The 84,414-nt window shown below is 49.1% G+C and carries 77 protein-coding genes, 3 tRNA genes, 2 rRNA genes and 3 pseudogenes (1 of these 85 cut by a window edge); 31 read left to right on the forward strand and 54 right to left on the reverse strand.

Annotated features, from left to right (window positions below):
* Together DT73_RS04115 and DT73_RS25360 are read left to right on the forward strand one after the other, a co-directional pair.
* On the forward strand, window positions 1-389 hold the 3' portion of the coding sequence (locus tag DT73_RS04115; RefSeq protein WP_051691266.1) for an NADPH-dependent FMN reductase. 172 nt of this gene lie to the left of the window's left edge; 389 of the gene's 561 nt are visible here — the last part of the coding sequence; the start codon falls outside the window, past its left edge; the stop codon is at window positions 387-389.
* Between the two features lie 2 nt (window positions 390-391).
* The gene (locus DT73_RS25360) at window positions 392-544 is read left to right on the forward strand and encodes a DUF1427 family protein (RefSeq protein ID WP_110027667.1); all 153 of its coding nucleotides are present in this window, start codon (window positions 392-394) and stop codon (window positions 542-544) included.
* Here DT73_RS25360 and DT73_RS04120 read toward each other — a convergent pair.
* Together DT73_RS04120 and DT73_RS04125 are read right to left on the reverse strand one after the other, a co-directional pair.
* Window positions 541-1,017, reverse strand: a complete 477-nt coding sequence (locus tag DT73_RS04120; RefSeq protein ID WP_036104353.1) for an NUDIX hydrolase — start codon at window positions 1,015-1,017, stop codon at window positions 541-543. The two genes, DT73_RS25360 and DT73_RS04120, sit on opposite strands and share 4 nt — an antisense overlap.
* Window positions 1,018-1,133: 116 nt before the next feature.
* On the reverse strand, window positions 1,134-2,075 hold the full coding sequence (locus tag DT73_RS04125) for an AraC family transcriptional regulator (protein ID WP_036104356.1): 942 nt from the start codon (window positions 2,073-2,075) through the stop codon (window positions 1,134-1,136).
* Between the two features lie 159 nt (window positions 2,076-2,234).
* Between DT73_RS04125 and DT73_RS04130 the strand changes: the two genes are divergently transcribed.
* The gene (locus tag DT73_RS04130) at window positions 2,235-3,068 is read left to right on the forward strand and encodes an oxidoreductase (RefSeq protein ID WP_036104358.1); all 834 of its coding nucleotides are present in this window, start codon (window positions 2,235-2,237) and stop codon (window positions 3,066-3,068) included.
* A gap of 114 nt (window positions 3,069-3,182) precedes the next feature.
* On the opposite strand, the gene DT73_RS04135 is transcribed toward DT73_RS04130, so the two are convergent.
* Complete coding sequence (locus DT73_RS04135) at window positions 3,183-4,577, reverse strand: glycoside hydrolase family 28 protein (protein WP_036104364.1); 1,395 nt, start codon at window positions 4,575-4,577, stop codon at window positions 3,183-3,185.
* Window positions 4,578-4,910: 333 nt separating this feature from the next.
* Here DT73_RS04135 and DT73_RS26675 point away from each other — a divergent pair, with 333 nt between their 5' ends.
* From DT73_RS26675 to DT73_RS04155, 3 genes are all read left to right on the forward strand, one after another.
* A complete protein-coding gene (locus DT73_RS26675; RefSeq protein WP_235234403.1) occupies window positions 4,911-5,561 on the forward strand; it encodes a hypothetical protein in 651 nt (216 codons plus the stop codon).
* 347 nt (window positions 5,562-5,908) lie between these two features.
* Complete coding sequence (locus DT73_RS26400) at window positions 5,909-6,082, forward strand: hypothetical protein (RefSeq protein WP_160173954.1); 174 nt, start codon at window positions 5,909-5,911, stop codon at window positions 6,080-6,082.
* 208 nt (window positions 6,083-6,290) lie between these two features.
* Window positions 6,291-6,911, forward strand: a complete 621-nt coding sequence (locus DT73_RS04155) for a response regulator transcription factor (protein WP_036104369.1) — start codon at window positions 6,291-6,293, stop codon at window positions 6,909-6,911.
* Here the strand turns inward: DT73_RS04155 and DT73_RS27040 are convergent.
* From DT73_RS27040 to DT73_RS04180, 5 genes and pseudogenes are all read right to left on the reverse strand, one after another.
* A pseudogene (locus DT73_RS27040) lies at window positions 6,908-12,478 on the reverse strand (AAA family ATPase). The gene DT73_RS04155 and the pseudogene DT73_RS27040 overlap by 4 nt on opposite strands.
* Window positions 12,478-12,861 carry a response regulator transcription factor gene (locus tag DT73_RS04165; RefSeq protein ID WP_036104373.1) on the reverse strand — a complete coding sequence of 128 codons (384 nt, stop codon included), beginning with the start codon at window positions 12,859-12,861 and terminating at the stop codon, window positions 12,478-12,480. Before DT73_RS04165 ends, DT73_RS27040 begins: the two are co-directional and overlap by 1 nt.
* Window positions 12,862-12,899: 38 nt before the next feature.
* Complete coding sequence (locus DT73_RS04170) at window positions 12,900-13,154, reverse strand: XapX domain-containing protein (RefSeq protein WP_036104376.1); 255 nt, start codon at window positions 13,152-13,154, stop codon at window positions 12,900-12,902.
* A gap of 2 nt (window positions 13,155-13,156) precedes the next feature.
* Window positions 13,157-13,399, reverse strand: a complete 243-nt coding sequence (locus tag DT73_RS25080) for a DUF1427 family protein (RefSeq protein ID WP_051691267.1) — start codon at window positions 13,397-13,399, stop codon at window positions 13,157-13,159.
* A gap of 62 nt (window positions 13,400-13,461) precedes the next feature.
* On the reverse strand, window positions 13,462-14,148 hold the full coding sequence (locus DT73_RS04180) for a hydrolase (RefSeq protein ID WP_036104379.1): 687 nt from the start codon (window positions 14,146-14,148) through the stop codon (window positions 13,462-13,464).
* 272 nt (window positions 14,149-14,420) lie between these two features.
* On the opposite strand from DT73_RS04180, the gene DT73_RS04185 reads away from it, so the two are divergent.
* The 4 genes from DT73_RS04185 to DT73_RS04200 are packed head-to-tail and all read left to right on the forward strand — an operon-like array spanning window position 14,421 to window position 19,216.
* The gene (locus DT73_RS04185) at window positions 14,421-16,298 is read left to right on the forward strand and encodes an amidohydrolase (RefSeq protein ID WP_036104381.1); all 1,878 of its coding nucleotides are present in this window, start codon (window positions 14,421-14,423) and stop codon (window positions 16,296-16,298) included.
* Window positions 16,299-16,302: 4 nt separating this feature from the next.
* Complete coding sequence (locus DT73_RS04190; protein WP_036104536.1) at window positions 16,303-16,734, forward strand: DoxX family protein; 432 nt, start codon at window positions 16,303-16,305, stop codon at window positions 16,732-16,734.
* The gene (locus tag DT73_RS04195) at window positions 16,718-18,349 is read left to right on the forward strand and encodes an MFS transporter (RefSeq protein ID WP_036104385.1); all 1,632 of its coding nucleotides are present in this window, start codon (window positions 16,718-16,720) and stop codon (window positions 18,347-18,349) included. Before DT73_RS04190 ends, DT73_RS04195 begins: the two co-directional genes overlap by 17 nt.
* Before the next feature lie 48 nt (window positions 18,350-18,397).
* Window positions 18,398-19,216 (forward strand): alpha/beta fold hydrolase, encoded by an 819-nt coding sequence (locus tag DT73_RS04200; RefSeq protein ID WP_036104387.1) that lies wholly within the window; start codon window positions 18,398-18,400, stop codon window positions 19,214-19,216.
* 69 nt (window positions 19,217-19,285) lie between these two features.
* On the opposite strand, the gene gap is transcribed toward DT73_RS04200, so the two are convergent.
* Window positions 19,286-20,287: a type I glyceraldehyde-3-phosphate dehydrogenase gene (gene gap / locus DT73_RS04205; protein ID WP_036104391.1), complete on the reverse strand. Its 1,002-nt coding sequence runs from the start codon at window positions 20,285-20,287 to the stop codon at window positions 19,286-19,288.
* An 872-nt stretch (window positions 20,288-21,159) separates the two neighbouring features.
* Between gap and DT73_RS04210 the strand changes: the two genes are divergently transcribed.
* Complete coding sequence (locus DT73_RS04210) at window positions 21,160-21,837, forward strand: hypothetical protein (RefSeq protein WP_036104394.1); 678 nt, start codon at window positions 21,160-21,162, stop codon at window positions 21,835-21,837.
* A gap of 215 nt (window positions 21,838-22,052) precedes the next feature.
* Here DT73_RS04210 and DT73_RS04215 read toward each other — a convergent pair whose 3' ends face one another.
* The 5 genes from DT73_RS04215 to DT73_RS25800 form a co-directional block, all read right to left on the reverse strand.
* Window positions 22,053-24,152, reverse strand: coding sequence for an HlyD family efflux transporter periplasmic adaptor subunit (locus tag DT73_RS04215; RefSeq protein WP_200874773.1), 2,100 nt, complete (start codon window positions 24,150-24,152; stop codon window positions 22,053-22,055).
* 1 nt (window position 24,153) lies between these two features.
* Entirely contained in the window at window positions 24,154-25,479 is a 1,326-nt protein-coding gene (locus tag DT73_RS04220; RefSeq protein WP_036104540.1) for an efflux RND transporter periplasmic adaptor subunit, read from the reverse strand.
* Between the two features lie 7 nt (window positions 25,480-25,486).
* A complete protein-coding gene (locus DT73_RS04225; RefSeq protein ID WP_200874774.1) occupies window positions 25,487-26,266 on the reverse strand; it encodes an efflux RND transporter periplasmic adaptor subunit in 780 nt (259 codons plus the stop codon).
* Window positions 26,263-27,783, reverse strand: a complete 1,521-nt coding sequence (locus DT73_RS04230; RefSeq protein WP_036104398.1) for a TolC family protein — start codon at window positions 27,781-27,783, stop codon at window positions 26,263-26,265. The genes DT73_RS04225 and DT73_RS04230 overlap by 4 nt, the downstream gene beginning before the upstream one ends.
* 68 nt (window positions 27,784-27,851) lie before the next feature.
* Window positions 27,852-33,311 (reverse strand): DUF4347 domain-containing protein, encoded by a 5,460-nt coding sequence (locus DT73_RS25800; RefSeq protein ID WP_255358332.1) that lies wholly within the window; start codon window positions 33,309-33,311, stop codon window positions 27,852-27,854.
* Between the two features lie 19 nt (window positions 33,312-33,330).
* Here DT73_RS25800 and DT73_RS26405 point away from each other — a divergent pair, with 19 nt between their 5' ends.
* Complete coding sequence (locus tag DT73_RS26405) at window positions 33,331-33,633, forward strand: hypothetical protein (protein ID WP_160173956.1); 303 nt, start codon at window positions 33,331-33,333, stop codon at window positions 33,631-33,633.
* A gap of 594 nt (window positions 33,634-34,227) precedes the next feature.
* Here DT73_RS26405 and DT73_RS04240 read toward each other — a convergent pair.
* From DT73_RS04240 to yafN, 6 genes are all read right to left on the reverse strand, one after another.
* Window positions 34,228-34,713, reverse strand: a complete 486-nt coding sequence (locus DT73_RS04240) for a type VI secretion system tube protein TssD (RefSeq protein ID WP_036104401.1) — start codon at window positions 34,711-34,713, stop codon at window positions 34,228-34,230.
* A gap of 18 nt (window positions 34,714-34,731) precedes the next feature.
* Window positions 34,732-35,070, reverse strand: coding sequence for a DUF1493 family protein (locus tag DT73_RS04245; protein WP_036104405.1), 339 nt, complete (start codon window positions 35,068-35,070; stop codon window positions 34,732-34,734).
* Entirely contained in the window at window positions 35,064-35,522 is a 459-nt protein-coding gene (locus tag DT73_RS04250) for an STM2901 family protein (RefSeq protein WP_036104547.1), read from the reverse strand. Before DT73_RS04250 ends, DT73_RS04245 begins: the two co-directional genes overlap by 7 nt.
* Window positions 35,523-35,555: 33 nt before the next feature.
* Window positions 35,556-35,801, reverse strand: a complete 246-nt coding sequence (locus DT73_RS04255) for a hypothetical protein (protein ID WP_152552479.1) — start codon at window positions 35,799-35,801, stop codon at window positions 35,556-35,558.
* Between the two features lie 786 nt (window positions 35,802-36,587).
* Complete coding sequence (locus DT73_RS04260; protein WP_036104411.1) at window positions 36,588-36,992, reverse strand: type II toxin-antitoxin system YafO family toxin; 405 nt, start codon at window positions 36,990-36,992, stop codon at window positions 36,588-36,590.
* A 20-nt stretch (window positions 36,993-37,012) separates the two neighbouring features.
* Window positions 37,013-37,273 (reverse strand): type I toxin-antitoxin system antitoxin YafN, encoded by a 261-nt coding sequence (yafN, locus tag DT73_RS04265; RefSeq protein ID WP_036104550.1) that lies wholly within the window; start codon window positions 37,271-37,273, stop codon window positions 37,013-37,015.
* A gap of 386 nt (window positions 37,274-37,659) precedes the next feature.
* Here yafN and DT73_RS04270 point away from each other — a divergent pair, with 386 nt between their 5' ends.
* The gene (locus DT73_RS04270; protein ID WP_036104415.1) at window positions 37,660-38,997 is read left to right on the forward strand and encodes an anti-phage deoxyguanosine triphosphatase; all 1,338 of its coding nucleotides are present in this window, start codon (window positions 37,660-37,662) and stop codon (window positions 38,995-38,997) included.
* A 25-nt stretch (window positions 38,998-39,022) separates the two neighbouring features.
* On the forward strand, window positions 39,023-39,736 hold the full coding sequence (locus tag DT73_RS04275; RefSeq protein ID WP_036104417.1) for a hypothetical protein: 714 nt from the start codon (window positions 39,023-39,025) through the stop codon (window positions 39,734-39,736).
* A gap of 121 nt (window positions 39,737-39,857) precedes the next feature.
* On the opposite strand, the gene DT73_RS04280 is transcribed toward DT73_RS04275, so the two are convergent.
* From DT73_RS04280 to DT73_RS04290, 3 genes are all read right to left on the reverse strand, one after another.
* Window positions 39,858-40,187, reverse strand: a complete 330-nt coding sequence (locus DT73_RS04280) for a conjugal transfer protein TraD (protein ID WP_235234411.1) — start codon at window positions 40,185-40,187, stop codon at window positions 39,858-39,860.
* Entirely contained in the window at window positions 40,138-40,392 is a 255-nt protein-coding gene (locus DT73_RS04285; RefSeq protein ID WP_036104420.1) for a hypothetical protein, read from the reverse strand. The genes DT73_RS04280 and DT73_RS04285 overlap by 50 nt, the downstream gene beginning before the upstream one ends.
* 169 nt (window positions 40,393-40,561) lie before the next feature.
* The gene (locus DT73_RS04290) at window positions 40,562-41,194 is read right to left on the reverse strand and encodes a hypothetical protein (RefSeq protein WP_036104423.1); all 633 of its coding nucleotides are present in this window, start codon (window positions 41,192-41,194) and stop codon (window positions 40,562-40,564) included.
* A gap of 376 nt (window positions 41,195-41,570) precedes the next feature.
* Here DT73_RS04290 and DT73_RS25385 point away from each other — a divergent pair.
* Window positions 41,571-41,732: pseudogene (locus tag DT73_RS25385) on the forward strand (integrase core domain-containing protein); the annotation flags it as partial.
* Window positions 41,729-41,902 (forward strand): hypothetical protein, encoded by a 174-nt coding sequence (locus DT73_RS26410; RefSeq protein WP_160173957.1) that lies wholly within the window; start codon window positions 41,729-41,731, stop codon window positions 41,900-41,902. The pseudogene DT73_RS25385 and the gene DT73_RS26410, both read left to right, overlap by 4 nt.
* A gap of 170 nt (window positions 41,903-42,072) precedes the next feature.
* On the opposite strand, the gene DT73_RS04295 is transcribed toward DT73_RS26410, so the two are convergent.
* The 3 genes from DT73_RS04295 to proB all read right to left on the reverse strand — a co-directional run bounded on the left by DT73_RS04295 (window position 42,073) and on the right by proB (window position 44,629).
* Window positions 42,073-42,148: transfer RNA gene (locus DT73_RS04295), tRNA-Thr, on the reverse strand.
* A 113-nt stretch (window positions 42,149-42,261) separates the two neighbouring features.
* Window positions 42,262-43,515: a glutamate-5-semialdehyde dehydrogenase gene (proA, locus tag DT73_RS04300; RefSeq protein WP_036104425.1), complete on the reverse strand. Its 1,254-nt coding sequence runs from the start codon at window positions 43,513-43,515 to the stop codon at window positions 42,262-42,264.
* 10 nt (window positions 43,516-43,525) lie between these two features.
* The gene (gene proB, locus DT73_RS04305) at window positions 43,526-44,629 is read right to left on the reverse strand and encodes a glutamate 5-kinase (RefSeq protein ID WP_036104428.1); all 1,104 of its coding nucleotides are present in this window, start codon (window positions 44,627-44,629) and stop codon (window positions 43,526-43,528) included.
* Between the two features lie 287 nt (window positions 44,630-44,916).
* On the opposite strand from proB, the gene phoE reads away from it, so the two are divergent.
* Window positions 44,917-45,996, forward strand: coding sequence for a phosphoporin PhoE (gene phoE, locus DT73_RS04310; RefSeq protein ID WP_036104431.1), 1,080 nt, complete (start codon window positions 44,917-44,919; stop codon window positions 45,994-45,996).
* Window positions 45,997-46,095: 99 nt separating this feature from the next.
* On the opposite strand, the gene crl is transcribed toward phoE, so the two are convergent.
* The 3 genes from crl to gpt all read right to left on the reverse strand — a co-directional run bounded on the left by crl (window position 46,096) and on the right by gpt (window position 48,369).
* Window positions 46,096-46,497, reverse strand: a complete 402-nt coding sequence (gene crl / locus DT73_RS04315) for a sigma factor-binding protein Crl (protein WP_036104434.1) — start codon at window positions 46,495-46,497, stop codon at window positions 46,096-46,098.
* A 57-nt stretch (window positions 46,498-46,554) separates the two neighbouring features.
* Entirely contained in the window at window positions 46,555-47,799 is a 1,245-nt protein-coding gene (frsA, locus tag DT73_RS04320) for an esterase FrsA (protein WP_036104436.1), read from the reverse strand.
* Between the two features lie 111 nt (window positions 47,800-47,910).
* Window positions 47,911-48,369, reverse strand: coding sequence for a xanthine phosphoribosyltransferase (gene gpt / locus DT73_RS04325; RefSeq protein ID WP_036104439.1), 459 nt, complete (start codon window positions 48,367-48,369; stop codon window positions 47,911-47,913).
* A 267-nt stretch (window positions 48,370-48,636) separates the two neighbouring features.
* Between gpt and pepD the strand changes: the two genes are divergently transcribed.
* Complete coding sequence (gene pepD, locus DT73_RS04330; protein ID WP_036104442.1) at window positions 48,637-50,094, forward strand: beta-Ala-His dipeptidase; 1,458 nt, start codon at window positions 48,637-48,639, stop codon at window positions 50,092-50,094.
* Between the two features lie 244 nt (window positions 50,095-50,338).
* On the opposite strand, the gene dinB is transcribed toward pepD, so the two are convergent.
* From dinB to DT73_RS04370, 8 genes are all read right to left on the reverse strand, one after another.
* Window positions 50,339-51,394, reverse strand: coding sequence for a DNA polymerase IV (gene dinB / locus DT73_RS04335; RefSeq protein WP_036104445.1), 1,056 nt, complete (start codon window positions 51,392-51,394; stop codon window positions 50,339-50,341).
* Window positions 51,395-51,839: 445 nt separating this feature from the next.
* The gene (nqrM, locus tag DT73_RS04340) at window positions 51,840-52,064 is read right to left on the reverse strand and encodes a (Na+)-NQR maturation NqrM (RefSeq protein ID WP_036104449.1); all 225 of its coding nucleotides are present in this window, start codon (window positions 52,062-52,064) and stop codon (window positions 51,840-51,842) included.
* A 14-nt stretch (window positions 52,065-52,078) separates the two neighbouring features.
* Entirely contained in the window at window positions 52,079-53,302 is a 1,224-nt protein-coding gene (nqrF, locus tag DT73_RS04345; protein ID WP_036104451.1) for an NADH:ubiquinone reductase (Na(+)-transporting) subunit F, read from the reverse strand.
* 12 nt (window positions 53,303-53,314) lie between these two features.
* Window positions 53,315-53,911, reverse strand: coding sequence for an NADH:ubiquinone reductase (Na(+)-transporting) subunit E (gene nqrE / locus DT73_RS04350; RefSeq protein WP_036104456.1), 597 nt, complete (start codon window positions 53,909-53,911; stop codon window positions 53,315-53,317).
* 6 nt (window positions 53,912-53,917) lie between these two features.
* On the reverse strand, window positions 53,918-54,556 hold the full coding sequence (locus tag DT73_RS04355; RefSeq protein ID WP_036104458.1) for an NADH:ubiquinone reductase (Na(+)-transporting) subunit D: 639 nt from the start codon (window positions 54,554-54,556) through the stop codon (window positions 53,918-53,920).
* Entirely contained in the window at window positions 54,549-55,343 is a 795-nt protein-coding gene (locus tag DT73_RS04360; RefSeq protein ID WP_036104464.1) for a Na(+)-translocating NADH-quinone reductase subunit C, read from the reverse strand. The genes DT73_RS04355 and DT73_RS04360 overlap by 8 nt, the downstream gene beginning before the upstream one ends.
* Entirely contained in the window at window positions 55,336-56,574 is a 1,239-nt protein-coding gene (locus DT73_RS04365; protein WP_036104467.1) for an NADH:ubiquinone reductase (Na(+)-transporting) subunit B, read from the reverse strand. Before DT73_RS04365 ends, DT73_RS04360 begins: the two co-directional genes overlap by 8 nt.
* Before the next feature lie 2 nt (window positions 56,575-56,576).
* Window positions 56,577-57,920: a Na(+)-translocating NADH-quinone reductase subunit A gene (locus DT73_RS04370; RefSeq protein ID WP_036104469.1), complete on the reverse strand. Its 1,344-nt coding sequence runs from the start codon at window positions 57,918-57,920 to the stop codon at window positions 56,577-56,579.
* A 508-nt stretch (window positions 57,921-58,428) separates the two neighbouring features.
* Here DT73_RS04370 and dpaA point away from each other — a divergent pair.
* Window positions 58,429-59,166 carry a peptidoglycan meso-diaminopimelic acid protein amidase gene (dpaA, locus tag DT73_RS04375; RefSeq protein WP_036104471.1) on the forward strand — a complete coding sequence of 246 codons (738 nt, stop codon included), beginning with the start codon at window positions 58,429-58,431 and terminating at the stop codon, window positions 59,164-59,166.
* Here the strand turns inward: dpaA and DT73_RS04380 are convergent.
* Complete coding sequence (locus DT73_RS04380) at window positions 59,137-59,904, reverse strand: class II glutamine amidotransferase (RefSeq protein WP_036104473.1); 768 nt, start codon at window positions 59,902-59,904, stop codon at window positions 59,137-59,139. The two genes, dpaA and DT73_RS04380, sit on opposite strands and share 30 nt — an antisense overlap.
* An 81-nt stretch (window positions 59,905-59,985) precedes the next feature.
* Entirely contained in the window at window positions 59,986-60,567 is a 582-nt protein-coding gene (gene lpcA, locus DT73_RS04385) for a D-sedoheptulose 7-phosphate isomerase (protein WP_036104476.1), read from the reverse strand.
* Window positions 60,568-60,793: 226 nt separating this feature from the next.
* Between lpcA and fadE the strand changes: the two genes are divergently transcribed.
* A complete protein-coding gene (gene fadE / locus DT73_RS04390; RefSeq protein WP_036104479.1) occupies window positions 60,794-63,238 on the forward strand; it encodes an acyl-CoA dehydrogenase FadE in 2,445 nt (814 codons plus the stop codon).
* A 135-nt stretch (window positions 63,239-63,373) separates the two neighbouring features.
* Window positions 63,374-64,147, forward strand: a complete 774-nt coding sequence (locus DT73_RS04395; protein WP_036104480.1) for an amidohydrolase — start codon at window positions 63,374-63,376, stop codon at window positions 64,145-64,147.
* 45 nt (window positions 64,148-64,192) lie between these two features.
* On the opposite strand, the gene uraH is transcribed toward DT73_RS04395, so the two are convergent.
* The 5 genes and pseudogenes from uraH to DT73_RS04415 form a co-directional block, all read right to left on the reverse strand.
* Window positions 64,193-64,528, reverse strand: a complete 336-nt coding sequence (gene uraH, locus DT73_RS04400; protein ID WP_036104483.1) for a hydroxyisourate hydrolase — start codon at window positions 64,526-64,528, stop codon at window positions 64,193-64,195.
* Window positions 64,525-65,022: a 2-oxo-4-hydroxy-4-carboxy-5-ureidoimidazoline decarboxylase gene (gene uraD, locus DT73_RS26695; protein WP_255358333.1), complete on the reverse strand. Its 498-nt coding sequence runs from the start codon at window positions 65,020-65,022 to the stop codon at window positions 64,525-64,527. Before uraD ends, uraH begins: the two co-directional genes overlap by 4 nt.
* A 12-nt stretch (window positions 65,023-65,034) precedes the next feature.
* Window positions 65,035-66,267, reverse strand: a pseudogene (gene hpxK / locus DT73_RS04405) (allantoate amidohydrolase); the annotation flags it as partial.
* An 11-nt stretch (window positions 66,268-66,278) separates the two neighbouring features.
* On the reverse strand, window positions 66,279-67,523 hold the full coding sequence (locus DT73_RS04410; protein WP_036104485.1) for an alanine--glyoxylate aminotransferase family protein: 1,245 nt from the start codon (window positions 67,521-67,523) through the stop codon (window positions 66,279-66,281).
* A gap of 212 nt (window positions 67,524-67,735) precedes the next feature.
* Window positions 67,736-68,575, reverse strand: a complete 840-nt coding sequence (locus tag DT73_RS04415) for a MurR/RpiR family transcriptional regulator (RefSeq protein WP_036104487.1) — start codon at window positions 68,573-68,575, stop codon at window positions 67,736-67,738.
* A gap of 113 nt (window positions 68,576-68,688) precedes the next feature.
* Between DT73_RS04415 and DT73_RS04420 the strand changes: the two genes are divergently transcribed.
* The 4 genes from DT73_RS04420 to hpxZ are packed head-to-tail and all read left to right on the forward strand — an operon-like array spanning window position 68,689 to window position 72,237.
* On the forward strand, window positions 68,689-70,275 hold the full coding sequence (locus DT73_RS04420; RefSeq protein ID WP_036104489.1) for a gamma-glutamyltransferase family protein: 1,587 nt from the start codon (window positions 68,689-68,691) through the stop codon (window positions 70,273-70,275).
* Window positions 70,276-70,284: 9 nt separating this feature from the next.
* Window positions 70,285-70,473 carry an oxalurate catabolism protein HpxX gene (hpxX, locus tag DT73_RS04425; protein WP_036104492.1) on the forward strand — a complete coding sequence of 63 codons (189 nt, stop codon included), beginning with the start codon at window positions 70,285-70,287 and terminating at the stop codon, window positions 70,471-70,473.
* The gene (locus DT73_RS04430) at window positions 70,470-71,867 is read left to right on the forward strand and encodes an AtzE family amidohydrolase (protein ID WP_084172234.1); all 1,398 of its coding nucleotides are present in this window, start codon (window positions 70,470-70,472) and stop codon (window positions 71,865-71,867) included. The genes hpxX and DT73_RS04430 overlap by 4 nt, the downstream gene beginning before the upstream one ends.
* Window positions 71,854-72,237 (forward strand): oxalurate catabolism protein HpxZ, encoded by a 384-nt coding sequence (gene hpxZ / locus DT73_RS04435; protein ID WP_036104498.1) that lies wholly within the window; start codon window positions 71,854-71,856, stop codon window positions 72,235-72,237. The genes DT73_RS04430 and hpxZ overlap by 14 nt, the downstream gene beginning before the upstream one ends.
* Window positions 72,238-72,279: 42 nt before the next feature.
* Here hpxZ and puuE read toward each other — a convergent pair whose 3' ends face one another.
* Genes puuE through DT73_RS04450 form a run of 3 tightly spaced genes read right to left on the reverse strand, consistent with a single transcriptional unit; the run spans window position 72,280 to window position 74,722 of the window.
* The gene (gene puuE / locus DT73_RS04440) at window positions 72,280-73,236 is read right to left on the reverse strand and encodes an allantoinase PuuE (protein ID WP_036104500.1); all 957 of its coding nucleotides are present in this window, start codon (window positions 73,234-73,236) and stop codon (window positions 72,280-72,282) included.
* Window positions 73,237-73,253: 17 nt separating this feature from the next.
* The gene (locus DT73_RS04445) at window positions 73,254-74,006 is read right to left on the reverse strand and encodes an aspartate/glutamate racemase family protein (RefSeq protein WP_036104501.1); all 753 of its coding nucleotides are present in this window, start codon (window positions 74,004-74,006) and stop codon (window positions 73,254-73,256) included.
* The gene (locus DT73_RS04450) at window positions 74,003-74,722 is read right to left on the reverse strand and encodes a GntR family transcriptional regulator (RefSeq protein WP_036104503.1); all 720 of its coding nucleotides are present in this window, start codon (window positions 74,720-74,722) and stop codon (window positions 74,003-74,005) included. Before DT73_RS04450 ends, DT73_RS04445 begins: the two co-directional genes overlap by 4 nt.
* Window positions 74,723-74,867: 145 nt before the next feature.
* On the opposite strand from DT73_RS04450, the gene DT73_RS04455 reads away from it, so the two are divergent.
* A complete protein-coding gene (locus tag DT73_RS04455) occupies window positions 74,868-76,352 on the forward strand; it encodes an NCS1 family nucleobase:cation symporter-1 (protein WP_036104506.1) in 1,485 nt (494 codons plus the stop codon).
* 239 nt (window positions 76,353-76,591) lie between these two features.
* Window positions 76,592-76,972, forward strand: coding sequence for a hypothetical protein (locus DT73_RS04460; protein ID WP_036104508.1), 381 nt, complete (start codon window positions 76,592-76,594; stop codon window positions 76,970-76,972).
* Window positions 76,973-77,293: 321 nt separating this feature from the next.
* Here the strand turns inward: DT73_RS04460 and DT73_RS04465 are convergent.
* Both DT73_RS04465 and dnaQ read right to left on the reverse strand, forming a co-directional pair.
* Window positions 77,294-77,370, reverse strand: a tRNA-Asp gene (locus DT73_RS04465).
* A gap of 124 nt (window positions 77,371-77,494) precedes the next feature.
* On the reverse strand, window positions 77,495-78,223 hold the full coding sequence (gene dnaQ, locus DT73_RS04470) for a DNA polymerase III subunit epsilon (protein ID WP_036104555.1): 729 nt from the start codon (window positions 78,221-78,223) through the stop codon (window positions 77,495-77,497).
* Here dnaQ and rnhA point away from each other — a divergent pair.
* Complete coding sequence (gene rnhA, locus DT73_RS04475) at window positions 78,177-78,749, forward strand: ribonuclease HI (RefSeq protein ID WP_072006901.1); 573 nt, start codon at window positions 78,177-78,179, stop codon at window positions 78,747-78,749. The genes dnaQ and rnhA overlap by 47 nt on opposite strands.
* Here the strand turns inward: rnhA and DT73_RS04480 are convergent.
* Complete coding sequence (locus DT73_RS04480) at window positions 78,728-79,468, reverse strand: class I SAM-dependent methyltransferase (protein ID WP_036104512.1); 741 nt, start codon at window positions 79,466-79,468, stop codon at window positions 78,728-78,730. The genes rnhA and DT73_RS04480 overlap by 22 nt on opposite strands.
* A gap of 37 nt (window positions 79,469-79,505) precedes the next feature.
* On the opposite strand from DT73_RS04480, the gene gloB reads away from it, so the two are divergent.
* The gene (gene gloB / locus DT73_RS04485) at window positions 79,506-80,261 is read left to right on the forward strand and encodes a hydroxyacylglutathione hydrolase (RefSeq protein WP_036104514.1); all 756 of its coding nucleotides are present in this window, start codon (window positions 79,506-79,508) and stop codon (window positions 80,259-80,261) included.
* 69 nt (window positions 80,262-80,330) lie between these two features.
* Entirely contained in the window at window positions 80,331-81,695 is a 1,365-nt protein-coding gene (gene mltD / locus DT73_RS04490) for a murein transglycosylase D (protein WP_036104516.1), read from the forward strand.
* Between the two features lie 89 nt (window positions 81,696-81,784).
* Here mltD and DT73_RS04495 read toward each other — a convergent pair whose 3' ends face one another.
* Window positions 81,785-82,591, reverse strand: a complete 807-nt coding sequence (locus DT73_RS04495) for an endonuclease/exonuclease/phosphatase family protein (protein ID WP_036104521.1) — start codon at window positions 82,589-82,591, stop codon at window positions 81,785-81,787.
* A 210-nt stretch (window positions 82,592-82,801) separates the two neighbouring features.
* On the opposite strand from DT73_RS04495, the gene yafC reads away from it, so the two are divergent.
* The gene (yafC, locus tag DT73_RS04500) at window positions 82,802-83,734 is read left to right on the forward strand and encodes a DNA-binding transcriptional regulator YafC (protein WP_051691269.1); all 933 of its coding nucleotides are present in this window, start codon (window positions 82,802-82,804) and stop codon (window positions 83,732-83,734) included.
* Between the two features lie 154 nt (window positions 83,735-83,888).
* On the opposite strand, the gene DT73_RS04505 is transcribed toward yafC, so the two are convergent.
* From DT73_RS04505 to DT73_RS04515, 3 genes are all read right to left on the reverse strand, one after another.
* Window positions 83,889-83,965 (reverse strand) — tRNA-Asp (locus tag DT73_RS04505).
* Between the two features lie 82 nt (window positions 83,966-84,047).
* Window positions 84,048-84,163: ribosomal RNA gene (rrf, locus tag DT73_RS04510) — 5S ribosomal RNA — on the reverse strand.
* Window positions 84,164-84,258: 95 nt separating this feature from the next.
* A 23S ribosomal RNA gene (locus tag DT73_RS04515) occupies window positions 84,259-84,414 on the reverse strand; the annotation flags it as partial.

The raw sequence follows: 84,414 nt of genomic DNA on the forward strand, positions 1-84,414 counted from the left end.
CTGCGCTGATTCACGATGCGCGCTCTGCCGTAAGCCAGTGCGATGCGGTGATTATTGTCACATCGGAATATAACCACGGTATTCCAGGCGTGCTGAAGAATGCGCTCGACTGGCTTTCCCGGCCGGTAAGAGCCAGTGCAATGATGGGCAAGCCGGTCTTTTTTATTTCACAATCTACCAGTGCGCTGGGCGGGGTACGGGCTCAATACCAGTTGCGGGAAACACTCTCTTCCATGCTGTGTGAGCTGGTCGCCCTGCCAGAAATTGTGATTACTTCCGCCGCAGAGAAGATTCAGGACGGGAAGTTACAGGATGCAAAAACACGCAGTTTTATAGCGGCACAACTGGACACCTTCCTGAATGCTGTTTACCGCCGCCAGGGGGAATAACGATGGAAAACCTTTGGGCGCTGTTAGCAGGGCTAATCATGGGGGGCAGTTTCGCCTTTTTAAAACTGCCCATTCCTGCCCCACAAAACCTGCCGGGTATTCTAGGGGCTTTTGGCGTATTTATTGGCGCCGTGCTGGTTCAGCACTTTCGCTAATCCCCCTGCCGGGTACCCAACGGGGGGAACACACCGGCACCAGACAGGATTTGGATAATGTCTGCCGGGTAGATTATTTCCGGGCTGCCAGCCAGCGCCGGCATACTCCACCAGCGGTGTTGTTTCATGACTTGCTGTTCGTGGTGGCTCCAGCCTTCATGGCTGATTTCGCTGTTACCTGCCCGTATAACAAAAAAGCGTTCATTTGCCAGAACACGCTCCCCACTGGGTAACAGCATTTCGAAAGCGCTTTGTGCAACCGGCTCACCAACGGTGTCCCGTATTATGCCGGTTTCTTCGCGCAACTCCCTGACTGCGGCCTGGGCAAAAGACTCCCCATCTTCAACACCACCGCCAGGTGTGGCCCAATAGCCCTGCCCTGCAAGGGCATCATCGTTGTGCTCGAAACGAAACAGTAAAACCTGATGGGCCGGGTTGATAATTAACAGCCGGGCAGAAGGCCGGGTTCGCATAACAGCAGTATCCTTAATCACCAGAGTTATTTTCAGCCCCGAAAAACAGCATTCAGCACTTTTCAGAAAAGGCGCGCGGGTAAACCGGAGATCCTCAGTTTACGCAACCTGTGGGGTTAATGTGAAGAGACAAAGACCGAAGGCGTGGCCGGTGCCGGCAGTGCAAAATTGTGCTTCATCCGCGCTATCTCATGGCTGGGCGACAGGCCAAACAGGCGTTTAAATTCGCGGCTGAATTGTGACAGGCTTTCATACCCAACTTGAGCACAGGCAGCAGATGCCGTCAGGTTGTTTCTCAGCATCAGCAGCCGGGCCTGGTGCAACCGGGTTGATTTCAGGTACTGCATTGGTGAGGTATCTGTTACGGTCTTAAAATGGCTGTGAAAGGTTGGCTGGCTCATACCCGCTTCTTTCGCCAGTGCCGCCACATCCAGGCGCGACGCATATTCCGCATGGAGTTTGCGTAACGCTTTCGCCACTTTACCAAACTGCCCCTGCATGCCCAGTGCACTGCGCAACGTTTCCCCCTGCGCGCCGGTAAATACCCGGTAATAAATTTCTCTCACCATCGCCGGGCCAAGAATTTCGGCATCCAGCGGGGAAGACATCACCTGCAGAAAACGTAACACCGAAGCGCTCAGTTGTGAGTCCATGGGGCTGGACACCATACTGCGCGGGGGAGCAGCCGGGCTTTTCCCCCGGCCATCAAGCGCCAGCATCAGCTCGGCCGCCAGGCGGAAGTCCAGCCGCATATAAATCGCCAGCATCGGCTCTTCAGCACTGGCATCGGTTTCCATCGTAAAAGGCACTGGCACGGACACCATCAGGTAGTGCCGGGAATCATATAAATAGACATCCCGCCCCAGAAAACCACGCTTGCGGCCCTGGACAACAATCACAATACCTGGCTCATATAACACCGGTGTACGCAAAAGCGGGCGGTTGGACCGTAAAAACCGCACGTCGCCCAGCGGCGTGATGTTGTAGCCTTCCTGCGGCGTTAACTGGCCCAACAGCGCCACCATCTGGCGGTTTACTTGTGCAGAAGTCATGGTCATAGCTGAACCCTGGCAACGTGACGGGTATTCAGCATCTCATTCAATGGCTGTTGGTGTCCAGCCAGGTCAGAGGAACAGGCAAACCTTACAGAGGAACCGGGATACCGCTGCGATGCTCTGAATTCTATCCTGTGTATCCCTTTTGACCAGGAGCGAACCATGAACTCAGCAAAATTACTTTTTATTACCGGTGTGAGTAGCGGCTTTGGGCAGGCACTAGCCAAAGAAGCACTTAAAGCCGGGCACCGTGTGGTGGGAACAGTACGCACTGAGCAGGCAAAACAGGCATTTGACGCCCTGGCCCCGGGCCAGAGTTTTGGGCATATTCTGGACGTAACCAATGTCGCGGCCGTTGACACACTTGCCGCCACTATTGAACAGGAAATCGGTGCGGTTGATGTGCTGGTGAATAATGCCGGTTACGGGCATGAAGGCGTGATGGAAGAATCACCGTTGAGTGAAGCCCGCCACCAGTTTGACGTCAATGTCTTTGGCGCTGTCGCAGTGATTAAAGCGTTTCTGCCTTATTTCCGGGCGCGCCGGGCCGGGCGTATTCTGAATATTACTTCGATGGGCGGTTTTATTACCATGCCAGGCATCAGCTATTACTGTGGCAGTAAATTTGCCCTGCAGGGGATTTCTGAAACCCTGAGTAAAGAGCTCAAGCCATTTAATATTTTCGTGACTGCGGTTCAACCCGGTTCATTTCGTACTGACTGGGCGGGGCGTTCGATGGTGCGTTCTGCGCGCACCATCAGTGATTACGACGCAAGCTTTAACCCAATACGGGAAACGCGTGAAAAACGCAGTGGGCACCAGCCTGGAGACCCGGCAAAAGCCGCCAGCGCGATGTTGCAGTTAATTAACAGCCCTGAGCCGCCGGTTTCACTGCTATTGGGCAGTGATGCCGTACAACTGGTGCGGGAGAAGCTCCAACAAATGCAGCACGATATTGACCACTGGGAAGCATTAAGCCGCTCTACAGACGGGTAACTTCCCCCATATAAAGCGGGTATGGCTCAGGTTGCAGAATAACCGGAAGCCAGCCCCGTGGCGGGCATGGGCATGATACACACCGCCCGCCACTGACCCCGGCCTGTCAGGGCGTTACTCTGTGATTTTGGTACCGGCATCCTGTTTGATAGCGGGGCCAGTTTTCACGGTAAGCACTAACCCGGATGTCGCCAGCTCTGCATTACGAACTCGCAGGCCCTGGTCTGCAGTAATATTCACATTCACAAAGCGGAAACCGCTTAAAGGGGCTTCCGGCGTGCCAATAATATACGCCGCTGCGTGGCTGTTCCCTGTCGAAGTCAGGTTCTCCACCGTAATATTGCTGAAGTGAGGTGTTTTGTATTTATCAAAGGGTTGCTTTGGGTCAGTATCTGGCGGGTAAATCTGCTCGCCCAGGGTAAAGCCCCCGGCTTTCAGCATTTCATCCACTTCGGTTTGCACAATTGGCGCAGCTTTGTAATACGCAGAGAACACCAGAGGCACTTCGACATCATGCATACGGGTATTCCGGTAAGTGACATTTTTTACTTCGCCACCTTTGCCGCGCGGGCTCTTAATACGAATACCGTACATTGAACCTTCAAAGGTATTATTTTCTACCAGAACATTATTAACACCGCCCGAAGTTTCACTACCAATGGATATTCCACGCCCCTGTTTAAGGGTATTATTCGCGATATAAATATTATCAACCACGCCATCCGGGAAGCGGGGATCCGGTTTTTCTGCTTTGATCGCAATATGGTCATCGTTGCAATCAATGTAATTGTTAGTGATCCGGATATTGCGGCTGTTTATTGGGTCAATGGCATCGGTGTTTGGTGCATGCCATGGCGATAAAATATGCGTACCATTCACGGTGATATCATGGGAATAACGCATCACAACATGGAAACTGGGCGAGTGAGTCAGCGTTACGCCATCAATCAATACCTGGCTGGCGTTTTTAATATAGATAAGCCTTGGGCGATCTGTGCTGCCTTTTTTCCCGGTTTTACGGATATTCTCACGCCAGCGTTCCCACCAAACTGCGCCCTGCCCGTCGATAGTGCCTTCACCGGTAATAGCCACGTTTTCAGCATCCGCAATACTAATGAACGGCAACCAGCCATTCTCCGCTTCGGCATACTTTTGCTGTGGGTTTGCCCGGTAAGCCTCTGTCTCTGTAGAAGCAACCAGCGTTGCATCCTTCATTAGCTTTAACTGGATATTACTTTTCAAAAATAGCGGGTTGGTCAGGTAATTTCCGCGGGGAACCAGCACTGTACCGCCCCCGGCCTGCGCACAGTCATCAATCGCTTTCTGAATCGCTTCTGTATTTAACGCAATTTGCAGGCGCTGCCCCTGAGCACCATATTGGGTAATATCACAGACTTTATCCGGGAATGTTAAGGCAAGTACCGCAGGTTGCGCAGCCAGAGAAGAAGGCAGGTAAGCTGAACCCGCCATACACACAGCAAGTAATGGTAACGCCATTTTGTTATGCATACATAAATCCATTATTGAAATGAAGTTTCAATAAAATAACACCTTAATTTTAATATTATGCCCAGCGGATCACTCTTTATTCAGATTTGTTATTTTCCCTAACCACAGGATAAAAACTGTGAGCGATATAACTGGCTTTTTGGGCAATTGCCTATGGATTTTTCAATAAAAATAAGACTATGCCTGGCTGGCTTACCCGGATGATACCTTCCCTTTCAGGGCGTTGCGGGCCATAATTGCAGTTATCATACACAGTGCTGGCGATGCCCGGTTCATTACCTGAATACACTATTCAGATGCCGCCAGTATATTTCCAGTTCTACAAGGATGTTGATGAATACGTTTTTAGAAAATAAATGGAGTTATGCAGGCATGTTGTTGGGTGCCTGTGCGCTGATACTCAGTATTTTTCATTTCACCGCAGGGCCGTTTACTTCCCCCGCGCAGTCACTTGAACGCGCGGTTGCCGAGAAAGTCTCTGCCGTTAAAAGTGGGATAATCGCTGTCCTGAAAGGGCAAAAGCCCCCCGCCACCGCCATATTGCTCTTCAGGTATGCCGTGCTGATTATTGCCAGCCCACTGTTACTGAGCGGCTGCCTGCACCACCAATATACCAGCCCACAAATTGAAGGCACGCTAAGCCATGCCGGGAAACCGTTAGCCGGAGCCACGGTATCTGTCACTGATTTTGGTAAGAAAATTGTTTCGTCGCAAACCGATGCCAACGGGCATTTTGCCCTGCACCCGGAAGGCAACTGGCAGGTATTTATTCCCATTGGGCCACAGGATTTGTATCTTCACTGGACTTTGGTACTGGATCAACCTGAAGGGGAGCTCAGCCTGTACGATGGTTACCGCGCAGGTGGCGTGTTCGATGGCTATTCAAAAAGTGACAACCTGGTATTGGCCTGCGATACCGCAAAGCCCGTCGACAACCCACTGGAGCCTGAAGCCAAAAACTACTGCCTGCCAGTCTCTCCATAACACCGCCAGGCCTTCTGGCCTGAATTACATGTAATTTCAGCAAGTTTTGCGAGCATGGCCGCAGGCGTTTGCTTGCCCAAAAGCAGCAAAAACAGTATTTTTTCCCGGCACCTGCATAATCAGGTGCCGGGATTGGAACCCCGAATTGCCAAAGAGCACAAGTCACGTTTTACGTGTTACTCTGTGTCGCGCTCGCTCGCCCTCATTATGGTGAGTTGGGCAGGGGAACCGAAAGGTTCGCCGGGTTCTTTGGTGTCCGGTAGTTCCAACCCTGCTCAGCTCACCACCAGCAGAGATTGGAACCTCTCGGTGGTGTAAAGGTAATAACCACCAAAGAGGATGCCCTTATGGCTACAACCCCAGCTTTTACTCACTCTTTACTTACCCTGCCCGTTAGCGACCAGACAGAGTTCACCGTACTTGAACGCCATTGTGAACACCAGGCTGGTCCCCTGCTGGAATGTGCCATTCCGCTGGCTTTGCCTGGCAAGGTGGTGTTTAACGCAAAAAAACGGTCATAAGTATAAAAATAGCTGTGAATAGTCTGAAAAACACTCACCATATTGCAACATTAGCCAATAATAATGATTATCATTGTGGTGCTTTTTGTTACAATATTCACAATTAATTCTCTTTTGCACACGATGCCGGGCTGTACCTTCTCGTAGTACATTGAATGCTGAGCATTATCATGCCGTTCCTCGAAATTCAGATTGAGAAGAAATCTTTATGAATCAGATGGTTTATATTGTTGATGATGATAAGTCAGTAAGAGCTGCTCTCAGCAATCTACTGATGGCAGAAGATTATGAGGTTATCGCTTTTCCCTCTGCCAAAGAATTTCTTAGTCATTCGTTAGGTTCTGATCCTTGCTGCCTGATTTTGGATATTAATATGCCAGATGCAGATGGTTTTACCGTAGTTCAGACACTCAATGAGAGAGGGGTTACGATCCCAACAATTTTTCTGACCGGTTTTGGAACCATTCCAGTTACGGTGCGCGCAATGAAAACCGGTGCTTGCGAGTTTCTTACCAAACCCGTCATCCCTGACCAACTGATTGAGGTTGTTTCCGAAGCGTTACAGCAGGCGGTGAGTAACTTTACGGTGTCACAGGAACACTATGAAATGACCACCCGTTACCAGTCTTTAACACCGCGAGAAAGTGAGGCTATGATTCTGGCAATAAGTGGTCTACTGAATAAACAAATCGCTGCGGAAATGGGGATCAGTGAAATCACTGCAAAAGTGCATAAACGCCGGGTAATGGAAAAAATGAACGTTCGCTCCTTTTCTGATCTGGTACGTGCAGCTGAACGACTGAATATTCGCTGTCCCCGCCGAAGTTAACCCGGAGCGTCAGGAGGTAATACAGGCAGAGTGAACCAGAAAATACTGCCTTCCCCTGAACGATTTTCCCCGTGTAATTCACCACCGTGTTTTTTGATGATGCTGCTGCTAATAGCCAACCCCATTCCCATACCTTCTTGTTTTGTAGTGTAAAATGATTCAAAGATACGGCCTTTTACTTCATCTGCCATGCCTTCACCTGTATCCAGCACTTCGACGCAAATGATACCGGGTTCAGGATTGGATGTTACAAGCGTCAGTACCAGCGGCCGGTTCGTGATGCTACCCATAGCATCAATAGCATTAACCACCAGATTGAGCAGTACTTGCTGAATTTGAATACAGTCGCACCATATTTCAGCACAACTGGCCTCCAGCTTTATCTGCAAAGCAATCCACTTTCTTTCAATTTCGGCGCGTGACAGAGCAAGAATATCACGGGCAATAGAATGCAAATTGCCTCTGGAGAAGACCGACTCCTGTTTACGCGTTAAAGACTGCAGGCCGCGGATAATATCGCCAGCCCGTTTCCCTTCATTGAGAATTTCCTCAAGGCTAAAGCAGGCATTGTTTATATGGCTTTGCTCTCTTTTCAGCCAGCGTAAACTTGCTCCCGCATGAGAGACAATAGACATCAGAGGTTGATTGATCTCATGGGCAATTGAAGCCGTAAGTTGCCCAACCGTTGTAGCCCGTGACACTCTGGCCAGTTCAGCATGAGCTAAGCGCGCAGCATCTTCAGCCCTCCGTTGAACCGTGATGTCGGAAATCGTTCCAAAATACTCTTTGGTTTCCGGCCAGTTAGCAACTGGTTCACCAATACCTTTAATAAAGCGGCATTCTCCGTCAAGCCGGAATATACGAAACTCAGCCTGCATGTTTACACCATTACGAACACTGTCCTGAACCAGTTCATTAATTACTTTATGATCGTCAGGATGAACAAATGTCATAAAATCAGCCATGGAGAACATGCTTACTTGCTGAGGCAAGCCAAGTATGCGGACATATTCATCAGAGACATGCATCTGATCCTGTTCGACTTCCCAGCTCCAGGTACCTGTATGGCTTATTTTTTCCCCAAGCATGAGCGACGTCTGGCTGTCTCGTAGTTGTTTCTCTACTCGCCGCCTGTGAATATTCTCTTCCAGCAACTCTGCATATAACCGGGCTGTTTCTATTGATACGGCAGCCTGGGCACTAAGGGTTTTTACAATATGTGACTGTTCAGCTGTGAATACATCGGGCATCAGCCGGTTTTCCAGGTAGAGAACGCCCACCATTTTTGCCTGTTTGAACATCGGTACACACATAACTGCCGCGCCAGAAGAAACCAGGTAAGGATCATGGCTGAACGGGCTAAATTCCTCCGGCTTACCCGTACGAATTTCCTGCCCGGTACGAATCACGGCAGATAACACAGAGAGCGGTAAATCGCTTTGTTCTGGTTGCTCTTTCACCATTACCACTTTTACACCATCAACATTGGCTTCTGCCCGTGCTTCAATCTCGGGAAGATTCCCATCTGTGATACGTATTAACATGCATCGCTGTGCCCCCGACCTTTCCAGCAGTATGCGCATAAGAGTCTGAATCAGGCGGTCAAGGTTTATCTCTTCTGTTAACGCACGCACAGCAGCGACGACACTTTCTAAATCACGAATCGCTTCACCCTCGAATTGCATGGTTGTACCTGCATTACTGAGGTTTTGCACAGACAAATGTAAATAGCGCCGTTCAAGTTGGCAGACCTTGCTCAGTGCTCCCCAATTTCGCCAGTTACTGACTGCACCTTTTATATATGCGTCACCAGCAACATCTAACTGCCAGCTTTTGGCACAATACCCAGCTAACTCGTATGCCAGTGCAGTGATGTGAACGTAACCGTTTCGGGAAGAGAGATTAATCGCCTCGTCATAATGCCTGAGCGCAGTGCCTTCACGCCCCTCAATACGCGCGAACTCAGCAGCCAGTAAAGCCGCTTTATCGGCGAATAAATCCGGGTTGAGTTGTGCCCATTGTGTTATTTTTACGGCATATTCCCGCGCAGTAACAATGGCAGAAGACTCTGCCCCTGAAGGCAGAGGAATGGTCAAACTCAGTGCACTATAAAAATAAAGGTCGAGCAGATAGATATATCCGGGTACTGAATTGACCAGTTGGTGTGCTTTGGAAAAAGAAGACAATGCAAGAGAGTATTCTGTGGCAAAAAAATGCGCCATTCCCCGGTAAAGCCATGACCAAAACATAACCATTGCTTTTGGGCCTGAAACAGGACCAGGTTCACTCCCGATTAAATACTCAGAGAAAATACACTAGCCATTAGCGTTGTTACCCTCATGATTCCCTCGTAAATAAATAACCAGTTGCTTTTGCATCAATAAAACATTTTCGACATCGGGGTAGAAAGACTTTTGCGTGAAAGCTAAACCACGTTCGATGGTTGTTTGGATTGATTCAAGATGATCACCACGAGTCAAGTAATTCATCATCTGGTGGCGTAATGAAAGACAGGCAAAGGACTTATCGCCATGAGCAACAGAGACATCAAAGCTTTTTTTCGCACAATCAATTGAAAATTCCAGCTTTTGTGTCCAGATACCGATCTGATCAAGTGGCAAAAGTGTCCGTGCTTTGAAACGCAAGAAATCGTGCTGTTCTGCGAGCGTGGCAGCTAACAAACCACATTTTAAACCGTAATGGTATTCCTGATAACGATCGATGATCAGTACACTAAACCACGACAGGCCAAACACCGATGCACCAGTAATACCGTGTTCGAGTGTGATTTCAAGAATTTTACACACCAGCAATAAATGTAATTCGGGGCAATCATAAGAAGACGCATAAATAGTGCTGGCCAACAAGTTCAGAATGGCCTCTTGCTCTTGATCAACCATTACTGGCAATGCCCCAATGCTCATTTCCGGCACATCGCCCAGGCGAGAACGTAAGTTCAGCCATGCCGTATGGCATTCAGTTACATCAGGGTGACGATTAAACTGAATGCCAAATACGGTCAGCCAGGCCAGTGCTATTTCCAGTGCCAGGAAATTATCAGACTGCCGCATATGGATTTCAGCCGAAAGACAAGCTGCTATTGATTTTTGAGTAAGGCTACCCGGCTCTTTGAGAAGTGACGTACACAGTGATTGTGCAGCATCCAGGTTTCCCAGCCGGAACTGGCATTCAGCCTCCTCAACGCCAAGCGCAAAAAACGCCGGGGACAGGTGCCTGGTAACCAGCGCGCGTGCCGTTTTGATATAACGCAGAGCTGAAATATAATCACCCGCTCTGCGGGCAAGTTGTACTGCATTGAAGCTTAAATGAAAATAAGTTTGCTGTTGCTCTGCATTGAGGCTGGCTTCTGTCACCATTGAAATATGATGTACAGCTCTAATCAGGGTTTCATTATTGTTTGTCTCTAAAGCATCTTCAGACAACACGCTTGCGGACTTAAGATGAATGTGTCGTTTTAGCTCATCACTTATCAATAAAAAAGCAGCGTTATGCACCCGGGCATGGGTAAATGTATATTCATCACCACTAATAGCGATGAATTTCTCACTAATAGCAGGCCTGAGCCCTTGCTGAATATCACCCTGATTTATTTCTAACACCCGGCTTAATAAGCCCAACTCACCTTTGCCACCCAAACAAGCCAGGTGTCCTAACAACTGGCGAGTAGACTCGGGCATTCGCTCCAACTGGCGCACAATAATGCTGGCAACATTATCGGTTGAAGCACATGCAATCAACGCTGCCCGGTCATAATGCCATTTCAGTGGCTTATAAGTGCAAAAAATTAGTCCATCATCGACGGCCTGCTTAAAAAATACTTGTACAAAAAGTGGGTTACCTGCTGTTTTTTCATAAACCAACTGAGCCAGTTCATTAATACTGCAAGGGCGAATATGTAATCTTGCAGCCAGCCAGCGTGCAACCATTTTGGTATTCAGCGGCATTGGTGTAATTTCGGTTACTCGCGCAGCTGCACGGCGAATACTTGTTAGCACCTCTGATATAAGAGAGCAAGGCGCAGGGTCGACATCACGGTACGCGATAACCAACAGCAGCGGAAAATGTGAATAACGCTGCATGATACTTTCCAATAATTGCAAGCTGGCGTGGTCTGCGCAATGCACATCGTCAATCAGCATTACCAGCGGTTTTCCTGACGACGCAAAAACTTTTACGATTGAGCATGCTACATGGATAAAACGCTCACGTTCATCCGGCAAGGAATCAGATAACGGCTTCTTTGGGGGAATATTTAATATCTGTCGAAATTCCGCAACCAACTCGATAGCTAAATCCGCATCTTTACCCAAAGCTAGTAATAAACGAGCCCGCCACACCGAGACATCGGTAGCCGATAAACCAAGCAGATACATCACCAACGAACGAATCAGATTAGCCAGTACCGCATAGGGAGCCTGTGGAGAATGCGGGTCTGCTTTGCCGACAGTTAACAAAATCGACTTATGCTGCAGTTTTTTCAGTGCAGAAGCGATAATTGCAGACTTTCCTGAACCAGGGGCTCCACGGATCATGAGCAGTTGATGAGATCCACTACGCTGAACCTCATCCAGGGCTTTGATCAACAACTTCCCCTGAACATGTTCTGTAAATAAACTTTCGACGCGATAGTTGGCAGTAAAACGTTCCTGAAGCCCGGGTGTGAAAGACTCTATCGTTCCTTGAGAGGTTATCGTTGCTTTACAGCGGCGCAAATCAGCCAGCAAGCCATCAATACTCTGGTATCCATCTGTGGGTGATTTAGCCAACAGTCGCAGAATAATCACCGACAATATAGGAGGTGTATCATGGCGAACAAATTCCGGGGGCCGTGGAGGGGTGGCAAGATGGTAGTGAATCCACTCAGACTGCCCGGCCTGTAAAGAACCAAAAGGTAATTTACCCGTCAGCATTTCATAGAGAACAATCCCCAGACTATAAAGATCACTCAGATCACTGACAGGGTAAGATGTTCGGCCTGTATGCTCTGGCGACATATACGCCAGGGTGCCTCCGGAAGCCCGCACATCATTTTTTAGTTGTGTGTTATTGGTTACGGTTGCCATGCCGAAACCACCAAGCCGACAGGTACCATCATGGTTCAGGAACAGGTGAGCAGGTTTAATATCACCATGCACAATCCCCTGATGGTGAAGTTGTCTTAGTGGTAAACATAACTGAATGGCCCGGTGCAGAAATTCAGTTATTGTCGCAGGTGGTGTGCTAATAACTTCAGCCAGCGTGTGGTAATCAAAGTATGGGTAGACCAGGGCATAACGCCCAAGATGGCGGGTATAGCCAGATGGTTTCACTGCCCAACCCGGCAAAAGATGAGAAGACAACGTTAGTTCATTTTTTAATAATTGAGCTGCCTTAAACGCTACCTCTTCAGTGGCCCCCATGGCAATAATCACCGCTTCACCGGTGGCATTTTGCCCTGCCAGCCACATAATACTGCCTTCCTGTACCAATTGTGTCAGATTGATATCACTCGGCAATGCTATGTACTGTTCCTCATTATCATCCTGCTCAATAGAGATAATGCCCATCAATATGCTTTCCCCTGGGACAGCTCATCGCGGATAATGTCCAGCAATATGTCAACATCTATGGGCTTACGCAAAAAGGTCACCGCCCCCAGTGAATGAGCATAGTTTTGTACTGAATCATCTTGTTCCGCAGAAATAAATATCACTGGTAGTAGAATAGAATGTTTTTTCAGTATCGAGTAGAGCTCAAAACCGCTCATGCCTTTCAGCCTGACATCAACAATTAACAGAGCGGTGCCAGTCAAAGCCATAACATCGCGTATTAATTCTTCGCCCGACTCGAACTGGTTGGTGGTATATCCTTCAGAATGCAGTAAATTGCTCAGGCCATTACGGACTGAGCGTTCATCATCAACGATGACAATTTGCTGTGGCAGCACCATGCTGAATCCTCGCTGTTCCCACCAAATGAGGATTTTCCTCAGGGCGTTTTCTCTTCGTCCGGCAGTGGCGTACCACTAATTTTTGCCACACATTCGTGGCGAAACCAGGCAAGGGTTACAGGCTGGCGGTTAATAAGCCGTTTCGCCAGTGGCACCAATTGTTCCCCTACTAACATGCCAAATAACCCCAATAACGCAATAATCGGCGGCGCAGGTGATGGAACATGCATCAATCCGTATAACAGACCCGCCAGAATTCCTGTAATCAGCGAGATAACATAGGATTTCAGCATAATCAGTTCTCCTTACCAACATGTTCCGACACAGGTGCATAAGCAACCGTGTAAGGCTTGCTATGTGAAAAGAGTGAGCTTGCCTGGCCATGAGGTTGTAACTGGGCAATCAGTTGGCTACCGATAATCATGCCCAATAACCCCACCAGCGCAACAGCAGGTGGTGCCGGAGAGCGTACACGCAGTAGTGCGTAAAAGAGGCCAACTACCACCCCTGCCCCCAGAGAAATCATCATTGGATTCATTGGAATGCTCCCTTGACCAGCACACCGGGTGCTGGTCAATACTGGCAATGCATGGATGGCAATTAACGTGCTGAAACAGGTGCCAAAGTACGGTGTTCACTTACCTGGCGAGAAGGCGCTTTATGCACCATGGTGTAGGCATAGTCAACACCAATGCCGTAAGCGCCAGAATGTTCTTTAGCAATTTTCATTACCGCGTCATAGGTATCGCGGTTAGCCCAGTCACGCTGCCATTCGAGCATAACCTGCTGCCAGGTCACTGGCACAACGCCAGCCTGAATCATGCGCTGCATGGCATAATCGTGAGCTTCTTTTGATGTACCACCAGAAGCATCAGCCACCATGTAGATTTCATAGCCGCCTTCAAGCATTGCGCACAATGCAAAAGTGTTATTACAGACCTCTGTCCATAAACCTGAAACAATCACCTTTTTCTTGCCATTTGCCGCCAGTGCATCACGCACTTTTTGGTCATCCCATGAGTTCATGGAAGTACGCTCAAGTATGTCCAGCCCGGGAAAAACATCCAGCAGTTCAGGATAGGTATAGCCAGAGAAGCTCTCTGTTTCGACAGTAGTGATAGTTGTCGGGATGTTAAAAACCTTTGCTGCTTTAGCCAGCGCAACAGTATTGTTTTTCAGCACTTGCCGGTCGATTGACTGCACACCGAATGCCATCTGTGGTTGCTGATCAATAAAAATAATCTGGCTGTTATTGGGAGTGAGGACTTCAAGCTTAGAGTTGGACATGAGTTTACCCATTGAGGTTATTAACGGATTTCCGCAAAACATGCTACGGAGCAAATGTGACCTGGCACTGGTCACCTCAGGGCCAATGTTAGAGGGCAATAAAATTCCGCACTATTATCTCTGCGTATAGGTATACAAACGTATAAGTATCCTTCTGTATAACTAGACGGTGTTAATCTCTCATTCCCATAATCCTGAACTTATTCATGCTGGCGACAGGCGACAGCATCTTTCCTGTTCGAATATTCGGACATCACAGTTCAGGAGGCGCTATGGTGGCACTTGGTAAAGCAGAGCTGATTTTAATCAACGGGAAATTTCACACGGTTGATCGCAGTAACCCCGAAGCACAAGCGGTAGCGATCCGTGACGGGAAATTCCTGGCTGTAGGTAGCCTGGCTGAAATCATGGAACATCATGATGAAGGAACGAAAGTCATCGACCTGAAGGATCACACAGTTATCCCTGGGTTGAATGACTCCCACCTGCACCTGATTCGTGGCGGGCTGAACTACAATCTGGAATTACGTTGGGAGGGTGTTCCCTCGCTTTCTGATGCATTACGTATGTTGAAAGAACAGGCACAGCGTACTCCATCACCTCAATGGGTAAGAGTGGTAGGTGGCTGGACAGAGTTTCAGTTTGCCGAGCGCCGGATGCCAACACTTGAGGAAATTAACGAAGCGGCTCCCGACACCCCAGTATTTATTCTTCACCTCTATGACCGGGCTTTATTGAACCGCGCCGCACTTAAGGTTGTGGGATATACCAAAGACACCCCCACCCCTCCAGGAGGCGAAATTCAGCGCGACAGTAATGGCAACCCGACAGGCATGCTGATCGCCCGCCCTAACGCCATGATCCTCTACGCAACCCTGGCAAAAGGCCCAACACTTCCGCTGGATCACCAGATTAATTCGACCCGCCAGTTTATGCGTGAATTAAACCGGCTGGGTATCACCAGCGCAATTGACGCTGGCGGCGGTTTCCAAAACTACCCGGAAGATTATGAAGTCATTGCGAAACTACACAGTGAACAGCAGATGACGGTGCGTATTGCTTATAACTTGTTCACTCAGCGCCCCGGCCATGAGTTGGAAGATTTTGAAAAATGGACTGATATGCTCACTCCGGGCCAGGGAAGTGATTATTTCCGCCATAACGGTGCCGGTGAAATGCTGGTATTTTCCGCAGCCGATTTTGAAGATTTCCTGGAACCACGCCCAGATTTAGCACCCGGTATGGAAGATGAACTGGAACGCGTGGTGCGCCACCTGGTAGAGCACCGCTGGCCATTTCGGCTGCATGCAACCTACAACGAATCAATTAGCCGAATGCTGGATGTGTTCGAAAAAGTGAATCGCGATATTCCTTTTGATGGCCTTCACTGGTTTTTCGACCATGCAGAAACAGTAACCCAGCAAAATATTGACCGTATTAAAGCTCTGGGAGGCGGCATTGCCGTTCAACACCGCATGGCATTCCAGGGTGAATATTTTGCAGAACGTTATGGGCTCGAAGCAACCGCACATACTCCACCAGTCACTAAAATGCTGAATACCGGCGTGCCCGTGGGACTGGGAACCGACGCCACTCGTGTTGCCAGTTACAACCCGTGGACTGCGCTCTACTGGTTGGTATCTGGTCGTACTGTTGGCGGTATGCAAATGTATGACGTCAACGCCCGGCTCGATCGAGACACAGCCTTAATGCTCTGGACCCAGGGCAGTGCCTGGTTTTCCAGTGAGCAGGGGCAAAAAGGCCAGATAAAAGTTGGGCAGCTGGCCGACATCGCGGTATTGAGTAAGAACTTTTTCAGTGTTCCGGAAGATGAAATAAAAGGTATTGAATCAGTACTGACTGTGGTGGATGGCAACATTGTTTATGCCGCAGGTTCATTTAGCTCTGAAGCACCACCAGCAATACCAGTCCTGCCGGAGTGGTCGCCTGTTGTTAATGTGCCTGGCCACTACCGTAGTGCCCCCCCAGGAGCAGTAACCCGCACTGGCTTAAAGCCCCGGCAACACCAGTGTAACGGCCCTTGCAGTGTTCACAGCCACCAGCATGATATCGCCCGTGGTGCCAACATCCCTGTGTCAGAAGAGAACGCCTTTTGGGGTGCGCTCGGCTGCAGCTGCTTTGCGTTTTAATACCATGAAAACAATACCGTTTATCTCATCTGCGCCCCAGACTGACCTGGGGCTGTTCTTCCTGAGACTCAGTAGTAGTTTGCTACTGCTGTATGTTCATGGTTTACCCAAAGTACTTCACTTCCATGCTGAACTGGCTCGTATTGAAGATCCTTTTGGCATGGGGCCTTATATGAGTTTACTTCCTGCCATTCTTGCTGAGGTGGTTTGCCCGGTTTTGATAATTCTTGGGGTATGGGCCCGGCTTGCCTGTTTGCCTGTTATTGGTGTCCTGCTGGTAGCCATGCTGTTTGTTCACCCTGACTGGTCTGTTGCCGAAGGGCAGTTTGGCTGGCTATTGCTGATAATTTTCATTACACAGGCAATTACAGGACCGGGGCGCTGGTGCATAGGCAATAACACCAAACAAGGGCTGCACTATGGCACAAGTAAATGATATCCAAAGTTCCAGTCCGGAGCAGGATGGTACCGTTACCGTGCGGCCTTCGTCGCCCTGGCAACCACTCAGACAACCCGTGTTTCGTACGCTCTGGCTGGCAACTGTAGTTTCTAATATTGGTTCATGGATGAACGATGTTGGCGTCAACTGGAGCATGCTCACGCTAAGTAGTGATCCCCTGGCCGTCGCCTTAGTTCAGGCCAGTAGTAGCCTGCCTATGTTTTTATTTGCCCTGCCTTCAGGCGTAATGGCCGATATCGTCGACAGGCGTAAATACTTACTCTTTTCGCAGGTATGGGTATTTATTGTGGCAGCCAGTTTAACGTTGCTCTCAGCGGCCGGGTTAGTTACCCCCTGGGTGTTATTGTTAGCCGCCTTTTTGTTGAGTACCGGAGCCGCAATGAGCTCCCCGCCTTTTCAGGCCATTGTGCCCGACCTGGTGACTAAAGATGAGCTGGGCCCCGCCATTGCGCTTAACTCACTAGGCATTAATATCAGCCGGGCGATTGGCCCTGCACTTGGCGGCCTGATCCTCTCCTTTACCAGCCCCTGGCTCGTGTTTTTACTCAATGCATTATCCGTAACGGGTGTTGCTCTGGTGCTGTATCGCTGGAAATCCGAGCCAACTATACAGCGCCTGCCGCCTGAGCATTTTTTCCAGGCAGTGCGTGTTGGTCTGCGTTACATCTATGCTGCCCCCGTTTTCCGTAATGTGCTGGTACGCACCTGTGCTTTCTTTCTTTTTGGTAGTGCAGGTTGGGCCTTATTGCCCCTGGTGGCACGGACAGAAATGCACCTGGGGCCAGGCGGCTATGGCATGATGCTGGCAAGCATAGGTGTTGGGGCCATTAGCGGTGCAGTGTTGATGCCCAGGTTACGCAAAAGGTTTAGTGCCGATGCATTAATGATGCAGGCCAGTGTGTTATTCGGCCTGATGATGCTGGGCATGGCTTTTATTCGCCATTTCTGGTGGCTCAACCTGTGCGAGTTTTTTATTGGTTTAGCCTGGATAACCATTCTTTCGACTCTCAACCTGGGTGCACAACGCAGTGCCGCCCGGTGGGTTAAGGCCCGGGCACTCGCCGTTTATCTCACGGCATTCTTTGGCTCAATGACCATCGGCAGCACAGTATGGGGTCAACTGGCCGCTCATTATTCAATCCCTTTCTCTCTTAGTACCGCCGCTATTGGGCTGATATTGTCCTGCACTGTTGTCTGGCGCTGGCGGCTTGATAAAGACCCTGACCTCGATCTTGATATCGCCACCCACCGTAATAGCAGCACATTACAACCGAACGTGCATCACAGCCGGGGCCCGGTAATGGTGAGCTACGAATACCGTATTCGCCGTGAAGATGCACATGATTTCACAGTATGTATGCAGGACATGCGGCGCATGAGGCGCCGCAGTGGAGCGATTAACTGGGCTATTTATGAAGATGTACTGCAACCCGGTATTTTTGTTGAAACATTCGTTGTTGATTCCTGGATGGAACACTTACGAGAACAGGAGCGTTACACCATGGATGATAAAAAAATTCAGACCCGGGTGAATACCTTCCATCGGGGAGAACAGGTACCTGAAGTCCGTTATTTGGTTGCTCCGTTCTGACGATGCAATGCCAAATATCAACCACTCAATAAATAAGAGGTTTATGTAATGAGCACATTTACAACTAAAGATGGTACTCAGATTTACTTCAAAGATTGGGGCACCGGCAAGCCAGTGCTCTTCAGCCACGGGTGGCCTCTTGATGCGGATATGTGGGACAGCCAAATGAACTTTCTGGCAGAACAGGGCTACCGCGTTATTGCTTTTGACCGCCGGGGATTTGGCCGCTCGGACCAGCCCTGGAATGGGTATGACTATGACACATTTGCCTCTGACATTAATGATCTGATTAATCATCTTGAGCTCAACGAGATTACATTAGTCGGGTTTTCAATGGGTGGTGGCGATGTAACGCGTTATATCGGCAATTATGGGACATCCCGAATTGCCGCACTGGTGCTACTGGGAGCCGTCACCCCAATATTTGGTAAAGCTGAAGACTACCCACAAGGTGTTGATTTATCTGTTTTTACTGGTATTCGTGATGGGCTACGCAAAGACAGGGCTCAATTTATTCGTGATTTTGCTTCACCTTTTTATGGCACTAATGCCGGGCAGCAGGTGTCTGAAGGTGTCATGCACCAGACGCTCAATATTGCCCTTCTGGCATCGCTTAAGGGCACGCTCGATTGTGTTACGGCATTTGCAGAAACAGATTTCCGTACCGATATAGCTAAAGTGGATGTTCCAACATTAGTTATTCATGGCAGCAATGACCAGGTGGTTCCTTTCGAGACGACAGGCAGGTTATCTGCAGAAATGATCCAAGGTTCAGAGCTCAAAGTATATGACAATGCCCCACATGGCTTTGCCGTTACCCACCAGGAACAACTGAATCAGGATTTGCTGGCATTTTTGCAGCGTTAATTCCACTGAACTAAATACCCCAGAAGCAAAAGGAGCTTTTGCTTCTGGGGTATAAATAAAAGTAATTAATTACAGATTGACGAATTTATGCAAAACACGCACTAACTGAGTCACAAAGCCGTATTCATTGTCATACCATGAGACCGTTTTCACTAACTGGATCCCCCCGGCTTCACTTATTTCCGTTTGCGTAGCATCAAAAACAGATCCAAAAGGTAAACCGACCACATCGGAAGAAACGATGGGATCGTCGGTATACTTAAACGACTCGTTATTTTCACAAGCCCTTTTTACAGCGGCGTTTATCTCGTCTACAGTAACTTGCTTTTCCAGAACAGATACCAGCTCTGTTACCGAACCTGTTTTTACTGGTACACGTTGCGCGTGCCCCTTGAGCTTGCCAGACAGCGCCGGGATTACCAGCCCAATCGCTTTGGCAGCCCCAGTGGTGTGAGGAATGATATTTTCAGCAGCAGCCCGGGATGCCCGATAATCTTTACTACGTGGGCCATCAACCAGTGCCTGAGTTCCGGTATAGGCATGCACAGTGGTCATGGTGCCAACTTTAATGCCAAAGTTATCATTGATAACTTTAGCCATAGGTGCCAAACAATTGGTTGTGCAGGATGCAACAGAAATAATACGATCCTGGGCGGTAAGCGTGTCATCGTTAACGTTAAACACTATCGTTTTCATCTCACCTGCAGGTGCAGAGATAAGCACTTTTTTAGCGCCAGCATCAAGGTGAGACTGAGCTTTCTGCTCAGAAGTATAAAACCCGGTGCACTCAATCACTACATCAACACCTAAATCTCCCCAGGGAATATTTTTCGCCTCTTTCTCGGCAAAAACCTGTATATGGTGGTTGCCAACCACCAGGCTTTCACCATCAGCACTCACCGGTACAGGAAAAGCACCGTAGTTAGAGTCATACTTCAGTAAATAAGCCAGCATATCCGGTGAAGTCAGGTCATTAATCGCAACAACAGTGACATCTTCATTTTGTTCAATGAGGCGGCGCAGGACTAACCGGCCAATACGCCCAAAACCATTGATACCAATTTTTTTCATGACGGAAACTCCAGGTAAAAGTAAGCAGGTATTAGCGACAGACAGAGAGATAGCATCCGTATCTTCACTGCCAGTCCACCCTTACTGGTCTAATGAAAAATATCAGCCTGGGTGCTGGACTAAGATGAATATTCAGATGCCGGAGTCCTTCCATTTTCTCCGGGAGAAAAGAGCGTTCCCATTGCCTTGACAGCAAGACTTAGCCAGAGCCAGCTGACTGTTTTATTTGTTCAGGATCACTATCAATGATGTATATGCCAAAAGATAGTTATACAAATGGATAGGTATACAATGAGATAATTGTTTTTTCTGTATCGCTATTATCTTATTATTTTTCAGTATATTAGGGGAATGTGTTCCGTGCCTGAGGTTTATCCATTGTACTCTCTACCGGGGAGGTTAGGCTGGGGCTTACGACTTCAGTTACCATGTTATATACAGTTATTAAAGCAACATGAAATATACGATTATGATGTCCAAAACCAGCAATAGTTGCAAAGTGAAACTTTCTGTCCACCTGGAACTTCAATAGCGAATAACGCTCAGGAAAGCCAGGCAGTAATATTAAGTCATATGGTGACTTAACAGCCAATATAAGCACACTAATACCACTAAGATAAAAATCATTAACTAACCGCGATTAACAATAAAAATTTAGCTTTGGATAATTTAAACAGCTAATTAGCCGCTCAAAAAAGAACAGTAATATAAAATAACCTGCCGTTCAGGAAAATTTTTCACATCGCTAAAAACAGATTAAAGATATCGCCATTCTAACCGTTATACATACGGTACTCCCGGCTCAGGGAATAACATTACTGGCAATATTGATAATAACAATCATTCTGTCATTTATATAGGGAAAGTAACAAGTGAAAAACAATCTATTAATAACCGGCGTGCTGTCTTTAGCTTTTCTGACCGGATGCGCAGGGAATCTTCACCCACATACTGTACAAGCGGCTAACGGTAGTTCTGTGCAAGTGGCGACTATCTTTGTACCAACGGAATTGAACAATAACCGCTACGCAGATACCGCATTGCGTGAAGTGACCCCGGCTCACGCGGGCACCGGAATGGGGCTGGCAATAGCCAGTGCCATATTGGGTGGTGGTATCAGCACCAACTCTTTTGATAAGAACAACTACAAAGGCACTAGCATCGATTCCCTTCCTGAACCCACATCCCGTTACTTTGGCCCGAAGGCCGAAACCAAAATTCAGGAATGGCTGGCGAAAAATGGCAACGGCAATACCTGGAGCCAGCCACTGTTTATTGCTGCATCGGAGTGGTCGCTGGTGTACACCAATTTATCTGCCAATGACAGTAACTACGATTTAACCTACCGGGTTAAGTTCTATAAACGCCCGGAAGGTGGAAATATGTTCAGTACTTATGTGGTATCGGAATGTGCTCCTGCCCATGTCACGGCAACACTGGGCGACTGGCAGGCAAATGGCTATGCAAAAGTAACTCAGGAAACAGAGAAAATGATGGATTTCTGCCTGCTTGAGTTGGAAAGCCAGCTACCACGCCTGTTAACCAAATAATAAAACCAGCAGAAATTTGCGAAGATCAGTGGTGATTCTTTTATTAGCAATCAGCAGGTTTCACCCACCAGCATGGCTGGCCTTAAACTTGTTTCATTGCTTTTAACGACACCAGTAAGGCTCTCGCCAAACATGGCGTGTGAAACTTTACGTTTTTCAAACAGGGATGACGGGGGCAATCAATAGCTGTGAGGCAACTGCACCACAGCTATTGATTATAGCCCGGCCTCACGACCCAGGCTAACGACCAACCACTGCCAGCCACGTTGTAAATAACTACGATGTGAGCTTTGTAATACAACTTTTCCGGCCTGTTCGTGTGCCGGTGCCTGGCGGGCTTCACAGGGTTCCAAACGAACGCGAAAAATGGTGTTTATGGGCACAAGGCGCTGGTTGTTGATTTGCACCGGAATGCTGCCCCCATATACCGATGCCAGCAAGGGTTGATCGAGCGAAGTTTGATTGAGCCTGTCAATTTTGCCGACTTTGCAGCGAATCGCCATTGTTTCACCGCTGTCAGGTACGAAAAGCGCGGCATCACCCGTTTGCAAGGTTGTTACCGTTTCTTCGTCCACCCACCCTTCGCCACGCACGCCCTCTTTACCAAGAACCTGCATTAACTGTTCGCCCTGAACCACCACGGTGCCAGCCTTCAACGCATCACTCACATCCGCCACGCGCCCGGAGAACGGTGCAGTTAGTGTCAACCGCGCTTGTTGACGCAGTAAGCTCTCTATTTGCTGCTGCGCCGCTGATTCGAGCTTTTTCAATGCGCCACCCTGCTCATCAAGCGCCTGAGAAAAAGGCTGCTGAGCAACCTGCCAGGCCAGATTTGCGGCGATAACCTCAGCCTGCTCTATTTGGTAATCAAGGTTATCTGATGTCAAAACAGCCAGTACCTGCCCTTGCTGAACCCAGTCACCGTCATGCACATTCACTTTCCCAACCTGTGCATCTTCCGGCACATAAATAGTCTGGGATTGTTGAGCTTCCATCACCGCCGGAACAGAAACCCCACGCTGCCATGGCACGACAAGAAACAGAACCAGTGCAACAAAGCAAAACAGCGTACGCCGGGTTCTGAACCCCCAACGTAAGTCATGGCGCCGCTGCCACCAAACCTGTAATTCATTAACAAAAGGCCGCACCACAAACCACCCCAGCTCCACCATCAATAACATTATCCCCAGCGTTTTAAAAAACAGGTGATAGACTAAAAACGCGATGGAGGTGAATATGACCAGGCGGTATAACCAGGTCACCCAGGCAAAAAACAGTAAACCACGCTGCCGTGAAGGGGAAAAATGTTCGGGTTCGGGATCATCCAGCCCCAATAACCCCCGCCTCAGGTGCCAGCGCGCCAGTGCAAATACCCGGGCATGCAGGTTGGGCATCTGCAACAAGTCCGATAACAAAAAATATCCGTCAAAACGCATAAAAGGGCTGGCATTAATGACCAGTGTCGCCAGCCAGGTTGTGCTGGCCAGCAGAAAAACACCTGCACGAATGGGGCTATCGGGTAAAAAACACCACAATAGCGTAGCGCAGGAAGCCAGTGTCAGTTCCGCCATCATTCCAGCACCACCGATCAAGAGCCGCTGGCGGCGCGAGGGTAATTTCCACGCATCATTGGTATCGGTGTATAACACCGGCACCATCACCAGAAATGCAATCCCCATAGCAGGCACCCGGCAACCAAAATGGCGGGCGGTAAGCGCGTGCCCCATTTCGTGAACCACTTTGGCAACACTGAGAGCCACGGCAATCCCCACTGCCGCCATCCAGCCGCCATAGTGTGAAAATGTATGCGTAAAGGCATCCCATTGCTGAGAGACCATAAACAGCCCACTCAGGGTTATCAGCACCATTACCCACCAAAATACCGGGCGAAAAACCCACCCTGTCCAGGGTAATACTCGAGACAAAAATGCATCCGGGCGAACCAGAGGAATACGGAAAAACAGATAGTGGCTGAGCAGCCAGGAAAGATATCCACGATGGCGGTACTGATGTAAACGCCATAATTCTTCACTCGACTGAGTTTGTAGTAATTGGTTTTCGCGCAGAAATTGCACCAGGTGGCTGATATCGCTCATGTCCACCGTTAATGTGGTTTGTGCATGCACTGCCTTCATCAGATGACTGGCATCCTGTGCATCCCAACGAGACAGCATCTCAAAACTGGCCCACCCCAACAGGAAAAAGCGGTTTGCTGCCGGGTCGTGTAACACCCAGCCAGGAGAACCATCCTGCTGCTCCGGGCCAGCATGCAAAGTGAGTTCCTGTCGCAGTGGAGGAAGCAGGAAATTCTCCATGTTACCACCCCAGCCACTGCCGGGCGGCGGTCAAAGGACGCCGCAGAGCGTAGTACCCCAAAGGAACCCAGTCGCCATAAATGCGTGCGGTACCCATTTGCCCAATCATGGGAATTTGTTTTGGCGCAACAAACTTTGCCTGCAAGCGATAAGCCAGTACGTTGCCATCACTGACTTCCGCTTTATATGCCATTCTGACCAGGGTCGCGTCAAATGCGCTAAAGGGTGATGCATTTGGGTAGAGCGTAACTTTCGCCCCGGGTTGCAGATGGATAGCATCCGCCGCTGGCAACCAGGCGGCCAGCTCCACATGTTCCGGATCCGCCAGAGTCATGACTTTCTCACCCACACTCACCGCTTTCCCCTGCCATTCACCGGCATCAGAAAACACCACCACGCCACTGCCCGGAGCCGTCACATTAAGCTTATCCAACGCCTTTCCGGCGTAATCCGCAGAAATATCTTTTGCCGCCAGGCGGGATTTATCTTCCGCAAGCTCCAGCTTATTTTTATCACTGGTAACCGCCATTTGCGCACTGATCCGAAAGCGTTCCTTTGCCGCCAGTGCTTCCTGTTTCGCCAGTGCGAACTGCCCGGCCAGCACAGTTGCATCCAGAGCAAAGAGTGCAGTTCCTTTCTGAACAGCCTGATTCGGCTGCACCATCACTTTATCAATCACCCCTGCCACTGGTGCACGAATCAGCTCCGGGTCTGATGGCACAACCTCGGCCCGGGCAAGTACACTCATGCGCACAGGCAGGCATAACACGACCAGTGGTGCCAGCAACCACCATTTACGACGCGGGGAAGACCTCAACCAGGCCAGAATCTTCTGGCGGCTGTTCAGGCGGGGGAGATGCTGAGTTAGCGCAAAACGATAGCCATGGGTAAGCTCCTGGGCCAAATGGAGGGTTTCTTCATCCCAGGGATCCTCGCTGGCAAACAATAATGCGCCAGCGGATCCCAGCGGGAACCAGACAGCATGAGCAGGTAACCACTGACCCCACTCCGCAGCCAAAGGCTCAGGTAAAGACGTTGCCGTTAAAACCACATAAGGCGGTACTTCAGGGTGCTGCTGATGCAGAAACCGAAAAACGCCACTCAGCCACTGTAAATAGGGTGATGTGGTATCTGCCTGCGCAAGGCCTGAAACGGAAACAATCTGGCGGCGCAGCCCTTCCTGCCAAAACGCAGCCTGGCGATAAACCAATAGTTGGCGGGACTCATTCACCATAATGAACCCCAGACGTACCGGGCTTTGCGCCTCTCGTGCCAGATGAAGAAGACGAAGCAGTACTGCCAGTGCGTTATGTTGCGTTTGTTCCATATCAACCTTAATTAAAGTTTGCCCACCCACTCATGCCGGGTAACAAATTTTCCGTAGTCCCGCTGATAACACCAATCACCGGAATGGTCTGGCTGACAGGGTCGATTTGTGCGCCTGTTCGCTTAATTTTGGCCGGGAAAGTCTGCCCCAGCTCGTCAATTGTCACCTGGAATGGCGTACCTGATGTTAAGTGTGGCAACCATTTTGACGGCACCAGCATGCGTAACTCCAAATCCTGAGTTGCCACAATATCCAGAACCGGTGCGCCTGGCGTCATATATTGCCAGGCTGCGGCATGACGTTTTGAAACACGCCCATCAAAGGGTGCCTTGATGGTGCATTTAGAAACCAGTGTTTGCATGTAACAGACATCCGCCGCGGCTTCTTCAAGCTTGCCTTTCGCCTGGGTTAACTCCAGCGTGCCGACAGAATTGTACTTCGCCAGTTGATGATTCACTTTCAGCAACTGGATGGCGGCCTCCTGCACAGCCTGCGCCTTACGCAGTTGTGCGCGATAAGTCGCACAATCAAACTCAATCAGAGTCTGCCCCTGACGAAAACTGTCGCCTTCAGACACCTTCAGTGCAGAGATGCGGGCCGCAACCTCACCAGAGAGCGTAACCGCATGGGGTGAGAGCAGTTCAACCCGAATGCCCCCATCAGTACTCGCTGCAGGCGTATGCTTCGACACGGGTGATGAGCCAGTTGTTGCCCCCATGGCACTGGTACTCAGTACACCGGCCATCAACCACAGCGCATATTTTTTCATTGCTATTGCCATTGTCATTGATTACCGCCTGCCATTTGCTTACTCACACGGGCTGACACACCTTTAAAAGCCTGATCCAACGAAGCAATATCGTAACCACGGGTATCTTCAGGCAAAGGATCAAGCCCAAGGCTGGCGCCCATTTGTCCGTAGGCATTTTGTAATGCACCATAGGACTGATAGAGCCGTAATGACGAGTAGACCGCATTAGCATCAGCCAGAATGCCCTGCAAACGCGCTGAAGCGCCACTTTCGACCGCATGGCTTGTCTGGTCATAGATAGTTTGATCAACCGTATTTAGCTGGCGTTCCAGTTCAAACTGTTTGGCTTTACCTTCATAGTCCAGCCAGGCGATATTCACCTGAGTCAGAACCGCCATGCTCAATGCCAGGCGTTGAGCATCGTTAACTTGTTTTTCCGCCTCTGCTGCTTTGGTTATTGCGCTGGCACTAAACAGATTGAGTAAGTTCCAGCTCACGCGTAGTCCTGCGTAACCCCAGGCATTGTTGGTCAGAAATTTATTGCTGTCATAACTTTGCCCCACACTCAACTCGATGCCTGGTAATAATTTGGCTATCGCTTTGCGGGTTTCCAGTGCACTGATGCGCTGGCTATAATTTGCTTCCACCATTTCTGGCCGGTTAAGCAGAGCAATATCTTCCATCTTATCTACGGGGATCCCCAGTTTAGGTACTGGCATGTCATCAGATACCGCAACACTGAAATCGACCCCAGGGGAAATATTCATTAATGCAGCCAGGCGGGGTTTTGCCTGAGACAATGCACTACGTACCGCCGTCAGTTGACGAATCACATCCAATAGCTGACGTTGATAATTCAGCGCTTCCAGCGGAGAACGTAATTTTAATTTTTCGACTTCCCTCGCATCATCCAGGGCAGACTGAGCCTGAGTCAGCAGGGTATCAATCCGCCCTTGCAATTGCTGCGCACCTGCGGCCTGCCACCATGCTTCACGCACCTGCTGAACAAGTTGTTGCCCTACCCGGCGTTTACGTTGTTCCAGAATCAAAATGCGGTCAGCCTGTTGCTGTGCTGTGAAGTAACTCACGCCAAAATCCAGCACATTCCAGCTCAGGCTTAAATCTGCCATGCGATCTTGTTTTTCCGTTGAGATAGACGGAGCAAGTGATTGTTCGCCGGTGGCTATATTTTGTGATGAAGAGGCGTTGTCTTTATCCCGGGTTGTATAACCCGCAGAAGCTGCCAGCCGGGGCAACATATCCAGGTTCGCCACATCCAACTGGCGCTGTCCCATGGCCTCTTCCATTAGTTTGACGCGGTAATCCATGTTGTATTTCAGTGCCCGGGCCATGGCATTTTCCAGGGTAACCGGTGCGGATATTTTTTCCTGACTGCCGAACAGCGTCAGTTTATCTGCAGCCGCGGTGGCTTGCCGCTCTTTCAGGCTCACCGGGTGTGGTTTAACCATACACCCGGTAAGCAACAGCGCGACGGCAACAGGAAGAAGAACAAACCGGCCGGGATGACGTTGTGCTAATAAGGGACCTTGCATGCTACCATCCTTACTTTATTGATTGATTTTTATTTATAAAAAACAGCACATTAACCATTTCTAAAGCATTACACTTGTTTTCCAGGTGTCGTCAGTCGACCTGAAAAAATGGCCCTTTGAGCAGCGATTTGTTGATCTAAACCAGGCTTGCCTGATGGCGAATGAATATTTGCCTGAGGAGGCGTTTCCCGGGGACCCGCTACTTTCAACTCCAGATGGCTGGTACCTGAATGCCCTTGCTTATCCACGACCCGAATTTCAATAGAGACAGGTTGTTGCCATCCGGCAGGAGGTTGCCCTGAAAAACGCCCGGTAGCTGGATCAAATTTGATCCATGAAGGTAGCGGCGTGCCGTTGCTCTGGCGCACTGTGACGGATAAGTTCGCTGCAGGCTCACGAGTTAAAATCGTACCTGCCGGAAGTGCAATGCTGAAATTTTGGCCGGAAACCACTCCCATGCTGCCCACATCAGCCCTCACTTCAAGGACAGCCATTGGGCTACTGGTAATGGAACCAATATATGATGGTGATGCGATACCGTCCGGCACGGTATATGCCCCGAAGGCCGGTGTAACGGAGAGTGTAAACGGTAAGTTTGCAGTTCCAGCTCCCGGCATCATATTGTTCCCGGCCGCACTTAACGTCGGCATGCTAATGCCATTAAGGGCAGTTAAAACGATATTAGGCGCAACCTGAGAGGGAGCGGCTTCGTATAGCTGGCTGAGCGCTGGGGCGCCTGGCGGCAATTGCAATGTCATAGCCGGAACCGGGTTTCCCGGCACCACGGGCGGTACCGTATTGCCAGTATTATTAGTCGGTGTTGTCGGTGTTGTCGGTGTTGTCGGCGTTGTCGGCGTTGTCGGTATTGTTGGTGTTGTTGGCGTTGTCGGCGTTGTCGGTATTGTTGGTGTTGTTGGTATTGTTGGCGTTGTTGGCGTTGTTGGCGTTGTTGGTGTTGTTGGCGTTGTCGTGCCCGCAGGTGCGGCTTGATATACCGGTATATTAACCAGCGCGCCAGACAACGAGTTACCCGCCATGTCTTTAATGGCACCGCTCACAACCCCAAGCGTTAATGTTCCGGTTCCCTGAACATTAAATACAGCCTGCCAGGTGGTAGTATTAATCTGATTAACCGACACAATATTCGCCTGAGCATTACCTGTTACCAGCGCCTGCAACTCACTGGCAGATAATGACTGAACCGGCTTGGTGAAGGTGATGTTATACCCGACCTGGCCTTGTGCTCCTGTCAGCGGATTTTGGGCACTAACAGCCTGCACCTGTGGTGCGGCGGTATCTACGGTAAAGCTCCATGGTGACGCCGCAGTACTGACGTTACCTGCGGTATCTGTGGCTGTCGCAAGTACAGCGTGCGTGCCGTCCAGCAATGGTGCTGATACTGTGTACTGCCAGGCACCGCTGCCATCTGCGGTTGTGGTACCGACAGCAGAGCCATCGATATAGACTGTTACCAGGCTTCCTGCCGCAGCTGATCCCGTCAGGGACGGTTGGTTATTATTGGTTATGCCATCACTGTGGCTGCTACCGGTATCGGTAGCTGTTGTCAGCACAATACCTGTTGGGGCCGCCGGTGCAGTGGTATCAATCACCACTGCGGCACCACCAGAAATCACGCTATCCACACTGCCGGCTGTCGCCATCGCGGTAATGGTATGGCTTCCTTCACTTAATGCACTGGAGGGAGTAAACGACCAGGTACCGCTGCCATCAGCGGTTATAGTGCCAACGGATGCGGTATCGACATACACAGTAACAGTACTGCCTGCCAGCGCTGTCCCGGTAAATGTTGGTTGCGTGTTGCTGGTTACGCCATCTGAATGACTACTACCCGTATCGCTGGCGGCAGTTATACCGGTAACAACCGGTGCAGGAATTGACATTGCAATACTGCGCGTTACGGCAGCGCTGCTTTTCGTACCGTCATTCACCGTAATGCTGATAACCCGGGTTGCTGCATTAGGCGTTGTCGCACTATCACTCCAGGTAACCGCCCGCAATGCTGACTGCCACTGCGCTACCGTGGCGGTCGCACCACTGGAGGTAAGCGTCATTACACCGGTCGAGGAATTATAACTGGCGCTGATATTGCCGTAGAGCGTCGGATTGTTATTGGTGAACGCCAGCACATCTTCTGCTGAATGAAAGTTGCCGGTAATAGCAACAGTGGCGCTGGCAAGCGTGGTGTTATCCAGGTCCGATAACGTCAACCCGCTATCTACCGCGATAGTTGATCCAGGCGTTCCCAGAGTATAGGTTTCTCCGGGGCCAGATGTTGCCGCCAGAGGGGTTTGATCCGTGCTGGCAACAGTGACTGTCCTTGTCGCTGCGGTACTGGTTTTCGTACCATCATTGACACTAAAACTGATTGTTCTGGTCGCCGTATTGGGGGTGACTGCTGTATCTGTCCAGGATACAGCGCGCAATGCCGCCTGCCACTGAGCAAGGCTTGCGGTAGCGCCAGCAGACGTCAGCGTTAATACACCGGTACCGCTATTATAACTGGCAACGATATTCCCAAATAAAACCGCACTGGTATTGGTAAACGCCAGCACATCTTCTGCGGCGTGAAAGTTGCCAGTAATGGCGACAGTTGCACTGGCAAGCGTGGTGTTATCTGCATCGGAGAGGGTTATTCCGCTGTCTACAACCACGGGTGTCGAGGTGGTATTATCCCCGGCGGTAAATGCTGCGCTGCCACCGCTGGCAGTCACTATCGGGGTCTGGTCTGTCGCAGTAACGGTTATCTGGCGTGTCGCCGCTACACTGTTTTTCGTTCCGTCATTAACAGTAAAACTCACCGTCCGGGTCGCTGTATTGGGCGTTATTGCTGAATCTGTCCATGAGACAGAGCGCAATGCCGCCTGCCACTGGGCAACAGTTGCTGTCGCACCGCTGGATGATAACGTCAAAACACCGGTGCCGCTGTTATAGCTGCCAACAATGTTGCCATACAACGCCGCGCTGGTATTGGTAAAAGCCAGCACATCTTCACCGCTATGGAAATTTCCAGTAATCGCGACGCTTGCCGAAGCCAATGTCGTGTTATCGAGGTCCGATAACGTCAGACCGCTATCAATGACGACGGGTGTTGAGGTGGTATTATCCCCGGAAGAGAATGCCGCGCTGCCGCCACTGGTGGTCACTATTGGTGTTTGATCGACATCAGTTACTGTCACCGTCCGTGTTGCAACCGGACTGCTGTTGCTACTGCCGTCGGTAACCTGGAAACTGATAGTGCGTGTGGACGTATTAGGCGTCACGGCCGTATCCGTCCAGGTGACGGCCCGCATAGCCGCCTGCCATTGTGCAATTGTCGCGGTCGCGCCGCTTGAGGTCAGTGTTAATACACCTGTCGCGGCATTATAACTGGCGACAATGTTGCCATAGGTTGCTGCACTGGTATTGGTAAACGCCAGCACATCTTCACCACTGTGAAAATTCGAGGTAATTGATACCGTACCTGAAGCCAGAGTGCTACTGGCGTGATCAACAATGGTCAGGCCATTATCAACCACTACGGGTGTCGAGGTGGTATTATCCCCGGCAGTAAAAGCGGCACTGCCACTGCTGGTAGTCAGCAATGCATTATTATTCATGTCGATGGTGACACTGGATGCGCTACTGGTCTGCCCACGCCCATCGTTAACCGTCACTTGTATTGTACGGCTTCCTGTTGTTGGCGTGGTGGCGCTGTTGTTGTAGGTCAGCGCATCGACCAGTGTCGAAACACGGCTGGCTGTCGCGTTGGCATTAAAGGTAATAATCAGATTATCGCCGTTAACCCCATCCCCCAGAGTGGCAATGCTCCCGATAGCTATGCCGCTAACGGAAATAACACTGCCCACAGCCGTACCATTCGAGGTGCTCACCGTGCCACTGGTATCAATACCCAATACATCTTCGGCACTGTGACCGTTCGCGGTTACTTGCACTGTCAGGTTACCACCGTTAAAGCTGGTCGTATCACTGTCCGTGACAACTGCCGCTGTTCCGCTGTCCAGATGCACAGCGGTTCCACCTGCATAATATGTACCGCTATCGCCATTCAGGTTACTAATAACCGGCGCCGAGTCCGCAGCGACTGTCACCGTTCGCGTCACCGTGCTGCTGGTATTACCGGATGAATCCGTAATCGTAAAAGAGAGGGTACGCGAACTGGTGTTTGGTGACAGTGAACTATCCTGATAGGTCACCGCTTCCAGCGCAGCCTGCCACTGAGCTGTCGTGGCCGTGCTGCCTGAAGAAGTCAGTGTCAGTACACCGGTGCTGCTGTTATATGTCGCTGTAATATTGCCGTAAGTCGTGGCATTCGTATTGCTGAACGCCAGCACATCTTCGCCACTGTGAAAGTTACCGGTGACGGCGACCGTCGCACTGCTATGTGTAGCGGCAGAGCTATCTGCCAGTGTAATACCGCTATCGATGACAACTGCATTGCCAGTACCGCTGCTGTATGCGGTGCTCCCCCCACTTACCGTTAATGTCGGGCCAGGATAGTGGAAGTTGGTGGCATTAATTTCACCGATACCAATTAATCCGGTGATGTTATTGCCACTTGAGGCCATAACACGGAAGGAATCAATGCCCTGAAACGCCGCATTCGACGAGACGTTAAAGGTCACTATAGAGCCGCCGTTGTAAATATCACTAACAGTCAATGTTAATGTTGCGCCGCTCACTGCGCTGCCATTCAGGTACCCCACCAGAGTGACACTTCCCCCGGAAAAACTAGAGTTGTAACCGTCTATCACAACGCCAATCGAGTTCAGAGTAAACAGTGAGCTGTCATTCGGTTTCACAGCAAAATAGGTAATTTGTTTTGAGCCATCACTCAAGGCATCGACGGTTTCCACCGAGCTGGAACCATCTTTTTCCACAAGGATCATTTCGTTTTGACCATCAGATGCTGAATTCATCTGCATGGTGAAATCCCAGCCCAGGAAATTTGTGACGGTTAATGATGTCTGGCCTGTGGGTACAATGGTGACAGAGCCATCCAGGGTATCAAAAGTTGTGGTTCCAGTGGTTGGCCGGGTAAGGAGCCCATCGTAGCCCACCAGATCCAGAGGCGCGACATGTAACGTATCAGTACTGTATTCCAGTACCCAGTCTCCGCCTAATGATGCAGCCCCGGTGGCATCTGTTGAACCCGCAACCACATGCTGCGTGTCTTTCGCCAGAGCGCCAATCAATGCCGCACCGTCGCTGCCTTCAGCGACACTACAGCCATACACTAAGATATCGCCATCTGCGCTCAATGCCTGGCCGATGATCGCCAGTTCACTCTGGTAGTTATCTATGTTGGCAGTGGTCAGCGCCACTGTTCCCAGCATCAGATTATTCTCTTCACCGTGGGAAATAATATGCATGGCACTGTAACCGCTATGGGTACTGGCCCAGGTCGCGATTTGTGCCAGACCATCTTTCGTACTATCGAGTACAACCACTTCATAGCCAGACGGTAATTGACTAACCAGAGACTGATAATCCTTCACATCAGACTCCACAAATACAACCTGAGGCCCGGTGGCATTGTTCGTACTGGATGCTACGCTGCTACCGGAGGTCTTGCTGGAATCCTGTGTGGTTGTATTGGCGTTCGAAGTTGTTGTGCCAGCCGTTGCGGCAGTTGAACCAGAAGCCGCTGTGCCGGAAGTTGTTTTGCTGGTTTCGGCTGTTGAGCTGGTTGCCGTTGCCGTGGTATCAGCATGCGAATCCGCCACACTGACCGATGCAGTGGTATGCGATGCCGCATCAGTATGGCTGGCATCGGTTGTTGTGGTGGTGACGGCAACACCATCAAACATCATTCTTGGTTCCAGTGCCTGAAGTAGCAAACGCCGTGGTTCAGCAGCAACTGATGAATTAACTATCGTTTTTTTTCCAGAAAAAAAATGCCACCACGACATACTCACTCCCCTTAAGCCTGAAGGTGTTTGCCTTAAAAAATGCGTAACATAACCCTATCGGCAGCAAAGAAATTTACTTTATCATTACACTTTTTTACTAATTGACAGAAAAGAGCATAAATACATGTGAAATTCGATGGTTATCTTCGCGACCTGAAAGTTAACAAAGAGTAAAAGAAAGAGATTTTCTTCACATTTTTGGGCAAATATGATGGATGTGGTACGTGGCTAAAACTATCTGACAGGCCCTTTATTCATGCCAGTGAGTGATGGGGAGATTGCCAGTTCATTTACTGAATGAGTTACAGGAATAGGCAAGGCAATGGCATTGGTTCTATGACCATGAGTGGTTGAACCAGGTACTAAATGGTTTCACACCGATACGGCATATTATGGCGTTGGCGCTGTGACCGTCCGAATCCCTGCTATGACAGAAAGCCAGCTATATTTGCTTATGATGTGGATCAGGGCGTTGAAATAATCGGGGGGCGCAATGCCCCCTTTCTTTATGCGGTTAGGCTTGTTTCTTCTCGTTCCACGCATCAGAGTGAAGAATGTTGCCGTCTTTATAAAGATGGGTGATTTTCTCATAACTCAAGGAAACATCTTCCATGTGCCCTGTACCTGTTACGTTGCGGGTATCGTGCATAACAGGACTATGGCTAACCACTTTCACATTTTCTAAAGTGATCGTGTAATAAATTTCCTCTTGTCCACTGTAGTTAATCCGGTAGAAATTGAACTCCGCACTTTTCAGCGTTTGGCCTGAAGCAACAGCCTTAAACAAATACGGTGATGAACTATCGATCTCTTTAGTGAAATTAAAAGAGCAGTGTTGACGGCTACCAGTAACTTTGCCAGTGAGGGGATCTGTGGGAATAACAACGCCATGCTGCAAACTGCGTAATTCTATGCTTCCATCACGCCCGTGAACATCACAAGATCCCATAATCTGGGAACCGCCATCATCTTTTAAGATTAGGTGAACAGGTACAGCCATTTATTAAGCTCCTTGCAATTAGTCGTATAACCATTTCCCGGCTTTAGCCGATTTAATAAACATGTCAATCGTGAAATCAGGAACATCTATAGGATCAGGTTTCTTGAATGGATTCCATGAATGTTTTACTTCGGGGTAATAGGTTTCAAGATGAAAATTAGACATGTCTACGTCAAATTCTTTTGCAAAATCTTCAACTAACTCTTCAACATCATCCTGATCAAGCTGTACATCAAAATAAATGTTCGATTCTGCTGTGTACGTGTCGTATTTCTTTTTCCTGAACATGTAAGCGCCAGCACGAACAGAAAACATGTGCAGCACTCTCTGTGCAATGTCGTCTTCACAAATTACCATAACTTATCGTTGCCTCTCGCTATGGTGTTGTATTCGCGGATCGAATTGTAGGTTATCAGTGAAACATCAGCCAAAAGAATAACCTCGCCAACTAACGGAATAGTACGGCCTACCCATGTTCCGACTTTCCTCACCATCCTACGTTTTACAGTCCACGGAGTATAACCGCCGATCCATGTCGGCATTTTCAACCCGAACGGGAACATTCTATTTCCGAAAACTTTTCTCACGCCTTTTGAAAGCCTGGAAGTTCCTTTCAATGCCGCTTCTGGTTTAGCCCGAGTATCCTGATCATTCATACCCGCATACAGTGCATAAATTGCGGCAATGTCTTTAATGCCGAACTGATCAGCCGTGTTGAAAATAAACACCATGAAAAAGAGTTCAGAGGCGGTAAGATTTGATTTTCCCGCATAAAAGTACGTTCCGTTTAGCTCTTCTACTGTATCCACCAGTAACCCTATAATTTCTAATGAGTTGCGCACTTATCGTACACCTATGCAATCGGATAGGGGAAAATTTCTTCCGGGAAAATTCTGATTCTGTGTAACGAAATGAGGTTGATAAACCAGATCAGAACATCGTATTAGCTGCCCGGTTAATTTGATCTCTGCTTCTTCTTCCTGCTTTCTTGCAAGCCAGGCTTTACCCTCTGGAGTTGCCAGGAATTTACGGGCCTGGATCTTACGGTTGTTGCGCTTTGTCGCGCCGCTTTTGGTCGCGTTTGCCATGTTCTCACCTCGATTTGCTAATTTTTCTATACGGATCAGGATACTGGAAGCTATCCAAAATTGAGGAACAATGACAAATACAAAACCTTTGAGTAATACCCCCACCTCTACGTGCCGTGATGGGCACATAAGAAAATGGGGAGCGTAGCAACTTCGTTAGAAGATCTGCGGCTGTCAGATTGTCTCTCTATCTTCCTGTTATCAGGTGATCGTTGTGTTCCGGTGATCGCAACCATGGCAGAGCCGGATTCTTTCCCGTTCCGGTTAGTCTTCCCACCATTTCGCCTGTTTATCCATTCAGCCATAAACCATACAAAGCCAAAGGGCTTACAAATGGGTTACGACTGAACTTTCGGCTTTCTGGTGCTTCACAGCACGGATCGCCCACAGCCCCGCACGAAGGGGAGAAGATAGAGACTCGTTATCATGTTGTGTGGGCCTGGCTGCCCTGTTAGTACGACTCAGTTTTACAAAGCAAGTGATGCTGGTCATGCAAGATTCACATGCTTCTACAGGTTGGACGCTTCGCACACCTGCCCATGCAATCTATATTGATAACCGCCCATACATTACACAGGCGTTTAAACGTGTTAAGGCGAGACCAAAGGTGACGGGGGATATCACGTAATCCTTTGATTTTGTTTGAATGGTGCGATAATAGGAACAACACCTACATCATAATAATTTGATTAATAATATAAATTACCTGTTTCATCTTTGTCGATACCCCCAAAGATACCCCCAACGGATTTTGCGCCCTGTTTAGGTGGGTGTTTTTTAAGCAACTTAATGTTTCATCCTGAACGCTTCGGCTATCATCCCGATCTTATGCATATAGTTATTGTTACGCGCCATTTTATGCGCTTCAGATTTCAGGCTGATAATCAGCAGGTAGGCATCGGAATCCATCGCACCTTTGCAATATACCAAATGAGCCTGATCGCTGGTTCGTTTGAACTGACGTAAAAACTTCGGAAAAGGGGCTTCCGCATCGGCAAGATCAATGTGGGCCACCTGTTCTTCTTTTATCAAGGGATAGGTGCGGTCATCATCATAAGGCGCATCACGCCCAAAGGTATCTGGCAATACGCCATCCTTTTTGTAGGAAACAAAATCCGCCGCCAAATCATCAAGCGCTTGTTGGCTCAATTGCTGACGGATCAGTGCTGACTTAAAAATCCTGATGCTCATTCCGTGAACTCGGTCAGATCCTAGTCAGAGGCGTTTTGCAGCAGTTTCTGCCCGCTATCCGCAATATCACTTAAACGTTCAGCAGTTGGCCTGAATTGCGCAGCAGTATGCACCTTGCCCTGCTTCTCCTCTAATAGGTCGATCAGTTCTTCAAACACCTTGGCACTGACCATGTAGCCAGCGGGACGGTTGTTGGAGAGCACGGCAACCGGCTCATCAATAAAATACTTCGCTGGGTTCTTTCTTAACTCAGTGATAACTGGAACACTGACAGCTCTCAATGTACAAAAATTATTCTGACTAAGATTTTGTCCCAACCATGCTATATTACCCCCATCGGGAGAATAAAAAACTTCTGATGTATTAAAGACATTTTTCCACATCCCATTCTGGCAAGATAAAATTAAACCCTCACTGTTTTTACTCATCAGACTGAAGCGAAACGGGTTTAACACACTCCTCAGGTTGAGCCTGAAGTGATTGTTAAATTAGTTAAAATCAAATAATAACGCAAAGTTATTGCTACCAAGCTATTCATATACTGTATAACAAACCATATCCCACGAATATTAATTATTAGATAGAATAGAATCGAATACCATATTTAAATCTCTCAATGCTTTTAAAAATCAACGTGATAACATCATTAAAATCAGAGGGTTAACAAATGGACACTGCGGAATGGAGTAGAAGGAAACGGAATGATGATGATAACTATCCTGTAAAAGAATTCAATTCAAATACTGATGACAGCCAGTACCAAAGAGACAGAGCAAGGGTTATTCATTCGGCAGCATTCAGGCGATTACAAACAAAGACACAAGTATTAGGACTCGGAGAAAATGATTTTTATCGGACACGGTTAACACATTCTTTAGAGGTAGCACAGATAGGCTCAGCCATTTGTGAAAGACTACATGACAAGTATAGGACTGATGAACTCATTAGGTCGTGGATTCCATCCTTAAGCCTGATTGAGGCTATTGGTTTAAGTCATGATATAGGTCACCCTCCTTTCGGTCATGGTGGTGAAGTAGCACTTAATTATTCTATGATTGATTCAGGTGGATTTGAAGGCAACGGGCAAACCTTAAGAATTGTGAGTCGCCTTGCCGAATACTCACCAAATCATGGCATGGATTTGACTCGAAGAACCCTTTTAGGACTGGTAAAATATCCAGCTCCATACAGTAAAGTAATAAACTATAAGCAAAACAGAATACCCCAGACTACTCCCCCATTAAATTTAGATAACTGGCATCCCCCAAAATGTTATCTTGATGATGAAATAAATTTACTTGATTGGATTTTTAAAGCAATCCCGAAAAAGGATACTGAGTTGTTTTCAACAATTGAATCTGTTGAAAACGCTCATCATAAAACAATTTATAAATCATTTGACACGACAATAATGGAGCTTGCAGATGATATTTCATATGGAGTTCATGATTTAGAAGACGGTATAGCATTAGGTCTCATAACTAAAAGCATGTGGGAGAGTGATATTCTCCCAAAAATCCTTTCTTATAATACGAATGAATTAGCAAAAAACATAGACTTCTACAATAAAAAACTCTTTAATGGTTCGAATAAAGAAAGGAAACATGCAATAAGTAAGTTAGTGGGATATTTTATTTCCTCTATACACATTGAAAAAAATGATATGTTCAAAACGCCACTTTTAATGTTAAAAGCTACCCAAGATAATGACGGAAAGAACATTTTGAAAGCGTTGAAAAGTTTCGTCATGAATCGGGTAATAAAAACGCCAGAAGTGCAGGTTTTAGAATACAAAGGCCAACAAATAATATTAAAAATATTTGAAGTCTTACGTGAAAACCCTAGCAGATTGCTACCTAAAAACACACTCAATGCTTATCAAAACGCTGAAAATAAAAACAGAGTCTTATGTGATTATATATCTGGAATGACAGACAGTTATGCAACAAAACTGTACCATAAATTATTCACACCAGATATCGGTTCAATTTTTGATAGGTTGTAGATAAAAAATAAAACAAGGACAAAGCATGAAGATTGATAACATACAGCTACACTCTTTCTTACGCTCACAGGATATAACATATTTTCATCATGCAAATACTGTAGCAACTGCAATATCTTTTATTAGAAATGGGGGGCTAATTTCAAGAAGTGATATTGAAAGACTCGGTGCATTTCAAACGAAACAGGAATCTGACCCGGAAGATAAGCAGTATGACGTCTGGGGAGATGTGTTTTTGGACACAGTGGACCTTCATGGGTTTTTCCCGAGACAAAACCTATATGGTCCTGTTTTGTTTAAGTTTAATATAGATTTCCTACTTCATGAAAACTTAGATATATGGATAACAAAAACAAACCCAATGTTTTGGATCCCAAAAATGTCAAGTAATGAAAGATACTTCCAAAACATGTCTGACATTTTACTGAATTGGAATAATTTTGATCGGCAACGCAAAATGATAACAATACGAAAGCCATACCACCCAGTACTATTTAAGTACTTGGTGGAAATAGTTCTTGATGATCCCGGCGTTAAAATTTATGACGAAACCATACTTTATGATGTAGCACATACATCGTTAAGTATAGAATTGAACAATGTTCAATTGCCTTTAACACTATTAACAAAAAGACGTTGCGGAGGGTGTTTCTGTCAAGACAATTACCTAAAACAATTAACTATAGAAAAGTTAATAAGTTTATTCTTAACACCACAACATAAGCATTGGAGAAACTAGAGTTGCGATATTTTAATAAAATTTAAATATTTGCTACCTCCCCCTCTGAGGTTTTTTTAACAGTTCACCGACCTAAAGCAAGTTTTAGGCCGGTTCACCGTTATGACGTGAATAAAAATAATTAACATTTGGATTTATTTATAACATTTTCGATATAGATTTGACCTTGTGCTCTGAAGGACTCAATATCATGCTCAGATAGTTTAGATATGTTAAGCAGAACCCCAAAGACTAATTCTTTATCCACATAACCAATATCACATCCTAAGACTTTGGCAACCTCTGCACCGAAAATAATTTTCTTTCGGGTATTTTCTTTTTTCGTTTTCTGTTTCTTTTTGCTTCCAGGAAGTATAAATGTTCCTGTGCTGAAGCAATTTGTTGTTTTATATCTTTTTTGGTCATTTATGCTCTCCAATTTTTTTCTCGTTGGCATAAGGGACATTTTCATAGTCATAACCATTACCAATTTTTTTCTTGACTGACTTAATCTTCAATTTAAATTGTTGCTTTATCTGGCGCTGTTTTGCTTGTTCCCTAATATTGATTACTATCTTTTCTGCTTCTAAATAGGCTTGTTCTGTATCGGTATAGATACCATCATCAAGAAGTCGCCTGGCTTCCCAATCAATGGCTTCATCATTATTTTTATACATTAAACCTCCTTGTATTTTTTGTTAATTATCCTTTACCACATTTTGGATAATTAACAATACAACTTCAGTATTTTATTTAAAAATCATGCCATTATAATCAACCCCTTACAAAACGAACATAATAAATTGGTGGGGTAAGTTTGTTCCTAATAATTAAAAGCGTTAAAAATTAATCATTTCTAGCAGAAATTATTTTATGTATGATTTTTATTCTCAATGGAGCCAGTAAAATGCAACTTCCTAAAAGGAATGGATAATTGTATAAAGCAAAGAAAGAAATAAATATAGAATAATACAAAAAAACATCAGCAGGATTAACATGACTCCGATTATAGACAAGAAATGAAAGGTCAATAGCTTTGCATCCGAAATATAAAGATACTGCATATATCAAAACAGAAGAAAATAATAACCCATATCCCCATAAATTTTGTAGTTTTTTTGTTCTCAAAGAGTGTGAAAACTCGATTGTTATATCCCCTCCTTTATTATTAAGCTCTGTGACTTTTAACCATTTATTCAATTGCGCATACAAAAAAGATAGTCTGGATGGGCTTTTTTGAGCCATTAGTATTTTTATTTCATCAGCTGACACATATCTTGATTTATATATTACTCTAAAAAGAACCTCTATCAAATGACAATCTTTTGAATCAGATTTGATTGCAGCTGAGAGCTTTTCTACATTTATGATTCTATCTTTAGCCCTTATATAATAAAAATTAAATATAAAACTAATTACTGGGAATGTTAACATACCGCCTATTATTTTAATAACAAATTCAAAATGAGAAACGAGCATTTTATTTCACCATGTCATTTTAAAAAAACACTTAATATCTTATCGGCATGAAAGGAATATTCTTTAGAATTTCACTACTAAATTATTCATTATTACCTAAGTTACTTAATTTTTCGTTTTTTATTTAATCTGCCACTCTCGGTTATGAAATATTACTCTGGCCTGATATTTTCGTAGTAAAGGGAATTATTTACTATAGCTTTTATTTTTTCAGATTTCTTCCGTCATACTGTAAGTATCCCTGCAATCCGGACCATTCACTTTTAGAGATCTTCCCACATACTGAATATGTCCCCTGAGGAGATCACTATGCGTAAAGCCCGATTCACCGAATACCAGATCATTGCTGTTCTGAAGTCTGTCGAAGCCGGACGTCCGGACTGAAATTCTGGATTTTTACCTGTTCAGAACCCTGAATGAAGCGAGGGAAATCACTGAGCGCTGGCTGGCTGAATATAACAGCGAGCGGCCTCATGAATCCCTGAATAACCTGACACAGGAAGAGTACCGGCACTGCGGGATACGGTATGTGATGTGACGCCGGGACAGCGTCACCATGGTGAAGATAATGTCCTGCTGAAGCAGCGAGATGACCTGTACCGGATGGCAAAACAGGCCCACCCTGAGCACTGGTCAGGCAGAACAAGAAACTGGCAGCCGGAAGGTCCGGTAACACTGAATCCGGAGCAGGAAAAACAGGCCGCTTAAATTAACCCGGGGTGCCAACTACCTTGACACTTACCGAGAATAGAACGTCTGTAAAGTTTGAATTTGTGTGAGAGGGCACATAGCACTAGCTATGTTATGCCAAATAAGTACGCGAGAAAGAAAACAGCAGGATTACATGCAGATGAAAAAGTGTAACTCATTGATTTTAATGGTGCCGATAATAGGAGTCGAACCTACGACCTTCGCATTACGAATGCGCTGCTCTACCAACTGAGCTATATCGGCACTGCAGGATGTGGTTACGAGCGTAACTCACGGGCAGCAAGGTTAAAACTAACCGGGGGATGCGTCAATAACTCAGTGAATCAAACGGCTATTTTTGCATCACCCCGGTAATATCACGCACGAATTGTATCGTCGCCGTAACCAATCCACTTATAGGTGGTTAGTGCTTCCAGGCCCATCGGGCCACGGGCATGCAGTTTCTGTGTGCTGACAGCCACTTCCGCGCCCAGGCCAAACTGGCCGCCATCGGTAAAGCGCGTAGAGGCATTCACATATACCGCAGAGGAATCCACTTCATTCACGAAACGGTCGGCATTGCGCAGTGTGCGCGTCAGAATTGCGTCGGAATGCTGCGTGCCATGCGCACGGATATGGTCGATGGCATCGTCCAGCCCGCTTACCAGCTTCACGTTCAAATCCAGCGACAGGAATTCGTTGTCGTATTCTTCTGCCTTCACGGGCACAACAGCAGCCGGGCCGGATGACAATGCCGCCAGCGCAGCAGCATCGGCATGCAGCGTTACGCCACGTTGTGCCATAACGTTACTCAGTTCAGGCAGGAAGCGGCCTGCAATTGCCGTATGCACCAGCAGCGTTTCAACCGTATTGCAGGTGCTGGGGCGTTGTGTTTTGGCGTTAACAATCACGTTCAGGGCCGGGGTAATATCGGCAGACTCATCGACAAAAATATGGCAGACACCAATTCCGCCGGTGATCACCGGAATAGTCGATTGCTCGCGGCACAATTTATGTAAGCCAGCGCCACCACGTGGGATCAGCATGTCGATATACTGATCCATGCGCAGCATTTCATTGACCAGGGCTCGATCCGGGCTTTCAATGGCCTGTACAGCGCCCGCAGGCAACCCACAAGCTTCAAGTGCAGACTGAATAACCCGCACGGTTGCGGCATTGGTGCGCCAGGTTTCTTTCCCGCCACGCAGGATCACGGCATTACCGGTTTTCAGGCACAGGGAAGCGACATCCACAGTCACGTTGGGGCGGGCTTCATAAATAACGCCCACTACGCCCAGGGGCACACGGCGGCGCTCAATGCGCAGGCCGCTATCCAGCATGCCGCCATCAATCACCTGCCCTACCGGGTCTGCCAGGCGGCACACCTGGCGAACATCATTGGCAATACCACTTAACCGCGCAGGGTTGAGTTGCAGGCGGTCCAGCATGGCTTCGCTCAGGCCGTTGTCACGAGCTTCGGCGAGGTCCTGCTCATTGGCAGCAAGAATGCTTGCAGCCTGAGCTTCCAGGTTGTCGGCAATCATTTCCAACGCAGCATTCTTTTCCCGGGCAGATAACTGCGCCAGGCGGTAAGACGCGGCTTTGGCCGCTTTACCCATATCTTCCAGCATCCGGCGTTCCTTATTTGACTATCATATCGTCGCGGTGAACGGCGACAGGACCATACTCATAACCAAGGATGGCGTCGATTTGTTGTGAGTGGTGGCCAGCAATACGGCGCAGCGCATCACTGTTGTAGCGGCTGACGCCGTGGGCCACATCGCGCCCGTCCAGGCTGCGAATGCGAATAACTTCGCCACGGGAGAAATTGCCAGTCACCTCTTTGATACCTTTCGGCAAAAGCGAGCTGCCACGGGCTTCCAGCGCATTGAGCGCGCCATCATCAATGATTAGTTCACCCGCCGGAGGCGCACCAAAAATCCAGCGTTTGCGGTTTTCCAGCGGTGTATCTAAAGGATGGAAACGAGTACCAACAGAGATACCTTCCATCACATCGCTGATAACCCCGGGTTTGCTGCCTGCGGCAATCACCACTTCAACACCAGCCCGCCCGGCGACATCGGCCGCCTGCAGTTTGGTGCTCATGCCACCGGTGCCAAGGCCAGACACACTGTCACCGGCAATAGCCCGCAATGTGTCATCAATGCCATGCACTTCTTTAATCAGTTCGGCTGTGGGGTTATTGCGTGGGTCTGCGGTGAACAAACCTTGCTGGTCTGTCAGGAGCAGTAATTTATCTGCGCCAGCAAGAATCGCGGCCAGTGCGGATAAATTGTCGTTATCGCCCACTTTAATTTCCGATGTAACGACGGCGTCGTTTTCGTTGATAACCGGCACAATGCGGTTATCCAGCAAAGCACGCAGTGTGTCGCGCGCATTCAGAAAACGCTCACGGTCTTCCATATCGGCGCGGGTCAATAGCATCTGCCCTACATGAATACCGTAAATAGAAAACAGCTGTTCCCACAACTGAATCAGCCGGCTCTGCCCCACTGCCGCCAGCAATTGTTTGGACGCAATGGTCGCGGGCAATTCCGGATAACCCAGGTGTTCACGCCCTGCCGCAATAGCGCCAGAGGTTACAATCACAATCCGGTGCCCGGCACTGTGTAACTGCGCGCACTGGCGCACTAATTCGACAATATGGGCTCGGTTCAGGCGGCGGGAGCCGCCAGTTAATACACTGGTTCCCAGTTTAACCACCAGTGTCTGGCTATTACTCATGGTGTTCTGCCGTTTCAACAAATAAAAAGAAAAACTGATGACGTTGTAACAGGACTCGCGAGCCTTGCCAACAGGCAGCGGGGAAAACAACGGAAAAAGAGCAAAATGAGGGAAAATACCGGGTAATGTTTACATGTTAATGACAGTAAAAATAAATGACAAAATTTTAGAATTTTCCTGCAAATGTCATAAATCTTTAATCGCCGGACGTTAAAAAACTCCCTGTTTTCTCCGGGCTCCTCTTGCCCGCGATTGTGGCGCGTTAAAAAACAAAACAGGAAAGACCAATGAAAAAGAGCACTTTGGCATTAATGATGATGGGCATTATGGCAGCTTCCGCTTCACACGCAGCTGAAGTTTACAACAAAGATGGTAATAAACTGGATTTGTACGGCAAAGTGAAAGCTGAACACTACTTCAGTGACGATTCCAGTAAAGATGGCGACCAAACCTACGTGCGTCTGGGCTTCAAAGGCGAAACCCAGATTAACGACCAACTGACTGGTTATGGCCGTTGGGAAGAACAATTTGCTGGTAACCAACCAGAAAGCACCTCCAGCCAGAAAACACGTCTGGCATTCGCCGGCCTGAAATTCGCTCAGTATGGCTCACTGGACTATGGCCGTAACCTGGGTGCGCTGTACGATGTAGAAGCCTGGACCGATATGTTCCCGGAATTCGGCGGTGATTCCTCCGCGAAAAGCGATAACTTTATGACCCAGCGCTCAAGCGGCCTGGCGACTTATCGCAACAACGATTTCTTCGGCATGGTCGATGGTCTGGATTTAACCCTGCAGTACCAGGGTAAAAACGAACGCGACACTGCAAGCAAAGCAAATGGCGACGGTTTCGGCTCTGCCCTGACTTATGCCATTGGCGATACAGGCCTGAGCGTTGGCGGTGCATATACTGTTTCTAACCGTACTCTGTTGCAGAAACAGCAGGTACTGGGTACTGGCGATAAAGCAGAAGCCTGGGCAACTGGTCTGAAATATGACGCCAACAATATTTACCTGGCTGTGATGTACTCCGAAACCCGCAATATGACACCCATCAGTGGCACGTCATCCGCCTTTACTGGCGCAGCGAACAAAACGCAAAACTTTGAAGCTGTTGCACAATACCAGTTTGATTTCGGCCTGCGTCCTTCTATTGGTTATGTTTCCCAGAAAGGGAAAGATATCGAAGGGATTGGCGACCAGGACCTGGTTAACTATGTCGACCTGGGCGCGACTTACTACTTCAATAAAAACATGTCCGCGTTTGTTGATTACAAAATCAACCAGATTGATAAAAACGCGAAAACTACTGCCCTTAAAATCAGCACCGACGATATCGTGGCTGTGGGGATGACTTACCAGTTCTGATGGCATTAAAACAGCTCGCCAGAGACATGGCGGGCAGCAATACCACTGCTTCCCCCCAATAGCGCCCTGCTTGCTACTGGGGGTTTTTTATAGAGCAGTTCAGGCAGAAAGCCGGACTGGCTTTTCGTCGAAGTCTTCGGCGGGGAGCAACTTGATATTGAAGGAATCCAGCAGTTTGGTGAGGTTGGCATGGAAGGTACGCAGCGTTTTCTCAATTTCCTCGTTCGCGTTTTTATCTTTAACGGGAGAGGGATTCCAAACACCTTCCTTATCAAACAGGCCAAATTGATAGGTGTAGGCAAAGTGTGTATCAAGCGCTTCTACTTGCATCCACCAGCCCCAGAACTCGCGTTTCTCGGGGGCAGGTTTCACGTTAACGCACACCGCCAGACAATCAAAAAAGAAACGGTTCTCGTCACACTGTTCTTCACGCAAATACGGGCCAAGGGCAGCAAATTTTTTTAGCAACCGGCCCCGTGGGTGTCCACCTGGTAACGTCATTTTAGTCTCCTTTAGTCGTTCAAATGTTTTACCAAATAAACAGAATTTATCAATCCTTTAACCCAGGCGTTTACTGATCCAGTCGACAATATCGCTCAGTGCTTTATCAAAGTTGCGGTAAACCGGGTTAAACGGTATTGCAAGCAGCTTACCATCGGAAGATGACGACGCGATTAAACGCGAATCTTCCTCCGGGCTGAACGGGTCATTATCCCAGTAGCCAGAAAGCATTGGTGTGGGGCAGCGGCGCCCAAGCAAACCCTGCGTTTTCAGTGAGTAGCGATTTAACTCCGTGCTTAAAATAGCATTGGTGGCGTTCATCATGCCCAGGCGGCTGGCTAACACATCAATATACATATCCGGAATATTGCGCTGGCGTTGCGGGTCACTCAGCAGGCTGTGCACCACCGGCCCAAGGCAGGCCACGGCTTTCAGGCGCTGGCTTTCCAGGTAAGCCAGCCGCACGGCCACATTGGCACCAAAACGGAAGCCAAAAGCGGCAACCCGGGTGTGGTCAACCCAGGGAATATTGGTGAGGTGCTGCAGAACATGCTGGTGAAGCTGGCTGGAATCCTGGTTCAGCTTCCATTTAGATGAAAAGCCAATTGAAGGCATATCAATTGTCAGCATCGCAATACCGCGCGGCGCAAAGTAACGGGAGTACAGTTGGTAGTAATCACTTTGCAGTGCATCCAGCCCGCCGCACATCAAAATCGTCGGCCAGGGGCCTTCGCCTTCCGGCATATGCAAAAAACCAGTTATAGCACTACCGCCTGGAATACGAAATTCAAGCTGGCGTAATTCACCATGCAGCCGCAGAGTGGCTTCTTCGTAGGCACGGTTAGCCAGAGTTTGCGCCTGTTCTGCCAGCTCATCACCTTTCAGGTGAGGATAAGCTGCAATACTGTACAGGTTCGCGGCTTTGAGCCAGAGTTTGCCTGATTGCGCGTTATTTTCTTCCTGAGTCGCCTGTTGTTGCCAGGACATCGCCTGGCGGGACCATTCGTAAATCCAGTTCCCACTGCGATAACCAATGACGGTGTCTATCCAGTCGTTGCGAGTGCGCTCAGCATCACAGGCGGCGATACGGGCCTGCACTTCAATGATTTCTCGTGGGTCCACTCCACGCCAAATCCACATCAGGCGGTTTATCATGCGGTACCAGTGAGGCACCGTTGACCCATCCAGAGTGGACTCAACCATGAGTGGTTTATCATTACGAGGTCGCTGCACCAGAGTGGATGTTTCCGGGTGCTTAAAACGGGGCTTGAATAACGAAACGCTGAGGTTTTCCTCTGACATAATGACGGCCTCCATGAACAGGTCATGTTGCCTATTGTATCTTGTCAGGCGCTAAAAAAAACAAACGCCCGACAAACGGGCGCGTGTTTTTACCAAACTGATGATGCCAAATTAACGGCCAGCTAACGGTGGTACGAAGACAACGCCCATATCCCACGGCTGTTCAATCCAGGTATCCTGTGGAATATCAATTTCGTAATCGTCTACCAGCGGTTTACCCGCAGGTTTGGCAAAAATGGTAACAAAATGTGCTTTCGGGTACATTTCGCGAATCGCAACCGCAGTGCCACCGGTATCAACCAGGTCGTCGATAACGATAAAGCCTTCGCCATCGCCTTCAGCGCGTTTCAGTACTTTCATTTCACGCTGGTTGTCATGGTCATAGCTGGAGATACACACGGTATCAACATGGCGAATGCCCAGTTCACGTGCCAGCAGCGCGCCAGGCACCAGGCCTCCGCGGCTCACAGCAATAATGCCTTTCCACTGTTCAGCTGGCAGCAGGCGGCTTGCCAGTTTACGTGCGTGAATCTGCAGCATGTCCCAGGTGACAACGTATTTTTCGCTCATGTGAATGTCCCGGCCAGTAAAAACGGCTTAAAAAGTGTTCAGGGGAAAATTGGGTTGCGCGAGATTATAGAGATCTGGCGCACTAAAAACCAGTGTTGCGCAATGCTCCGCAGTTTTTTGTGCCCAGAAACACCCCCACCCAGATAATATAATGGTATTCTCACGCCAACGTGCAAGTATCGGTTTCCCGCAAGTTACCGGTGCTTTTTATTTGCTTAATCCGGGCTGTCAGCATTCACTGGCAACCCGCTGTCAAGGAGACTCGCCGTGTCTGAACTGTCCCAGTTATCTCCCCAACCTTTGTGGGATATTTTCGCGAAAATTTGTTCTATCCCTCACCCTTCTTACCATGAAGAACAGTTGGCTGAACACATCCTGTCCTGGGCAAAAGACAAAGGCCTGCACGCTGAGCGTGATCAGGTCGGGAATATTTTGTTGCGTAAACCAGCCACCAAAGGTATGGAAAACCGCAAGCCTGTCGCATTACAGGCTCACCTGGATATGGTGCCACAGAAAAACAACGACACTGTTCATGATTTTACTAAAGACCCGATTCAGCCGTGGATTGATGGCGAATGGGTAAAAGCCCGTGGCACTACGCTCGGTGCAGATAACGGTATCGGTATGGCTTCAGCTCTGGCTGTTCTGGCTGACGACAGCGTTGAGCATGGCCCGCTGGAAGTGTTGCTGACCATGACCGAAGAAGCCGGAATGGATGGCGCGTTTGGTCTGCAACCGGGCTGGTTACAGGCTGATATCCTGATCAACACAGATTCCGAAGAAGAAGGCGAGATTTATATGGGCTGCGCCGGTGGGATTGATTTCATCACCACGTTGCCATTAAGCCGTGAAGCTATTCCTGCTGGCTACCAGGCGTTTAATCTGGAGCTTAAAGGCCTGAAAGGCGGCCATTCCGGTGGCGAGATCCACGTGGGTTTAGGTAACGCAAACAAATTGCTGGCGCGCTTCCTGAGCGATAATGCACGTTCTCTGGGCCTGCGCCTGGTGGAATTCAGTGGCGGCACGCTGCGCAACGCTATCCCTCGTGAAGCTTTTTCTGTAGTTGCTGTTGCAGAAGGCCAGGTTGCGGCATTCAAACAACAGGTTGAGTCTTACCTTGCCACACTGAAAAATGAGCTGGCTGCTGTTGAGAAAAACCTCACTATCCTGCTGGAGCCAACTACTACGGCGAATACCGCTCTCACTCGTGAAAGCCAGGACAAGTTTATCAGCCTGCTGAATGCCACACCGAACGGTGTTATCCGCAATTCAGACGCCGTTAAAGGCGTAGTTGAAACTTCCCTGAATGTCGGTGTAGTAACAATGGAGCAGGGTAAAGCAGAAATTATCTGCCTGATCCGCTCACTGATCGACAGCGGGAAAGATTACGTCGTCAGCATGCTGACTTCTCTGGGCGAGTTAGCTGGTGCCGATATTGTCGCCAAAGGCAGTTACCCGGGCTGGCAGCCAGATGCCAATTCACCGGTAATGCACCTGGTGCGGGAAACTTACCAGCGCCTGTTCAACAAAACGCCAAATATCATGGTAATTCACGCAGGCCTGGAATGCGGGTTGTTCAAAAAACCCTACCCGGACATGGACATGGTTTCTATTGGGCCAACCATCACTGGTCCACACTCGCCCGATGAGCAAGTGCATATCGAAAGCGTGGGCCAGTACTGGGTACTGCTGACCGAGCTGCTGAAATCAATCCCGGCTAAATAAGCTCCCAACGCCCTGTTAACACAGGGCGTGCAGATTGATGAAAAAGAAGGAAAAAACGTGGTTTTTCCTTCTTTTTAGTTAGCAGCCGAAAATCAATAAATTGATTTTCCTGGTTTTTTATTGGGTGACATCCTCTCATTCTGTGCGGACATGAGGTTCGTCATCAGACCCAACGCCCTGTTAACACAGGGCGTTTTTTATGCGCCATGGCTTTACAGGCATGGTGCTCTAAAGGTTAATGCGGTTACAGCCCCAGCACTAACTGGCGTTCCAGTTGTGGGTCCAGTAATGTTACATGCAACCCCACCAGCCGTACTCCCCGCCCACCCCGGCGGCTTTCCCAGGTTTTGCGCGCGGTATCCAGTAAGTCTGCTTTATTCAGGCTCGGCCAGATATGTTCCTGGGTGGTTAACTGAAAATCGTTAAACTTCAGTTTGATGCCCTGGCGGGCAATCCGCAGGTCTGGTTTTACTTTCGCCAGGCGGCGCTCCAGTTCAGGGTAAAGCTGCTCAATAATGTCCGCACAGGCCTGCCAGTCATGAATATCTTCTGCCAGCGTGCGCTCCACTCCCACTGATTTACGCTGCCTGTCGTTACTGATGGCGCGCTCATCAATGCCGTGGCTGCGCTCCCACAAAACCCGGCCAAATTTGCCAAAACGGCGTAACAGTAGCGCAAGGTCACTCTGCTGAACGTCCGCACAGGTGAGTAAGCCCATACTTTCCAGTTTCCCTGCTGTCACTTTACCCACGCCGGGGATTTTCCCCAGTTTAAGGGTTGCGAGGAACTCAGGCACCTGCTGGGGAGTTATCACGTACTGCCCGTTGGGTTTATTCAGATCTGAAGCTATTTTTGCCAGAAATTTAACCGGAGCCACACCTGCAGAAGCGGTTAGCTGCAGTTCATTAAAAATCGTCTGGCGAATCTCCTGAGCAATCAAGGTTGCCGAACCCTGGCAGAGGGCGCTGTCCGTAACATCCAGATAGGCTTCATCTAATGAAAGGGGTTCGATCAGGCTGGTATAACGAGAGAAGATCGACTGAATATGCCGTGACGCTTCTTTATAGGCCTCAAAACGCCCGGGTAGTAATGTAAGTTGAGGGCACAGCTTCAGCGCAGTGGCAGTAGGCATAGCACTGCGCACACCGAATTTACGCGCAACGTAATTCGCGGTGCTGATAACGCCACGTCTTTCCCGGCTGCCCCCTATTGCCAGGGGAATATCGCGCAGCGCCGGGTTATCGCGCATTTCGACGGCTGCAAAAAAGCAGTCCATATCGACATGTATTATTTTACGCATTCCCCCTCCGATTACTGTGTAAATATACAGCATATTTATTGGCTGTGAGAAGTGTAATAGTGATTTTCTTACCGGAAGTGTGGGGGAAAGTTAGTATGTGCTTACATTTCAGTAATAAAGCAGCTAAACGCAGGTATGGCCTGCTGTGAGCAACGCCTGTTTGAATCAGGGTTATGTATGCGTTTTGCTCCGCCCAGCCTGCCTGTTGTGGCTACTGGCTGGCCAGTTACACGGCACAGAGAGGCTGAGCAGCATAGCTGACACGCTGTAAGGAGCTGAGTGAAGGTTTTAAAGAAAGGTCAGTAAAAGGAGCATGGCCAAAGATATCAGGTGGATGATTGCGGTTAAAATAAGGGGAAAGCAGTAAAAGAAACCGGTTCAGAACAACCGTTGATACAGTTACTTACCTGCCCGGCGTAGCGAACAGGTAAGTAAAGGCTTACTTTCAGAGAATACGTGCTTTTTCGCGTTGTGCTGCCCGGGCTTCTTCAGCCATACGCTTTTTACGCGCATCACAAGGTTCCGGGCAGTTACACACTTTTTCCAGCCCCAACGTCGTTATGCCACCGCAACTCCCCTGGATTGCCTTGCGCTTAAACAACCAGCCAAGAGACATCCCCAGAATAACCAGTAAAAAAATGGCAAATGTGGCTACAAAAACAGTGAGCACTTTTCTTCCCCTTATCAGCCGCCGAAATCATCCAGCATGATATTTTCGTCTTCCACACCCAGGTCTTTCAGCATACGAATGACAGAAGCATTCATAACTGGTGGCCCACACATGTAAAACTCGCAGTCTTCCGGTGCTTCGTGATCCCGCAGGTAGTTTTCATAAAGAACATTGTGGATAAACCCTGTGTACCCTGTCCAGTTGTCTTCTGGCAGCGGTTCAGACAGCGCAACATGGAAAGTAAAATTCGGGTTCTCCCGTGCCAGTTGTTCAAACTCATCCTGGTAGAACATCTCACGCATGGAGCGCGCACCGTACCAGAAGCTGATTTTACGCTTGCTGCTAAGGCGTTTTAACTGGTCGAAAATATGAGAACGCATTGGTGCCATTCCCGCACCACCACCAACAAATACCATTTCTGCATCGGTTTCTTTGGCGAAAAACTCCCCAAATGGCCCGGAAATCGTCACTTTATCGCCAGGCTTGAGCGACCAGATATACGAAGACATAATGCCCGGTGGGACATCAGGTTTTGCTGGCGGCGGCGTGGCAATACGCACGTTCAGCATGATAATGCCTTTTTCATCCGGGTAGTTCGCCATGGAATAAGCACGAACACAGGGTTCTTTCACTACAGAGCGGTAACGGAACAAATTGAATTTATCCCAGTCGCCACGGTATTTTTCTGGTACATCGAAATCGCTATACGCCACTTCATGCGGGTCACACTCAATCTGAATATAACCACCAGCCCGAAACGGCACATCTTCACCATCTGGAATCCGTAGCTTCAGCTCTTTAATGAAAGTGGCCTTGTTATCGTTAGAGATAACTTCGCATTCCCATTTTTTTACCCCGAAAATTTCTTCCGGAAGCTCAATTTGCATATCCTGCTTTACTGCAACCTGGCAGGCCAGGCGGCAACCTTCACGGGCTTCACGTTTCGAGATATGGGAAAGCTCGGTAGGCAGAATATCGCCCCCACCTTGCTTGATTTTCACCCGGCACTGGCCACATGAGCCACCACCGCCACAGGCAGATGAAACAAAAATGCCCTGCCCGGATAACGTATTCAGCAGTTTGTCGCCTGCTGCCGCACGAAACTGTTTGTCAGCATCGCCGTTTACTTCAATCAGAACGTCACCAGAGTTGACCAACTTTGATTTTGCAAAAAGAATCAACAGCGCCAGCGCCAGGACAATCAGCGTAAACATTACTACGCCAAGAATAATTTCCATACATTTCCGCCCTTATAGCTGCACACCAGAGAAAGACATAAAGCCCAATGCCATTAACCCGGTGGTGATAAAGGTAATGCCCAAACCACGCAACCCTGCGGGTACATTGGCATACTTCATTTTTTCACGAATACCTGCCAGAGCAACAATCGCCAGCATCCAGCCCATACCGGAACCAATGCCATAAACAATGGATTCCCCAAAGTTGTAATCACGCTGCACCATGAACGAAACACCACCGAAAATGGCGCAGTTCACCGTGATTAATGGCAGAAAGATCCCCAGGGCGTTGTAGAGCGCAGGGAAAAAGCGATCCAGGATCATTTCCAGAATCTGCACCAGTGCCGCGATCACCCCAATAAAAGTAATGAAGTTCAGGAAGCTGAGATCCACACCACTAACCAGCGCACCATCACGCAGGACCAGGTTGTAGACCAGGTTATTCACCGGTACAGAAATACCCAGCACCACCGTAACGGCAATGCCCAGGCCGAACGCCGTAGAGACTTTTTTGGATACAGCCAGGAAGGTGCACATGCCAAGGAAGAAGGCTAACGCCATGTTCTCCACAAAAACAGCGCGGACAAACAAGCTAATATAGTGAGCCATTGGCGGTTACTCCTTTTCCTGCTGAGCGGGTTTGAGGGTACGAATTCCCCAAATCAGCAGGCCAATGATGAAAAACGCACTGGGTGCGAGCAAAAACATGCCATTTGGTTGGTACCAGCCGCCGTTTTGTACGGTTTGCAGTACGGTGACACCAAACAGTTTCCCGCTGCCAATCAGTTCACGTAAGAAGCCAACGATAATCAGAATGACGCCGTAACCCAGGCCATTACCGATACCGTCCATAAAGCTTGCCAGTGGCGGGGATTTCATTGCATAGGCTTCAGCACGGCCCATCACAATACAGTTCGTGATAATCAGGCCGACGAATACTGATAATTGCTTGGATATTTCGTAAGCGAAAGCCCTGAGCAACTGGTCCACGACAATCACCAGTGATGCAATAATCGCCATCTGCACGATGATACGCACACTGTTAGGAATATGATGGCGGATCAAGGAGATAAACATACTGGAAAACGCTGTAACCAGCGTTACAGCCAGCGTCATTACAAACGCGGTTTCCAGCTTAGTGGTCACTGCAAGTGCAGAGCAGACCCCAAGAATTTGCAATGCGATCGGGTTGTTATCCACTAACGGAGAAACAACTACCCGTTTAATTTCTTTCAAACCAGCAGCATCAGCCATTGTTCAGCCCCCCTTCCTGGACATGTTTCAGGAATGGCCCAAAACCTAATTGACCTAACCAAAAATCGAAAGTGTGTTGCACACCGTTTGAGGTCAGCGTTGCACCTGATAAGGCATCCACACCGTGTTTATCACCTTGTGGAGCACCACCTTTCACTACGCGAATGGCAGGTTTACCACTATCATCAAACAGTGTTTTCCCCACCCACTTTTGCCGCCAGCTCGGGTTTTCCACTTCACCACCCAGCCCCGGGGTTTCTCCCTGGTCGTAATAGGTGATGCCTTTCACTGTGCGGCCGTCGATATCCAGCGCTACAAAGGCGTACATCATGGACCAAAGACCGTTGCCATACACCGGCAACACTAATTCCTGAATTTTGTTGTCTTCACCTTTTACCAGGTAAATTTCAACCAAATTACTGCGCCGCTTAATGCCAGCCGGGTCTTGTGAAGCACTCAACGCAATACTCTGGTCGGTGGAACGCAATGCCGCAGCCTGGTCAAATGACGCAGGATCTTTGTCTGTTAACTGACCACTTTGCAAATTCAGCAACCGTGGCTCAATGCGCGAGCTGTAAATTTGCTTCACAGCGTCACTACTCATGCCCGGCTGTACCAGACCAGCAACATCCAGAATATTACGTTGCTTATCCAGCAACTTTTGTTCCTGCTGGCGCGGTTTTAACCCTACGGCAGAACCTGCCACCACAACGGAACAGGCCAGACAAAGTAGCAGCACAACCAGCAATGTCTTGCCGATGCTATCGTTACCTTTTTTCTCAGCCACGAGATTTCCTCCGTTTGATGTTAGCCTGCACTACCAGGTAGTCGAACAACGGCGCGAAGAGGTTAGCAAACAGAATTGCCAGCATCATACCTTCCGGGTAAGCCGGGTTAACTACCCTAATCAAAACACACATGACGCCAATCAGCAGGCCATAGCTCCATTTGGCTTTGTCAGTAAAAGAAGCGGAAACCGGATCAGTTGCCATGAACATCATGCCAAAAGCGAAACCACCCAGAACTAAATGCCAGTACCACGGCATCGCGAACATGGGGTTTGTGGCAGAGCCAATCAGGTTGAATAAGGTTGCGGTCGCTATCATCCCAACAAGCACACCAGCCACAATGCGCCAGGAAGCCACGCGGCCAAATATGATGATGGCCCCACCAATGATTATCATCAGTGTAGAGACTTCACCAATGGAGCCTGGGATGTTACCGAGAAAGGCGTCGAGCCAGGTGACCGGCTGACCTGTAGTGACATTAACCAGCGCCTGCCCACCGTGGCTTGCCCACTGTGAAAGCGGTGTGGCACCAGAGAAGCCATCGGCAGCAGTCCAGACCAGGTCGCCTGAAATCTGCGCTGGGTAAGCAAAGAAGAGAAATGCACGCCCGGCCAGTGCAGGGTTGAGAAAGTTACGCCCGGTGCCGCCAAAAATTTCTTTGGCGATCACTACACCAAACGAAATCCCCAGAGCCGCCTGCCACAAAGGCAATGTGGGCGGGACAATCAGCGCAAACAGAATCGAAGTAACGAAGAAACCTTCGTTCACTTCATGCTTGCGAATAATGGCAAACAGCACTTCCCAGAAACCACCGACGATAAAAACAGTCAGGTAGATGGGAACAAAGAAAACGGCTCCCAGCAGCATCATGCTTAACCAGCCAGCATCGGGTGCGAAACTCACTCCCAGCCACTGGGCGACAGTATAATGCCAGTCACTGGCAATAACCTGTTGCAGTTGTTCAGGAGAATAGAGTTTATTAAGCGCCGGGATAGTTTGCTGCCCAACGTTGTACATTCCCCAAAACATGGCTGGAAACACAGAGAACCAGACCAGAATCATCATGCGCTTCAGGTCAATGGCATCACGAATATGCGATGCGCCTTTAGTGACTGTGCCTGGTGTATAGAACACCGTTGCCGTTGCTTCAAACAGGGGATAAAACTTCTCCAGCTTGCCGCCTTTAGTAAAATGCGGCTCAATCTTTTCAAATAACTGTTTTAAGCCCATGGTTATCCTTCCTGCTCGATACGGGTTAATACCTGGCGTAATACCGGGCCATATTCATATTTTCCCGGGCACACATAGGTGCACAATGCGAGGTCTTCTTCATCCAGTTCAAGGCACCCTAACGCCTGAGCGCCGTCTGTATCGCCAGCAAGCAGGTCGCGTAACAGCAAGGTGGGCAGGATATCAAGAGGCATCACACGCTCGTAGTTACCAATTGGCACCATTGAACGCTCACCACCGTTGGTATCTGTCGAGAAGTTAAACAGTTTATGCTTCAGGAAGTGGCCCAGAGTGGTACGGGTAATTGAGAATTTTTCTTTACCCGGCATGACCCAGCCGAACAACTCTTTCTCGCGCCCTTCAAGTAATACCGATACCTGCAAATGAAAACGGCCTAACCAGGCATGTGGGCCTTGTGCAATGTGCCCATTGAGAACAGAGCCTGACAGAACACGGTTTTCACCTTCGGCCAGTTCGCCTTTTACCAGTTCTTCCAGTGATGCACCAAGGCAGGTACGCACCAGGCGTGGGTTATTCACCTGCGGGCCACCCAGTGCCACAACGCGTTCACAAGATAATTCCCCATTGATAAACAGCTTACCAATGGCAATAACATCCTGGTAATTCAGGTGCCAGACCTGTTTTTGAAGGCTTACCGGTTCAAGAAAATGAATGTGAGTGCCCGGCAGACCTGCGGGATGAGGCCCGGCGAATTCGTTAAACGTAACCTGGCCAGACGAATGCCCACCAAGTTTGCCACCACTTGCCTGGCAAACATGCACTTTGCCTTTGGTCAGGCGGGCAAGTACCGACAACCCGGCATTAAACATTTCCCGTTCACTGTGAATAATCAGTTGTGGGTCTGCGGCAAGGGGATTGGTATCTATTGCTGTAACAAAAATAGCCAGGGGTTCTGAACCAGGCGTGGGAGCTTTACTAAACGGGCGTGTACGTAATGCTACCCATAACCCAGAAGCCAGTAACTGTTGCTCAACAGCTTCCCGGGAGAGTTCGGCGAGGTCATTCGGTTCATAGCGGTTAAAGGTAACCTGCTCAGAGCCTTCAACTTTAATGACTACTGACTGCAACACGCGCTGTTCACCACGGTTAATGGCAACCACTGTGCCACTGGCAGGTGCAGTAAAAATAACCCCGGGATTTTTTTTATCTTCAAAGAGTGGCTGCCCTTTACGGACCTGATCGCCTTCTTTGACTCGCATAGAAGGGCGCATGCCGACATATTCTTCGCCGAGCACTGCCACATGACTGATGGCGGGGCCATCATAAATTTCCTGGACAGGCTGGCCTGCGATGGGCAGGTCGAGACCTTTTTTAATTTTAATCATATGGTTATCACGCAATTTTTAACGTAATTCCGCCAGCATAAAGCCACTGACGCCAGAGTAGTGATGAAAGGTGATACAGCCTGAGGGTTAAGAGAAGGAGGAATGCAATGCAGTAAAATACTCACGGCGCGCCTTTTACCAAAGGGTGTGTGCCGTTTGTGAATCCCAGGAAAGCGTCCTTTCTTATCTTATCCACCGGCTATCAATCAACTCACCGGATTTTACTATTAATCTACTTTTGACCCGCAAGATAGTACCATTAATCGCGTGCCTTGCATGCCAAAAACCCAATCCAAAATCAGGGAGTGAGAACAAACTCGCAAAGTGCAGAATAAAAATGTGCATGTCATAACAACCATTACACAATTATCTGCCAAACAGCCCTCTCCAGGGCTTGCGAAAATTAACAGTGGTGCTAATGTGAGCCCGATCAGGCAGAATAATCTGATTTTGGGTCTTCTTAGCCAATCTGGCGATGATTTTCAGGTTTATCAAGGAATATAGCAGTATGCGTAAAATCGCACTTGTATTTGCGATGCTTCTGATGCCCCTCTTGTCGTTTGCCAGTGACATTTCCAATGGCACGATGGCAAAACCAGCCAGCACAGAAATGAAAAAGCAGTTAATGGGCTCCCCGGTTTATATCCAGATTTTCAAGGAAGAACGCATTCTTGAGCTGTACGTCAAGATGGGCGAACGCTATCAGTTGATGAACAGCTACCGCATCTGCAACTATTCTGGCGGCCTGGGGCCAAAACGGCGTATGGGCGATTTTAAAAGCCCGGAAGGTTTCTATTCTGTTGGGCGCAGCCAACTAAAGCCTGACAGCCGCTTTTATAAAGCGATTAATATTGGCTTCCCTAACACCTATGACCGGGAACACGGGTATGACGGTAAGTACCTGATGATCCACGGTGCCTGTGTATCTATTGGTTGCTATGCAATGACGAACTCGAATATTGATGAAATATTCCAGTTTGTTACCGGTGCTATTATTTTTGGGCAACAGCAGGTTGAGGTGAATATCTTCCCATTCCGTATGACAGACGCCAATATGGCGCGTCATAAATATTCTTATTACATCAAGTTCTGGGAAGAACTGAAACCAGGTTATGACTATTTTGCCAAGTACCACCAGCCACCAGCGGTTTCAGTGGTTAATGGCCATTATGTTGTGGGCGCGCCCAATATGAACGCCACCCAACCGCAACTGGCCTCAAACTATACGGTCTCCCAGGCAAAATAGTGCCCATGAACCGGGCTCAATTTGAGTCCAGGTTTCATTACCGGTTAAAGGCTGTGTAGCAATAACAGTGACCACATCATTCGGTGTGGTCTCTTTTTGGAAGTCGATTTCTACATCCTGATCCAGTAAGGTCGCTACGCCAAAGGGTGCGCGCCGGGTTATCCAGTGTAACCGGGTAGAACAATAGGCCATAACATAGCGCCCGTCGGATAACAGCATATTGAATACGCCTTTTTCCCGCAGTTCCCCCGCAAGCTGTGCAATGTAACGAAACACCGCAGGCATGTTGCCAGGCGTGCGCGGGTAACGCTGGTTAAGTTTGTGCAGTAACCAGCAAAAAGCATATTCGCTGTCTGTTTCGCCTACCGGGCGAAAATGCCCTGTATCCAGCGAATGGTAGCCTTTCAGTTGCCCATTGTGTGCGTATGTCCAGTTACGCCCCCACAACTCACGGGTAAAAGGATGAGTATTCTCCAAGGCAACTTTGCCACGATTAGCCTGACGAATATGGGCAATGACCGAGCATGATTTGATGGGATATTCCTGCACCAGGCGGGCAATGGGCGAACGGAAACTGGGTTGTGGATCTTTGAAGGTCCGGCACCCTTTTCCTTCGTAGAACGTAATTCCCCAGCCATCTTTATGAGGACCGGTTCCGCCACCACGCTGAACCAGCCCGGTAAAACTGAAGCAAATATCGGTGGGCACATTCGCGCTCATCCCGAGCAATTCACACATAAAACACCTCACACCTGCCAGCGGCACAACACGAAAATGCCTGTGCCGCCACGAGCTACTGCGCCATTGCCCTTAGGCGGCTCAGGCTTTTACCATCTCTTTTTCAATTAGCTGAATCAGAATATGGATAACTTTAATATGGATTTCCTGAATACGATCAGCATAACCAAAATGCGGCACACGAATTTCCACATCAGCGCTGCCCGCCATTTTGCCGCCATCTTTACCCGTCAGCGCAATGACTTTCATTCCTTTCGCTTTTGCTGCTTCAATCGCTTTAATCACGTTGCCAGAGTTACCGGAAGTGGAAATACCTAATAATACATCCCCTTCCCGGCCAACAGCTTCTACGTAACGGGAAAAGATATACTCATAACCGAAGTCATTGCTCACGCAGGAAATATGGCTGACATCAGAGATAGCGATTGCCGGGTACCCCGGACGGTTTTCACGATAGCGCCCGGTGAGTTCCTCTGCAAAATGCATTGCGTCACAATGCGAACCGCCATTACCGCAAGAGAGCACCTTGCCCCCGGCTTTGAAGCTGTCTGCCAGCATCACTGCCGCACGCTGAATGGAATGAATATTTTCTTCATCTTTCAGAAAGTTAGCCAGAGTTTCGGCTGCTTCATTCAACTCACCACGAATCAAATCCTGGTACATAAGGAATATCCTTCAGTATTAAAAATATCAACCCGAAGTTTACCGGATAGTGCGAACAGCGAGAAGCGCTGCTGCCCGGATGTGCCCTTTTTTTTCAGGCTCTGACAATGAACATTGTGAACCAGGTTGTAATTATTTTGTAAATAGATTGATAAAGAAATGCACATCCACTACAACCATAATTACATCAAGTGGTCAGACCTCCTACAAGAAGGGAGCTTTTCTTATGTTGATATTGAGTATTGTTGCAACGTTTGTTTTGCTCGGTGCGCTGTTTTATCACCGCCTGTCGCTGCCGCTGAGTAGCCTGATTTTGTTGCTATGGACCGCAGGTCTTGCTACCGCCGGGCTTTGGTCTGCCTGGGTGCTATTACCGCTATTGATTATGCTGGTGCCATTCAATTTCTCACCAATGCGCAAATCGTTGATTTCAGCGCCAGTATTTCGCACTTTCCGTAAAGTCATGCCCCCTATGTCGCGTACCGAAAAGGAAGCTATTGATGCCGGTACCACCTGGTGGGAAGGTGACCTTTTTCAGGGAAAACCTGACTGGAAAAAATTACATAACTACCCACAGCCTGTGTTAACCCCTGAAGAACAGGCATTTCTGGATGGCCCGGTGGAAGAAGCCTGCCGCATGGCAAACGACTTCCAAATAACCCATGAAATGGCAGATCTCCCTCCAGAATTATGGGCTTACCTGAAAGAACACCGTTTCTTCGCGATGATTATCAAAAAAGAGTATGGCGGCCTGGCTTTCTCGGCTTACGCGCAGGCTAAAGTATTGCAAAAGCTCTCTGGTGTTTCTGGCATTCTGGCTATTACGGTTGGCGTTCCCAACTCTCTGGGGCCGGGTGAATTGCTGCAACACTACGGTACTGAAGAGCAAAAAAACCATTACTTGCCGCGCCTGGCTCGTGGCCAGGAGATCCCCTGCTTTGCGCTCACCAGCCCGGAAGCCGGGTCTGATGCGGGAGCAATTCCGGATACTGGCGTTGTCTGCATGGGTGAATGGCAGGGTAAGCAAGTGCTGGGCATGCGCCTGACCTGGAATAAGCGCTATATCACCCTGGCCCCAATTGCCACGGTTCTTGGGCTGGCATTTAAACTTTCAGACCCGGATAACTTACTGGGCCAGGAAAAGGAACTGGGAATTACTTGTGCCTTAATTCCAACCTCAACACCTGGTGTGGAAATTGGTCACCGCCACTTCCCGCTGAACGTACCTTTCCAGAATGGGCCTACACGCGGTAACGATGTGTTTGTCCCCATTGATTATATTATTGGTGGCCCGAAAATGGCGGGCCAGGGCTGGCGTATGCTGGTTGAATGCCTGTCTGTCGGGCGCGGAATTACCCTGCCATCCAACTCAACGGGTGGCCTGAAATCTGTTGCAATGGCTACCGGCGCTTATGCGCATATTCGCCGCCAGTTCAAAGTCTCTATAGGTAAAATGGAAGGGATTGAAGAAGCACTGGCGCGCATTGCCGGTAATGCCTGGGTGATGGATGCAGCTGCCTCATTAATTACTTACGCGATTGTACTGGGTGAAAAACCGGCTGTGTTGTCGGCTATTGTGAAATACCACTGCACCCACCGAGGCCAACGCTCGATTATTGATGCTATGGATATTGCTGGCGGCAAAGGCATTATGCTGGGTGAATCCAACTTCCTTGCCCGGGCTTACCAGGGCGCACCGATTGCCATTACAGTGGAGGGTGCCAATATTCTGACCCGCAGCATGATGATCTTCGGCCAGGGCGCGATTCGTTGCCACCCGTATGTGCTGGATGAAATGGCTGCTGCCCAAAATAATGATGTGAACGCGTTCGATAAACTGCTTTTCCGTCACATTGGCCATGTGGGTAGCAATAAAGTACGCAGCTTCTGGCTGGGCCTGACAAATGGCCGTACCAGTGCAGCACCAACACGCGATGCCACCCGCCGCTATTACCAACAAATGAATAAGCTGTGCGCTAACCTGGCGTTACTGTCGGATGTGTCTATGGCAGTTCTGGGCGGGAGCCTGAAACGCCGTGAGCGTATTTCGGCGCGGCTTGGCGATATTCTCAGCCAGTTGTATTTAGCCTCTGCGGCGTTGAAGCGCTACGAAGATGAAGGCCGTCACCAGGACGATTTACCGCTGGTGCACTGGGGAGTTCAGGATGCGCTTTATCAGGCTGAGCAGGCCATTGACGACCTGTTACGTAACTTCCCGAATAAAGCCGTTGCCCGTTTGTTGCGTGTAGTGGTGTTCCCGCTTGGCCGCCGTCATCAAGCGCCCTCTGACAAACTGGACAGCAAGGTTGCGCAAATTCTGCAACAACCCAGTGCGACCCGTGACCGACTGGGACGCGGCCAGTTCCTGGAGCCGTGCGAACATAACCCGGCAGGCCTGATGGAAGCCGCACTGCAGGATGTGATTGCCGCTGAGCCAGTTCATAAACGGATATGCGAAAGCCGGGGTAAAAACCTGTCGTTTACCCGCCTTGATGCACTGGCAAAATCAGCACTGGCAGCCGGAGAAATAACGGAAGAAGAAGCGCAAATTTTGCAACAGGCGGAAGCCAGCCGGTTACGTAGTATTAATGTTGATGAGTTTGAACCAGACGCACTGGCGACTCAGCCGGTAAAGTTTCACGAGCCAAGCCATAAAGACCAGGCAGCCTGATTTGCACTAAATCCGTTACCACTGTTACACATACCGCAAACCGCACCAGGCAACAGGTGCGGTTTTTATTCGCGGTCAAACGCGTTATTGTCTGATACAGTGTGATAATCGCTGAATAAATGTGGAGCGCTGACGGTGTCTGGTTTGAAAATTACCCTGTTGCAACAACCGCTGGTCTGGATGGATGGTTCCGCCAATTTGCGCCATTTTGATGTGGTGATGGATAAGCTGTCAGGGCGGGATTTGATTGTCCTGCCTGAAATGTTTACTACCGGCTTTGCAATGGAAGCCGCACAGCAGTCCATGCCTGAAACTCAGGTTATTGAATGGATGAAAGAAAAGGCCAGCCAGTGTGACGCAATGGTTGCCGGCAGTGCCGCCTTGCAAACCGAATCAGGGCCGGTAAACCGCTTTTTATTGGTTACTCCTCAAGGTGAAGTCAGCCATTACGATAAACGGCACTTGTTCCGCATGGCAGATGAACACCAGTATTATCAGGCCGGGAATGAACGGGTAATTGTTGAATGGCGCGGCTGGCGGATTTTGCCGTTAGTATGCTATGACCTGCGTTTCCCGGTGTGGTCTCGCAACCACGGTGATTACGATTTGGCTCTGTATGTTGCCAACTGGCCTGCCCCCCGCTCACAGCACTGGCAAACGTTACTGGCTGCCCGGGCCATTGAGAACCAGGCCTGGGTTGCCGGTTGTAACCGGGTGGGAACCGATGGCAATGGCCACCATTACCGGGGCGACAGCCGGGTTATCTCACCACAGGGGGAAATCATTGCCTCCTGCGATCCTCACCATGCGGCCCGGATTGATGCCGAGCTATCACTCACTGCGTTGCAGGAGTACCGGGAGAAATTCCCGGCCTGGCGCGATGCAGATAACTTCACACTTAACCCGTGATGCATGCCCTCTCATGTACTGGCATGAGGGGGTTTTAGCCTGCATTCAACTTCCCCGGTAGGTTGACCATGACCAGGGTGAAATCAAAAAGGGCAAATGGTAGTGCAGATTATCTGCCGGTAAAATCAGGTCAATTTGCGCTACCGGGTAGAGCGTTTCACGTTGTGTAACCGCGAAATACTCACCAGTTTGTGCAACCAGCCGGTACTGCCCGGGTCCTAATTCCCCGCCACCGAGGTTTTTCAGGCGGCCATCGGTATCTGTTTCACCCTGCGTTAACGTTACCCACTCACCAGACTGCAGCTGTTCCAGGCGAATCAATACACCCACAGCCGGTTTCCCGATAGCCGTATCCAGAATATGTGTGCTGAGCGTACTCATGGTAAGAAAACTCCTTCAAGGCGTAGTAACGTAATCTGCCGTAACTGCTCCAGCGCTTCCTGGGTTTCTTGTTCCGGGTTCGACGCCATCCGGCGCTGTAACGCCTGCAAAACCTCGTGCCCAGATAACCCTTTTGCCCGAATCAGGAAAACTCGCCCAAAGCGTTCTTCGTAATCGGCATTTCCTTTTGCCAGCGCTTGTGCGAGCGCCTGGTCTGCAGTATTCACTGCAGCCTGTTCGCCGCGAGATAGCTGTGCTTCTTCACTCTTCCCTGTTGGCCGCTCGCCAATGCGGGGGTGCGCACTTAGCGCCAGATTAAGCTCTGCGGTTTGCCAGCAGTCAGCTAATTCAACAGCATGCTTTTTCAATGCAGTAAACGACGAATAAGGGCGGCCAGCAACCAGTGCATCCTGCCAGGCCGGAATTGCCACACAAGCCTGAACCATAGCCTTTGCAGCCTGGGTATCAGCCTGGTTAAACCGCGCCAGTGGCATTGAGGTTTCTGCAACTGAGCACACCGCCTGGCTCCATGCTTTCATCGCAACAGCAACATCAGCTTCAGTTATCGATTCTGCCGGATGATGACTGATGCCTTTCTCACAGCGCACAAACAACATACCGACTGGCCAGCGCTCCGCGACAGCAATAGCATCATGCCCTGCTCCGCTCGGCAGAGAAAGTGCTTTGCCCTGTGCAGAAGCAACCGCTTCACTCAATGCCGCCTGTAATACCGGGGAACATGGTGTAGCCGGAATAGAATAGAAAGTGTCGTGGGTGAAGGACAACCCTCGCTGGCTGGCGATGGTTTCTGCCTGTGCCAGCAGTTGCGACAGCAATGCATCCCGGCTGGCATCCGATGGGCTGCGAATATCCAGTGTCAGTTCCACTGAGCCGGGAATAACATTGACGGCCCCAGGCAGACAGTTAACAGTACCAACCGTTGCTACATTGTCGCCACCGCTTGCCAGTGTTACCTGTTCCACCTGGTGGATCCACGCTGCAGCAGCGGCAAGTGCGTCATGGCGATGCGCCATCGGTACTGTACCGGCATGCCCGGCCTGGCCGGTAAAACAACAACGCAAACGGTGAGCACCATTGATTGCTGTCACCACGCCCAACGGGAGCAAAGCCTGTTCCAGAACCGGGCCTTGCTCGATATGCAGTTCAAGGTAGGCGGTAAAATCCTCCTGATTACGTGCCGCCATACCAATTCTTGCCGGGTCAAGACCGGCCTGTACCATCGCCTGCGCAACAGTAATACCTTCACTGTCCTGGCACTCCAGCCAGTTTTCCGGCCAGGTTCCTGTTATCCCCCGGCTCCCCAGCAGGGTGATGCCAAAGCGCGTGCCTTCTTCGTCAGAAAATCCAATAACTTCAATTGCCTGGTTCAGGCGCTTTCCTTGCTGGTTAAGCCAGTCAACCACTTCAATGGCTGTCAGTACCCCCAGCATGCCATCATAGCGCCCGGCATTTCTGACAGTATCCAGGTGTGAGCCCAGTAATACAGCGCTCGCACCTTCTGTTGCGCCTTCATAGCGGCCACAGATATTTCCAGTGGCATCCTGCCAGGTAGTCATACCCGCCTCTTCCATCCAACGGGCAACTTGCTGATTTGCACGTAAATGTTCAGGCGACAGGAAAACCCGGGTGAGCTGCCCCGGGGTTTGAGAAATTAACGCCAGCGTATCGCTGCGCGCCATGATGCGGCTGGCCGCCTGGCGGGATTGTTCGTCGGGCATTGCCATCACTGTCATGGGCGCGCCTCCGCGTCATAGATATCCCATGCAGCCTGCATTGCCGCACCTTGCGTGGTACGAAAGCCATAGCGGTTAAGCACGGCTTCCAGCGCTGCCAGTGTCTGTAGCACACAATCTTTACGGGCGTTATAGCCCATGGTACCAATACGCCAGATTTTGCCCTGCAATGGGCCAAATGACGTGCCAATTTCAATATGGAAGTCTTCCAACAGTGTTTTGCGTACCGCTTCACCATGAACATTTTCCGGAATAACCACACCCATTACATTGTTCATTTTATTGGCGATATCACCAAATACCGACAGACCCATTCCCTGAATGCCAGCTACCATGGCCCGGCCATGTAACGCGTGGCGGGCAATAATGTTGTCCATGCCTTCTTCCAGCATAATGCGGGCGCACTCGCGTGCGGCAAATAACATGCTGGTCGCTTCAGTGTGGTGGTTGAGGCGCTCTGGCCCCCAGTAATCCATGATCATGCCCAGATCAAAATAGTTGGACCAGATCATTTCATCGTCACCATCTTCATGAGATGCACTGCGGATCCCCTGTTCGATGCAACGGCGCTTGCTGATGACACTCGCCATTTCAGGGCTGAGCGTTACCGGAGAACTCCCGGAAGGCCCGCCCAGGCATTTTTGTAACCCGGCGGAAACGGCGTCCAGGCCCCACTCATCTGCCTGCATTGGGTTGCCACCCAGCGAAGCTGTGGCATCGGTGTAAAACAACACGCCATGACGACGGCAAATTGCACCTAATTCTTCCAGCGGCTGTAACATTGTGGTTGAGGTATCGCCCTGGACTGTCAGCAGCAAACGGGGTTTCACCTGCCGGATAGCATCTTCAATTTGATCCGGGGTAAATACTTCTCCCCAGGGAACTTCAATGGTATGCACTTCTGCATGGCATCGCCGGGCAATTTCACACAACAAATGGCCGAAACGACCAAAAACAGGCACCAGAACTTTATCGCCAGGGCGAATTGCTGAAACCAGCACGGCTTCAATACCGGCACGAGATGTGCCATCCACCAGCATCGTCCACTGGTTTTGGGTGCGGAAGACACCGCGGTATAAAGCCATCACTTCATTCATGTATCCCGTCATCACCGGATCATACTGGCCGATCAGTTGGCTGGACATAGCACGTAAAACGCGAGGGTCAGCATTAATTGGCCCCGGTCCCATCAATAACCGGTGAGGAGGATTGATTTGTGGATATAGCTGGGTGTCGGACATGATGATTCCTTTGATATAGGCAATTCGCAGTGAAACAAAAGATTCTCAATAAAAAGTTCTGCAACTAATGTGCCATAGCGAAACAAAAACAACCAGCACCATAACTATAGGTAAAATCTTTATTTTTCAGAAAAGTTATTGGCAGGAGTAATAAGAGGAAACGACCCAAAAACGAACACTATCGTGGTGCATCAGCACCACTATAGTGCAATTCAGCGCTGTTCCAGTTCATCAAGAGAACCATACAGCTCCGCAATCTGATGAATACGTTGCCTGCCATCTGCCAGGCTGTGGTGTAACAATGCATTTGCCAATAAATTTACCAGGCTCATTGCACTGCTGTAGCAATCAAATGCCGAAACACTGTCGAGCGGGGCTTCAAGGTGCCAGCCACCAACACCTTTCAGAGTGCTGGCCTGCGGCTCACTGATAACCAGCAGCGGAATACCACGCTGCGCCAGGTCATTGAGTATTGGGCGGATAATGCGTGGGCGGCGGCGAAAGGCCACCATAACAACGCAATCACCAGGGCTGATGTCCACCAACTCTTCAGACAAAGTTTGCCCAGGCTGAGGAAGTACATAGACATTTCCACGGCTTTGCAGCAATTGCTGGCGCAGGTGCAGAGCCACAGGCCAACTATTACGTAAGCCAATAATCAGAATACGTTTTGCAGCCCCCAAAGCAGCAATAATATCGCTGAATTGTGTAGCATCAAGGGTGTTAACCCAGTGCGTCAGGTTAGCCATTTCTTGTTTATAGTGGCGTGCCAGCAGGGTGTTGCCCTGTACCGCATCACGGTTTTCTGTCAGGGGCATCCCGCTTTGGCGCAAGGTACGTAATTCATCACGCATTACTTTGTAACGGTCATACCCCAGGCGTTTAAACAGCCTGCTGACTGTTGCCTTCGAAACCCCGCTCAGCCTTGCCAGTTCAGCACTGTTATAGCTTATCAAATCATCGAAGTGATCCATGATAAACCCGGCCACTCGCTGTTCCTGTGGGGAAAGCTGGGCATAGCTGGCCCTAAGACGTTCATCCAGTTGTTTCATGGATTCTCCTGTAACTTTTGTTGCAACTGACCTGAGTATAATGAAACATTTCGCGTCATTCTGGAACGCCTCTTGCTTAGTATTAATGTACCCCTGAGCAAGAGACAGAAACGATGATACAAAGCAACATGGCCCCTTCAGGTATGGCTGTTACGCCACACCACCTGGCGAGTGAAACCGCCCTGTCCGTATTACGTCATGGCGGTGACGCAATTGAAGCCATGGTGGCCGCGGCTGCAACTATTGCCGTCACCTACCCGCATATGAATGGTATTGGTGGTGATGGCTTCTGGTTAATCGTTCCACCTGAAGGCGAGCCGGTCGCCATAGACGCGAGTGGAGCTGCAGGTTCGCTGGCCTCAATGGAATTCTACGCCAGTGAAACACATATTCCGCACCGTGGCCCTCGTGCTGCACTAACCGTGCCAGGTACTGTGAGTGGGTGGCAGGAAGCACTGCTGATTTCACAGGAATTAGGTGGTGGGCAACTTCCTCTTTCCCGTTTACTGGCTGACGCCATTCGTTATGCTGCAGATGGTATACCTGTCACACAATCACAGGCGATTGCCACTCAGGGAAAATACCATGAGCTGGCAAATGTGCCGGGTTTCGCACAAACATTTCTTTCCCGGGGTGAAGTACCTGTTGCGGGAAGTCGTTTTTGCCAGCCACGCCTGGCGCAGACGCTAACCCGTTTAACTACTGAAGGGCTGGACAGCTTCTACCGAGGCCCCCTTGCCAACCAGATGGCTCAGGAGCTGGAAGAGTTAGGGATCCCTGTTACCCTGCAGGATCTGGCCTCACACCGGGCTCGCCGCCGGTTACCATTGCACCTGGCCCACCCACAAGGTGATGTCTATAACCTTGCGCCACCCACTCAGGGGCTGGTTTCGCTGGCAATTCTTGGTATTACTGCCGGGATGGAAATGGCACAGGCGAACGAAGTACAAACCATTCACCGTATTGTTGAAGCCACGAAAAAGGCATTTTCTCTGCGGGATCAGTATATTACTGATCCTCGCCATGTTACCCGCCCGGTACAGAGCCTGCTTGATCCGGAAAACTTAGAAAATATGGCAGCTGAAATAGATGATAACCAGGCTGCCCCCTGGGGAACCGGTAAAGGCCCGGGAGATACAGTATGGATGGGCGTTATTGATAATAACGGGTTAGCTGTTTCTTTTATTCAGAGCATTTACCATGAATTTGGCAGTGGCGTGGTACTGCCTCAAAGCGGTGTGCTGTGGCAAAACCGTGGGGCAGCATTCAGCCTGGATCCCCAACATATTCTGGCCTTATCGCCCGGCAAGCAGCCTTTTCACACACTTAACCCGGCAGCCGTTCGCCTGGCTGATGGCCGGGTAATGGTGTACGGCTCAATGGGAGGTGACGGGCAACCACAAACCCAGGCCGCGCTGTTTACACGCTATGTACTGCAAGGTGTACCACTTCAACAGGCCGTTTCTGCTCCCCGCTGGCTGCTGGGGCGCACATGGGGGCAATCCTCCGACAGCCTGAAACTTGAGAACCGCTTCAGCCCACGGACATTTGAAGCCTTGCGTGCCATGGGCCACGAAGTGGAAGCACTGGATGACTTCAGCGAGGCCGTTGGCCATGCCGGGGCAATTGTGCGCCATACCAACGGTATGCTGGAAGGTGCTTACGACCCACGCAGTAATGGCAGTGCTGCCGGATTTTAAGGAGAGAACATGCAAACAACCGATTTTGACTGGCCTGGCTATATTGCGTTAATGGCCCAAATACTGGATATGCCGCTGGATGATGCACGCCGGGCAGAGCTTGAAGTACAGTTGCGCCGCATTAGTACGATGGCGCAACCATTAATGGACTTTAAACTGGACCAGCGCCAGGAAGTCGCCGGGGTATATCAGTTATGAGTTTGCGGATTAGTGATATTCAACAAGGCCTGCGCGAGAAATCATTTTCTGCGACTGAGTTGGCAACACAGGCACTTGCAGGCATTGAACGCATTAACCCAACGCTCAACGCGTTTACCCATGTTACCCACCAGCGTATGCTGGATGAAGCGGCACAGACAGACCAGTGCATTGCTCGCAATGAGGCTCTCCCCCCACTTTCTGGTGTTCCTTACGCTGTTAAAAATTTATTTGATATTAGTGGGATAACCACTCTGGCCGGAGCCCGGTTATTTCGCGATAACCCGCCAGCCAGCCATGATGCTTTCGCCATCAGGCAATTGCAGCACGCAGGGGCGTCCCTGGCCGGGGTACTCAATATGGATGCATATGCCTACGGCTTTACTACCGAAAACACACACTATGGGGCAACCCATAATCCCCATGATCTTAGCCGGGTCGCCGGAGGGTCTTCTGGCGGTTCTGCCGCTGCAGTTGCTGCCGGGCTGGTGAATTTCTCATTGGGCACTGACACCAATGGGTCAATTCGTGTGCCTTCCTCGTTGTGTGGCATTTTTGGCCTGAAGCCGACCTTTGGCCGTCTTTCCCGCAGTGGGAGCCAGCCTTTTGTCGCGAGCCTTGATCATATTGGCCCCATGGCGCGCCATGTGGAAGATCTGGCCCTGGTCTATGATGCGCTTCAGGGCGATGATCCTCATGATCACTTTCAGGCGCGCCGCGCCCCGGCATTAATTGGGCAGGACCTGACGCCGGAACGGCCTTTACGTTGCGCTGTTCTGGGCGGTTATTTTGATACCTGGTGCGATAACAATGCCAGAGATGCCGTCAGCCGGGTTGCCAGAGGATTACAGGCAGCAGAGAGCATCACACTGCCGCAGGCTGAAATGGCGCGTTCAGCCGCTTTCCTGCTTTCTGCAGCTGAAGGCGGGAACCACTATTTACCTTTGCTGCGCACCAGGCCGGAAGAATTTGAACCGAACTCCAGAGACCGCCTGCTGGCAGGTGCGATGACACCTTCAGCCTGGTACACCCAGGCACAACGCTTCCGGGCCTGGTTCCGAGATGTGACACTCCCGTTATTTAATGATTTTGATATTCTGATTGCCCCGGCCACGCCTTGCTGTGCCACTGAGATTGGCCAGCAGACCATGCACATTAACCAGTGTGATTTGCCAGTAAAAGCCAGTATGGGTATGTTGACTCAACCGATTTCATTTTTGGGTTTACCTGTTGTAACCGTTCCCCTCATCACAACAGGCGGCCTGCCCATTGGTGTACAACTGATTGGTGCTCCGTGGCAGGAGAAACGCTGCCTGCAGGCTGCGCAGTCACTTGTTTTACAGAATATTTGCCAGGCAACGCCGGCACAGGGAGTGTTCCATGAACAGAGATAACATCGACAGACAGGCTATTTTAAACGAAGTCACCGCCGCGTTTTATCGCTATGAGCAGGCGCTGGTCAGTAATGATGTCGAGGTGCTGGATGAGCTCTTTTGGGAGGATGCACGCACTGTGCGTTATGGCGCAACTGAAAATCTTTACGGCATCGCCGAGATCCGGGCCTTTCGCCAGGGCCGTTCTCCCAAGGGGCTGGATCGCACGCTGCGCAATACCACTATCACCACATTTGGCGAAGATATGGCGGTAACCTGCACTGAGTTCACCCGTGAGGGCAGTGAGAGTATTGGCCGCCAGATGCAAACCTGGGTGAAGTTTCCGTTTGGCTGGCGGATTGTCGCCGCCCATGTCAGTAAAATGGGCTGAGTTGTTAATTAGGGGATGGCCGGTGAAGCCACCCCGTTTTTATTACTTCTGCCACGGATGCGTTTTTATCCAGTGGTCAGCAATATCCTGCCTGCGGCATACCCAGACATCATCGAAGCCCTGGATATAATCAAGGAAACGTTGCAGTGCCCGGAAGCGGCCAGGGCGGCCTAATAACCTGCAATGCATACCCACTGACATCATCTTCGGCGCATGTTCGCCTTCTTCGTATAACACGTCAAAGCTGTCTTTAAGGTAAGTGTAGAACTGCTCCGCTGTATTAAACCCTTGTGCGGTGGCGAAGCGCATGTCGTTCGCATCCAGCGTATAAGGCACAATCAGATGGGGTTTTACCGTGCCATCCTGGCAAGTTACTTCACTCCAGAAAGGCAAGTCGTCGCCATAATAATCACTGTCGTACTGAAAACTCCCTTGTTCAACCACCAGTCGCCTTGTATTCGGGCTGTCGCGCCCGGTATACCAACCCAGTGGCTTTTTACCAAACAAGTTTTCCAGGGTTTCAATCGCCTGTAGCATATGCTGGCGTTCTGTTTGTTCATCAATACTTTGATAATGAAGCCAGCGCCAGCCATGGCTGACTACATCATAGTCGGCATTTTTGATTGCCTGGACGACTTCCGGATTACGCGCCAGCGCCATCGCCACACCAAAAATAGTCATGGTCAGCCCACGGCGTTGAAATTCGTTGTGGATACGCCAGAAACCCGCTCGCGAACCATACTCATAGAGCGAATCCATCGACATATGCCGGTCCGGGTAGCTGGCCGCACCAATGATATCTGACAAAAACTGCTCTGAACCAGAGTCGCCATGTAATACGTTGTTTTCACTGCCCTCTTCATAATTAAGGACAAACTGAATCGCCAGGCGGGCACCACCAGGCCAGTGTGGATGCGGCGGTTTCCCTGCATAACCGAGCATGTCGCGCGGGTAGTTTTGTGTAAAAGGCCAGGGGTTATTTTCTTGTTCTGATTGCATGCCTTACTTTCCTCTTTCTACATCACAGATGGGTCATTGAAGATTGCATACGGGCCAGTGAGTGGTTTGGGATTGGGCTTTGCCAAATCCCCATGCTTGCTGGTGCCAAGCCCCAGGCCAAGCAGGGCTTCAACCATTTTGACCGCAGCACTCACGCCATCAATGACTGGAATACCCAATTCATGGCTAAGCTCACGAGCCAGGTTTGCCATTCCTCCACAACCCAGCACAATCGCGCCACAGTTATCCTGTGCTTTGGCCTGTATACAACGCTCCCGAACCTTTTGTTGAGCAAAACCCGTGCCATCCTCTAAAGACAACACCGGTAAATCAATAGCATGAACCGCCTGGCAGTGCTGTTCGAAACCATACTGGCGTAATAAATGGCGGGCGATAATCACGGTACGTGGCAATGTAGTAACAATGGAAAAACGTGTCGCAAGCAGTGTTGCCATATGCATAGCCGCTTCTGCTATGCCAACCACCGGCCCGGTTGCCAGTTCACGTGCAGCCAACAACCCAGGGTCACCAAAGCAGGCAATAATATGCCCGTCCACCCCGGCCCGCTCTCCCAGAGTAACCTGCTCCAGTACTCCCATCGCCCCAATAGCTTCATCAAAGTGGCCTTCAATAGACGGAACGCCATGAGAGGGGCAAACGGACAAAATTTCAGTCCCCGCACTGGCAACCATACGGGCCGCCTCGCCAATAGTCTGTGTCATTGCAAGGCTGGTATTGGGGTTAATCACCTGAATACGCAACGTGGTCATCTGTTTGCCTCTTGTATACCAAACAAGCGCGTGAAGTCAGGAACCGTTTCACCACTTCGTTCAAAATGCAGGCTGTGGAGGATGTCTTCGAAGTGCTGTTGCATACACAATACCAACCTGTCCGTGTCTTTTTGGCGTAACGCATTAATCAACACACCATGGTCATCACACCGGCAACCCTGTTGCCATGGTGCTCCCCAGGCCGCAATCACTAATGAGGAACGCTGGGTCAGGCGAGTCAACGTCTCGACCATCACGGCATTGCCTGAAATAGCATGGAGTTGAATATGGAACTCCGCAGAGTAACGAATTGCTGCCGCACCATCATGTTCACGATGAGCCTGTTCTTCACGCTGAGTGATGTTTTCCAGCGCGGCAATATGGGGAGGCTGAATATGTGCCACGACATCAGGCAAATTGGCACATTCAAGTAACGCGCGGGTGCGGAAGATCTGTTTTGATTCTTCTACGCCCGGGCTTGCCACAAACGCACCACGCCGGGGCGTCATCGTAACCATTTGCACTGTTGCAAGGCGGGTCAGCACCTTTCTGATCCCCGTCCGGCTCACACCAAAGGCTTCAGCCAGCGCTTCCTCAGGAAGCTTACAACCAGGGGGAAGTTGATGCTCCACGATTGCCCGCATTAGTGATTGCCATATTTCTGCTTCTTTATCTTGTTGCTCTTGCTGGGGTTGCCCCACATCCTGCTGCCTCATTCATTACTCCCGTACACAATGCATTTTCTATCTTGTATACAATATCTATAAAATAAGTACACAAAAAATGTGAACCTGGCCTGGTTCCTGCAATGGTTATCGCACAAACCATCATCACCTGCTATCAAGTAAAGGAGCAGAATCCATGCCAAACGTTCACCATACAACTGCTGATAACCCCAATGCGGGCTACAGCCCAAAATTGTGTAATGAAGATCTGGCGCCCACTCGCCAACAACGCTGGACCTGGTACAACATATTTTCATTCTGGATGTCTGATGTTCACAGTATGGGAGGTTATGTTGTTGCCGCCAGTTTCTTTGCCTTAGGTTTATCAAGCTGGCAAGTACTGCTGTGCCTGTTGGTTGGTATTTGTATTGTTCAGGTATGCGCTAACCTGGTAGCTAAACCCAGCCAAATGGCTGGCGTGCCTTATGCCGTGATCAGCCGCCAGGCTTTCGGGGTATTTGGTGCCAATATTCCGGCAGTAATTCGTGGTTTGATTGCGTTTGCCTGGTACGGCATTCAGACATACCTTGCAGCGAATGCACTGATGTTGGTTATCCTGAAATTTTGGCCTTCCCTCGCCCCAATGACACAGGATCACTTTCTGGGCCTTTCACATCTGGGCTGGATTTGCTTTGGCATTATGTGGGTACTGCAGGCGATGGTGTTCTGGCACGGAATGGATGCTATTAAGCGGTTTATTGATGTGGCGGGCCCGGCCGTATATGTTGTGATGATGTGTCTGGCCGGTTGGATCCTTTACCAGACCGGGCTGGATGGCATTTCTTTCACGCTGTCCAGTAAAACACTCAGCCCTTCAGCCCAGGTGTGGGAAATGATTACCGCAACTGCGCTGGTTGTCTCCTATTTTTCCGGGCCACTACTCAATTTCGGTGACTTCTCCCGTTATGCGAAAAACATGAATGAGATTCGCCGTGGTAACCGTTGGGGGCTACCATTTAATTTCCTGTTATTTTCCATTGTTACTGTCATTATTGTTTCTGGTACACAATCATTATTTGGCAAAATGATTACCGACCCTATTGAGACAGTCAGCCATGTGGGAAATAGCGTGGCGATGGCGATAGGTTTGCTGACAATGATAACTGCGACTATCGGGATTAATATTGTCGCTAACTTTGTTTCACCGGCTTTTGACTTCTCCAACTGCTCTCCCCAAAAAATCAGTTTTCGTACAGGGGGCATGATTGCTGCAGTGGGTTCCGTGTTATTGACACCATGGAATCTGTTCCAGTCACCAGAGTTAATCCATTACACACTGGATGTTCTGGGCTCTTTTATTGGGCCGCTGTTTGGGATCTTGCTTGCTGACTTTTATTTGATTAAGCGTGGCACAATTAATGTGGATGCTTTATTTAGCGTATCTCAGGAAGGCCCGTACTGGTACAACAAGGGGTTCAACCCGAAAGCGATTGCAGCATTGATTCCTTCCGTCGTGGTTTGCCTGGTTATCAGCTTTATCCCGTCATTACACGCGGTGGCAAATTTCAGTTGGTTTATCGGTGCGTTTTTGGCTGCCGGCAGCTACCGCTGGATTGCACGTAATGACCGTGTTGAAAATTCCGATACACTGACTAAGGTAATTACTGCACATCAGGAATAACATATCGTTGATGGTGCCAGAATAGCCACTCTGGCATCATCAACACTCTGTTTATCTGATTAACTGGCAGAATAAATTTACCTATTCAAAATATTCCCCTCTCAAAAAAGTTAACTCACCCACCTTAAAAGAAAATTTTTGATATTTATCAAACAACAACCAAACATAGCTATGTTATAAACCCTACCCGACAAGCACTCATGCATGCCGCACTCTCCTTCACTTTCAGGAAATAATTAATGGCTGTTAAAATCAATATGGAAAACCCGAAAACGGGTGAGCATTTACATGGCTTCTATGGTTTTTCATGGACAACGTTTTTCTTCGGTTGTATTCCGGCTCTTTTCCGAAAAGATTTTAAAACGTTTATAGGGGTATTTATTATTTTACTCATTCTGGCATTAGTCACTATGGGTATAGGTTCTACGGTTGCCATGATTGTCTGGGCATTTATGTATAATAAATACTACACAACAAATCTGATTAAACGTGGTTTCCAGTTCGCCGGAACACACACTGAAAATGAACTGGCTTCAAGTAAGCTGGGGCTGACACTGAATCCGGACAACTGCAAAACCTTTACGCAGAACGCCCCGACTTCACAAATTATTTCTAAATAAAACGCCAAAACCGATAAGTCACCACGGTTGTTGGTGACTTTCGTATTCTCGCAATAGTTATCTATTCAGCTAAATTGTTGTACCCATAGCAATAGCTGGCTTCTTTCTGCCTTCACACAAACTCGCTATCCAGAATAGTCAGCCTGGAGCAATCAGGGTGTCTTCAGGCAAAGCAAGATTTTGCTTCACCGGGTATTGCCTCACAATGGGAAAGTAACTCTTTGCCATAAGGCAGGCTGCAGCAAAAGTAAACGAACAAACTGAGGGATGCTTCGTAAATGAAAAAGCGCCATGTTAAAGATTAACATGGCGCTGAAATAGTGGCGGAACGGACGGGACTCGAACCCGCGACCCCCTGCGTGACAGGCAGGTATTCTAACCAACTGAACTACCGCTCCGCGATTGTTCCCCGTCGGGAACGATGCGGATATTACGGATAGCTGGCGGAGGCGTCAACGCTTTTTCTTTCTATTTTGGCTGGTTGGCGCAAAATTCACCTGAATGGCCGGTTTTTGCACATCATCACGCACGCCACATACAGCTGCCGCCTTTCTTCTGAACCAGATCCAGACGTGATTCATGCGCCACACACTCTTCATCTGTAGCTCTGATGATTTTCAACCCACCAGCGCGTACCACGCGTTGTATACCTGTTGCGTCTGCGGCCTGCCGGGCATCGCCTTCCATCGCAAATTTGATGCTGGTTTGCCCACCGGTCATGGTCAGGTAGACATCGGCCAGAATCTGGGCATCGAGTAATGCCCCGTGCAGCGTTCGTTTGCTGTTATCTATTTCGTAGCGCGAGCACAAAGCATCCAGGCTGTTACGTTTGCCAGGGAACATACGCCGCGCCAGAGCCAGACTGTCCGTGACTTTACAGAATGTCTCTGTTTTGCCAATGCCCTTATTGAGCATACCGAACTCATAATCCATAAAGCCGATATCAAACGACGCATTATGGATGACCAGTTCCGCCCCACGGATGTAATCGAGAAAATCATCGACAACATCGGCAAATACAGGCTGATATGCGAGGAACTCATCTGAAATACCGTGAACCATAAAGGCTTCCGGATCCACTAAACGGTCAGGCTTGAGATAAATATGAAAGTTGTTACCCGTCAGGCGGCGGTTAATCACTTCAACAGCACCAATTTCGATAATACGGTGCCCTTCGTAGTGCGCCCCTACCTGGTTCATACCTGTGGTTTCAGTATCGAGAACGATCTGTCTTGTGATTTCTGTGCTCATAGCGCTCGTTTGTGTCAGACTTAGTTTTTTCTTCAGACCCGGGAAGTTTACCAGAATGCGTAAACAGGTAGAAATTTTCACCGATGGCTCCTGTCTAGGGAACCCAGGCCCAGGTGGCTACGGTGCGATTTTACGTTATAAACAACACGAAAAAACCTTCAGTGAAGGATACTACCTCACAACGAACAATAGAATGGAGTTAATGGCGGCGATCGTAGCACTTGAAGCCATTAAGGAGCACTGCGATATCACGCTGAGCACCGACAGCCAGTATGTTCGCCAGGGGATCACCTCCTGGATCCATAACTGGAAAAAACGTGGCTGGAAAACTGCTGATAAGAAGCCAGTCAAAAATGTGGATCTGTGGAAACGGCTGGATGGCGCACTTAGCCAGCACAACATTAAATGGGAATGGGTAAAAGGCCATGCCGGGCATCCTGAAAATGAACGGTGTGACGAACTGGCCCGAACAGCCGCGGGTTCGCCATCACAGGAAGATACAGGCTACTTATCAGAAAACGGTTGATCCGACGAATTTCGGTACTGGCGGGATGCAGTTACCGCCGGCCGCAACGATGCCCGTGATTTTCTTGCAGACATAGGGTTCATCGTTAATGGGATGGTTCGTTTACGTGCCACTATTAACTGCATGCAACCCAGTGCCGGGAGGTGAGTGGAGAGTAACCGCCCACCTGACCGGTGCCAGGGGAGAACATGGAAACGTTTGTAATGCAGCACTTCAAAGTTAAGCAATGAAAGCCAGTCCAGTTGGCGAACCAGAGTAAACATTCGGCTCTGGGTCGCACCTTTGTTCCTGCGAAATGGCATTACTTTACCCATACCCAGCAGGCTGACAGGATTAAACCCACTCAGGATCAACCAGCCATCGTCGATCAATATACGATCGACTTCTCTGAGCAAACGATGTGGATCCTGGCACCAGGAAAGACTATGGGCTAACAAGCAAGCGTCGACAGATTTTGCGGCAAAAGGCAGTGCCAGAGGGTCTGCAACAACATGGAGTGCATGCCCCTGCATTGCCACATTCACCTGATGTGATATGGAGCATTCACTGGTATTGATTTCTGCGCTTAAATTCCCCAGTTTAATCAAATGGAATCCGAACATTTTGCCAAGCCAGGGTTGCACCTGCCGTTCAAGCGCTTCACGATAGTATTCACCCCAGGGCAATTCAGCCCATTGTCCGGGCGCCTGGAGTGGCAAAGGTGTCCTTGCCGGTTTCATTAAAACCTTCCATCTGAGAGCATTACCGAGGTCATTTATGAATCTTACCAGTATTCCTGCATTTCAGGACAACTATATCTGGGTACTCTATAACGACATGGGTGAATGTCTGGTTGTAGACCCGGGTGACGCCAGACCTGTACTTGACACAGTGGCGAAATTTGGCTGGAAACCTGTTGCGATTTTGCTTACACACCACCATGCCGACCACACAGGCGGTGTGGCTGAATTATGTGCAACATGGCCAGAGTTGGTTGTTTACGGGCCAGAAGAAACCAGGAGTAAGGGCGCCACTCACATACTGGCTGGTGGCGATAAACTCTCATTATTGGGGCTTGAGTTTGACGTAATATTCACACCCGGTCACACTTTAGGACATATCTGTTATTACAGTTCTCCTTATCTATTTTGCGGTGACACGCTTTTTTCTGGTGGGTGCGGAAGGCTTTTTGAAGGCACACCAGCCCAGATGTACCAATCCCTTAGCACATTAAACCAACTACCCCCTCAAACATTAGTCTGTTGTGCCCATGAATACACCCAATCAAATATTAACTTTTCCTTAAGTATTCTTCCGGAAGATGAAGCAATAGTTAAATACAGTAAGGAAGTTAATGAGTTACGTAAAAAAAGGCACTCTTCTCTCCCCTCCACGCTGGAAAATGAGCGGCGAATTAATCTTTTTTTACGAACGGATGATGCTGTTTTAATTGAAAAAATTAGAGATGAAACAACTTTGCAACAACCTGAGCAATATTTTGCCTGGTTACGCGCAAAGAAAGATAACTTCTAAATCCAGGGTTGAGTTATTTTGCAGTCGCAGGTATCATCGCTCGTCTTTTAAGCAACTATTGACACACACATGAAGGCAAAAGCGATTCTAATCGCCTCTGTCCTGCTGGTTGGGTGCCAGGCGTCGAAGCATGACGGGCATATTCAACAGCACGCACAGAGCCTTTCTGCGGCTGGTCAAGGAGAAGCAGGAAAGTTCGCAGGTCAGGCGGACAGCGCGCAATGGTTGAACGATGGTACTTCCTTTGCGCATGATCAGGACCTGTGGACCTTCATTGGCAACGAGCTAAAGATGGGGATTCCGGAAAACGCCCGGATTCGCGAACAAAAACAGAAGTATTTGAGTAATAAGAGCTATCTCCACGATGTAACTTTACGGGCAGAGCCGTATATGTACTGGATAGCCGGGCAAGTTAAGAAACGTAACATGCCGATGGAACTAGTACTACTACCCATAGTGGAGAGCGCTTTTAACCCCCATGCAACGTCTGGTGCTAATGCCGCAGGCATTTGGCAAATCATTCCGAGCACGGGAAGGAACTATGGTTTAAAGCAAACTCGTGAGTATGATGCGCGACGTGATGTGGTAGCTTCCACAACCGCCGCGTTGGACATGATGCAACGCCTTAACAGCATGTTTGGCGGTGACTGGCTATTGACGGTTGCTGCGTATAACAGCGGCGAAGGCAGGGTAATGCGTGCAATAAAAGCGAACAAAGCCCGTGGGAAACCAACGGATTTTTGGTCACTTTCTTTGCCACATGAAACGCGTGTCTATGTTCCCAAAATGTTAGCGCTGAGTGAGATTTTCAAAAACAGTCAGCGTTATGGTGTTCGCTTACCTACGCCGGATGAAAGCCGTGCGCTGGCAAAAGTGAAAGTATCCAGCCCTGTTCAGATGGACCAACTTGCCGAAATGGCGGGTATGTCGCTTAAAAAGCTGAAAGCATTCAATGCGGGTTACAAAGGGGAAGTATTAGGCAAGAGCGGCCCAAAATATGTCATGGTGCCACAAAAGCATGCGGATGAACTTCGTAGCTCTCTCGCTGCGAATACATTCGATGCAATGCAGTCGTCTCTGGTCGCAAGCAATAGCAGCGCCGCGTATACAGTACGCCGCGGTGATACGCTTTCTACCATTGCAGCTCGTTTGAATGTCTCCGAGCGCGATTTGCGGGCGTGGAATAACCTGACATCCAGCAAGATAAACATTGGTCAGACCCTGCAAACAGGTACGCTGAACAGTGATTCACGTCTGGTTAAAAATGACAGCATCACCTATCGCGTTAAAAAAGGTGACTCGCTGTACAGCATAGCCAGGCGGCATGGCCTCAACATTAATGATGTCATGCGCTGGAATAAGGATGTTGATGCGATTAAGCCTGGTGACCAGTTAACCTTGTTTGTTAGCGACGGAACCAAACCCGACTCCTGAGGGGACGGACTCACGGCATAAGCATCATGCCTGCTAAACCACCTGTAGTGATATTGCTGCCATGCAACGTATCAACACAGGTGGTTTTTTTATTTTATCTTGCCTGGTTTGTGTGGGTTAAATTCGACTAACAATGGGTTATGGTCAGATGCCTGAGTAACCAGAACAGACGCATTCGCCACATTCAGGCCACGATAAAAGACAAAATCCAGTGGGCGCCCAAAAGCTCTTTTCCGCTGGTCATCTTTAAAACGTACTTCTCGCAGTGACATTTCTCGGGCAAATCCATATAACGCACTGATCCTGGGGCGGCTCCACGCATTGAAATCACCCGCCATAATGACCGGCCCATTATGATGTGCCATTTGTTCCCGGATGGGGGCTAATTGTTTGCTGTACACGTCCACACCCAAAGTAAAGTTGATGGCATGAATATTAACAACCATCAGCATCCGGGTATCAGGTAGCGGGTAAACAGTGACCAGAGCAGACTTGGCAAGCCGCAGAATGGGCTCTCGCTCGCGCAGTGGGCAACAGTAAATAGGATGAGCAGAAGAGAGAGTCATCACGCCTGAAGGGTGTTGAGGCAGGATCAAGGCAGGTACCTGGTCGGCTGCAAGGTAATTCGAAGTTGCGAAATCAACCAGTTCAGGCGTTGTCTGGGCTTCCTGCAATAACACCAGGTGTGCATCTTTACCAAAATTCTTCAGTACCGACAGCCACTCATTGCGTTGTTGTTTAAAAATATTCCATACCAGAATACGTATCCGCTCCTCGCTGGTAAGCGGAACTCCGGAAGGAAGCGCCTGACCAATGCTCGAAAACGCCCCTGGCGGCAAAATTCTCTCCGCAGGCTGGCCTGCGACATAACGCATGGCATAGGTCGGTTTACGCACGTTACAACACACCTTTTCGTTTCACTGCACACAACATGTTAGCAGTCTTTTCAGTTATAGAATTTTTAGCAGTCAGTTTCAATCATCCACTGACTTTGATGCGGCAAGATACGCTATTTCAGTATTTTCATTGCCAGTCGATGCACATGCAGGGTACTTTTATCACCAAATTGCCCATAAACTGATTTAACTATTGCCATGGAGGCAATAATGAAAACAAATTCTGAGGAACTCGGGGTTTTTGTCGCAGTTGTGGAAAGCGGGAGCTTCAGCCGCGCTGCAGTACAACTTAACCTGGCGAATTCAGCAGTCAGCAGAGCAGTTAAACGCCTCGAGATGAAATTGGGGGTTAACCTGCTCAACAGAACTACGCGCCAGTTAAGCCTGACAGAAGAAGGTAAACGTTACTTCCGACGGGCTCAGCATATCCTTCAGGAGATGGCAGACGCCGAAAACGAGCTGCAGGAGACTAAAGAGACACCGGCAGGGACATTGATTGTTGATGCAGCGACACCCGTGATATTGCATTTGCTCGTTCCTCTGATTAAACCTTTTCGCGAGCGCTACCCACAAGTCACACTATCGCTGGTTTCTTCTGAAACCTTTATCAACCTGATTGAACGCAAAGTAGATGTTGCCATTCGTGTAGGTAACTTATCGGATTCAAGTTTACGCGCCCGGCCGTTGTTTAACAGCTATCGCCGTATAGTCGCCACACCAGAATATTTGGCAGTAAATGGTACGCCTCAAACGCCTGAAGATCTGGATGCACATTGCTGTATTGGATTTTCCGAGCCGTTATCCCTGAATTCATGGGCGGTACCGGATGAGAATGGCCAGTTGAGGCAAATTAGCCCGGCGCTAACCTCTAACAATGGTGAAACTATCAAGCAGTTGTGCCTGGGTGGGAATGGTATTGCCAGCTTATCGGACTTTATGGTCGATGAGGAAATAACCCAGGGCCGGTTAGTTGAGGTTTTGCAGGCACACAAATTAGCAGTACCCACACCTTTCAGCGCCGTTTACTACAGTGACCGGGCCATTAGTGCACGTATCCGTGCATTCATTGATTTTCTTACTGAGCGCTTTGCGGATAAAGCGGTTCTGAATGCACAATTATTGCAAGTGAAACTGAAGGGCTAAAATGCAGCGAAAGACATGGTGGTTATTTTGCTATTACTATGGCCACCATTTCCAGCCACTGAATAGTAACTAAAAAAATTATTGGAAGATGCAGTTGGAGATATAAGTGATAAAAACAAAAAACCCCTGAGTATCCTCAGGGGTTAATAATAATTGGCGGAACGGACGGGACTCGAACCCGCGACCCCCTGCGTGACAGGCAGGTATTCTAACCAACTGAACTACCGCTCCACCGAATTTTTCTGCAACAGCCATTAAAATGGCTTATTACTTTTTCTTTCCACACCCGCGTAACGCGAATGTTTAAATTGAAGCCTGGCAGTTCCCTACTCTCGCATGGGGAGACCCCACACTACCATCGGCGCTACGGCGTTTCACTTCTGAGTTCGGCATGGGGTCAGGTGGGACCACCGCGCTCTTGCCGCCAGGCATATTCTGTTTTATTCACCGCCTCACGGCCATGAACATTATCCGTTAACAAGCTAAAAATTTCGTCTCTCACACCAAAACATCTTTGGCGTTGTAAGGTTAAGCCTCACGGTTCATTAGTACCGGTTAGCTCAACGCATCGCTGCGCTTACACACCCGGCCTATCAACGTCGTCGTCTTCAACGTTCCTTCAGGACCCTTAAAGGGTCAGGGAGAACTCATCTCGGGGCAAGTTTCGTGCTTAGATGCTT

This window comes from Mangrovibacter sp. MFB070, from assembly GCF_000705335.1.
In the GTDB taxonomy this organism is placed as follows: Bacteria; Pseudomonadota; Gammaproteobacteria; order Enterobacterales; family Enterobacteriaceae; genus Mangrovibacter; species Mangrovibacter plantisponsor.

Bases quoted from the DNA above. Each gene is read 5' to 3' on its own strand.
- DT73_RS25360 (WP_110027667.1), top strand. From the start codon at position 392: ATGGAAAACCTTTGGGCGCTGTTAGCAGGGCTAATCATGGGGGGCAGT.
- DT73_RS04120 (WP_036104353.1), bottom strand. From the start codon at position 1,017: ATGCGAACCCGGCCTTCTGCCCGGCTGTTAATTATCAACCCGGCCCAT.
- DT73_RS04125 (WP_036104356.1), bottom strand. From the start codon at position 2,075: ATGACCATGACTTCTGCACAAGTAAACCGCCAGATGGTGGCGCTGTTG.
- DT73_RS04130 (WP_036104358.1), top strand. From the start codon at position 2,235: ATGAACTCAGCAAAATTACTTTTTATTACCGGTGTGAGTAGCGGCTTT.
- DT73_RS04135 (WP_036104364.1), bottom strand. From the start codon at position 4,577: ATGCATAACAAAATGGCGTTACCATTACTTGCTGTGTGTATGGCGGGT.
- DT73_RS26675 (WP_235234403.1), top strand. From the start codon at position 4,911: ATGAATACGTTTTTAGAAAATAAATGGAGTTATGCAGGCATGTTGTTG.
- DT73_RS26400 (WP_160173954.1), top strand. From the start codon at position 5,909: ATGGCTACAACCCCAGCTTTTACTCACTCTTTACTTACCCTGCCCGTT.
- DT73_RS04155 (WP_036104369.1), top strand. From the start codon at position 6,291: ATGAATCAGATGGTTTATATTGTTGATGATGATAAGTCAGTAAGAGCT.
- DT73_RS04165 (WP_036104373.1), bottom strand. From the start codon at position 12,861: ATGGTGCTGCCACAGCAAATTGTCATCGTTGATGATGAACGCTCAGTC.
- DT73_RS04170 (WP_036104376.1), bottom strand. From the start codon at position 13,154: ATGCTGAAATCCTATGTTATCTCGCTGATTACAGGAATTCTGGCGGGT.
- DT73_RS25080 (WP_051691267.1), bottom strand. From the start codon at position 13,399: ATGAATCCAATGATGATTTCTCTGGGGGCAGGGGTGGTAGTTGGCCTC.
- DT73_RS04180 (WP_036104379.1), bottom strand. From the start codon at position 14,148: ATGTCCAACTCTAAGCTTGAAGTCCTCACTCCCAATAACAGCCAGATT.
- DT73_RS04185 (WP_036104381.1), top strand. From the start codon at position 14,421: ATGGTGGCACTTGGTAAAGCAGAGCTGATTTTAATCAACGGGAAATTT.
- DT73_RS04190 (WP_036104536.1), top strand. From the start codon at position 16,303: ATGAAAACAATACCGTTTATCTCATCTGCGCCCCAGACTGACCTGGGG.
- DT73_RS04195 (WP_036104385.1), top strand. From the start codon at position 16,718: ATGGCACAAGTAAATGATATCCAAAGTTCCAGTCCGGAGCAGGATGGT.
- DT73_RS04200 (WP_036104387.1), top strand. From the start codon at position 18,398: ATGAGCACATTTACAACTAAAGATGGTACTCAGATTTACTTCAAAGAT.
- gap (WP_036104391.1), bottom strand. From the start codon at position 20,287: ATGAAAAAAATTGGTATCAATGGTTTTGGGCGTATTGGCCGGTTAGTC.
- DT73_RS04215 (WP_200874773.1), bottom strand. From the start codon at position 24,152: ATGGAGAATTTCCTGCTTCCTCCACTGCGACAGGAACTCACTTTGCAT.
- DT73_RS04220 (WP_036104540.1), bottom strand. From the start codon at position 25,479: ATGGAACAAACGCAACATAACGCACTGGCAGTACTGCTTCGTCTTCTT.
- DT73_RS04225 (WP_200874774.1), bottom strand. From the start codon at position 26,266: ATGACAATGGCAATAGCAATGAAAAAATATGCGCTGTGGTTGATGGCC.
- DT73_RS04230 (WP_036104398.1), bottom strand. From the start codon at position 27,783: ATGCAAGGTCCCTTATTAGCACAACGTCATCCCGGCCGGTTTGTTCTT.
- DT73_RS04240 (WP_036104401.1), bottom strand. From the start codon at position 34,713: ATGGCTGTACCTGTTCACCTAATCTTAAAAGATGATGGCGGTTCCCAG.
- DT73_RS04245 (WP_036104405.1), bottom strand. From the start codon at position 35,070: ATGGTAATTTGTGAAGACGACATTGCACAGAGAGTGCTGCACATGTTT.
- DT73_RS04255 (WP_152552479.1), bottom strand. From the start codon at position 35,801: ATGGCAAACGCGACCAAAAGCGGCGCGACAAAGCGCAACAACCGTAAG.
- DT73_RS04260 (WP_036104411.1), bottom strand. From the start codon at position 36,992: ATGAGCATCAGGATTTTTAAGTCAGCACTGATCCGTCAGCAATTGAGC.
- DT73_RS04270 (WP_036104415.1), top strand. From the start codon at position 37,660: ATGGACACTGCGGAATGGAGTAGAAGGAAACGGAATGATGATGATAAC.
- DT73_RS04275 (WP_036104417.1), top strand. From the start codon at position 39,023: ATGAAGATTGATAACATACAGCTACACTCTTTCTTACGCTCACAGGAT.
- DT73_RS04280 (WP_235234411.1), bottom strand. From the start codon at position 40,187: ATGAAAATGTCCCTTATGCCAACGAGAAAAAAATTGGAGAGCATAAAT.
- DT73_RS04285 (WP_036104420.1), bottom strand. From the start codon at position 40,392: ATGTATAAAAATAATGATGAAGCCATTGATTGGGAAGCCAGGCGACTT.
- DT73_RS04290 (WP_036104423.1), bottom strand. From the start codon at position 41,194: ATGCTCGTTTCTCATTTTGAATTTGTTATTAAAATAATAGGCGGTATG.
- proA (WP_036104425.1), bottom strand. From the start codon at position 43,515: ATGCTGGAAGATATGGGTAAAGCGGCCAAAGCCGCGTCTTACCGCCTG.
- proB (WP_036104428.1), bottom strand. From the start codon at position 44,629: ATGAGTAATAGCCAGACACTGGTGGTTAAACTGGGAACCAGTGTATTA.
- phoE (WP_036104431.1), top strand. From the start codon at position 44,917: ATGAAAAAGAGCACTTTGGCATTAATGATGATGGGCATTATGGCAGCT.
- crl (WP_036104434.1), bottom strand. From the start codon at position 46,497: ATGACGTTACCAGGTGGACACCCACGGGGCCGGTTGCTAAAAAAATTT.
- frsA (WP_036104436.1), bottom strand. From the start codon at position 47,799: ATGTCAGAGGAAAACCTCAGCGTTTCGTTATTCAAGCCCCGTTTTAAG.
- gpt (WP_036104439.1), bottom strand. From the start codon at position 48,369: ATGAGCGAAAAATACGTTGTCACCTGGGACATGCTGCAGATTCACGCA.
- dinB (WP_036104445.1), bottom strand. From the start codon at position 51,394: ATGCGTAAAATAATACATGTCGATATGGACTGCTTTTTTGCAGCCGTC.
- nqrF (WP_036104451.1), bottom strand. From the start codon at position 53,302: ATGGAAATTATTCTTGGCGTAGTAATGTTTACGCTGATTGTCCTGGCG.
- nqrE (WP_036104456.1), bottom strand. From the start codon at position 53,911: ATGGCTCACTATATTAGCTTGTTTGTCCGCGCTGTTTTTGTGGAGAAC.
- DT73_RS04355 (WP_036104458.1), bottom strand. From the start codon at position 54,556: ATGGCTGATGCTGCTGGTTTGAAAGAAATTAAACGGGTAGTTGTTTCT.
- DT73_RS04365 (WP_036104467.1), bottom strand. From the start codon at position 56,574: ATGGGCTTAAAACAGTTATTTGAAAAGATTGAGCCGCATTTTACTAAA.
- DT73_RS04370 (WP_036104469.1), bottom strand. From the start codon at position 57,920: ATGATTAAAATTAAAAAAGGTCTCGACCTGCCCATCGCAGGCCAGCCT.
- dpaA (WP_036104471.1), top strand. From the start codon at position 58,429: ATGCGTAAAATCGCACTTGTATTTGCGATGCTTCTGATGCCCCTCTTG.
- DT73_RS04380 (WP_036104473.1), bottom strand. From the start codon at position 59,904: ATGTGTGAATTGCTCGGGATGAGCGCGAATGTGCCCACCGATATTTGC.
- lpcA (WP_036104476.1), bottom strand. From the start codon at position 60,567: ATGTACCAGGATTTGATTCGTGGTGAGTTGAATGAAGCAGCCGAAACT.
- fadE (WP_036104479.1), top strand. From the start codon at position 60,794: ATGTTGATATTGAGTATTGTTGCAACGTTTGTTTTGCTCGGTGCGCTG.
- uraH (WP_036104483.1), bottom strand. From the start codon at position 64,528: ATGAGTACGCTCAGCACACATATTCTGGATACGGCTATCGGGAAACCG.
- uraD (WP_255358333.1), bottom strand. From the start codon at position 65,022: ATGCCACTGGCGCGGTTTAACCAGGCTGATACCCAGGCTGCAAAGGCT.
- DT73_RS04410 (WP_036104485.1), bottom strand. From the start codon at position 67,523: ATGTCCGACACCCAGCTATATCCACAAATCAATCCTCCTCACCGGTTA.
- DT73_RS04415 (WP_036104487.1), bottom strand. From the start codon at position 68,575: ATGAAACAACTGGATGAACGTCTTAGGGCCAGCTATGCCCAGCTTTCC.
- DT73_RS04420 (WP_036104489.1), top strand. From the start codon at position 68,689: ATGATACAAAGCAACATGGCCCCTTCAGGTATGGCTGTTACGCCACAC.
- hpxX (WP_036104492.1), top strand. From the start codon at position 70,285: ATGCAAACAACCGATTTTGACTGGCCTGGCTATATTGCGTTAATGGCC.
- DT73_RS04430 (WP_084172234.1), top strand. From the start codon at position 70,470: ATGAGTTTGCGGATTAGTGATATTCAACAAGGCCTGCGCGAGAAATCA.
- hpxZ (WP_036104498.1), top strand. From the start codon at position 71,854: ATGAACAGAGATAACATCGACAGACAGGCTATTTTAAACGAAGTCACC.
- puuE (WP_036104500.1), bottom strand. From the start codon at position 73,236: ATGCAATCAGAACAAGAAAATAACCCCTGGCCTTTTACACAAAACTAC.
- DT73_RS04445 (WP_036104501.1), bottom strand. From the start codon at position 74,006: ATGACCACGTTGCGTATTCAGGTGATTAACCCCAATACCAGCCTTGCA.
- DT73_RS04450 (WP_036104503.1), bottom strand. From the start codon at position 74,722: ATGAGGCAGCAGGATGTGGGGCAACCCCAGCAAGAGCAACAAGATAAA.
- DT73_RS04455 (WP_036104506.1), top strand. From the start codon at position 74,868: ATGCCAAACGTTCACCATACAACTGCTGATAACCCCAATGCGGGCTAC.
- DT73_RS04460 (WP_036104508.1), top strand. From the start codon at position 76,592: ATGGCTGTTAAAATCAATATGGAAAACCCGAAAACGGGTGAGCATTTA.
- dnaQ (WP_036104555.1), bottom strand. From the start codon at position 78,223: ATGAGCACAGAAATCACAAGACAGATCGTTCTCGATACTGAAACCACA.
- DT73_RS04480 (WP_036104512.1), bottom strand. From the start codon at position 79,468: ATGAAACCGGCAAGGACACCTTTGCCACTCCAGGCGCCCGGACAATGG.
- gloB (WP_036104514.1), top strand. From the start codon at position 79,506: ATGAATCTTACCAGTATTCCTGCATTTCAGGACAACTATATCTGGGTA.
- mltD (WP_036104516.1), top strand. From the start codon at position 80,331: ATGAAGGCAAAAGCGATTCTAATCGCCTCTGTCCTGCTGGTTGGGTGC.
- yafC (WP_051691269.1), top strand. From the start codon at position 82,802: ATGAAAACAAATTCTGAGGAACTCGGGGTTTTTGTCGCAGTTGTGGAA.